Genomic DNA, 115,343 nt, shown 5'->3' on the forward strand with positions numbered 1-115,343 from the left:
GCAAAGCCAATCTCAGTTTAAGAGAGTTGGCCAATTTTGCCCATTTGCCTATGTCTCCACCATAAATCAAGTCTGATTTTTTCACAACAGCTTTATCTTCTACATTTTGTGTTGCCGAAGTATTTTGTACTTTTTGGAAATCAGCGATGGCAATGGTAAGATCATGAATGAAATTGTTGTAAGCGTCCTGCTGAGAATCGAAATCTGTAATACCGTTTGAATTAGGGGTGTCATACTTGCTGTACACCACAGGTCCGTGACGATCTGAAACCCTTGCTGCCACAAGAACTTTTAATACTTTTTTCATCGCAAAAGTTGCTGTGAAATCTATCCCGTTATAATAGGATTTTGCAGCATTATCAATGACAATAGAATAATTAAAGGTGTCCTGCTGTCTTGCGATGATTCTATTGTTCCAGCCATCCATCATTAAATAAGTAAGATTATTGGTACCCCCATTAAATTGTGATGCTGTACTGAACATTCCACTGAACATATCTGCATTGAGGTTGGTCGCTAACTGATAATCTGCCTGAAAGCCTCTTTGTATCGCTTTCATAGGATCTGTAATCGCTGTAAAATCGGCATAAAAATTTTCCGGGCCTCCCACTTTTTGCTGATTAAACTCTTCAAAGTCTCCGATACAACTGGAGGCAGAAAAAAGCACTGCTACTCCAAGTATATATGTTTTAATATTAATTATTTTCATTTCAGTATTGTATATTTAGAAGTTAGCTTTTAATGATAATCCGATAGATCTGGTAATGGGTATACCAAAAGAATCCACTCCTACGCCTCCAGGTGTATTTCCTGAAACCTGTTCAGGATCAAACGGTGCTTTTTTATAAAAGAAAAATAGATTTGTTCCCACTATACTTACGGTTGCATTTTTCAGGTAAGTGGAGTTGATATCAAAAGTATAGGCTATAGACGCCTGACGCAGTCTTACAGTGGTTGCACTGTACATATAAGCTTCATCAATTCCTGCTCCTTCCTGGTTCGCTCCTACAGTTTTATAATAAGCTTTAGCATCGGTCAAGCCGGTGTATGCAGCTCCTGCATTCGGAGTTCCCGGTGCATATACAGCGTTCGGGATAGCTACTCCACCTGCATCTCTTGCAGAAGCGCTGTTCTGGCTTACCCCAAGCAGATCATTTGCTTTTTCTGTAAGAGACAGAACTTTGCCTCCGAATTTCCCATCAATCAGGAAAGAAATCCCCAATTTTCCTATGTTGAAAGAGTTGGCAAACCCTACCATAAATTTAGGATTCGGATTACCTAAATACCCGAGGTTTTTATCTGCTAAAGGCTTTCCATCAGCATCAACCAGAATTCTTCCCTGATCATCTCTCAGGAATTTAATCCCATAGATATCTCCGAAAGATCCGCCCAATTTAAGTTTGGTATAAGCGCCACCACCAGTAAGTTTAAGAAGCTGACTTTCCGGAACATTGATGCTGGATGGAAATAATTCTACAATTTTGTTTTTGTTGGTAGACCCATTTAAATTAGCCGTCCATCCGAATTTTTCTGAATCAAATATTTTATAGGACAGAGAAGATTCAAAACCTGTATTTTGTATCTTTCCAGCGTTTACATAATAGGAACCGGACGGTAAACCTCCTAAGTTAGAAGAAATATCAAGCGCCAAAAGCTGGTTGGAAGCATTTGAATTGTAATATGTAATGTCAAAACTTAAACGGTTTTTGAACAATCTTAACTCGGTACCGGCTTCAAACGTTTTATTGAGTTCCGGCTTTACAAATAATTCTTTGAAAGCAGGATCTGTCACAAGTGAATATTTAGGTTTTACAATCTGACCGGCATCCACATTATATCCGTAAACAGTATCATATAGATTGGTTGCAGTTGTTAAGTTGGGGGGTAATCCTAATCCTACAGTAGCGTAAGACCCTCTTATTTTCCAAAAATTAATGGTTTCAGGCAGTTTGAAGATGGAGGATAATACAGCATTAACCCCTACAGATTCATAATCGTACCCGTTCGTTCCTGTTAAAGCCAATGTAGAGTCCCAATCATTTCTAAAGGTCATATCTACATAAACCATATTCTTGTAGCCTAATGAAGCACTTGCAAAAACCGACTGTATTTGTTTTTTGGTACTGTAACTTATATTGTGAAACCCATCTCCTACAGCTCTGTCTACATTCCATAGCAGATTACTGACTGCAAACAAATTCGGAATCGCCAAATAAGCATTATCAATTTCAGTTACTGTATTCCTTGAGGTATTGATACTTCCCCCAACTGTAAAATCCAATGAAATATCATCGCTTAATTTTGGACTACCTACTAATAAAACATCACCATAAGTAGAAGTGTTTTCATATTTGTTTTGAAGAAGTCTTCCATTAATGCCGTTACTCGTTATAAGATTTGGATCTGAATATGCCGAGACCCCTCTTTGACTATCGGTAATATTCCAGCTATAATTCCCTCTTATTCTTGCAGATAACCAAGGATTGATCTGATAGGCCAGAGATAAAGCGGTATAGGTATTTTTGTTATTAACAGTAACTCTGTTTCTATTTAATATCCAGTAAGGATTTTGCGTTGCAGGATTTCCGTTGAATTTTCCGTCCGGTCCTACAGCCCACCAATTTTGACCGGGTAATAATCTCGATTTGTCTATATAAAAATAGTTGCTATCATTATATTGATCAAAATCTACTCCTCTTGGCAACCAATATAAGCTCACTAAAGGTGAAAAAGAAATACCCGGAGTCTGTCTGTTGATGCTGTTTTGTAAAGAGCCAATAAAATTAGCATCCAACGTTAACTTATCATTCAGATATTTGCTGGAATTTCTAAAAGAAACATTGTATTGATCGAAATAAGAAGAAGGAACAATCCCTTTATTCGTAGTATTTCCTATTGAGAAATAATTCGTTGATTTTTCGGTTCCTGACTGGAAAGAAAGGCTGTTCACCCATGTCGTTCCATTTTGCAGGAAATCTTTCAGGTGATCCTTGGAAGCACCTTTTGCACCCCAGCTTTCGTTGGAAACACCGGGAGCCTGACCAGAAACTGCAGGATCATAAGAAAGATAGGTATGCTGCAGTTTGGGAAGACTATAGGCCTGATCTACCGTCAGACTCGTATTATAAGTTATAGAGCTTCTTCCTAACTTCCCTTTTTTAGTGGTAATCAGGATCACCCCGTTGCCTCCCATAGAGCCATAAAGAGCAGAAGCCGAAGCCCCTTTTAAGAAGTTCATGCTTTCAATATCATCCGGATTGATGGAGCTTAAAACATCCCCCGCATCAGGCATGGTAGAATATTGGCTGGCCTCCGCAATCTTTCCTACTCCATTAATGATAGGTATGCCATCTATTACATACAGTGGCTGACTATTGTTGGCTGATTTATTCCCTCTCATTAAAACCCTAACCGAACTTCCTACACCGTTCGTTCTATTGATCTGTACGTTGGAAACTTTTCCACTGATAGAGTTTAAAAAATTAGGCGTCTTCACTTCGGTTAGCTCATCTCCGCTAATTTGCTGGCTGGAATACGTAAGCGCGCGGGCCTGCCTCTTGATCCCTAAAGATGTCACAACCACTTCTTCTATTTTGGTTGTATTAGCGGTATCTGCCTTTTTAGTTTCCTGTGCGTAAGCAGACAAAGAAAAAACTAATAAAACCGGTATAACAGTTTTTCTCATAAGGTTTAGTTTTATTAAGATTTATTTTGAGAATCAACCCTATCACTTTAAATGCTATTTATTATAAAACAATATTTATCTTCTATTTTCAACAACATTATGTTCTGCTTTCACTAAATAATTAAAGTTTTGTTAAGATTTAATTCATATTAGCAAATCTAAATTTTGTTAACAGTCAGATATAATGTTATTTTATCATAAAACGATATTATTTTTTCAGGTAATTTTAAATCACGGCAACTATCTACTGATTTTCAGAATAGTATAGGGATTGACGACTTTTAGATTTTCATCAGTTGATCATGACATTTTTTTAACACTTTTTGATTAAAAAGCATCTGATTTGCATAAAAAAAGATCCGGACAAAACAATCCGGATCTTGAACACACAATATGTATTTCCTTTATTTAAAACGAGTTACTCGATTTTTTTCACTCCTTTAAAAAGCTCTTTAAACTCAGTAGGTGTTGTTTTTTTGATTGATTTAAAAACCTTGTTGAAATTCGCTATATTATTAAAGCCAGCCTCAAAAGCAGTCTCAAAAACGGTGAGATTCTTCTCCATCAACCATCTTGCAGCATAGCTGATCCTTATTTCGTTGAGATAATTTACAAAAGTCTTACCCGTTCTTTTTTTGATGAATCTGTTAAAGGTTACGCTGCTCATATTGATCAGCGAGGCAGCATCATGAAGTGTTATTTTACTTTCAAAATTTTTATGAACAAAATCGTGCACAATCTTCATCTTATCATTATCCGCAAAGGTTTCTAGTTCTATGCTGTAGGAGGATAAAAGCGTTTTATCTTCGGCAATGGCCAGCTCGTTCAGAATTTTCATGATCTCTATAAAAGATTCGAAACTGTTCATTTTGGATAAGTTGAGAAAAGAGTCTTTTAATTTTTCTGCAGTTTCCTGAGAAAATAAAATCCCACGAATGGAATCCTTCATCAGGTTGCTTATGGGTTTGAGGATATTTTTATCCATCATAGACTGATTAAAGAAGTCCTGATTAAACTGCACGGTAATCTCATGCGTTTTCCGGTTTTTACATTTATGATTGGCCCAGCAGTGTGGCAGATTAGGCCCTACCAATACCAGCTCGATATCGCCGATCTCTCCGGTGTGATCCCCAATCATCCTGCGGTATCCTTTTCCTTTGCTTATAAAATTGATCTCGATTTCCGGATGATAATGATACGGAAAATCAAAAGATGCTTTTATCCGGTCAAATACAAGAAAACTGTCCTCAGGAGACAATGGAGTTATTTCTCTCAAAATATTCTCTAGCTTGCTCATCTAATCTTTGAAGAAATTAAAGTTATCATTCAATACAGTACTTTTTGCAAAATTGATAAAAAACCAATCAACTAATATATAATTTTTATTTTTTATTTACATTTTATTAAAAAAGTAAGGTTAAATTGAAAAACAATCCCGAAAATTAATAATAAGAACCATCTCAACCTTTAAAATATATCCTCCAGAAACTCACATCATTTATTAATCTAATCAAAAACTTCTTTTTTGTATCTTTAAGCTAAAGTAATTGTATGCAGCAGCAGCTTATTTTTGAGGATCACTATAAAAAACTCGGACTTGAAATGTTCTCAGAAGAAAATCTGAAGACAGTTAATGGTAATAAATTTAAATATGATATTAAAATACTTTTCATACCGGAAGGCTATCAGCTGACCATAGATTTTAATCATTATCAAGTTTCAAAACCTTCCTTATTTTTTCTCACCAGCCAACATCTGAAAATAGAAAAAGGAAAAGAGGAAGCCATATTGCTACATTACAATCGTGATTTTTACTGCATTCAGATTCACGATAAAGAAGTTGCCTGTGACGGACTTCTTTTTCATAATGTATTTGAGATTCCATTTGTAGAGCTTACTGATGAAGAGACTTCTGATATTAAAAACCTATTCCGACAAATAAAAGACGAACTGGAGTGGAAAGATTCTTCTGCTGAGGAAATGATCAGAACCTATGTAAAACAGATCATCATCCGCGCCACAAGAAACTGGAAGAAACAGCATCTGAATAATGGCAGCATAAAAATTCCCGGCAGCGAACTGGATGTCTTCAGGGATTTCAGCAGATATCTTGAAATACACTTTAGGGACAAGCATAACGTTGCAGATTATGCAGAGCTTCTTCATTTAGCCCCAAAAACATTAACGCATAAATTTAAAAGTCTGAATATAGAATCGCCCAATCAGTTTATCATTAACAGAATTTTGTTGGAAGCTAAAAGACTGCTTTTTTATACAGATAAACCTGTGAAAGAGATCGCCTATGATCTGGGTTACGAGGATCCGGCCTATTTTAACCGGCTTTTCACCAACAAAATAGGCAGTACTCCATCCAATTTTAAAAAAAATTACTCTTCGGGAAAAAAGTACAATATTTAATCCTTTTTATCTATTGAATGGAACTTATACCCCCTATATCTTTGTATCATCAAAATCAACATATTAAAAACAACAAAAAGCAAACATTATGAGACGTAACGCAACAGCCGTTTGGAACGGTAACATTAAAGAAGGTAACGGACATTTAACTACTCAAAGTACTACTTTAAACGAAACTCAATATTCTTTCAACAGCCGTTTCGCAGACGGAGTGGGAACCAATCCTGAAGAATTGCTTGCTGCAGCACACGCAGGATGTTTCACTATGAAACTGAGTGCTGAACTTTCACAGGCAGGTTTTACTCCTGAAGAATTAAAAACAACTTCTGTGATCACCCTTGATCCAAGTGTGGGAAAGATCACAAAATCTGAACTGACTTTGACAGCAAAAGTTCCGGGACTTTCTGAAGAGGATTTCCAGAAATATGCGAAAATAGCTGAAGAAGGATGTCCTGTAAGTGCAGCTTTTAATTTTGAAATTACGCTGAATGCTACTTTAGCATAATTATTTTCAAATTTCTTTATTTAGGCCATTAAGTTTTTTAAGATTAGGGAAAGTTAAGAGAATATCAAACGGTATCAGATCTAATGTTTTATATCCGTTCACCGATTCTTAATTATTCTTATCAGCTTAAAAATCTTAATGGTTTAATTCTTCACAGAAAACCGCTGATGTTCGAAAAACTCATGCGGTCTTCTTCAGCACACAGTTTTAAACTTTACATACACTTAAATGTTCAAAAGCTTTTGTGACTTTTGTGGTAAAAACAAATGGAATAATAAAATATACCAATCGGTATATTATTTGTATATTTGCATTGAAATTAAGTACTTCAATGTCAAAAGCAGAAAAGACCAGACAGTTTATCATAGAGAAAACAGCTCCATTGTTCAATACCAAAGGCTATATGTCTACGTCTTTATCTGATATCACAGAAGCGACAGGCCTTACCAAAGGAAGCATTTATGGAAATTTTGGCAATAAAGATGAGGTAGCACTCGAGGTTTATAAATACAACTCAAGTCTGCTGGCAAAGAATATGGCCAGATCTTTAGGGGAAGAATTTCCGACCATGATAGACAAATTACATGCGTTTGTCAGTTTTTACCGCAAAAACTGGAAAACAGTCTTTGAAAATGGAGGCTGTCCTTTAATGAATGCGGCCACAGAAGCTGATGATACATTTCCCAGTCTCAAAAAACAGGTTACTTTATCTTTTGAAGGCTGGATCAAAAAAATAGCTGATGTGATCACTCATGGAAAACAAAACGGAGAAATACAGCAACACATTAATCCTCATGAATACGGTTCTCTGTTTATCATGATCATAGAAGGCGGAATACTGCTTTCCAAAACAACAGAGAATGAAAAATATCTGCATCTTGCCTTAGACAGGATATTACTCATGATCGACAAAGAATTAAAAACACTTTCCTCATAAATTTTCAATATGGAAACAAAAAAAGTGGCTATCGTAGGATACAGCAGAATTCCTTTTGCCAGAATCAATACAGCCTACGCAGATCTGGACAATCAGGAACTTCTGGAAGCATCTCTTACCGGGCTGATCAACAAATACCATTTACAGGGTAAACTCCTTGGCGAAGTGGCTGGCGGTGCGGTGATCAAACACATTTCTGAGAGCAACCTCATCAGAGAAACAGTACTGAATACCTCGCTTGATCCTGCTACTCCTGCGTGCGATCTTCAGCAGGCATGTGATACAGGAATTGAAGCTGCTGTTTACATTGGGAATAAAATTGCACTGGGGCAGATTGAAAGCGGCATAGCCTGTGGTGTTGAGGCAATGAGCAACATTCCTTTTGAATCTGCACCCAGATTAAGAAAAGCTTTATTAAAAGCCAATAAAGAAAAATCAATATTTGGAAAACTAAAACAGTTACTGACTCCAAAGCTTAAAGACTGGATGCCTATCCCCTACAAAGGACAGGAACCCCAAACCGGTCTTGTCATGGGCGGACATACAGAAATCACCGCAAAATACTATCAGATATCCCGTGAAGAACAGGATCAGCTAGCTTTAAGAAGCCATCAGAATATGGCAAAAGCTTATGATGAAGGTTTTTTTGATGATATGGTCATTCCCGCTTTTGGATTAGATAAAGACAATAATCTCCGCAGAGACACCAGTATTGAAAAGCTTTCTCAGATAAAACCTGCTTTTGATAAAGAAAATGGAACTTTGACTGCCGGAAATTCAACGCCCTTTACCGATGGTGCTTCAGCAGTTTTAATGGCCAGTGAAGAATGGGCCCATGCGAATGGTCTTCCTATTTTAGCGTATGTCACTTTTTCGGAAGTAGCGGGCATAGAATATGTGGAAAACAAACAGAATCTTCTTTTGGCACCCGTTTTTGCCGCAGACCGAATGCTTCGAAAAGCAGGAATGAGTCTGGAAGATTTTGATTATTATGAAATTCATGAAGCTTTTGCCGCTCAGGTTCTTGCTACGATTAAGATCTGGGAAAATGACGATCTGGCAAAAAAATTCGGTCTGGAAAAAGCATTAGGGAAAATCGACAGAAATAAACTGAATGTAAAAGGCGGAAGTCTTGCCGCAGCCCATCCTTTTGCAGCTACAGGCGGAAGAATTATCGCCACACTTGCCAAACTGCTTCACGAAAAAGGAAGCGGAAAAGGATTCATCTCTATTTGTGCCGCACGCGGACAGGGTGTAACGATGATTTTAGAAAAGTAAAACAGAAGATATGAACAGACTAGCACAACTGCAGCAATTCATTGGAAAAGAATTTGATCAGTCACCTTCACCGTTTATGAAATGGCTGAACCCTATTGTGGTTTCTGCAGAAGAAGGACATCTGGAGTTTCAATATAAAGTGAGGCCGGAATGGCTCAATCCGATCGGAAATCTTCATGGAGGCGTCACGGCAGCCATCGTAGACGACATCATTGGAGCAACGATGTTCTCTCTGAACGAAAATTCTTTCATTACAACCATTAATAATGTGATCGATTATTTTTCAACTGCAAAAGAAAATGATAATATTGTAGCCGAAACGAAAATTATAAAAAGAGGCCGGCAGTTTGTCAATGCGCAATGCGAGATTTGGAACGCAGACAAAACAAGACTGATTGCCAGGGGAACCTCTAATCTATTCAAAATTAATAACTAGATATGAAAAGAGTTGTCATTACAGGACTGGGCGCCGTGACGCCTTTGGGGAACAATGTCGAAGATTTTTGGCAAAACAGTATTAACGGGGTTAGCGGAGCAGGTTTAATTACCCATTTTGATTCAGAAAAATTTAAAGTACACTTCGCCTGTGAAGTGAAAAACTTTGATCCGAAAGCACATCTTACCCACAACGAAATAAAAAGAAGCGACCTGTTTTCACAATACGCCATGTATGCTTCCAGTGAAGCGATTCAGGATTCAGGATTGGAACTGGAAAACATGGATCCGTTTGATACGGGAGTGATCTGGGGAACCGGACAGGGTGGCATGCTCACCTTTGAGACTGAGGTGATGAATTTTGCAGAAGGCGACGGGACACCAAGGTTTAATCCTTTTTTTGTTCCTAAGTTCATCGCCAATATGGCTTCGGGAATGATTTCTATGAAGTTTGGTCTTCAGGGAATCAACTACACCACTATTTCAGCCTGTGCAACGGGAAATACAGCATTAATGGATGCTTTCAACTATATCCGTCTTGGAAAAGCCAAAGTAATCATCAGCGGTGGTTCTGAAGCAGCAATTACACCTGCTTCTGTAGGAGGCTTCTCCATAATGAAGGCAATGTCTACCAGAAATGACGATTTTGCTACAGCTAGCCGTCCTTACGATACAGACAGAGACGGTTTTGTAATGGGTGAAGGCGCAGGAGCTCTTGTTCTTGAAGAATATGAACATGCTAAAGCGAGAGGCGCTAAAATTTACGCTGAACTAGCCGGTGCTGCTATGACAGCTGATGCCTATCACATGACGGCACCTCATCCGGATGGAGTCAGTGCAATAAAAGCAATGCAGCTGGCAATGAAAGAAGCAGGGGCTAATGTAGAGGATCTTGATTATCTTAACCCTCATGCTACTTCTACCCCACTTGGTGATCTGGTTGAACTTAAAGCCATCAGTAAATTATTCGGAGGAAGCAAAAACCTTGATATCAGTGCCACGAAATCTATGACGGGGCATTTATTAGGTGCTGCAGGTGCTGCGGAAGCCATCCTCTCTATCAAGGCTATAGAAAAAGGAATTATCCCTCCTACCATCAACCTTCATACGATCGATGAAAGTATTCCGAAGGATGTGAATATTGTCTTTGGAGAAGCTAAAGAAAAGAATATCAACTTTGCGTTGAGCAATGCCTTCGGATTCGGAGGACACAATGCGACATTGGTTTTCAAGAAGTTTAATAATTAATCGCGAAATAATAAAGACTGAATAAGTCTTAATAACAACAAAAAAGCAGTCAAAATCGACTGCTTTTTCCTTTCACTTTCTTTCTAAGAAGATATTTTCAAACACTTAGCTTCTATTCTTAATCCTGTACAAAAAAATCATCAGCATGATCTGCAATGGGAATATATAGCCTTTGCCATTCCTCTCCATTTACCATTTCCCAGCTATGCCCTTCTCCTTCTACATCTTCAGCTAAAAGAATAATGCCCGGCTCAATATGAAATGTAGAGCCATTACTTACCTTAAAGAGAATATTTCCTTTTAATGTCACCACATATTGTCTTCTCGGAGCAGTGTGTGCGTCTTTCTCCCATTCTTCAGTGGCAGTACTTATCCAAAAAGCAGTGGTGTTCATTCGCTTCAGAGTGGGAATTTTTCCTATTTCAAAGGTACTTGTACCATCGGGATTACTCACCAGTCTTATGGCAGAAATAAACTCATTTGTACTTTTCAAATTAATCCTGTTTTATTTTATTTTTTTATACAAACCTTAATCAATATTAAGATCTTAACCATTCCGAAGAAGAAAGGTACTTCTGATCGGGATAATAGATGAAAAGACAGTTTCGCCCTTTGATCGTATTAATGATGGGTTGTGTCAATGCTCTTGGCACTGCAGGACATCCCCAGCTTCTTCCGATTCTTTTGTGCATGGATGCAAATTCATCACTTACATAATCTGCTCCGTGCATTACAATCGCTCTTCTGTAGGCTGCATCATTAAATCCTTTGTCCATTCCCAGCAATTTCAAAGAATATCCGTTGTCTCCCTGATAAGTTGCATCCGTGATATAAAATCCTAAGCTGCTCTGCAGCGAACTTTCCGTATTAGAAAAATTCGCAGCAAATTCTTCGCCTGTATTTTTTCCGTGTGCTACCAGTGAATTAAACAGTACTTTTTTCTCATTGGTATCTATTACCCAAAGTCTTTTTGTATTCGAAGACATAGAAAAATCGCAGATAGTCAAAAAATGCGAGTCCTGATTCAGCAATCCTGCTTTTTTTAAATTTTCAAATCCTGTTAATGCTTTTGAGAAAACCTCATAGTTCAGTTCATGTTCAGGATCAAAGGGAATTGATTTGTACAATTCTTCTGATGAAGACGCTTTACCAGCTGTTTTCTCAGATTTCGTGTCTGCTACTTTTTCAATTTTTGCCGTATTGACATTCTCATTCTTTGCTGCCTTACCCGGCGAAAGATAGAATGAAGTCGTGACCATGTAAACCAGGCCTAATACACTATAAATTCCTCTCATTCAATAATATTAAATTCCAAATTAGTGAGGCAAAATTATAAAAACATAATTACCAGACAGTTATAACTCTACAAAGTTTAACTCAATTTAAGAAACTTTAACTTCCTAATTTTGTGAATTAAAAGGGGTTTACTTTTCCGAATCACCAACAAATTCAAGACTAATGGAATTCATGCAATACCTCAGCCCGGTAGGTTTTGGACCATCCTCAAAAACATGTCCCAGATGGGAATCACACCTCTTACAGAGTACCTCTACCCTTTCCATTCCGTAAGCCGTATCCCTTTTGTAATAAACGCCCTCTTTATCCGCTTCGAAAAAACTTGGCCACCCACAGCTGCTGCTGAATTTTGAAGTAGAACGGAACAGATGATTGCCACATACTGCGCAATAATAGTCACCCAACTCATCGAACTCATTATACTTTCCCGTAAAAGCTCTTTCCGTAGCAGCTTCTCTGGAGATTGCATATAAATCGGGAGCCAGGATCTTTTTCCATTCTTCATTGGAAACATCAAGTTTTGAAGTATCTGTTCTCGAATAGTATGGATTGTTTTTTGCTTCTTTATTCTCCATAAGATTAATTTAATTTTTTTTGTAATTTTTGTGGTTAGATATTAAATATTAGACTTCACAACCAAATTTAGTAAATTTGAGAATATGAATGATGAAGCCAAAAGAAAACAACTCAGAAAATATAAAGCATTTGCCACCGGATTATTTGTTCTGATGGCAGTGATTTTTATTGGCACTACGCTACTTCAAAAGTCAAATCACACCCATTGGGTAGGCTATGTAAGAGCTTTTTCAGAGGCCGCGATGGTGGGTGCTCTGGCAGATTGGTTTGCCGTAACTGCATTATTCAGGCATCCGTTGGGACTTCCAATCCCACATACCAACCTGATTGAGAACAGCAAGCAGAGATTAGGAGATAATCTGGGCAGCTTTGTGGTAAGCAATTTCCTATCCCCTCAGAATATCCGTCCCTATATTCAAAAGCTTAAAATTTCCAATTTTGTAGGAGAATGGCTGGCCAAAGAAAAAAGCCAGGAAATATTAATCAGAAACCTTTCAGACATCGTTCTGGATATTCTTAATAAACTTGATGATACTTCAGTGAGCCAGTTTATCAGCAAAAAAGTATCTGAAATGACGGATGATATCAAGCTTAATAAAGTAGTCGGAAACGGAATTAATTATATTCTGGAGAAAAATGATCATCAGAGAATCGTTACCAATCTTTCCAAACAGATCAAGGAGTATATTATCGAAAATGATGAGATGATCAAGGAACGGGTAGAGAAAGGAAGCTATTCATTCATTCCTGCTTTTGTAGACAATAAAATCGCAGATAAAATTGCCAGTGGACTTGCTGATTTTTTCAAAGAAATTGAAGAAGATCCTGAGCATAAAATCCGAAATCTCATCACCCAAAAAATCTATGAATTTTCTACTGATCTGAAAGAAGATCCTAAATGGGATGATGAATTTAAAACCATCAAAAACGGTCTTCTGAAAAATGATAAGCTGGACGAATATTCCAGTGATATCTGGATCTCCATTAAGAAAACTCTAATGAAGGAACTTCAGGATGATCAATCTTCTTTAAAAGGCTACCTCAGCAAAAATCTCAATGAATTCTCACAAAATTTAAAAACAGATGAAAATCTACAGAATAAAATCGATCATTGGGTAAGGGTAACCGCTTACAAATATATCCTTAAGAATACTCACCAGTTTGGAAACCTCATCAGCTCTACGGTAGGAAACTGGCAAGGGAAAGAACTGAGCGAGAAACTGGAACTGGAAGTTGGAAAAGACCTGCAGTTTATCCGGGTAAATGGGACACTCGTCGGCGGGCTGGTAGGACTGATCATCTATACCATCGCCAATTTCTTTCTTTAAAAACTATTCGCCACCAACCATGAAAAAACTTTTTATTACGCTATTCTTCCCTCTCTTTGCCCTTTTTATGGGTCAGAAAGTTGAATTGAAGACAGTAACAGATTCCTCCCAGATTTTCAAAGGGGAAATTGTGGGAATGCCCGTCACTCTCTGCCTTAATTACACAGGAATTGCAGATTGCAGCTTGTATCAATATTTTGTAGACGGCTGGTATTATTACGATAAATATCAGAAGAAAATCCCCTTAACAGGTATTTATGATTATGGAAAAATTTCTTTATATCACTTCGGAGCCAAACAAAAACAGAATTCCAAACTGTTGAAAGATCAGATCACATCCCCACAAAAAGTGGAAAAAACAAATGAAATTGCAGAGGCCTTAAGCCCAAAGGAATATATTGTATTTGAGCCGGGTGACCTGAAAGGAAATTCTATTGAAGGAAGTTTCTTTATGAATAATAAAACTCAATCCGCTAAACTGTTCACAGGTAATGATATGATCTACCGTTATAATAATTACCTGACTTTGCCTAACAACAAAAAGATCAACACATTTGATTTCATCAATAAACATGGTGGAAACCAATTGATTTCTTATGCTTCAGGTGAAAACGGGAATCGCATTTTGCTGTATTTTGAGCATTCCTCAAATTTTAATGCCTGTGGGAGATGCGGAGCGAGTGAAGGGGAAAAGGGCTACAGAGTTCTGTACTTTACCAAAGACTGGAACTATAAAAGCTATGAAGAATTCCTGACAGAAAGCTGTCTGGAAAATATTTATGATACCGTAGCAACAAAATCCAAAGACAGAAATACTTTACAGTTTAAAATAAATAAAACGTCTTCTGCCCCCGGCTATTCCCTTACAGTTAACATCAAAAATGCCTCTGTGATCAAGTCAAAATAAAAAAGAGAGCTATTACACTCTCTTATTTTTATCTTGGAAGCCTGCTGGCTCTTGTCAGCAATTCTTTATTGATCGCATTGATGAGTTCCGGGCCTTCATAAATAAATCCGGTATAAAGCTGTATCAGGCTCGCACCTGCATCCAGTTTCTCCATAGCATCTTTTGCCGAATGAATTCCGCCTACTCCAATGATGGGGAAAGCTCTGTTGCTTTTATCGGAAATGTATTTAATCATTTTTGTACTTCTTTCACGAATAGGTTTCCCACTCAATCCACCATTTCCTATCTGTTCCAAAACCTCAGGAGAGGTTTTCAGGCCTTCTCGGTTTACAGAGGTATTGGAAACAATCACTCCGTCTATTTTTGTCTCCGCAATCAGGTCGACAATTTCATCTAACTGGCTGTTATTAAGATCCGGAGCAATTTTAAGTAATATGGGTTTCTGTACAGATTTTGACTGGTTGATTTTCTTTACTTCTGTAATGAGCTCACGAAGATAGTCTACATCTTCCAGCTTGGCGTGGCTTCCCACATTCGGGCAGCTTACATTCAGTACAAAATAATCGACATGGGGATGAAGACCTTCAAAACAGTCCAGATAATCCTGGGTATAGTTTTCAGGGCTTGTATTGGTGTTTTTTCCAATGTTTCCTCCGATGATTATTTTTCCTTTGTTGGATTTAAGTTTTTCGATGGCAGCTTCAAGACCATCGTTGTTGAACCCCATTCTGTTGATGATTCCTCCATCTTCAATTAAGCGGAATAATCTTTTCTTAGGATTTCCAGCCTGAGCCTTAGGTGTAACAGTTCCGATTTCTACGAATCCAAAACCAAGATCTCCCAACTCATTAAATAAGACGGCATTTTTATCAAAACCGGCAGCTAAACCGACAGGGTTTTTAAATTTCAATCCGAAAACTTCTCTTTCCAGACGTTTGTCTTCAATAGGTTTTGGTAAAAATAATTGGGTAAGAAATCCAAAATTTTTAAGCATTGAAAATGTAAAATGATGAACTTCTTCGGGATCAAATTTGAAGAGAATGGGTCTGATGATACTTTTGTACATTGAAAAAAAGTTTTACAAAAATACTCAATTTAAAATTAATGTCCGGTTAACCTGTGATATTTTATGACAAAATGTTTTATAAACACTATCTATAAAATGCAACGATCTGCATGATATCTGAAGTCAAACTACTTTATCTTGTCAAGGTTTTGAACCTTGATAAGAGGATATTTGATGGAAACTTTGCACCTATATTAAGAATACGAGCTCAAATCGAAATTCAAAATAGCTCCTACTCTTTTAAACTCATCATCTATAGTAGCATTTACCGTAATTCTTTCATTAGTAATTGGGTGACTAAAAACTAATTGATGGGCGTGAAGCGTCATTTTACTAATGCCAAATGTTTGAAGCCACAATTTATTTTGTTTATTGCAACCGTGCTTACGACAGCCTAAAATCGGATGCAGAATATGTTTAAAATGCTTTCTCAACTGATGAAACCTTCCCGTTTCAGGAATCGCTTCTACTAAACAATATCTCGAAGTCTGATGTTTTAAAAAAGGTAAATCGATCTCTGACTTTTGCAAAAGGTGATAATAAGTAATGGCATTTTGCTTGACTTCATTTTCATTAATCAGGTCGTAATCGATGGTTTCTTCTTCTTTTGTCCAACCACGAAGAATTGCCAGATATTTCTTCTCCACGTCGCGTGATGCAAACTGTTCGCTCATGATTCTAAGGGTATCTTTATCTAAAGTAAACAGCAGAACCCCTGAAGTTTTCCGGTCTAACCGATGTACAGGAAACACTTTTTGCCCAATCTGGTTTCTCAGTTCCTGAATAGCATAAGTATCAGCTTCTCCTGCATAAAAAGATTTATGAACCAATAATCCGCTTGGCTTATTGATCGCAATAAGGTGCTCGTCGCGATAAAGAATTTCTAACATGGGACAAAAGTAGATATTTTCGTGCGATCTGCCTCATGATAGTGATATCCCCGGACACTGTTGGTTTCAGATTTTATTCCTAAAAAAAACAAAAAAAAATATATTCATAGTGCTTCATGTTATAGACTAAAAATATCAGCAAAACATCCCATATTAATCTAAATAAAAAATCTTTTGGGAATTTGAATAGAATGAGATCAATTCCCAAAAACGTCAGGTAAAAATATAAGCTTAAAAATCCATATATTTTTTTTTACATTCGTGGAAATTATACAATATGAAACTATTATTTTCGACTTTATTCATGAGCTTTTTCTTCATTTCAACCTCTGCACAGGTTTCAGATTCTCTTCAACTGGGAAAGAATACCCGTGAGTTTTTTATCAAAGGGGATCAGAAATTCAAGTTTTCAGAATACAAAAAGGTATTTACCAATCCTGAAGCTCTGGGCTATATGAAAAAATCCAATACTAACGGTACTGTGGCACAGATTTTCGGTGCTATAGGCGGTGGTTTTGTAGGTTTTGGACTGGCTAAAGAAATATTCAAAACCAAAATAACCCACCAAAACGGTATGACTTATAAACAAAAAGATAAAGGAGGCTGGGGACTGGTAGGAATAGGTTTGGGAGCAATCGGAATTGGGATTCCCTTTGCCATCAGCGCCAATAAAAATCTAAAAAAAGCAGTGAATACACAAAACCAGTCTATCGGCACAGATGAAACGAAAAAAACTTCGTACAAACTTGACCTTAGTGGAAACAGTGTTGGGGTTACTTATAGTTTCTAAAATCTGCTCAGGCTATTAACATAAAACCTTGCCATTAAGGAAGAAAAAAGGAGGTTGACAGTAAGCGTCAGCCTCCTATGTTTGTAGGTTTAGTATTATCTTATATAATTCTACTCCATACTAGATAGTAAAATAAAACATATTAGATAACATAATCTCTCAAAACACTAATATTGATTGAGGGTTTCAAACTACATATTCTCTATTTCAGATAACCTTATGAGATAATCTCCATTAAAATACTTGTCTAATCTAAAAATTATATATTCATAATAAATTTTAAAAAACCTAAAAAGTTCTTCGTTACTATATTGGGATTCTAATAATCCCTTATAGTCGTATTCTGGATTCTGCATTATCCATTCGAATATCTGCTTTGCATTTAAATGATAATCAATATTCATTTCTGAAATGTCTATATCTTCAATGACATGTTCATACATATCTTTTGGAGTAAAAATATGTTTTATCGGTCTTCTCCAAACTGCAGCATGGGTTTCTTCCCATAATATTTTCCTATCCATAATTCTAAAAATTTGTTTTAAATTTAATATCTTCTTTCTTATTACCTGATATAAAATAATATCTTTTATCTAATTCATTTACCATATTTTTCTCAACAAATTCGAAAGGAGGAGTATAATGCCCGCTATCATTAGTAATTTCTTTTATAATACCTCTTTCTATATATATTTCTCCTCCTGCAGAGATTGGTTTCCCAGATAAAAAGGAAGAATGATGGAATTCACCATATCCATAATTTTTTGAAACATAAATTTTTCCATTTTCAGACATAACAAAGATTGCCATATTTGTTTTGGTAGGATCACCTACCTTTGGTCTAAATATACTTCCATGAGTATCAAACAACTTTCCCTCAAAGTCTACAATTTTATTGTGTTGTATAAAAATTTCATAAGCATCTCTTTCTTTTTCATTAAGATATTTTACACCTTTTTCAAACTCTAAACCTTCGCCAATAGTATATTTTTTTTCTAACTCTCTTATGGGATATTTTCCTCCAGAAGCATGCTCTTTATCAAAGTACTTCCAAACATCATCTTCCATCTCCTCCAGTACTTCAACAAGCTTATCGTCTTTATAGTAATTCTTCCCTACCTCTTTTATCTGCTTATAAAAAGACGCCTTCTCTCCTTTTGCAACAATGTTCCCATTGTAGATCAGATTATATTCTATGACAATTTTATTTCCTTTATTCACGTCTCCTGATAACAACATTACCCCTTGTTCTTGTAGTTTCATCATTCGATATTCATTAAAAGAGCCACTCGTTGCTGAAACAATTTCAGTATTTTGGGTAAGAATTTTCACTGAATTTCTTTCAAAATTAATTAGATTAACATCCAGTAAGACACTTATAATGTGTGCAACAATTGTTTGTTTCAGTTTTACATTCTTAATCACTTCGGGAATTGTGAGAAGTTTTAAACCAATTTTATAAAACGAAGAAACTACTAAAGCACCAACAGTTAAAGCTCCTCCTATTATATATATTTTCTCCCAAGCCTCAAGAAATTCTTTTCCTCCTTCATACTTCAAAATTTCTTCTTTAAAAACCTGTATCGTAAGATCTGCTCCTGCAAGGGAAATATCAGCAATAGCTAGTAAAAGAAAATATGGATTCCCTGTTGGGAGGGTTAATAGTCCGAGAATCACAGCTACAATATCCGCTGCTATCCGAATATTCTGTAACACAACTTCCCATTCCCGTTCATCTGCCAGTGCTTTTATATAAATAGCAGGAACAAAATAAGAGGCTTCCTTTTCACCACTAATATCAATAAGGTACACCATATCTAAAGGGTGATATTGTGCTCCGTCATCTAAATCAGTGATTACAGTTTCATGCTCATTAGGATTGCCCTCTTTAGGAATAACTTTCACATTCTGTAGTTCTTCTTTTTGTTGCTGCAGAAAAAAAGTATCCCGGTAATTGTCATTATCCCTTTGAAAAATTCCGACCTCCAGAATATTACTGTTAATTTTAAATCCTTTTCCAATCGTAAAAGTTTGGGCTGTTTTCTTTTGTTTGACATTTTTCGAAAACATTGAAAAAACTAACATGAAATTGGCAAGAATCATACGGTTACTTAAAAGCTTTCCGTTATGTTCACTGCTTTTATCCAGGTTATAATAGATTCTATTCAGTTTTGAAGGATTCTCCCTGAAATAATTCAGAATAGGAACAGGGTTTCCAAATGCCTTGAAGATCTGTATCACTGCTGTACTGCTGTCTTTGAAGATATCAGAATCGTCATCTTTTGAAAGAATATCCAGATGCTCAAAAAACAGTTCATGATCTACAAAATGGGAAATACCTGACAAAATTGATTCCGGAATATTTTCATAAATAAATTTCAATCTTTCTGCACTTTTCTCATTCCGCAAAGCATTGGCGAAATTTTGAAGAAAGTAATTGTAATCCGCCTCATACTTATCCACATCTCCATAGTTCAGCAATATATTCAAGTCTCTGAAATCCTGATACCAACATGTTTCCAAAACAAAAGCTGTTTCCTGACTATTTACATAATAAAAATGCAGTCTGTAATAGATTTTCTTATTGCGCGGATCTATTTTTTGGGTGATACGTGAATCTTTCCATTTAACACTTACATTGCCTATTTTAGGATTTCTATACACCTTAAGTTGAATAAATTCATTATTCTTATTTTGAATACTTTTTTGCTCAATGTTGGATTCTAATTCTTGTGGATTATAAGAAAACTGATAATCATTCATTGCCCGGTTTGCTGCCTTTATTTTAACAATAAAAGCATTTAGATCAACATATTCATCTGTGATCCAATCTGTAACCTCTGAAAGCGATTCTGAAATATTGCTAACCTTATCTGCTGTTTGTGTGGCTTTGGCTAATGAATTGTTTTGCTGTGGAATTTCTTTCAATACTTTATTTTGAAAAGCCAAAAGCATACTTTGGCTCTCTTCATCAAAATCATCATAATTTTGAAAATACTTTTTTCTGTTCATAGGTGTGTTTTTACTGATTACAAATCTGATTTATTACAAGAGAATCATTGATTTTAAAACTTAAATTATCTATTAAAGCAAATATAAATGCGGAAAACGACAAAAGCTGTCGCGTTATAATCGATGTTTATGATCAGAAGTAGAAAACTGGCGTTCTTAAAAATTTATTCTTCTTAACAGATATTCAAAAGCTTTTTTTCTGCTTTTTTTATTGAATTTCATGAATTTGGAATCCAAATTCATATTTTTGCACTTCAGACGTAAAAAAATTATGGCAAAGCAAGAAGATGTTTTCAAGAAAGTGATTTCTCACGCTAAAGAATATGGTTTTATTTTCCCTTCCAGTGAGATCTATGACGGTTTATCCGCTGTTTATGATTATGGACAGAATGGTGCTGAATTAAAAAACAATATCAAACAGTATTGGTGGAAAGCGATGGTACAGCTTAACGAAAATATTGTGGGTATCGATTCGGCGATCCTTATGCACCCAACAACCTGGAAGGCATCAGGCCACGTAGACGCTTTCAACGATCCATTGATTGACAATAAAGATTCTAAAAAACGTTTCAGAGCAGATGTTTTAGTGGAAGATTACTGCGCTAAAATTGAAGATAAAGAAAACAAAGAAATCGAAAAGGCAGCGAAAAGATTCGGTGATTCTTTCGATAAAGCTCAATTTGAAGCTACCAATCCGAAAATCTTAGAATACAGAGCTAAAAGAGAGGCTATTCTTTCAAGATTAGCAAAATCTCTGGAAAATGAGGATCTGGCTGATGTAAAATCTTTAATCGAAGAATTAGAAATTGCTGATCCCGATACAGGTTCTAAAAACTGGACGGAGGTAAGACAATTCAACCTGATGTTCGGAACAAAGTTAGGAGCTTCTGCGGATAGTGCGATGGACCTTTATTTAAGACCGGAAACGGCTCAGGGTATCTTCGTTAACTTTTTAAATGTACAGAAAACCTCACGTCATAAATTACCTTTCGGTATCGCACAAATCGGTAAAGCATTCAGAAATGAGATCGTTGCAAGACAGTTTATTTTCAGAATGCGTGAATTTGAGCAAATGGAAATGCAGTTTTTTGTAGCTCCGGGAACTGAACTTGAATTCTATGAGCAGTGGAAAACAAAACGTCTGAACTGGCATCTTGCTTTAGGTTTAGGTAATGAAAATTACAGATTCCACGATCATGAGAAACTGGCTCATTACGCAAATGCGGCAGCTGATATTGAATTTAACTTCCCGTTTGGGTTCAAAGAATTAGAAGGTGTTCACTCCAGAACAGATTTCGATTTGAAAGCTCATGAAAAACATTCAGGAAGAAAGCTTCAGTTTTTCGATCCTGAAAGAAATGAAAACTATGTACCGTATGTGGTAGAAACTTCTGTAGGTTTAGACAGATTATTCCTTTCTATATTCTCTACCTGCTTAAAAGACGAAGTATTAGAAGATGGTTCAGAAAGAACAGTGCTGTCTCTTCCACCAGCTTTAGCTCCGGTAAAAGCCGCAATTCTTCCGTTAATGAAAAAAGATGGTCTGGCTGAGTACGCAGAAAACATCTTTAATGACCTGAAATACGATTTCAACTTATTCTACGAAGAAAAAGATGCGATCGGAAAACGATACAGAAGACAGGATGCGATCGGTACTCCTTACTGTATCACCATTGATCATGACTCTCTAACGGATCATACAGTAACGATAAGAGACAGAGATACGATGCAGCAGGAAAGAGTTCCTGTTTCCGAATTAAGAAGGATCATCGACGAGAAAACAAACTTCAGAAATTTACTTTCTAAAATATAGATTAAAGCCCCAGAACATGGGGCTTTTTTTATTGTGATAAACCAACCATTATCAACGCTATCCGCTAAACCTGTTGGAAGATTAAAAATACTACATTATAATAACAGTTTATTTATGGTTACTTCCTCATTTTCTTAGCAAAATTATTTTAAATTTGTTTGAGACTGATACTCATGATCATATGAAGGCATTAAAATATGTAATAGGCGGAGCAGCCGTAGGAGTAGCCGCAGTTTATCTTTTGGGCTACGATTATTTATTCAGCGGAATCTCCAAAACGTATCTGAAAGGAAGATCAAGTGCGTATATCGACGACGGAAAACTTTTCCCCAAAAACCTCATCGCTACGGAAGAGCCGGAGCTCTGGATGGAAGATCCTGACTATAATAAAAGGGAACTGCCTGATCATATCACTGACAATTTGAGACATTCCAAAACGGCGGCTTTCGTCGTTATAAAAGACGGAAAAATTCTTCATGAGCAGTATTGGGAGGGCTATAACCAGCTTTCACAAACCAATTCTTTTTCTATGGCTAAAGCGGTTACTGTCATGTTATTGGGAAAAGCACTCGAAGAAGGGATCATTAAAAATATCGATGAAAAGCTCTCTGACTACTATCCTGAATTGAAAGAAAAGGAATTTGGAAGTGAGGTAACGCTAAAGAATTTAGCACAGATGGAAGCCGGGCTCGATTGGGACGAAGATTACAATAGTCCTTTTCTTCCAAATGCCAAGGCCTATTATGGAAGAAATCTCATGAAGGCAGTATTTACCCGAAGATTTAAAGAAAAACCAGGCACCCGGTATGAATACCAAAGCGGATCTACACAGCTTCTTGGATTTGCTTTAAAAAAGGTTTTAAACAAAACATTAGCCAGCTACTTATCCGAAAAATTCTGGATTCCGATGGGAATGGAACAGAATGCCTCATGGAGCACCGACAATTACGGGATGGAAAAAACCTATTGCTGCATCCACTCCAACGCCAGAGATTATGCGAAACTGGGCCAGCTGTTCTTAGATGATGGAAAAGTGGGGGAACAACAAATTCTCAATCTGGATTTTATCGAACAGATGAGGACTCCCACTGAAAAATCCAAAGAAATCTATGGAATGGGCCTTTGGATCAATCACGACAATCCAGTTAAACATTACTACTTTCTAGGATTACAGGGCCAGTATATCATTATGGTTCCTGAGCACAATATGGTCATTGTAAGAACCGGAAGTTATATTAACAACCCCAAAAACGACAGAGGAAGACCTGATCAGGTTAAATTTCTGGTCAACGAGTCGGTTCAATTATTCCAGTAAAAGGTATGGAAAAACACAGCTTAAAAATAGATGCTTATATTGAAAAATCTCAGGATTTCGCTCAACCCGTTTTACATTATATCCGAGAAACTGTACATGAGTTCTGCCCCGATACTGAAGAAACTGTGAAGTGGAGTTTTCCTCACTTCATGTATAAGGCGAAAATTCTCTGTGCCATGGCTTCATTCAAGCAGCATTGTACCTTCGGGTTCTGGCTGGAAAAGGAAATGAAAACGATGCAGGAAATCACCAGTGACATTGAAAAAAACTCGATGTTCAGCTTAGGAAAGATAACAAAAATTGAAGATCTTCCTCCAAAAAACCAGCTCAAAAAGGCCATAAAAGAAGCGATGGAACTTATAGATATGGGGGTTACCCTGAAAAAAACACCGCCAGCCAAAACAGAAACAGAAATTCCTGATTATTTTCAAGCCGTTTTAAACGGGAATGAAAAAGCTTTGGAGGTATTTGAAAAAGGATCACCATCTTTCAGGAAAGAGTATATCAACTGGATTACCGAAGCTAAAACTGAAGCGACCAGAAATAAAAGAATGGAACAGTCTTTGGAATGGATAGCCGAAGGAAAATCCAGAAACTGGAAGTACGAAAAAAAATAAAACACAATAAACACAGATGGAGAAAAAAATTATATTCTTTCTCTTCCTTATTTTTTCAGGTGCAGTATTCTCTCAAAACTTTAATTTTGAAGGCCAATACAGATATGCCAGATCTCTGGCTTCTAAAAACCCTGACAGCTCCGAAATTGTACTGAATATCATTATAGATTCTGCACAAAGAAACAATCAACCCGATTATCTGGCTAAGGCTTATTACCTGAAATCATTCAATAGTTATCTGAGATCTGATGCCAAAGGAACCCTTGATTTTGCGGAAAAAACATTGCAAATTTCAACAGAGAACAAGTATGCACCTGGAAAAGCTCTGGCCTACAGAATGCAGGGAACACAATATGCAAAACTCGGTCTTTTAAAGGAAGCCTCTGAGAGTCTGAACAAGGCCTTATCTGAAATAAAAAATGAAAATACAGATGAAGGGCATGAACTGAAAGGGATGATTTACAATTCTTTTCTGATCCTTTTTAATCAGAATCAGTATCAAAAAAAAGAATCTTATTCCAAATATGCCGTCAGGGAGTTCCGACAGATCAAAAATATGCCGAGAAGGAATGAATTGCTTGTTTCTGCCTATACCAATCTGGGTTATACTTTATCTGAGGTCAAAAAATTTGATCAAGCCCAGTCTTTTTTTGTAAAAGCTCTTGCTCTTATTGGGAGTGATAATCATTATCTTCAGGCTAATATCCTTCATGATATCGGGTATTCCTTTTCATTACAAAATAAGCAGGACAGTGCTGTAATATATTATCAGAAGGCTTTGAAAATTGCCCGCCAATATGATTTTAATGAAAAAAAACTAGAGATTACGAAAAATCTTCAAGAGGCCTATACACAATTAAATGACCCCAAAAATGTCCAGAAATATAAATTAGAAACCCTTGAATTAAAGGATAGTATCGCCTACAATCAGAAAATGGCAGTCAATAAAACCCTCAATCAAAAAGAGGAAAATTTTGACCGTCAACTCACTGAAAGTCACAGTCTGTCGAAAGGTCTGATTGCAGCCTGTACGATTTTACTTCTCGTTTTGGGCGGAATTGTTTTTTACATCATTAATCTCAGACAAAAACATAAAGATGCCGTTGCTCAAATTTATCGGAAAGGCATAACGCCCGTTGTTTATGAAGAAGATCCCCAGGAAACTGAAGATCAGCCAGAGAACAATATTCCGGCAGATTTCAAAATCTCTCCTGAAACAGAGGAACATATTTTAAATGGTTTAAAAACTTTTGAAGAGCAGTTTGATTTTAACAGTAAAAATATATCCCGTTACAATTTAGCCAATACCCTGAATGTGAATACAAAGTATTTATCTGCAATCATCAGAAAGCATAAAAAGTTCAATTTCAACCAGTATATTAACCACCTGAGGATCAATTATATTATTGACCGATTGAAAAATGAACCTCAATACCGAAAATACAAGATTAATCACCTGGCAGAAAGCACAGGATACTCTTCCCATAGTGCTTTTTCCCTTGAATTCAAAAAGATTACAGGAATGCATCCATCTGCCTTCATCAAAGCTCTTGATACCCTCTCGTGATTACTGCTCCGCTATAGTCAGGTTATTATATCCACCTGTATTATTTAGTGAAAAGGCAGTTGTATTTAAACTGTTTAGGTTGAACCAGATATACGACATCAAACGCTGTCCTGCTGTCATATAAAAAGAAGCCGTACAGTTGCTTCCCGCATCAATATTTCCATTACTGTTGGAGGACATGGTATTGACACACTTTACAGTGTTGACAATATTCGTAACAAGAACTCCTGTGGTATTGTCATACAGCTGCCAAATCGCTTCAATCTGAATTGGATTTAAAGGGTCTGCCGCATAATTAATCGCAAGGGGAGCAAGATCGGTCGTAAAAGATGCTATATAAACGCCATTTCGTGGCGCTGTAAAAATTCCTGTTGAAGCATTGAAGCTGTTTCCTGAGTTACTTTCAAAAGCTTTCGTCCATCCCACCAGATAATTACTCACACGATTCTGCAGTCCTGTTGTAACCAGTGCAGAAGGACTTATCAGCTTTACGGTGTTATCTGTTTTAGCAGCAATAACCACGACCTTATTAACGGCCGGCTGTGCTGTAAGCAAGGGGAGCCACTCATTTCCGTTGGAGTATTCCATTCCGGCATTGTAACGAACCGCTCCTTCATCTGCGGCGGCAGCTGTTAAAGAAGAGGTTCCGAAGCCTATAGCTCCGTTTCCTGAATTTCTTGCATCTACCTTTACCGCCGGCACCTGGGTACCCGCTCCTACCCTTCCGGTATTGGTGATGATCACATCATTACTCTGCTGGGCAGGAGTAAATGAAGATCCTGATACGGGATTGTCTTTCTGTCCGTCTGTGTGAAGGATTCCTCTTGGGTTCGGGGTATTAATTCCGATCTGCGAAAATGCCAAATTGAAGGCAAAGGCTAAAATAATTAAGACACAATTTTTTTTCATCATTTCTGTTTTTATAATCCGAAAATACTTAAAGAAGTCAGTGAGGCATCTGCATCAAGTGTTTTTGTACTTCCCAAAGCCTGATTTAGGCTTACGGTAATATGATCTCCCTGGTTGAGATTGAAAATTCCGGAACAGTTTCCGGCAACCCGGTTGGAAAGTCCATTTGTCCCAGGATAGCTTCCTACGCATTTAAATACCTTATTGGTGGCTGAAGATGTAGAATTCGTCTGGATCAGAGTTTCGTAGCGTGCATCGTTGGCGATACTTCCTGAAGACAGTGAAAATGTGAAGGAGACAATATATATTCCGGTTTTTGACGCCACAAAAGTTCCCATACCTGAATTAAAGCTTCCATTAACATCTGTCTTTTTTGTCCAATTGGTAACAGCAGCCTGCGTTCCACTGGCGAAGCTTTGTACTGAAGAATTTTCGGCATCAACAAAATCGTTGGACGTTTTGTGGGCCAGTGTAGTCCAGACGGTTCCATTAGAATAACTTAGATCCTGCGTCCCTGAGTTGTACCTCAGCGCACCTGCTTTTGCCACAGAGGCAATCTGCGATGTTCCGCCGATACCAATGGCATTTAAATGTTCCCCAGATCTTAAGTCCAGTCTTGTTTTGGGTGATTTGGTTCCGGCTCCCATATTTCCTGACGAAGTTACCACCACATCATCGTAATAACTGCCGGCAGCTGCCTGTGAAGTATTTTTCTGTCCATCTACATGAAGTATTGCTTCTGGAGTAGCCATATTGATTCCTACCTGTGCCTTAACAAACATTCCGCTGCTGATTATTAAAGCAAATGCTATTTTTTTTTTCATATCACGTGTGTTATTGTTCTACAATGGAAAGGTTCACAAACCCGTACTCATTACTGGCAGGAGTAGTATCTGTCCGCAGGCTTAAACTTCCATTAAATACCGACTGATAAATATGCGGCTGGAATGTATCTCCTTTATTGAGCTGAACTCCGGCAACGCATGAACCTGCAACCTGTGCCTGCTTAGAGGTATTTGAAAAAGATTTTACGCATTTTTTAACGATGCTGTTTCCATTCACAACATATCTGGCTTCAGAAAAATATCCTGAAACAATAGGAATTCGAACAAAATCATACGTAAATGAAACTAAGTAAACACCCGTTCTGGGTGCTGTGAAGATTCCAGTTCCGGGTGTAAAGTTGTCGGTAGGATCTGAAATTTCTGTCCATCCGGAGATTCCTGTAGAAACCTGATAAGGAACTTTAACTGCAAAATTAGCAGCTCTGATATTGGCCACTACAACTGATTTGGTGGGAGAAGAGATGAAGTCCTGCCATACGACTCCATCCGAATATTGCATTTTACCTCCATTCAGGGGATTATACCTCATCGCGCCCGCTCCTGCTGCAGATGCTGTCTGGGTAGTTTCTCCTATGCCTATAGAATTGTCTGCATTAATTCCTGACCTCACGTCTATTTTTACGGCTGGAGTAAGCGTTCCTACTCCTATTTCGCCATTAGCTGTGAATACGACATCATTGGCTGTCTGACTGTTTGTAGGGAGACCTATGCCCGGGTTGTCCTTAGCTCCGTCGGTGTGAAATGTGGCTTGAGGATTTGATGTTTTGATTCCCACCTGGGCACTGGCGAAACTCATCAAAAGGCATCCTCCAGCTACCACGCTTTTCATCAATGTGTTTATTTTTCTCATGTAATTTGTGGTTTTTAGAATGTAAAACTCTTTGCCAAAGATAAATTTAAATGAAGCATCTGTACAATAGGCAAGGGAGTAATCAAAAGAATAAAATACTAAAAATCAACATATTACATATTTATCAATACTACCAAAATTCGGAATTTTAATAATGCCAGAAGCTAAAACTTCTAAAACAACGTATATTATTCACAATAAAAAGTATTAAACGGAAAATTTCACACAACAATATTCTATTCGTCTTACTCGATTATATCTAAATCATCTTTTGTTTTTTCCCGGTGTTTTAACATTCTTTCTACTCCGGCATGTTACTGAACCCCGTTTTCATGTTTACTTTTAAGGAAATGATAGACGTGCTGTGCTTATTTTCAGTCTAGTAGCCACTTCTTCTTCCTCATTCATAAAATCCTGAAATTACATATCCGAAAACATTAATGGGAAATTTTTATCTTTAAGCGCCTTATATCAAAAAATAACCATGAAAAAACTTTTAAATTAACTGCAAACTAAACTACCCGGGCGTTCAATCTGAACGTCTTTTTTTATTTTAAATTTTAATTAAACACGTCAAGTTTCGTCGCCTCGCATCTTTATTTTTGCTTCATAACAATAAATATCATGGACAAAGTAACACTAGACAGAATCAACCAACTTCACCCTTATGTAAGGACTGAGGTAAAGCAAATCATCAAAGAATGTGATGACGCATTAACCGGAATCGCGAAGATCAGAATCACCCAGGGACTAAGATCTTTTGAGGAGCAGGAAAAACTGTATGCTATCGGAAGGATAACTTCAGGGAAAAAAGTTACCAATGCCAAAGCCGGACAAAGCATCCATAATTACGGTCTTGCAGTGGATATCTGCCTGATGATTGATGGAAAAACAGCAAGTTGGGATACCGCTAAAGACTGGGATAATGACAAGGTGGCTGATTGGTATGAGTGTGTAAAGATCTTTGCAAAACACGGCTGGGATTGGGGTGGAAACTGGAAGACTTTCAAAGACCTTCCCCACTTCGAAAAAAAGAATATTCAGACTAAAAAAGGGCTAGTCAAAACAAGTTGGCGAACGCTATCCAAGATGCCTAGGGATAAACAAAATTATATTCTATTTTAATTCCCTTTTATTGGAAAATAATTATAATACGACAAGTTCTGTCGCTTCCCCGGCCTACCTTTGTTTTATAAGAAAAATGTTAGTTAACTGAGATCTCAATACTAAAACCAGCATCCGCTTTCACAGGCAGAACGTTGGTTTTAGTTGTCTCAGGACTCTAAACTTCTTTTAAAAACCAACCCAATATCACATGAAAAAGACAACCATTCTTTCTTTGGACGGGGGCGGAATAAGAGGAATTATTACCTGCATTATTCTCCGCTACATAGAAGAACAGCTTCAGTATAATGATAATCCGGGAGCCAAACTCGGTGATTATTTTGATCTGGTAGCCGGAAGCAGTACAGGAGGACTGATCGCTTCTATTATTCTATGTCCCGATGAACACCGAAAAGCAAAATATTCTATTCAGAAAGGATTAGAATTATACGCTGAAAAGGGCGGCGACATCTTCCAGGTATCTTTCTGGGAAAAACTGGTCAATCCATTTGGCCTGCTGAATGAAAAAATTTCTCAGGAATCACTTGAAAAAAACTTGAATGACTTTTTTGGACACTTAGAACTTAAAGAATTTATAAAACCATGTTTAATAACCAGTTATGACATTGAAAACAGGAGAGCTAAGCTTTTCAACTCGTGGGAAGCCACCCTTAGCACTGATAATTTTTATGTAAAAGACATCTGCCGCGCGACATCTGCAGCCCCTACTTATTTCAGTCCGGTACAGATCAAATCTATGTATGGGCAGATCTTCAGTTTAATCGATGGTGGGATGTTTGCTAATAATCCGGCTCTATGTGCTTACGCAGAAGCCAGAAAGATTCCTTTTGCAGAAGTATTAAAGAATCATCAGAAAGCCAATTATCCTGGAGTAAATGATATGATCATCATTTCTATCGGAACAGGTATTGAAGCCAAACCTTACTCTTTTAGAAAAATGCAAAAGTCGGGTAAGCTTGGCTGGGTAAATCCTATCATTGATATCCTGATGTCTGCGAATGCAGAAACAGTAGATTATCAGCTTTGTCAGATGTTTCAGACTTTAGGACAGCGTAATCAGAAAAATTATTACCGACTGAATCCCTCATTGAAAAATGCATCTCCGGGAATGGACAATGTCAGAAGATCAAATATTGAAAATCTAATCCAGGCAGGACTGAGCTATATTGACGATAACAGAGAAACTCTGAACCAGATTGTGCAGAAACTCATCAGAAACAAACTATAAGCTTAAAAACTTATAATAGCCTAATATAAGCTTAAAAGATTATATTGAAAAAATATAAAAAGTTTTTTAAACACGTCAAGTTTTGTCGTCTTCCCTCACTACTTTTGGAGTATAAACAAAGACACAAAAAATAATCATTAAAATTTTAAAAAGCCTTTGAATTCAACATTTATCAATGCTGGACAGCCAGAAATATGTTTAAAACATAATCCCAACCTTAAAACACACATCATGGAAACACCCAATCACAATCCAGATATATTATTCGATGAAGATCTCTATACTATTGAGTGGAGCGATATCGAACATGCAGAAATGGACTACGAGAATTATCTCAATGACATTGAAAATTTTTTCAGAGAAGATTTCGAAGAAGGTATTCCTGAAGAAAATAGATACTAAATACATTATAACACGACAAGTTCTGACGCTATCCGGAATTATCTTTGAAACACCAAATCAAGACACCCGACATCATCCTTTAATCATTCAAAAACACCTTTGAATCCATCATTCACAAAATGCCGGACAGCCAGAACTGTGTCTAAAAATTTATAAAAAAACAACAAAATATGACAATGTAATACTAAGGTGGAAATCCAGTCTTCAACCACAAAAAATAAAGGGCTGAAAAATACGAAGAGATGATCACAAAAATCTCTTCAAACCATAATCTATTAATATAAAAAATCACAATTTTTATTATGAAAACAAAAGAAGAATTAAAACTCTATTTCGAAAATGGAGACAAACCTACACAGGAACATTTCTGGGCCTGGCTGGAATCGTACTGGCATAAGGATGAAAAAATTGCCGAAAGCGCTATTGACTCAGTAGAAAAAGTAATTCCTTTCATTATTGATGATATAATGCTGGGACATTCGCTGTCACTATCTATTCCTAAAAATGTAAAAAAAATTGAGCGTATAGCATTTCAATATTCAGGAATGAATTATCAGATTACTGAAGTAAATTTTAATGAAGGGCTTGAAAACATTGGGAAAGGAGCATTCCAGGGTCAAAATATAAAAAAGATTAAAACCCCTTCGACACTAAAATTTATTAGTGATGCCGCTTTTGATGGACAAGCAAACTCAATCAATGGAACCGACTCTTTAGAAGAAATTGTCCTTAATGAAGGCTTAATTAGTATTGGAGCCTCTGCTTTTTACTGTCAGAGAGCAACCGCTATTGAACGTCTATATATTCCTAAATCTGTTAAATCAGTAGGAGAAAATGCTTTTAATATCCCATCTCTGAAAACCGTATCCGCACTTAATGGATTGGACTTAAGCAATGCCGGCATTCCGCCAACAGCTAAAATAATGCGCTACTTCGATTTTACACCAACAATATGAAAACAAAACAAGAACTAAGGCTCTACTTCGAAAACGGAGACAAGCCTACACAGGAACATTTCTGGGCCTGGCTGGACTCGTACTGGCATAAGGACGAGAAAATTGACATGACCCAAATTGCAGGTCTGGAGAACGGAGTGCCCAATGGGAATGAAATTCATGCAGAGGTAGATAAAGAAGGAAACGCATTCCTGATCAAAAAAATGGTAATTAAACCGGGAACAGTTACTATTCCAAGTATATTTTCAGCGAACAGCAAATTAACAGATCTGTCAATACCTCAGGGCATTACCAACATTGGGGAAAATGCTTTTAGTTATAATTTTTTAACAGCCCTTGAGCTTCCTAGCAGCATTGTAAACATCGGTGATGCGGCGTTCATGAACAATCAGTTAAAAACACTGAATATTCCCAACAACACAACAAGAATTGGAGTTAATGCTTTCAGCAATAATAAGTTGACAGAAATCAATATTCCAGATAGCGTTACCTATATAGGCGGATCAGCTTTTAACAGTAATCTGCTTACATCGGTAAACATTCCAAACAGTGTCACAACTATTGGATCAAGTTCCTATACCAATAATCTGCTTACATCAGTCATTATCCCAGGAAACGTTACCACTGTTGAGCAAGCCACTTTTATGAATAATAAGCTTACATCAGTAACAATCCAACAAGGTGTTAAGAGAATCGATTCAAATGCATTTCAAAATAACAAACTTTCATCCATTAGTTTTCCGGAGAGCATACTGTACATTGGTGAATTTGCATTTACTGATAATCAGCTGACAACAATTGAGATCTCTGAAAATGTTGAAAGAATTGTATATGGTGCTTTCATGAACAATCAATTAACAAAAGTTTCTCTCGGAAAAAATACTGAATACTACCAAACCTCTTTTGATGCAGGAGTTGAAATCGTTGGAGGAAAAATGATCGGATAAACAATATTAAATTTAAAAAAATGAAAACAAAACAAGAATTAAAACAATACTTTGAAAACGGAGATATCCCAGTACAGGAAGAATTCTGGGAATGGCAGGAATCATACTGGCACAAGGATGAAAATATTCCACAGGATAACATTCTTGGGCTGAAAGAGACAATAAAAACTAAATTAAATGCTCCCGACCCCAATCTTTCATCAGGATTTTATTTCATTGCACACAACAGCCCCTGGACGACCTATCAGAAAATTAACTTAAACTCTTATTATCTTACTTCGTGGAACGGGTCTAATTTCGTGAGCAGCAACATATTCTACAACAATGAAAAAGTGGGTATAGGTACTCAGGCACCAACTGAAATTCTACAGGTAGAAGGAAATATTAAAACAAAGGGTTTGATTATTTCCGAACTTGATTATATTCCGCCAATGCCTGGTCAAACTAAAAAATTCGTTGTTGCAAGACAGGATGGTTCACTTGGCTGGGATACTCAATCCAATGACAGCCAGAATCATATCCCGTTATCAGGAACAGATCAGGGAAGCCCGATCACAGGAGATTTGACACTCGACAATGTAAATGGAAACAAAGAGATAAAAGGGACTGTACAGGGTTCTTATATTTCTTTCAATGATGATGGATCACTTGAAATAAATAATAAGATCAATACAAGCATCAATGTTACTATATCTGGAATAGACTTTCTGGGAACACAGCAAGGATTTGGGGGGATGACTGGTTCTCATTATTATGGAGATATGTATCTGGAAAACTCTTTTATTCAGAAGAAATACGCAGACAAACAGCATTCCTACTCCACCAAAGAAGAATTAACAGGCGGAACCTGGATCAATGGTAAACCCGTTTACAAAAAAACAGTGGTTTTCAATCAGATTCCAAGAACAGGTTTAGTTGAATTCAAAACCGAGTTTCCGGATATTGAAACCATTATTTCCAACGAGATGTTTACTGAATGGCAGGCAATAGACGCTGCGTTCGCTGGTAACCAATGGCGAAACAAAGCCTGCATCACCATAGAAAGAAAGCTGGCGACCATTGAACTGATAGGGGATCCTAATTATGATTACTCCGCCATTAACTCTTTTACCCTTACTCTGGAATACACAAAAAAATAAATCAATAATAAATACAAAATATTAAAATGGCAACAGAAAATACAACAAACAACACATCACAAACTCTTTTCAGATTTGTAAGTTTAAGAAACCCCCAACTGACAGAAACTAAAAAACAGAACCTCGGATTTATTCACAGACCAGCCGGGATGACAGGTTCATTTGATGTAGCAGTCAATCCTAATGATACAGCACTCGTTAAATTCCAAGCTTTGGTACGTGCTGTAAAGTCTTTCGATCCTGCTGGCTACAAAACTGAGCTGCAAATCGAAGAAGGTGCTTTTTCTGAAGCTTTAAAGATCGGAAGAAAGATCGCCAAAAAAGAAACCCTTTCCACAACTGATGAAAATACAGCGAAAAGCCTTTACAACAACAATACACTTCAAAGTAAACTGGGCCAGGTTTGGGACAACCTGATTTATCAGACTGTTACCCAGGAAAACTTTTATGCTAAAGAAGCACTTGTTCACATTTTAAAGGCACTTCACTTCGGATACGTAGCTGATCTGCCGGTTACACCAGAATTAACAAAGATCAATGGTACAGACTTAAAAGCTAAAGCTCTTGAAGCAAGAGTCGTATTGCCAATGAAACTTCTGGGAGACGGATATGAAGGCGAAGGTCAAACTACAACCACATCTCCAACGGGTAATGCATTTCAGGTCAATGTATCTCAAATCGGAAGTGGGGTTATAAACGGTACAGCCTTACCGGCAGCAGTTAAGCAGCAGTTAAAAATGGATGGACAAAAAATTTCTGAACTTTCACTTGTCAGCTTTGAAAGAGACCAGTTGGTACAGTTAAGATCTGAACTTGAAAAAATGCAGAAACTGTTCTATACGCTTAGAACAAAAGCGTATGATGCTGCCAACAAACAATATCTAAAGACCAATCAGGTTGGTATAGACGCCTACAATGCAATGCTTGAAAAAATCAATGTTCAGATTGATAAAGGAGGAATAAGCCAGGAAGAGATCGATGCATTATATGCCGCATTAGAAAGACTGAATGTTCCAGAATTCAAATTCGAATATAAAAATGAATTGAATTTTGAGGATCTTAATGCAAGACTTTCAAAAGATCTGTTTGAAATATTCATTAAACATTTTGCACTTGTCAACAACGGCCATCCGGTAGAAAAGGAATCAGATTTTACAAAAATTGAATTTGTATCTGATAAAGAAATCCTTATTGATAAAGTGCCCGTGACCATCACTGAAGAATACGATACATTTGTTGAAGTCTTTGAAGTTATTGACGAGCTGACATCAGTTAAAACACAGGAATTATTTACAAAATCTCCTATTCAGCAACAGGAGTATGCAAAAATCGGAAGTGTTTTAGTACCTGTAGCCAATAAAACTACCTACGTGGAAATTGCAGGCACTTACTATTTAAAAGTAATTTCTAAAAAGGTTTTATTCACAACAACCAATGCCATTGTTTTCTACTATAATACCGATAGTGATTCTTTAGCTCTTTCTTCTGCAATTATGGAAATTTCAGGTAGTGAGCAACAGAATGTAAGCGTTCCGGCTACGGATATTGTTGACGGAAAAGTAGTTTTCCCTCCTACTCTAAATTTCATGAAAAGTGTAACAAGAATAAAAATCAATTTATACTTCAAAAATGGAGAACATACTGTAGTTGAGCATGCCATCACACCTAATCAGGAATATACAGGTAGATTCGCATTCAGAACCATGGTTGATGATGGTGGTGGAGAAAACCCCGGCGGCGGTGGAGAGAATCCCGGAGGTGGCGGAAACCCTGGTGAAGGAGGTGGAAATCCCAATCCTCAACCTGGAACTTTTATCCCTAAACATTTTGGTGTAAAAAGATTGGGTATTGCAGATTATCTTAAAGTAGTACAGTCAACACACGCTTATATTCCGGGAGAAGTTACCCATATTGAAAACATTATGGCCAAGGAGTTCAAGCAAAAATCTACCAGAAGGCTCCGAAGAAGCGAAATTCAGACGACTACATCAAAGTCTACAGAAAGAGAAACATTAAGCGATACGACTACAACGACCAGAAATGACATGCAGTCTGAAGTAGCCAACGTGATACAGCAGGACATCAATACTGAAGCCCACTTCAGGTATGGTGGAATCGGAAAAACCTTTGAGGTCGGAGGAAGCTTTGCTGCCCATAATTCAAAAGAGACCAGCACCAGACAGGCTATGGAAAAATCTCAGGAAATTACAGCAAAAGCATCAGAAAGAATTCTTACAAAAGTAGCTGAAGAAAGAATTGAAAAAATTATAGAAGAGTTCGAAGAAAATAATGCTCATGGTTTCGATAACAGAAATGGGAATAAACATGTAGTAGGTGTATACAGATGGGTAGATAAAAAGATGAAAAATCAGATCTACAACTATGGTAAACGTACCATGTTTGAATTCATGATCCCTGAACCTGCAAGACTTCATAATCTGGCAACACCTTCTGTAAAAGCAGATACACTGAAAGCTCCGGTAGACCCAAGAAAAGCAGACGGCGAATGGAAAATGCCTGATTTTAAATCAGCAACAAAAGAACAGCTTCAGCACTGGGCTGAAATCTATGGAATTACTTTGACGTCGATGCCTCAGTCTAATATTACGGAAGATCAGTATCATGATGATACTTCAGGAGCTTCTGACTGGGAAATGAGAAATGTGGCCATGTCAGTTCCTCAAAATTATAAATGTACCCATTACAACGTTCATTACTCGTATAAAGAAAAACGTAAAAAAGGGAAGATTAAGATTAACAATACCGGCGAATTGACTGATCATGAAGGAGACAGAAGTTTCCCTGCCAATGCTACAGGATCATTTACGCTTACTTTCTACATTTATTACATCGATATTGCTTCCTTTAAAGTCACAAAATACTGCACTCTTTCTGATGAATTCATTGAATCATGGAAAAAGGAAAACTTTGATGCAGTCATTAAAGCTTACGAAGAAGCTTATGCTGAATTTCTTGTTAAGCAAAAAGAACTGGATGATAAAGCGAAAGAAGAATCTGATGCAGCCAGCGAGAAAAAAGATGGTCTTGGTAATTTCTACCGTGATATGGAATCGGTCATTCTAAAGCACAACTGTATTGCTTATCTCTTACAGGATTATATTGCTCCTTTAGGAAAGGAATTTACTGTCGGAGATAAAATGAGCAATTTTGAGGTCATTCTTGGTGAAAAGCTTGAACAATATACCTCATTAGCCAAATTTATGGAACAAGCCTTCGAATGGAATATTATGGATTACACCTTCTATCCGTACTATTGGGGCGACAAAAAAAGATGGCAGGAAATGTATCTTTCACAAAATACAGATCCATTATTCAGAAGTTTCCTGCAGGCAGGTATGGCCAGAGTAATCGTTACGGTAAAACCAGGATTTGAAGATGCTGTACAGTTCTTTATGTCTACAGGAAGAATCTGGAACGGAGGTGAAGTACCGGTAATCGGAGACCCTATGTATCTGAGTATTGTAGACGAATTGCGTGAACCAATGGGTATGAAACAAGGAAAACCATGGATCACTACCCTTCCAACTTCTCTGAACATTCTACAGGAAGATTCTGCCGGATTAAAAACCCTTACAGCACTTCCGTTTACTCAGGAAAACCCTGAAGAATTTGAAGTTCCCTCAGATGTTGTGACTGAAACTGAATTCTCTATTGTTGACTCTCAGCTAAACTCAGGAGACGATAGATTTGTAGACAATATTGAATTAAACAACGGATTCCTTGAACTGACGACTGATGATAACCCTAAAGAAATCATCGCATCACTTCCTTTATCTGACTTAAAGCAGGCACTGCAATAATTCTGTTAAATCATATTTTAAAGGGCAGAGTCTAGACTCTGCCTTTTTTATTAATCTTTAAAATTATTAAAAATGAAAAAAACAGAATATAAAGATGTTTTTGATGTCGGAGACGAAGCGCTGTCGATGGAGAATAAATTTTCTTATCCTACATTTCCTTCTTTAAATAATCCATTTACAATTGGTGAAAATATCCGAGGGATGAATAATGTGAGTCCGCTGGCAACTGTAAAACTTTTCAACCAGACTGCCGAAGATATTCAAAAAAAATATTATCCAGATGGAAATCCTCCTTTGGAAGGAACATTTACTTACATACCTGATAGTAGGAGTGATTTATCTTCTGTGATCAAAACTACAGTAAAAGATTTTTATTACTATGGAGTAAAAGATGTGAATAATTTTGCATTTAAAGTCATCATATATTCTTCTACAGAAGCAACGAAACTAAAAGAATGTTTTGAAATTTCAACGCCTAAAGGCAGAGAAATACTCATTTTCGTAGAGGATAATTCCACAGATAATGTAAGCGGAACTTACGGTGCAATTAAAATCTCAAATGATGTATTATCGTTCTTAAACTCTAACAAGAGATTAGAATATGACCTATATGACAATTCAGAAGTTTATAAAGAGATCAAAGCCGTCGTCCCGGAATTATCTGACGATCAGATCAAGAATCTTTTAAAAAATGGTTTTATAGAAGACTTCCGGGTTGATGCAGCCAAAACATACTTTAAAGTGGCATCTTTCTTTTCCAGCGGAATTTCTTTGATCCATCCCAGTCTTGGAATTTTAACGAATGATGCATTACGGGCAACAACCAGTACCGTACTGGAAAAAATAATTGTATTCATAGAAAAAGGGAGATTAGAAGAAAATAGGTGGCAACCTAAATTACCCAGAATGGAAAATGGAGAAATTGATAAAAATTACAGATATGATCCAATTATTTCCAGTGGCAAAAACGAAGGTGGAGCAGTAAACTTTACAGAAATAAGCCGTTATTTAAAAACAATGCTAACAGATCAGAATAATTTTGTTAAGCTATTGCTGAATATCAAAAAGGATTTCAAATCTGACAGTCAGCCCAAAGGCTTATTGGAAATTCTATACAAATCATATTTAGATGCCTATTATATCATGCATGATGTAGCATCCAATCTGGAAAGTATATCAGATATGGAAATTCTGAAATATGGAACAAAAGTATACAATGCCTTACTCTGTGGTATATGGAATGGTCTTGTAGATGCTGTCGCCGGATTATTTGCAATGGTTAAAATGATTTACGACGGCATCACATTAGGGAAAGATTTTGCACAGAATATTGAAAAATATCTTCCTACACTTTTAGAACAGTTTGATGAAGTAATCCAAGCTGTTAAAAATATAAGTTTTTCAGAAATTGCTAAATACGTCTATGGAAAACTAAAGGAAATAAATCTTACTTTTGATCCTATTGCTTGTGGCTATTTTATTGGTTATGCTTATGGTTTTATTATATCATTAATCATTGAAATTATCATCGGAATACTTATTAGTGGTGGAACATTGAGTATTGCCGTGATAATTGAAAAACTTGCAGAAACTATTTTTGCGATATTTAGGATGATAGGCTCTGCAACAACAAAAGTCATTAGAACTTTTTCTAAATTTGTTGTAAAGTCCATCGGTAATTTAATCGAATCATTCCTAGGCTTAATCAATTACTTAAAAAATGGCGATGTTGCAATAAAAAGAATAATAGATGATGTTTTTTCGGCTTTTGGAGATTATTTCAAAGAGTTAAAAAATTTATATATTGTTCCACAAACTGTTGCAGAAATTCAGTTACTAAGAAGGTTGATGAAGGCTTTTTATGAAGAATACAAGATACTATTACTGGAGTCTTCTAATTTAGAAAAGGTTGTAGCTAAATGGAAAAAGCTAAATGCAGTCACCGACCTGTCTAAAAGCAATATGGAAGAATTGCTTGCTATAAGAAAGAATCATCTTGGCTCTAATGATGGAGCAAATGTTGCAATAATGAGGCAGAAAATTCTAGTTAATGGCAAAGAAATAACTTTAGAATATAAATCATTGGCAGGAAAAGGAGGTGCGCCAGAAGGTTTTACCCCTAGAGTTGAAAAAAGTTATTTGGAATCAAATCTTAATATTCATGGTAAAGAGTTGGAAAGTCATTTTAGAGATGATATTCAACCTAGGTTCTATGATTCTGAGCATAATATATTTTTTCAGAATGATAAAGAGCTACAGTTGCTTTTTAATCGACACGGTAAAAAAAATGTTCAAGTATTAGAAATACGTCTTCAAACTCTGTATGAGCCTTGCGCATCATGCCAAAAACAGATTTTAATAAGGCAAGAAATGTATAAAATTAAAAGTATAAAAGTAGAAGCTGTTAGATATGATGATTTAGGTCATGTTCAAAATAACAGTGATCTAAAAAAACTAGGTATAATTAAAAGTTAAAACTATGGAAATTAAATATTTAAAAAAACTGAAAAATAATCCAACTATTAATAGACGAACAATTAAAGGAATTTCTGAAGATGCAATAAAAAAAGTAGAGAAAAAATTGAATATAAAGTTTCCTGATGCATATAAAGAATTTTTGTTCTTAGCAGGAGATTACACTGGTGGTTTGAGACTTGCTGAAGGTAATAGCAGCATAGATATACTAGTGAAAGACGATGTCAGAAAAAGGTTGGAGAAATCAATGGAAGAATTTCAAATACCTATCAACAAACCTTTTTGGGCAATTTCAGAAAAAGATGGATTTCAGCAATTCTTCTTCTTCTATCTTCATGAAGGAACAGAAAACCCTTCTGTATGGTTTACTACTTATGGAGAAGGTGATGACGATCCTAATGTACTCATCAAATTAAATGATACTTTCAGTCAATTTATTGATGAATTGATAGACAGATCCATTTTGTTCGCCCAAAGAGGGTATTAATTTAGATCATACAAGTAAAACTTTGCGCAAAACATAGAATATTAAATATTTCACTACATTAATCACATATATTTTCCTAAAAAAATTAATTTATCTGACAAGGAAATCTAATTAATTATAATCCTCCGGCTTAGCATTAAGTCGGAGAATTATTTTTAGTTGTTCTTATCGCAAAATATTTATCTTTAAAGAGATTTCATCAAAGTTTACTATGAAAATTAGAAGTAACAATAATGAAGAATAACATCCTTTTATTCACGTTTTTTTACCATGCCGTTTATTTCTCTCGGAAAGTAAGTGAGTAAACAGGGAAGTTTACCAAAAGGGGAAGTGTTCAAAATGAGTACAAGGAGTTTATGCTGGAAAGTTTAAGAACTTCTGGATGGCAGTGTAGTTTTCAGAATGTTTAATTGTAATCATTAAACCACACGAAAGGATTCGTGCGGTAGCGGGGAGTTAAGGTAGCAGATTATACAGTGGAAAATTGGATTAGAACATATAGAAGAGAGAAATATGTTTATGATAAGTTCGTAGAAAATGCTAAAAATATTTAAATTGACTGAGCAAGAATTATCAAAACCACCCTTTGGGCATGCTTTTCAATATTTAGATAGTATAGTTTTAGAGTTAGAAACTAGAAATATACCAATTCCTAAAATTTAAAATTATGATAGAACATAAATTAGAACAAAAATTAGAGCAGTTTTTAAAAGAAAATAATAGACAATATTATGAAGGCTCTATTAAGTACAAAGGTTTAAGAGAACGTGGTACGATCGATGGAAAAGTAAGGAATTTCCATTTAGTTTCATATATGGTTTCTATTTCAGACCAGCCTTATGATGGAGATGGATTCTTTTATGCTTCTTTTGATGAAAAAACACAACATTTGGTTGGAATATTAGGGCCGCAATCTTATGAAAACTTTGAATAAAATTAGGCCTAAATTTGAACAAGAATTCTAATTAACAATTTGAAGATGACGCCTATTATGCTATTGCTTTTGATGAAAGAACTTTGAAAATAAAATTTATAATGATTTTGCAAATTCTTAGAAATAATTGAGGTATAGTTTCAAACACAATCCACTTCTGAAATTTATCAAGAAGTGGATTTCTTTTTCTAACATTATAGATACTTAAGGCGTAACTGGGTATTTAATGACTCGTAAACATTATCATGTTGAAAAAATGTCTAAAATAAGTTTATATGAAGGCCGTTTTGAATATATTTATTATAAATTATGATAACAGATAAAGATTTAGAAATTCTATATTATATAACCCAAAAAAAATATAGAGGAATATTAGATGGAGAGCCAGATCCGATGTCCTTAGAAAATATGAATAAGGAAATACATTTGGAAGAAGTATTATTAAAATCATCTTTAAATGATCTCATTACAACCATTGTCAAAGTATTTAAAAACAAATATGCTAATCCACTACCTATTTGGACAGGGATTGTAGATTATGAAATAAAAACAAAAAAAGAGAATTCGAAAAGAAAAGATATAAAAGAAATACAATCCGAATTTAAGGGTGGAGTAGAAACAGACTTCGGAGGAAATACTGAATATCTGGACAACTTATTTATGGAGTTCCAAACGCCTTCTCAAGTCTTTAAAGATATTGTAAAAAATAATTTACAAGGGAAAACATTTACAGAAAATGAACAAAATAACAAAACTACTTTTGTTATTTCCAATAGTTCTATTTCGAAAATAGAAGTTACACCCTCCACATTTCACCTATTCATAAATAAGAGTTCTTTCATAGATTACGGGCAATAAATTTCCACAAAAAATAAAACACGACACGTTTTGTCGCATTAAGCCTATATATTTGTCTTATAAAATTTTACCATGAAACGCAGCTTTGCTGCCACATAAATTATAGACGAATGAAAAAAGATTTTTATCTGACAAGATATGCCTTAATTATAAAAAGATTAGAAAGTTCTCCGGCTACCTATTCTCAGCTGGAGGACTATCTTCTCAATTCTTTCGAATTTCAGGATGCAGGGATCAAGAGCTACTCGATCCGTACACTGCAGAGGGATATTCGTGAGATATCTGATCTTTTTAATCTTTCCATTCACAACAAAAAAAAGGGGGACAACCGCTACTATATTGAAAGCCGTCCGATTATGGAAGTGGACGAATACAACCAAAAATTATTGGAATCTTTCCAGGTAAGCAATGCCTTGAATCTTCATCCGGACTTTTCAGATTTTATATTTTTTGAAAGCCGGAAACCTACCGGGATAGAGCATTTCTATGATCTTTTCTTCGCCATCCGTAACAAGAGAGTGGTCAGCTTTGAACATTACAACTACAAAAACAAAATAATGACTTCCCGAAAGGTACATCCTCTGGCTCTAAAAGAATCAAAAGACAGATGGTACCTCATCGCGATTGACACTAAAGATAAAATCCTAAAATCGTTCGGTTTGGACAGGGTCAACTATCTTGATGTCAGCAAAAATAAGTTCCGTGAAAAGTATAATTACAATTTCCGGGAACATTTTAAGAATGCTTTTGGCGTTATGAACCTGGCTGAGCAAAAACCTCAGAATATTATTATGAAATGCAGCAGGCACCAGGGAGAATATATCAGAAGTTTTCCGCTGCACCAGTCTCAGAAAGAAACGAAAGAAACGCCGGAAGAGATCTATTTTGAGTTTTTCCTCCACCCTACCTATGATTTTATGCAGGAAATTCTCTCTTATGGAAAAGAAGTCACCGTTCTGGAACCTAAATGTTTAGTTGATGACATCCGAACCCACCTTCAGGAGTCACTTAACCGATATTTAGAAAGCTAAAAATCCAGGCTAAAAAAGCTGACATTTTTTGATTATATTTACATAAATAAACTTTTTTGAAAGCTTTACTCCTCTGTATATTCTGTATGATTTCTTTACTTTGCTTTTCACAGCAGAAGGAAGAATTCAGGCAGGTAAAAAATTATTATAACCAGCATCGGAAGATGCTGAATACAGAATTTAAAAAGAAGTTTGATGCTGAAACCAATATTGTGAAAAAAGCAACCATACAAGGTGACTTTCTTTTTTTCATGAAAAAGATGGACAGCATTGAAAATACAGCCCTGATCGGAGCTCTGCTAAAAGTAAGAAACACTGAAGATCTTCAGTTTCTTCAGAAGAAAGAAACGAAACCAGCTCTCACTTCAGATAAAACTTCCGATATTGAAAGGCCCGCAGAATATCCAAGAGGCATTAATACTTTAAGACAGGAAGTCGCCGAACTCTTTTACAGAGACGGTGTTCATACTGAAACAAAAACCGTCAAAGCAAGTGTTGTATTTATCATAGAAAAAGATGGAAGCATAACTAATGTTCAGGCGGAAGGTGATAATTTCACTTTCAACAGACAGGCCGAAATCGCGCTCTACTCTATCCCGGATAAATTTTTTCCGGCAATGACCAAGGGAAATATGATAAGATCCCGCTTTAGACTGCCTATAACTTTAACGATTGGAGATTAAAAGATGTTTACCGACGAATATTATATGAAAATCGCTCTGCAGGAAGCAGAAGCCGCTCTTGAAAAAGATGAGGTTCCCATTGGCTGCATCGTTGTTTCCAATAACCGTATTATTGCAAGAGCTCATAATCTTACCGAAACATTAAATGATGTGACTGCCCACGCAGAAATGCAGGCTATTACATCAGCTGCCAATTTCCTTGGAGGTAAATATTTAATCAACTGTACACTTTATGTAACGATGGAGCCCTGTGTCATGTGTTCAGGAGCACTTTCATGGTCACAGATTTCAAAAGTGGTGATCGGCGCCAGAGATGAACAAAGGGGATTTATCAACAAACATCTTTCTCTCCATCCAAAAACAGAAATCCTCACCGGCATCATGGAAAATGAATGTTCATCCATCGTTAAAGAATTCTTTAAAAGTAAAAGATAGTTTACTTCAGGTTCTCTATTCTCGTATGAAAAAGGGGCCGCAAAGCATTCATCTTTCTCCAGTTCTGCTCCTTAGTTTTTATCTTATATCTTCCAACACTGACTGTAAGAAGGCTGTCTTCTTTCTGATACACAAAGTCCAGATTGGTCTTTTGACCGTTGTAATTTTCAAGAATGAGGCGGTTTTTTGAAGTCAGATTAAAGTGAAAATCTGTCATCTTTTCATTTTTATCCATGAGAATAAGATAATTGTTCCGATGGAAAAAAATATACTGAATATCCGAATATTGGTCTACATTTTTAAATGCACCGTGAAGAAGAGATCTTTCAGCAGTATCATCATTATAATTTCCTGAATTACTATAAGGAAGGAGAATTAGCATCACGGAGATCCCTATAAATGCGTTCCTGAAAAAGACCAGAAAAGGCTGCAACTTTGGATAGGATTCTATCTCTTTCCTTTTTATTTCCTGTTTTAAAATAAAAAATCTGTACATGAAAATCCAATCATCTTTTAAGGCAAAAATGGTCATGAGAAAAAGGATAAGAGAAAAGAACTTAACAGAAATATCAAAACCTATATTGATCAAAAAAATATTGGCTAAAATGCCAACAGACAGAAGCAACCCCAATGCGCGGGTTCTGCTAAAAAGAATCAGAAATGCTGCCGTTAGTTCCACTATCCCCATGGAAACCGAATACAGTCTGGAAGTCCCCATTGTACTCCAAAACAGAATGTCTTTATCCAGGTTTCCTAAACGGGAGTACAGAATATTGGGTTCAGGAAGATAAAACTGAGCTTTGAAAACTTTATCAAAGCCATATTTCATGAGAACAATGACAAGGTATAAAACAACAATCTCTTTAGATAAGTAAAGAATTTTACGGCTGTATCTTTGTCCCATAAAAATAGCAGTCAACAATGACAGGGGCAGAAACATTCCCACAAGAATAAACATGGAAGTGCTGTCGGAAGAAAAGTCTATTCTTGCATCAGCCGTCGCAAAAAGGGACTTTGCCATCCACTCTGTAAGATCTCCAAATAAAAACAATGAAACTTTTCTCTGGAAATCTCCCAAGAAATCCAATGGAAAGAACAGTATAAAAAGCAGAAAGAAGGTTCCTGCAACTGGCAGAAGCTTACTTCTCATTGTTCTTCTTATTCCTTTTCCAGCTATAGAATCCAGATGCGCCAGAAATCATCAGTATCCCAAGCAATAGACCTCTCGGAGTCTTTTCTGATTTTTCTTTATCTTTCTTGGGTTGGGCAGATTTAATTTCTTTATATGTTTTATTTTCTTTGTCAAATTTTACAACTGCAACACTATCCATATCATTAATAAAATTATAGTTTCTTTTCAGGATAGTTTTTACACTGTCTATATTCTTCTTTGAAAAAAGTACCGGATAGTGTATAACCTCTCTATTTTTATCCCATTCTCTTTTATTACCATCAATTAAAAATTTGCTCGAAGACCTTGTCACCAAAACGCTTTCTTCTTCATTGAGAATGATTACAGAGTCCAGCTTAACATCTACAAAACTCTGAGGAGGAATACCAAGATTTGAAAAATTAGCATCAAACAGGTTTTCAGAAACGGCTGAATTAAAATGATCTGTATTTCCGCTGTGACTTTTAAAGGCAATAAGTTTTGTTTGTGAAAAAAAAGAAGTGCTTATCAGTAAAGCAAAAAGATAATAGGTTGTTTTCATGGGAGTATTTGCAGATTTGATGACGTTTCCCACAAAAAGTTAAATCATCTCTTGTTTTTAAAGACAGAATACATCAACACATCAAAATATTCGTCATCTTTTTTGAGATGCTGTTTAAGAAGTGCTTCTTTTTCCATTCCTATTTTTTCCATAATTCTTCCCGAAGCAGGGTTGTGAAGAAAATACGTAGCATAAATTTTATTAATCTCAAGTTCCCTGAATCCAAAGTCGATCAAAGCTAATGCTGCTTCTGTAATATATCCTTTATTCCAGAAAGACTTTCCCATCCAGTAACCCAGTTCTGCTTTGTCATCATCCCTGTCGTGAAGTCCTACAGCTCCTATAATCTGCTCTTCTTTGTTACGGACCGCAAAAGTATATCCGGTATTCTCATCAAAGGCTTCTTTGGATATTTTCAACCAAAATTCAGCATGTTCTCTCGTATAAGGATAAGGAATATTGGATGTAAGGTCTGAGAAAATTTTATTCTGAAGATATTTGGTAACAGACGGTATATCTTCTTCTTTTAACTGGGAAAGAATCAACCTTTCTGTTTCTATTCTTGGAAATTCTTTTAATTTTCTCATATTTCGTTTTTTAGTGTATTGAAAATTTTAAGCGCAAAAGTTTCTTAAACTAAATAGTACAGCTCTATCTATCAGGTCTGATCACTCTTAAAATCAGCCTTATAAATCTTTTCCCAGGAAATAGAGTCCTTTCAGCGTATGCAATCTGTCCATGACGTGGATCTTGTCCGTCAATGGCTTATAAACATGCGAAACTCCTCCTGTAGCCACTACAAAACAATCATCATTCACCTCATCGTTGATACGGTCTATGAAGCCTTCCACCATTCCAAGAAATCCATACACCATTCCGCTCTGCATACAGGTAACTGTATCAAGTCCTAAAACAGACTTGGGTTTTTTAAGCTCGATATCAGGAAGCTGTGCTGTATGGCTGATCAATGAATTTAAAGAGGTTACAATTCCGGGAGCAATAATTACTCCCAGCGTTTCTCCAGTTTCCGTTACACAGCTTGCCGTAAGGGCAGTTCCGAAGTCAATCACAATTTTTTTCCGGTTCGGGTACAAATTATGAGCAGCTACAAGATTCGCATAAATATCTGTTCCCATCTGTTTCGATTTTGCCTGAACATCAGAGGGTGTAGAACGGTCAACTATCACCGGTAGAATCCCATGGATCTTTTTGATCGCCGAGCTTATTACTTTGGTAAGCTGCGGGACTACAGAGCCTATGATGACTTTACTGATCTCTTTCGGTTCGATTTTGTAGGTCTGATACAGCATCAGCATCTGCGCATACAGCTCATCTGCCGTTCTGTATGGTTTTGTATTGATCACCCATGAAATATCACAGTTGTCTCCATTAAAAAGTCCGAATCTGATATTGCTGTTTCCTACGTTGATTACGATTGAATTCATTTAATTTTTTAAGCTAGTCTGGGTTAAAAAACAGTGGTAAAAATAAGTCTTTATCATCAAAAATAAGCAATATCTATATTATTTAGAGTAATTCCCGAAGCTATCTTGAGTGCTTATTTTGTGACACCCTTTAAAATACTGATTACAAGCACCTACTATTAAACTAATCTGTATCCATTAGAGGAAATTTAAATCCGGACTTTAAAACATTGGAAACATTTAATTATCTTTAAAATTCAAAATATCTAAAATTCTTTTTCCATGAAAAAATTGATCCTTGCATTTTTCTTTTGTATCAGCCTCCATACTTTTGCACAGACCGGAGCCAAAGTAGGCGATGTATTCCAGAAAATAAAGGATGTATCAAAGATTGACAGGGATGACCGGACTGTTTATGATCTATTGGATGAGTTTTACAATAAAAATCTACAGGCCGAAAACGATGAAATGACGACAGAGACTGTTCAGAGAATTGAAAAACTGGCCTCCAATCCCGACACAAAAAACCTTCACATCCTGATGCTTTTCCTGATGTATCAGCAACACATCAGCAGAACTGCCATGGCAGGAAAAACACCTGATACAGAGTTCCAGATCGAAGCGATGAAACTATTGGAAAGTGAAATCCTGGATGTTTACGGAAAAGTACCTGCTATAATATACATCTATAAGGCTGAAGCCCTTGAGGGAGGAGGAAAGAAGGGTGAAGCTAAAACAACTGTAGACCAGGGGCTCAAGGAATATCCTGACTCTGTTCCTCTAAAAGTATACAGTTACCTTAATACGAAAGATGAGGTTTTAAGAAATGACCTTGTAAAGAACCATTCCAATCACTGGATGGTGCAGCAGTTTGGGATCAAATAAGGGCGATAGATTTCAGACCTGAAAAACTTATTGGAAGACTTCAATACAAATAAAAATCCCACAGAGTTTTCTGTGGGACTATCTTTTTATGTTATCCGTGATCTATTGTTTTACTTCGACAATATTATCATCCATATTGACATCAGCCATTCTCTGACTGAAGTCTATTCCCAAAACGGAAAGCTGCGCCTTAGTGTAAGGGATTGTCAGCGTATATTCTTTTTGTGTCCAGGGCCAGTAGGGCATTGTTTTAAAATCTCCGTAGATATCTTTTTCCTTCCAGGTACGGGTCATATTTAAAGGGATCTGATAGGTAACAACCTTTTTATCGGTGGTCAGTATGCTGAAATCAATGGGCATAGGAACCTGTCCGTTATTGACCAGAGTAATTGTAGTAGATTTCGCATCGTACTTCACGTCTTTGATTCCATAATCGATCGTTTTTGTCGTGTTGATCCAATAGTTGTGGAACCACTTCAGATCCATTCCAGACACTTTCTGAGCAATATGAAGAAAATCCCTGTCAGAAGGATGTTTCATGTGCCACTGATCATAATACTGCTTTAAGGTTTCAGCAAGATTCTGCTCCCCCATGATATATCCAAGCTCTACAAGGTACAATTCACCTTTCACATAAGACGCATAGGTATAAGCCGTACCATTATCATGATGATCTCCGAACCATACTGCAGGTTCTTCGATACCTTTTTTAACGAAATTTCTGTAAGCATTCACCGTATTGGCAAAAGGGTTTGGAAGTTCTTCCGGAAACAGATGATACATTACATATCCTTCTGCATAGCTTGTAAAACCTTCATCCATCCACGGACGTACCGATTCGTTGGTGGCCAGCATCTGCTGATACCAGGAGTGTGCGCCTTCATGAGCCATCAGCCCCATCAATCCTTTGATATCTTTGGCTTCTCCCAGGATCATGGTACACATACCATACTCCATACCGCCATCTCCTCCCTGGATAAATGCATATGTAGGATATACATATTTACCGAAGTGAGTATTCATTAGCTCGAAATATTTAGTCACATAAGACTGAGCTTCTTCCCAAACTTTTGTTTTGTCGTTCTGCTGATAAACCAGAAACACTTTCGGACCTTCCGGAACATCAAAACTTTTGATGATATAATCTCTGTCTGCACTCCAGGCGAAGTCTAAAATATTATTAGCCTTCCATTTCCAGACCGCTTTTTTGCTTTTATCAGCTTTAATTTTTGCCGCTGCGTCATATCCTTTTACTTCAGTTGGATTATCAAGAACACCTCCCGCTCCGATTACATAATCTTTGTTGATCCTGATGGTCACATCAAAATCTGCGAACGGTGCATGAAATTCTCTTCCTATATAATCAAAGGTTGCCCAGCCATCATAATCGTATTCGGCAATTTTAGGATACCATTGCGTCATCGTCATGTCAACGCCTTCCCTGTTATTTCTTCCACTTCTTCTGATCTGCTGAGGAATTACAGCATCCCAGTCCATGGTAAAAGTTGTTGAAGAATTAGGCTGTATAGGTTCGGCCAGATACACTTTCATCACCGTTTCCTGGATCTCAAATTTCAGATCTTTTCCGTTTTGTCTGATCCAGTGGATATTCTGAGCACCTTCCTGATCTTTTGGAATAGCTGCCAACCTTGAAACTCCATCTTTCTGCAATCTGGAATCTCCGTTTTTCCCCTGACCGGCAATTCTCTGGTCCATCATTGAATTAGGCTTAAAAGCATTCCAGTACAGGTGAAAATACACCACTTTGAGTTCATCAGGTGAATTGTTCGTATATTCTAAACTCTGGTTTCCCTGATAGGTAAATTTTTCAGCATTAACATCAATATCCATCTTGTACTTCGCAGCCTGCTGATAATAAGCTCCCTGCTGAGCCTGAAATTGTGAAATGATAAACGCAAAAATGATTGCAGCCGATTTTCTCATTTAAAATTTATTTTTTTTAAAGGTAGGTAATTTATGTAAAACCCTCAAATATGGATCTGTTTTAGGGCTTTTTGATCTGTTATGAACTTAGATATGTTTTTATTATGATGGTTAAGTTGGCGAATGCAAGTTTTGCAGATGATGCAGGTTAAAAAAACTATTGATGAGCCAACAGCTTTTTTATTAAGGAAATCTGTCCCAGGTGATAGTAACTGTGCTCGATCATTCCATCTATATTTCTTCTGTAAGTTCCATATTTTTCATCCACGAAAACATCATCCAATTTATCATCAGAAATTTTCTCAACCAGTGAGGCAAACTTTTCTGAATCCGTCCAAAGCCTTATCAACAAATCTTTCCATTGTTCTTCAGATTCAATAGGCGGAAGATCAAAACTGAACTGGTCTTTTATTTCAAGTGCTCCCCCTTCCAATACATTCACAATTCCGGCAATATAATAATGAATATGAAAAGTGAGCATAGCAATAGTGTTCAAAGAATCTACTTTCGTGACAGCCTGGTTCCAGGTTACGTCCGTAAGCTGGTCTTTAAAATTCGTATTAGCAATCCAGAAGCCTTCAAGCAGGACCTCTCTGAATCTTTTTGCTAATTGTGAAGCTGAGTTCATTGTTTTAGTTTTATGATTCTTAAAGATAATTATTTTTTGACTTAAACCCTGACAAGGCTTATTTGTAGTATTCTTGACGCACATTTTTATTTCAAAAAAAAAAAACCTCAAATGCAAAGACATCTGAGGTTTCAATATGATTTAAAATCAAATTATTTTTTAGCAGAAATTTCTTTCTTTCCGCTTTGTAAGATCTTTTCAAGGATTCTTAAAGTGATCAGATACGTAGGTTTTACTCCTGTAAGACCCAGACCTCCTGAAGAAAGTGTACTTCCCGTTTCCAGTGGATTATCCGAAGCATAGTAGGCATAACACACAAACAGATCCGGTGCAATATGATGCCTGATCTTCGAAGCTACCTGAATGGCTTTCTGATAATGCGCCCCTTCCATTTCAAGACCAATTGCTTTCCATGAGGTATTCATAAAGTACGACAGAATATCTCTGTTCTGAAGTGATGTTCCTAACACGGTAATCATCGGTCCTTCAAATGCTTTCAGTTCATCATCTTTAAAATCATCCAGCTTCAGGGCATTTTCAAAAGGATAGTTGTCTGCCGTTCCTTCAAAAATATGGGCTGTAGGAATCATGATGTCTCCTTTTCCTCCGGCAAGAATTCCAGCTTTCCCCATGATAGAAACAGATTTCACTTTCATCATATAAACCTCTCCTTTATGTTCGAAAGGTCTCAACAATTCGTCCATCACTTCAAAAGCCTGTTCTCCAAAAGCATAGTCAAAAACCATGATCACATCGTCTCCGCCATACTTTATCCCATTAAATGGAGTATTTTTAAGATCTGTCTTGCTTAAATCAATGATCTGAACATCAATATTACTTCCACTCTTATCATTAATATAGATCAACCCTTCTTCCAAAGCATATTTTGAAACTTTATCACGAAGGTCTTTTTTATCAGAAATTTCTCCATAAAGTTTATAATCAACTTCTTTATTGTCTTTCTTCTTTAATGCATCATTTCCGTACAACATATTTTTCACAGAGTGCATATTGGCAGAAATGATATGCAGCGGACGCATATGAAGGTCGTTTTCAAATAGAACTTCTTTCACTTTGTTGGCCCATTTCTCACCGAAGTAATGATGTCCTACCCTTTCCTTTAATATAGCACTGAAATGAATTTCTCTTTCTCTTGTCTGTTTTGCATCTTCAAGACTTACTTTTCCTAAGTTATAGATGATTTTAAATAAACGGTCAGGATTTTGATCATCCCCGAAAGAATTATAAGCATTTAATGTTTCTTCAAAAGTTCGTCCTATTAAAGAAGATAAATGAATAAGAGCAACCTCTTTTTCCTTTCTGCTAAATTTCTTCTCGCCTTTTACTACTTCTTCAATAATTTTGAAAGCACGTGTCGGTTTCCAGTTTTCATCCTGAATGAAAGCCAGATTTCTAACTTTATCTGCTTCTATAAATAAGAAGGTAAGGTGAGTAAGAATATCATAAATCTCAGAACGGCCCAAAAGAACTTCAATATTCATTTGGTGCTCATCTATTCTGTAACAGTTTCTTCTTCTCTTTTTAGGTACAATAGGTTCGAAACTTCCTTTATCAAAACCTTCATCTGATGTAAGATGAATAAAAGCACATTCTTCAATTCCCTCCGGAAGTCTGTCTAAAACATACATCAAACCATCTAATTCCAATTTATTAGGAATATTCATGGTACCATAAATCTCTGGATTGATCGTCTTTAACAAACTTCTGATACTTTCTCCAGAAACACCGGCAGGTTTAAAAAAACCTCTGTAAAAGAGGTGTCTCATAGAAATATACAATCTTTCAATTGCTTCCGTTGTTTCTCTAGCTCTAGAATTTGTCATAAAATAAATTTCACACAAATATACAAAATGTTTGTACATTCTATTTTAAGTAACTTTTAACAAGCAATTTAAATTTGTATATTGAAGGACTATAAAACGGGGATCACATAATCGTCTTTTACGTCTCTACAAGGCTTAACATTACCCTCACCCCAGCAAACACCCCTACTCAAAAACCAAAATACTCGTTTTAAATAATAAAATTCCACAAATACCCCTAAAAAAAATAGGGGTAAAACATTTTCAATTCATTTTTTTTGTAAATTTGCCACACAAAATACAACCTTAATATGTCAACTTTAAGATTCAAAGCGTTAGAAACTTTACCATTTAAGGACTTCAGAAGAGATAATTCTGTTGAGGTTCCCGGAAAATTGTCAGAATTATTCTGCCAGAATGTTTTCTCAGAAGAGACGATGAGAGAATACCTGACAAAGGAAGCATTCCAGTCTATTATGGATGCTATCAAAAAAGGAACAAAAATCCAGAGACACATTGCAGACCAGGTAGCCGTAGCTATGAAAGACTGGGCAATGAGCAAAGGAGCTACTCACTACACGCACTGGTTTCAGCCTTTGACAGGAACTACTGCAGAAAAGCATGACTCTTTCTTTACTCCTATTGAAGGAGGCAGAGCTATCGAAAGATTTAGCGGGAATTTATTGATCCAGCAGGAGCCTGATGCTTCTTCTTTCCCGAACGGCGGAATCAGAAACACTTTCGAAGCAAGAGGTTATACAGCATGGGATCCTACTTCTCCAGCATTCATTATGGGAACTACTCTATGTATTCCTTCTATCTTTATCTCTTACACAGGAGAAACTTTAGATTATAAAGCACCTCTTTTAAGAGCTTTGAATGCCGTGGATGAAGCTGCAACCAACGTTATGCAGTATTTTGACAAAAATGTAACAAAAGTAACTCCTACTTTAGGCTGGGAGCAGGAATATTTCTTAGTTGACTCTGCATTATATCAATCCCGTCCGGATCTTGTTTTAACAGGAAAGACTTTACTAGGTCACTCTCCTGCTAAAGGACAACAGCTGGATGATCATTATTTTGGTTCTATTCCTACAAGAGTAATGAACTTCATGAAAGAACTGGAGATCGAATGTATGAAACTGGGAATTCCTGTAACAACAAGACATAATGAGGTTGCCCCAAATCAGTTTGAACTGGCTCCAATGTTTGAAGAAGTAAATGTTGCCGTAGACCACAACTCTCTGTTGATGGACATCATGGCGAGAATTGCTCACAAACACCATTTCCATATTTTATTCCATGAAAAACCATTTGCTGGAGTCAACGGAAGCGGTAAGCATAACAACTGGTCTTTAGCAACAGATACTGGAGAAAACCTATTGAGCCCTGGGAAAAACCCTAAGAAAAACTTACAGTTCCTAACATTCTTCGTGAATACAATCAAAGCAGTTTACGAATATGCCGACCTTTTAAGAGCAAGTATCGCGTCTGCAAGCAATGACCACAGATTAGGTGCTAATGAAGCTCCGCCGGCAATTATTTCTGTATTCATCGGAAGCCAATTATTCAGAGTATTGGAAGAACTGGAAAAAGTAACAGAAGGTAAACTTTCACCAGATGAAAAAACAGATCTTAAACTAAATGTAGTTGGTAAAATCCCTGAAATTCTTTTAGATAACACGGATAGAAACAGAACCTCTCCATTTGCGTTTACCGGAAATAAATTTGAGATCAGAGCGGTAGGATCTTCTGCGAACTGTGCAGAATCTATGACTGTAATGAATACAATCGCGGCAAAACAATTGATCGATTTCAAAAAAGAAGTTGACGCTCTTATTGAAACCGGGCTGAAAAAAGACGAAGCGATCTTCAATGTACTAAGAGAGTATATCAAGCAGTGTAAGAGCATTATGTTTGAAGGTGACGGATATTCTGATGACTGGGCTAAAGAAGCTAAAAAGAGAGGTCTGAATAATTTAAAAACCACTCCTGAAGCATTAAAACAGGAAATGGATAAAAAATTCGTTGCCCTTTATGAAGAAATCGGAGTCTTCACACACAGAGAGGTTGAAGCTAGAAACGAAATCAAATTAGAAAAATATTCTACTGTAATTGATATTGAAGCAAGAGTGTTAAGTGATATCGCAAGAAACCATATCATTCCTTCTGCTTTAAATTATCAAAACAGATTGATTGAAAACGTAAAAGGTCTTAAAGAAATATTCCCGGACAAAGAATTCAAAACATTAGCGAAAGAGCAAATGAGCTTAATCACTAATATTTCTGAGAACGTTTCTAAGATCAAACTTGGCGTTGAAGATCTTATTAAAGCAAGAGAAGCAGCAAAAGCTGTATCAAATAGTCAAAAGCAGGCAGAAACCTACTGCACCAAAGTAATTCCTTTATTCGATGTGATCAGAGAAGCTTCTGATGATCTTGAAATGATGGTGGATGACGAACTTTGGCCAATGACTAAATATAGAGAAATGTTATTTACAAAATAACATCTGTAAAGTTCCATATTAGTTAAGCTCTCCGGTTTTTCCGGAGAGTTTTTTTTGTTTTATTAACAGCTCTGAAAATTAGAGTTTTAAATCTTGATGTGCGATAAACACAGGAAACGCCATTTATTTTGTTAAAGAATCATAATAAAAAAAACCGCAGACCCACCAAAAATAGGCGGTTGCGGTTTGTTTTTCTTTAACATACTTAAATAATATGTTAAAATGTGTTAAATAAAGAACCTGACAATAATCATATCAGGGGTCTTTTGCTTGGAATCTCTACTTTTGTAATGCTTTTGAAAATAAATATTCCTTTTTAACACGGATAATCAAATATATATGAAGAAAAGAGTCTTGTTTTATTTAGTTGCTTTAGTGTCTACAGTTTCAGTTCAATCTTGCGCTACAAATTATGTAGTTTCACAACCAGCAACTTACGCTAAAGAATACAAAACAGATGCCAAACTAGCTTCTATAGACAATAAGAAAATGGAGCAGGATAAGCAAAGACTTATCGATTCTTTTCTGGCTGAAAAGGCCGCATCTATCGCCAACGCGAAAAAAGCTATCAAGAATTCGGAGATTGCAAAAGCAGTCAAATACAATAAAACGATCGATAATATCCTAACAGAAGCTGAAACATACCTTGGAACTCCATACAGATACGGAGGAATGACAAGAAGAGGTATTGATTGTTCAGCTTTCGTTCTTTCTGTATTCGGAGCAGCAGCAGGGCTTAGCTTACCAAGAGTAGCAGCATCTCAGGCTCAGGAAGGTGAAAGTATAGATAAAGGAGACCTTCAGAAAGGAGATTTGATTTTCTTTTCACACGGAAGAAGAATTTCTCACGTAGGTATCGTAGAAAGTGTTACTGAAGAAGGTGAAATCAAATTCATCCACGCAGCAACTTCTAAAGGGGTAATGATCTCATCGCTGAATGATTCTTATTGGGGGCCAAAATTCAGGTTTGCAAAAAGAGTAATCAACGAGAACGGAGACGCTTATAATAATTTAGCTTCTTCTACTCCATCCACAGCGACTAGTTTTTAATTTTAAATAATTGATTTAAATAATGAAGCCATCAGATATCTGATGGCTTTTTTATTTTTATGACTACCCCGCCTTTTTGCTTTGCAAAAATCCACCTTTTCAGAGAAGGGGAATGATGCTGGCTTGAGAATGAATTTTCTGGGGACCTAAAAAGGATTGTTTAATTTTTCAGATGTAGGTCTGTATGAAAATAGATTTTGGCTAAAGTCTTTATGGTGGATATATGTAAAGGCGGGCTAAAGCCTACCTCTATTGAATACTCCACTATAGCTTTTGAAATAGCTCTATCTATGAAATAGCTCTATTATTTAAACCTACAGAATCTAAATAGAGAAGGCGGATTAATGCCCACCTCCATTGAATTTTTAATTATATAAGCCATAAGAGTTTTTTACGATCACCATTCTCTAACTTCTAATCTCTAATTTCTAGCTTCTAACTCCTATCTATTTCAATATCGAATTTATAAAGAAGTCCATGTACTTCAGCAAGCGAAAATTTAGCCTTTTTTAAGCGATTTAATGACGGATCTATTGAATAGTTGAAGGAAGTCCTCAAATCTGCTTTTTCAAGGTTTGTACGATCAAAAACAGCTCCTGAAAGATCACAGCTTTTAAACACTGAATTGGACAAGTCACATTCAGCAAAATCCGTTTCAATTAATTTAGAATTTATGAACAGGGTCTTTTTAACCGAGGTATTATAAAACACTGCATTATTGAGAGCACAACCGTCAAAAGTAAATGAAAGTCCAAAAGCATTACACTCATTAAACTGAAGTCCAAACATTTTACATTCTTTGAAACGAATACTCCTGAAAGCCGTTTTTACCAATTTTGCCATGCTTAGATTACAGCCAATAAATTCACAGTCTGTAAAACTGAAATCAGAAAGATCTGTATACTCAAAGCTGCAGTTTCTGAATGTGCAGTTTTCGTATTCGCCTGTTTGTAAAGGTTGATCGTTAAAATTTATGTTTTGAAAATCCTGGTCTGAAATATATATCTGGCTCATATCAATCTATATTCTTAAATACTAATGATTACCTTCTTTCACTTAAGAAAATTTTGCAGTTTTTTAAACTAACAGCAAAAAGCTCCAACTCTTCTCTACAACAGATTTACACCAAGCTGTTCTTATCCGAATAGTTAAGTTTAAAGAAAATAAAAGTCATCATAGAAAAGGCAAGAAGCGAACTTCCTCCATAACTGAAATAAGGAAGCGGAATACCTACGGTCGGGAAAAGCCCCATAACCATTCCTAAATTGATCGTAAAGTGCAGCATAAGGATTGAGGCAAAACAATACCCGAATACCCGGTTAAAAGCAGATTTCTGCTGTTCTGCCAGGTAATAGATCCTCCCGATATAGACCATATAACATAAGACCAGCACGGCACTTCCTACAAAGCCCCATTCCTCGCCTACTGTACAGAAAATATAGTCGGTTTCCTGTTCAGGTACAAATTTCCCCTGGGTTACCGATCCTTCACGATAGCCTTTTCCTAAAAGCCCACCGGAACCGATGGCTGTTTTTGAATATAATAAGTTGTACCCGGAGGTATCTCTGAATGCTTTTTCTCCTTTATAAAGAACCTCGATTCTTTCTCGTTGGTGCTTTGGTAGTTTTTCTAAAATGTATGGCGATCCGAAAGCCAGTCCACACAGTAATATAATTGATCCTGCAATCCCTGAAATAGAGATCACATCCCAGGACATTCTATGATAATTCATAGCAATCAGCACTCCGGCAATGATAACCACAGCCAATGCCACATACAAAGGAGGAACTGCAAGAGAAATCAAAAAGACTCCAGCAAATATAAATCCTACCCCAAACAAAAGACCATTCAGTCCTTCTCTGTATAAAGCGATAAAGAATGCAATAAATACAAGCATGGAACCCACATCGGGAATCATCAGAACCACTGCTGCGGGAATTCCGATAATGGCTAAAACAGTCCAGAGTGATTTTTTAACTTTAAGATTAAAATCAGGCCCTGAAACGTAATTGGCCAGCATAAGTGCTGTTCCTATTTTTGCAAATTCGACAGGCTGCATGGTAAAACTTCCGAATTTGTACCAGTTTTTCTGACCCAGGATTTCTTTACCGAACGGGAAAAGACCTATCAAAAGCAAGACCCCTCCGATATAAATAATACCCGACATATTCTCGAAGAACTTACTTCTTCCCACGAAGATAATAAGTCCGACAAATAAGGAGATACAAAAGAAGATCAACTGCTTTTCTCCTAATTTCTGATCAACACTGTAGATATTTGCAATCGCGAAAATACAAAGCACGAAATACAGCCCCAGACCTAGTTTATCTATCCCTTCTGCCCATTTCATTGCTTTCCTTTTTTAGCGTTGTTCTTTGTTTCTTCTTCTATTTTTTTTTGCAGTTTCACTTTCTGCTCCTTAATAAAATTCAGACTGTCCTGCTTTCTTTTCAACTTAACAGAATCCGCTTTAGGATCTTTATATAATCCTTTACGTTTTAGATCAGCTACCCATTGTCTTTTGTATTCAGGCATAAAGGTGGCGCCGGTCATCTTTTTGTACAGATTTTCTCTCTTAAGATCTCCTGTAATATATTTTTCCGCAATCACTGTACAAGCAGGACCTGCCCAGGTTGCACCAAATCCGGCATGTTCCATTACTGCCGCCACAACAATTCGTGGTTTATCTGCCGGAGCAATTAAGACAAAGATCGAGTTGTCTTTTCCCTGAGGCACCTGTGCGGTACCGGTTTTAGCCAACTGGGTAAAATCGTTGGATTTTAAACTCCTTGCCGTACCTCTCAGTACTACCGCCTCCATACCTTTCAATATGGGTTCGAAATGTTTAGGATCAACAAGTGTTTTATGTTTTGTTTTAAATCTTTTGTCAGGATTAGGTTTTCCATCAATAGACTTAACGATATGCGGGGTATAGAACCAGCCTTTATTGGCAATAGCAGCAACATAGTTGGCCAACTGAAGAGGTGTCACCAAAACATCTCCCTGTCCCATTCCGTTAAAGATAGAGCCATTCATTGTATATGCAGAGGTCCAGTCTTTTTTTCCGCTTCTCTTTTCGTAAAATTTACCGGTAGGAATTCTTCCAGGCGAACCTACAGCAATGTCATTATTAAGATATTCTCCTACTCCGAAGCTGCTCATGATTTTTTTCCATTCATCTACACCTCTGGAAGGATCTCCAGGATACTTGTTCATGATCGCAATAAAAGCATGTGAAAAATAGCAGTTACTGGAAACCTGAATAGATGGAATCAGAGGATCGGCGCCTCCATGTCCTTTAATTCTCAGCCCTCTGTAAAAAAAACCGCCACCGCATGGAAAAATTGTATTTTCATCCATCACTCCCATCTGCATTCCTGCAAGAGCAGTCAGCAGTTTGAAGGTAGATCCGGGAGGATAAGCTGCCTGAACAGACCGGTCAAATGTTGGTTTGTTTTCGTATAGGGTATCTTTAGACAGTGCATAAAGATTTTTAGATTTATAAGGTCCTGTAAATAAATTCGGGTCAATATCGGGACCTGTTGCCATGGTAAGGATCTCACCATTATTAGGGTCAATGGCTACAATTGCTCCGTGTTTACCGACAAGCATTTCCTCAGCCATTCTCTGAAGGTCATAATCAATCGTTAAAGTAATATCTTTTCCTGTAATAACATCCTTGTCTAAAGTTCCGTTTTTATAAGATCCAATATTTCTAAGTTTAATATCTTTTTGGATATATTTTATTCCTTTTACGCCGCGAAGTTCCTTTTCATACGATTTTTCAACTCCCGTTTTTCCAATAAAATCTCCCGGAAGATAATAAGCAGAATCCTTTTTGATTTCTCTTTCATTGACTTCACTGGTATATCCTAAAAGGTTACCTGAGGTTCCCACTTCATACTGACGCTGAGGTCTGGACACAATACTAAAGGCCGGATATTTAAAAATAATTTCCTGCACTCTGGCAATATCTTCTCTGCTGAGATCCTTTAAAAAGGTCATAGGAGTCAGCTTTGAATAGTATTTTTCTTTTTTAATGATGTTGATCCTTTTGATGAAGTCGGATTTACTGATTTGCATAAGGTTGCAAAATCCCAAAGTATCAAAATCCGTTTTCATTAAAGCCTGCGTAAAGGAGATCTCATAAGCCGGCTGATTTCCTACAAGGATCTTTCCGTTTCTATCAAAAACAACTCCCCTCTGTGGAATAACGTATTCGGTTTTAATGGATGTGTTAGCCGCGTTTAAGGCATAACGGTCTGTAAACATCTGCAAATAAGCAAGCCTCGCTACAAAAATGATAGCGATTACTACGAGAGCAGAAAAGATTTTTAAATAACGTGTGTTCAAACTTTTTGTTTGATTTTAAATATTAATGCGTAAACAACTATAAATATAAAGGAAATTATACTTGTTATCACAACATTAAGTAATATTTCAAAAAATCGGCTAAATTTAAAAAATTCTACGTACTGCACTAATAGCTGATGCAGAAAGATACTTGAAAACAGAAACAGTAAGAACTGTGCCCACTGAAGGGACTGAAAAGAGAAAAAGTCTGTTGAAGTATCTGTTGAGGTTCTGAAGATCAGTGTTCTGAAATAAGCAATAAGCGTCGTCGCAAAAGCATTGATTCCCCATGAATAAAGAAATGCATCTACAGAAAGCCCTATTAAAAAGCTTAAAGCTAAAAATTGATATTTATTTCTGAAGAAAGGATAAAACATGACGAAAACCGGATAAAGAACCGGTGTGTACTTTCCGAAAATCGTGATCCTGTTGAGTACAAAAATCTGTAATGCAACCAGAAAGATCATGATTAATATGTCGGTAAATAAAGTCCTGCTAATCATTTTCTTTTTTTATTACGGTCTGCAAGGTATCCTGAATTTTCTGTACTTCAGCTTTTTTAAGATTCTTCACAACAAAAACTTTGCTTAAAGCACCCATCTTTTCACTCAGCTCTACTGAAATATCCCAGAAACCTGTTTTATTGTCTACGGAGTATCCTGCAATAGTCCCAATCATTACCCCCTTAGGGAAAATAGCTGATTTTCCGTCAGTAACAACGGTGTCACCCACTTTTAAAGCAACATATTTAGGAATATCTGCAAGATGCATTACTCTGGAATTATCTCCGTTCCAGGTTAATGTTCCAAAATATCCGGAATTTTTCAACGAAGCGTTGATTCTGATTTTATTTACACTAAGAACAGACTGAACCAAGGCATAGCTGTCTGTAGAATTGATTACAATCCCCGCAATTCCTTTAGGAGCCATTACGCCCATCTGAGGAAAAACACCGTCTCTGCGGCCACGGTTGATGGTAAAGTAATTATTTCTTCTGTTGATACTGTTGAACACGATTTCCCCATCTACAAAGGTGTAAATCTGGCCACCGCCTAAAGTATCATGTACTTTTTTGAATACAGGATTCTTAGCCCCCTCTTTTCCATAGAGCTGGAGCATCAGAGATTTATTCTGAGCTACAAGATCTTCATTGATCTGTTTCAGTTTCAGATAAGAAACCCCTTCATCAATATACCCCGAAATCCAAGAATTCAGCGCAGCCGACTGGCCAGCTACCCATGATTTCTGCATGGCATTTTTAGAGAATATCAGAACCAGAGCAACAATCTGCAGGAATATAAAGAAGACAAAAAGAGCGTTCTTCGAAAATAATCTCAGCAAAAATCCCATTCAGATATATTATCGTAAAAGTTAAAATTATTTAATTAAGAAATTGAATTTATCCATATTCTTAAGGGCAATACCGGTTCCGCGAACAACAGCTCTCAAAGGATCTTCTGCTACAAATACAGGAAGACCAGTCTTTTTGTGCAATCTGTCTGCAAGACCTCTCAATAAAGCACCTCCTCCAGCAAGATAGATACCTGTTTTATAAATATCAGCAGCCAGTTCCGGTGGAGTAAGAGAAAGTGTTTCCATTACAGCATCTTCAATCCTTATGATCGATTTATCCAATGCACGTGCAATTTCTTTATATCCCACCATGATCTCTTTTGGCTTCCCTGTAATAAGGTCTCTACCCTGTACCGGGATATCTTCAATATCAACATCAAGATCTTCTACTGCAGAACCCACTTCAATTTTGATTCTTTCAGCAGTTCTCTCTCCGATGTAAAGGTTATGGTGAGTTCTCAGATAATAAGCAATATCGTTTGTAAATACGTCACCTGCAATTTTTACAGATTTATCACATACGATACCTCCTAGAGCAACAACAGCAATTTCAGTAGTACCACCACCTATATCGATGATCATATTTCCTTCAGGCTTTTGTACGTCTATCCCAACTCCTATTGCAGCTGCCATTGGCTCGTAAATCAATCTTACTTCTTTGGCATTTACTTTCTGAGCAGAATCTCTTACCGCTCTTTTTTCAACTTCAGTAATACCAGAAGGAATACAGATCACAATTCTCAGTGCCGGCTGTATAAATCTACCTTTAATTCCAGGAATTTTTTTGATAAATTCTTTGATCATATGTTCAGAAGCGTGGAAATCTGCGATTACCCCATCTTTCAAAGGGCGGATCGTCTTGATATCCTCGTGAGTTTTACCCTGCATATGCTTAGCCTGCTCACCGACGGCAATCGGTCTACCCGTAGAACGTTCAATTGCAACAATTGACGGCTGATCTATAACAATTTTATTATTATGGATGATAAGGGTATTGGCAGTACCAAGGTCTATCGCAATTTCTTGCGTAAACATATCGAATAAACTCATATTTTTCTTCTGATTTTAAGTTTACAAAGATATGAATTTAACCCTACTAAAGAAATTTAACGTGCATATAATTTGGTTAAAATTTTATTAAAATTTGTAATCTTATATTAACTTTTGATTTAAGCATTTACGGAGTCTGATTTAAACTAAAATTAAGTGGATGGAAGATCGAAGATGAATGACAGAAGTATTTCAGCTAAAAACAGCAAAAACACCCTGCAATAAAATGATAAAAACCTGACTATTACCACCGGAACACCCGCATAAACAACTCTTCTCATTCGTGTATGCCTTTTACCTACGGTCTTTCCACAATAGTTTTTCACGATAATTATCATATACATTATCAGAAGATCATTAATTAAAAAAACCGTAAATTTGCCGTGCTTATGTTACAGTATTCCAATATCCATCAAACATCGAATTTTGCTGTACTTTCCATCAGTTACGAAAAGGCAGATGTAGAAACGAGAGGAAAATTTGCATTCTTTGATGACAACATCAAAAACTTTGTCACCAGAATCCATAATGTGGATTTAGGAGATGCATTTGTGGTTTCCACGTGTAACAGAACCGAGATCTACACAACGTCGCCCAATTATCTTCTGGTAGCAGAGGAATACTGCAAAACAATCGGGGTACATCTTACGGATTTCCTTCAGTTTGCCAATATCCTTACCAAAGAAGAAGCCCTGATCCACCTGTTCAGAGTAGCAGCAGGACTGGAAAGTCAGATTATCGGGGATTTTGAAATTATTGGGCAGATCAAAAAAGCATACAGCCGTTTTAAAAAAGAAAGACAGAATTCTAATCCTTATCTGGAAAGAGCAATCAATGCAGCGATTCAGATCTCAAAAAGAATTAAGAATGAAACGGGAATTTCCAACGGCGCCGCTTCTGTTTCTTACGCAGCGGTTCACTACATTTTAAACAGCCAGAAAAAAATCACGGAAAAGAACATTCTTTTACTGGGTGTAGGTGAGATCGGGCAGAATACAGTCGAAAATCTGGTGAAGCACGTTTATCAGCCTAAAATTAAAATTGCCAACAGAACTCAGGAGAAAGCTGAAAAAATTTCTGAGAAGTATCATATTCCTCATGTTGATTATTCTGATTTTGACAAGGAATTAAAAGAGACCGACATTCTGATTGTTGCAACAGGAGCAAAACATCCGATCATCAACAAGTCTCATTTCCCCAATGGAAAAGAAACACTAGTGATCGATCTTTCGATTCCGCATAATGTTGAAAAGGATGTTACGGAGAATGAAAATGTAACCCTTATTGATGTAGATGAACTCTCCAAGCAGATTCAGGAAACCATTCAGCAGCGGGAAAAAGAAATCCCCAAAGCTGAAAAAATCATCAAAGAACTGATGAAAGATTTTCTGGAATGGGAAAAGAAGAGAAAACTAGCTCCCAACATTCACCATTTCAAAGCTGTTCTTAAGAATATGGAACGCAACGAAATGCATAATTTTTACAGAAAAAATAAATACATAAACATCACGGACATGGAGCTTTCTGACAAAATGATCCAGAAGATTACCAACCGTTTTGCAAAATTTATCATCGACAACCCTTTAAAAGCCGAAGAAATTAGTAAATTAATGCACGAAATATTAGTTGAACAACCAAACAACGAATTCAATGAAAAGCATTAGGATCGGAACAAGAAATTCCGCACTTGCACTTTGGCAGGCAAGAGAGGTTGCAAGGCAGCTTCAAAACCTTAATTATCTAACAGACATCGTTCCTATCGTATCTTCAGGCGATAAGAACTTGAATCAACCACTCTATTCTTTAGGGATCACCGGGGTTTTCACAAGAGACCTTGATGTGGCTTTGCTGAATGACGAGATTGATATCGCCGTGCATTCTTTAAAAGATGTCCCCACTCAGCTTCCACAGGGTATTGAGATCATTACTTACCTGGAAAGAGATTTCCCGCAGGATGTATTAATCAGAAAAGAATCCGCGAGAAATAAAGAATTCCATGAACTGAAACTTGCAACAAGCAGTTTGAGAAGAAGGGCATTCTGGCTAAAGAATTATCCTCACGCTGAATTTTCGGATATCCGCGGGAATATTCAAACGCGTCTTCAGAAACTGGAAGATGGAGATTTTGATGCTACTATTTTATCTCTGGCAGGAATCAAAAGAATGAAAATGGATATTGATTATGAGATGCTTCCATTAATGATCCCAGCAGCTTCGCAGGGAGTAATCGCTGTTGCCGGGCATTGCGATAAAACAGAGATCAATGAGATCCTGAAACAAATCAACCACAAGAAGACTCAGATCTGTGTAGAGATCGAAAGAAGCTTTCTAAGTACACTGGAAGGTGGATGTACCGCTCCTATCGGTGCTTTTGCAGAAATCATTGAAAACCAAATCCGATTTAAAGCAGCTCTATGCTCTTTAGATGGTAAAAACTGCATTGCTACTGACGAAAACTTCGAGTACAACGAAACCGAGAATTTTGGAGAAAAATTTGCAAAGATTGTTCTTGAAAACGGAGGAAAAGAACTAATGGCTGAAATTAAGAATTCTTACTAAGAATTTTAATACAGATCACTAGCTTTAGATTCTTAAATCCAAAACAATGAAAAAATCCTTGCTTTTATTAGTATTCATACTTTGTGTGTTTATGGCAAGCGCACAGAATAAGTTTGCTCTTCAGCTCTCTGATTCTGCTTTGGGCATCATTGACAATACCATTACCTACGATCCAACTTATTTTGTTCTAAAATACCCCAACGGGGATGTTCCGTCAGATAAAGGAGTATGTACAGATGTTGTCATAAGAGCATACAGAAAACTAGGGATTGATCTCCAAAAAGAAGTACACGAAGATATGGCGAAAAACTTTTCAAAATATCCAAAAATCTGGGGATTAAAAAAACCGGACAGCAATATAGACCATCGCAGGGTACCCAATCTTGCCGTTTTCTTTTCTAAATTTGGAAAAGAAAAATCCATTGATTCCAATCCTTCACTCTATATTCCAGGTGATATTGTTACATGGCTTTTACCCGGGAATCTAACACATATTGGAATTGTTGTTAATAAAAAGTCTGCAGACGGAAAGCGGTTTCAGATCGTTCATAATATAGGAGGCGGACAGGTCATGGAAGACGTCCTTTTTAAATATACGATTACAGGACATTATCAATATCAGAAATAAGCTCCAGTTTATGAAAAAACTTATTTATGTACTCTTTGTATTGATAACATTCTTTACAAAAGCTCAAACCAGCGAATTTAAAACCATTAATAAACCTATTGATTATTCTACGGAAAGAGTTCGTCTAAGTTTAGAGTATCTTAAAAGCCACTATAATATTACGCAGACCTCACCCACTATTCTGCCTAAGATTATTGTTCTGCATTATACCGCAGGCGGAACCGTTGATACCAATTATAAATATTTTAACAAAACCCATCTGGAGTCTGCCAGAAATGTTTTAAAAAAGCAAAGCACACTAAATGTCTCTTCTCAATATATAGTAGACAGAGATGGCACCATCTATAAGCTCATGGAGCCGAATATGTTTGCAAGGCATACCATCGGACTTAATTATTGCGCCATTGGCATTGAAAATATAGGAAGCAAGAGTCAGCCCCTTACCGAAAAGCAGGTATTGGCGAATGCACAATTAGTTAGGCACTTAACTAAGCAATATCATATAGAATATCTGATCGGTCATTCAGAATATGGTATATTTAGAGAGTCTAAGCTTTGGAAAGAAACCGACCCTAATTATTTTACCGCAAAAGATGATCCGGGGAAAGATTTTATGAAAAAAGTAAGACTGTTAGTCACCGATTTACATTTAAAAGACAGACCGTAATGAAAATTCTATTTACCAAAACCATCGATGCCTCAATATTATCCAAAGAATTAGGATTGGATATTTCGGCTGAATGTATTGAGGTAATCAGAACAGAATCTATAAAAACGGAAGCATTTGACTTAAAAAATGCATCACTGATCTTCACCAGCGTCAATGGGGTGAGGTCATTTTTTAAAAATCAATTTAAGCCTAACGAAGATTTTACCGCGAAAAATTATAATAAAATATATTGCGTCGGAGAAAAAACGAAGCGTGAACTGAGAAAGTACGGTTTCGGAACATTCAAAGTTCTGAAAAACGCTGAAACACTTTCCAGATTTATCATTGGAAACTGCCAGCACGAGCAGTTCCTTCATTTCTGCGGCAATCTGGCCATCGATGTTTTGGATAAAGATCTCCCGTTGCAGAATATCCGTTACAAAAAGATTACGATTTACAATACCGAAGAAATTCATCCTTTCGTACCTGAAAAATATCATGCTGCAGTTTTTTTTAGTCCAAGTGGAGTTCGTAGTTTTGCAAAACTCAACTCTTTAGAAGAAATGAAAATTTTTTCAATTGGTGAAACAACATCAAATGAACTGCGAAAGCATACTGCAGAGGAAATTTTCACATCGGAAGAAAATAACCTGATTTCTATTTTTGAGCTGATAAAAAAAGAACTTTGAGCAGCTGGAAGTTTGGCTGATAAGAATTAAGAATAATAAGCGTCGGGAACGGCTGTATTAGTTTAAATAAATTATGATTAAAAACGACTTATATTTAAAAGCACTCCGCGGAGAAACTGTAGAAAGACCGCCAGTATGGATGATGAGACAGGCCGGAAGATATCTGCCGGAATTCATTGCTCTTCGTGATCAATATGACTTCTTTACAAGATGTCAGACTCCTGAGCTGGCTTCTGAGATTACTGTACAGCCTATCCGTAGGTTTCCTTTGGATGCAGCAATCCTGTTTTCTGACATTTTAGTAGTTCCCCAAGCCATGGGAATTGATTTTAAAATGAAAGAAAATGTAGGTCCGTGGCTGGATAATCCGATCAGAACAATGGAACAGGTTCAGAATGTGATCGTTCCTGATGTTGACGATACTTTAGGATACGTTTTTGATGCAATTGAGCTTACCTTAATTAAATTAGACAACGAGATTCCATTGATCGGCTTTGCAGGCTCTCCCTGGACCATCCTGTGTTACTGTATTGAAGGAAAAGGAAGTAAAGCTTTTGATATCGCAAAATCATTCTGTTTCCAGCAGCCTGAAGCCGCTCATTTATTGCTTCAGAAGATCACCGATACCACAATTGCTTATTTAAAAAGAAAAGTTGAAAAAGGCGTTTCTGCTGTTCAGGTTTTTGATTCATGGGGAGGAATGCTTTCTCCTACGGATTATCAGGAATTTTCATGGCAGTATATCAACCAGATTGTTGAAGCTTTAAGTCCACTTACCCATGTGGTCGTGTTTGGAAAAGGATGCTGGTTTGCCCTGGAAGATATGACAATGTCTAAAGCATCTGCCTTGGGTGTTGACTGGACTATTACTCCGGAATTTGCAAGAACATTAACGAACCATACCATGACGCTTCAGGGAAATTTTGACCCTGCAAGATTACACTCTACACCGGAAACAATCAAGAAGATGGTAACTGAGATGATTAACCGTTTTGGAAAAGACCGATATATTGCCAATCTTGGCCATGGAATCTTACCCAATATCCCAGTGGAAAATGCAGAAGCATTTATCAGAGCTGTGGTTGAGTGGAAACCTACTATTTAAAATAGACACATAAAAAAATAAAATCCCTTTCAAGATAATTGAAAGGGATTTTTTATGAGAAAAAATTTAGTAATTAATTCACTTCAGTAATAAAGTCTTCTTTAGCCTTTCTCACTTTTGTAAGATTTACCAACCAGTCTGATTCAGTATTTCTGTACCCGATAGGCAGCAACAATACACTCTTTAAACCTTTTTCTTTTAAGTTTAAAATTTCATCCACAGCATCCGGAGAAAAACCTTCCATTGGTGTAGAATCTACCTCTTCGAAAGCTGCTGCAATAATCGCAGCACCAAATGAAATGTAAGCCTGTTTTGCAGCGTGTGTAAAGTTTTCTTCAGCAGATCTTTGAGGATATGTTCCCAACAGCATTTGTCTGTAGTTTTCCCAACCTTCATTTTTAAAACCTCTGATTTCATTGGTGAGATCAAACATGCTGTTGATCCTTTCTTCTGTATAGTTATCCCATGCAGCAAAGACTAAAAGGTGTGAACAGTCTGCAATCTGCGGCTGGTTCCAGGCATGAGGTCGGATTTGCTCTTTTACTTCCTGATTGGTAATCACGATGATCTCAAATGGCTGAAGACCGCTGGATGTGGGTGCCAGTCTTGCAGCTTCTAATATTTTATCCACTTTTTCCTGTGGTACTTTTTGACCGTTCATTGCTTTGGTTGCAAATCTCCAGTTCAATTTTTCAATTAATTCCATTACGTTAAATTTAGACAAAGCAAAATTACTTCAAGAACTAAAATACACATACATTAAAATTGCTATTTGCACTATTGGCAGAATCTATTATTTATAATGATTTTAAATAATAATTCAATACATAACAAAAGGAATTTTTGGAATTAGATTTTATCAATGTATTCCCTTCTGATCTTTGTACTGATAGTTTCCTTTTAAAGGGCCAGAAAGATCATATCTATGGTACTGCCTCCTGAACTCTTCGATCTTTAACATACTATTTATGTTAATCAAGATACTAAATAAAAAAAGCAGTTGATCAACTGCTTTTTAATTTTTATCCCAACATTTTCTGAGCTTTCTTTACTCCTTCAACGAGCTTATCTATTTCTTCAAAAGTATTGTAAACTGCAAAACTTGCTCTCACCGTTCCCGCTATATTGAAAAAGTCCATAATCGGCTGTGTACAGTGATGGCCTGTTCTTACAGCAATGCCCAATTTGTCAAGAATCATTCCTACATCGGAAGAAATCCCCACACCTTCCAGATTAAAGGAAACTACACCTGTTCTCTTGGCTTTTTCACCATAAATCTTTATGTTTTCCAATTCCAAAAGTTGTCTCTGGCCGTATTCAAGTAAGGCATTTTCATGATTCTGAATATTCTGTCTGCCGATTTTATCCATAAAATCAACAGCGGCACCCAATGCGATATTTCCTCCTACATTTGGGGTTCCTGCTTCATATTTAAAAGGAAGTCCGGCGTAGGTCGTTCCATCAAAAGAACAGGTTGCGATCATCTCTCCTCCTCCATGAAACGGAGGAAGCTCTTCGAGGATTTCCTGTTTTCCGTAAAGAATACCGGTTCCCATTGGCGCGTACATTTTATGTCCTGAAAACACGAAGAAATCACAATCCATCTTCTGTACATCAATCTCAAAGTGAGGAACAGACTGCGCTCCGTCGATCACAACATAAGCATCTGAGTTTTTCCTTGTTTTAGCAATGATTTCCTCAATAGGATTCACAATTCCCAATGCATTGGAAACCTGATTTACAGCAACAACTTTGGTTTTTTCGCTTAAAAATTCATCCAGATAATCCAGTTGCAAAATACCGTTTTCATCGATTGGAATTATCCTTAACTTCGCTCCTGTTCTTTCACACAGCAACTGCCAAGGAACGATATTGGAGTGATGCTCCAAATAAGAAATGATAATCTCATCATCCTTTTTAAGCTTCTGCGTCAGGATATAAGCGATGAGGTTTAGACCTTCTGTTGTTCCTTTAGTAAAAATGACTTCAAAGTCGTGCTTTGCATTAATGAATTTCTGGATCTTCCTTCTGGAAAGCTCCATTTCTTCAGTTGCAAGCTGGCTTAATGTATGGATTCCTCTGTGAACATTGGCATTAAGCTCAGTGTAATATTCATTCCAGATCTTTAAAACAGAATCCGGTTTCTGAGATGTTGCTGCATTATCTAAGTAAACCAGGGGTTTACCATTTACTTCGCGGTTTAATATCGTAAACTGACTTCTTATTTCCTGAATGTCAAACATTTATTAAAATTTTAAATTAGATTGCTCTTATTTAGAACACTTCAAATTTACGTCTTTTTTTCTGAAAGGACCTATCAGGTTGTTTGCTGATACTTATCATTTGATAGAAATATCCGATAGATAAGATAGCAAAGAAAGGTCGTATTCCTTTTTATCCCCACAATAAAAAAACCTGCCAATAAATTGACAGGTTTCATATGATTTGTTGAATAAGCAAATATTATTCTGCAGATTTTTCTTCTGTTGTAGGAACATCAGGAGATTGTGTTGCCACTTCTTCCTCTGCTGCTTCATCTTCATCATCTTCAATTGCTGCACCACCTTTCATTGCATTTCTAGACATCTTAACAGCTACTACAACTGCATTGTCCGGGTGTACGAAAGAGAAACCTTCAGCTTTGATACCTCCTACATAAAGTTTGTTACCGATTTTCAATGAAGTAACGTCAACAACGATCTCATCCGGCAAGTTTGCAGGAATTGCTTTCACTTTCAACTTTCTGAAAGACTGACGTAAAACACCACCAGCCACAACACCTTTAGAACGTCCGGTAAGTCTTACAGGAACTTCCATAACCACTGGCTTATCGTCAGATAATTGGTAGAAGTCTACGTGTAAAATTTTGTCCGTAATTGGGTGGAACTGAATATCCTGAAGAACTGCTGGAATTGTTTGTCCGTCTAGTTCAATAGATACCGTGTGTGCTTCAGGAGTGTATACTAAACCTTTAAACGCTTTCTCTTCAGCAGAGAAGTTTAAAGGAGCTTCACCTCCATAAACAACACAAGGAACTAATTCAGCATCACGTAAAGCTTTTGTAGACTTTTTGCCCACGCTTTCTCTTTTTGTACCTTGAATTGTAATAGATTTCATTTATAAAAAATTTAAAAAATTGTTCTGTTTAATTTTGCATTACGCTAAAAATCAATTAAATAACAAACTTACTGCTAATTGATTGGTGCTCATGAACCATCTTCATAACGTCTGCAAATAATGGGGCGCAAGATAGCACTTTTATTTTAGTTGACAAATTATTTTTAACAGGAATTGAGTCAGTTACAATAACTTCCAACAATTTAGAGTTCTCAATATTTTCGTATGCTTTTCCGGAAAGTACTCCGTGTGTAGCCATCGCTCTTACTGATTTTGCTCCTTTTTCTATCAAAATATCCGCTGCTTTACAAAGTGTCCCTGCAGTATCAATCATATCATCAATCAGGATCACATTCTTCCCTTCCACATCACCAATAAGGAACATCTCTTCTACAACATTTGCCTTTTTTCTTTCTTTGTAAGCAATAACCACTTCAGCACCCAGGTGACCTGCATAGTTTTTCGCTCTTTTCGCTCCTCCCATATCCGGTGAAGCAATAGTAAGATTGTCCAGGTTTAAAGCTCTGATATAATCCACGAAAATACTTGAAGCGTAAAGGTGATCTACCGGAATTTCAAAGAACCCCTGAATCTGGTCTGCGTGAAGATCCATCGTCATTATTCTTGTTGCTCCAGCTGCTGTCAATAAATTAGCAACCAGTTTTGCACCTATCGGAGCTCTCGGCTTGTCTTTTCTGTCCTGTCTTGCAAGTCCAAAATAAGGGATTACAACAGTAATGCTTTTTGCGGAAGCTCTTTTCGCTGCATCAATCATCAATAGAAGTTCTAAAAGATTGTCTGCTGGCGGGAAGGTAGATCCGATTAAGAAAACTCTTCCTCCTCTTACTGACTCATCCAGAACAGGCTCAAATTCTCCGTCGCTGAACTCCTGAAAGTTGATTTTTCCTAACTCTTTCCCATAATATTGGGCAATTTTTTCTGCCAAGTCCTTACTGGTTCTTGTACAAAATAGATAACTTAACTGATCGGCCATTTTTACTTTTTAAAGATTCTGCAAATTTAAAAAAAAACCACAAGAATTACTCTTGTGGTTTCTAAGTTTTTATTTTCCTGTATTATTACGGGAATTTTATTCCTGAATATTTGTTAGGATCTACCTGCGGCAGATTGGATTTGTACGTTGCGTTGATTGATTTTATAAACTCATTGGCAATCATCCCATATCCTCGTCCTGTTAAGTGAACACCATCCAAGGAGAATGCACCACCTGTAACGAATTTGGCAGTATATTTTACTCCATCGAAAGAAATCCCTGACTGAGAGCCAAGTTCTGACATTTTCTTATTAGCATCTACAAAAGCATATCCCTTTGCAGTTGCTGCCGCTTTAATAGCAACATTATAAGCATCAATAGTGGTATTAATTTCTGTAACCTCCGTACCTGTCAGTATATAATTATCAGCAAACGGATAAGCAATTCCTCTTGCTCCAAGTGATGCAGGAACTCCTGTAGGAAGAGCCTGAAGTGTACCAATAGCAGCTTTTGTAGTCAACGGTACAAGATCCCCCGCTTTCGCCTGTCTAGCCTGTCCGTATGTGGCACCAAGATAACCTGCTAAAGCCACTAATGTCGGATTTCCCGAAGCCGCAGCCGCAGCAGTAATCTGTCCATTAAGCGGTGCTAAACTTTCATCTTTGATAAGCAAAGGATTTGCTGCTGTTTTTGAAAGAGGCTTAATTCTGTCACCTGCACCCAAAGCAGTCAAAATCTGGCTTAGAGGACCGTAAACCTGGGCGTTCAATGCATCAATAGTAGCATTTCCTACAGTTACATTTCCATTTCCAAGCACAGCGGCTGTTAAAGGATTAACGGGTATAGTTGTTAATGCCGGTATAGAAGTCACACTGGGGATATTAGCGATAACCCCCTTCGCATTTGTACTTGCAATTTCATTCACCAAAGCATTATAGTACTGAGTAAACTGCACTGCAGGAGTTAACGTTTCAGCAGTAGCGTCTGCTCCTGCTAAAGCATATAGTAAGGCATCATTATTTCCTATCCAAAGAGAGAAAAAGGTTGGACTCTGTTTTTTAAAGTCCTTTATAACGGATGTACCAGGCTCAGAAGCAAATCTTACAAAATAAGGATTCGCTGTTTTTGCAGCTACACCCTGTACATTTCCATAGTTGTCCGCTAATAGGTGGGCTACTTTCGCACCAGGTACCCCCATGTTATTAAAAGGACCTGTTAACACCGTATTCGTTAAAGTGGTTGCAACGTTGCCGTTGGCATTTTTTAAGTCAGGCGAACCGTCTATAAAAGAACTGATATAAAGTTTAGTATTGGCGATCTGTAATGTGCCCAAAGGAGTTGCGAGAAGCAAACCTCCATTATTATCAGGCATTAAAGGCTGTTTGAAATCACCCCCTCCTACTAATTTCATCTGCTGAGCAATCATAGAAGGATACGATTCGTTCTGTCCGTCCGCATAAAGAGCACCATCTCTATAACCAGAAGTAAGGGAATTTCCCAGGGCAACATATTTGGTAAAGTCTGCATCTCCCTTTGTTACTTGGATATCTTTTACATCAGTATCAAAATCGTTTTCACAACTTGTTGTAAAAAGAAGTGCGGAAACGGCAAGTGTTGATATTATAATTTTTTTCATAGTCTTTCAATTAAAAAGGGTTGTAAGATAAACCTAAACCAAAGTAAAACGCTTTAGCCTTTGCCTGTCCGTTAAATCCAAGATTAGCGTTTTTCACGTCTCTTGCCTGAGGAATAGCATATCCCCCAGCTAAATCAATTCCAAACTGCTTTAGTTTAAAGCCTAAACCTCCAGTAACAACATAGGTGTTAAATGAAGGTGTTTCAGGAATGAAGTTTTCATCTGTATAAGGAGATTCGTCATAGTAAGCTCCCAAACGGCCAAAGATCATATCGGTGATCGCATACTGAGTCCCTAACCTAAATGTTTTTGAGTTTCTAAAGTTTTTTTGAGATACAAGAACTGTTGGGTCAGCAGGATTGTTTGTAGCAACTGGAGCAGTAGCAAAGTCCAGCGTCAGCTTGCTGTATCTTTCCCATCCGTGATAGTTAAAGTCAGCTGAAACCAACCATTTCGGTGTCACCTTATAGGTTAAACCAATGGTATACTCCTCCACTAAAGGAAGTGTTGCTGTGAATTTATCCTGTCCTGTACTTGGATCAAGCCCCAATAGAGGATAAACAGATGCAGACGGGAACTTAAATGTAGCTGTTCCCTTTTTAGCTTTCATATCTATAGGTGAACGATAAGCAATACTGATGTCTAATTTCGGATCAGGTCTGAAATAGAAACCGAATCCGTAACCACTTCCACTTGCTTTTTCGTCTTTAATATTCAATTCACCACCAAACTGCGTTACCGTTTTGTCCCAGTCTACTTTGCCTTTTGCATAAATATAGCTTGCACCGAATGATACCCAAGGAGCCAGCTTCACAGAGACCATAGGCTGAAAATAAAAGCTCTTAAGCTCCAGTTTCTGCACCATCTCTTTTCCTTCCCAGTCGCTAGGCCACTGGATAGTACTTCCGAAAGGTGTCGTAAAACTGAAACCTACAGATAAGTTTTCAATCGGTCTATAAGCCACCGCAGCATATAAAGGAGTCCCGAGAGGATTATCCGTTTCTGTGCTTTGTAAAGTATTCAAGTTTTGAAAAGTAACTTTATTACTTGCACCAAACCCTCCTGCCACTATACTCAGTTTAGAAGGGATGAATGACATACCCGCTGGGTTAAAGAACGCCACACTTGCATCTTCGGCATGAGCACTAGTATGCGCCATTGCCAATTGTTTCACTCCCTGCAGAGATACTCTAAAGCCCCCTGCGTAAGATAAAACACCCGCCAATAAAGCAGTTGATACTAATATTTTTTTCATAGACTGTTATTATATAACCCAAATATAAAATTATTTTGAATACACCTGTTAATATTTCTTAATATTTTAAACAATATAGCAAAAGAAAATTATGTTTAAAATAGTACTTTAGAAATACATCAATATAAAGATGTACTGTCTAGCTACTTATCAACTTTTAACTTGTTGTATATTTTTAACGTTTAAGGTTAAACAACAGTGATATTGAATATTTAAGTATTTTAGAATTGCATAAAGATAAATTTACATAAATTTGCAAGATTATAAAAAATAGTTATATGAGTTGTGGATGCAAAACATCCGGCGATTCTGCCCATTCATGCGGACCCAAAAAAACCGCGAATGGTTGTGAAAGTGTAAATACCTGTGGTAATAGTTATAAATTAAGTGTTTTCGATTGGCTTTCTAACATCAACAACCCTGCATCGAATAGGTGTGACCTTGTTGAAGTTAGATTTAAAAATGACAGAAAATCGTTTTATAAAAATGTAAATAATATTCCTTTACATATAGGTAGCGTAGTAACAGTAGAATCAAGCCCGGGACACGATGTAGGCGTTGTAAGCCTCACCGGAGAATTAGTAAAGATTCAGATGAAAAAGAAAAAATTTCCTGAAGAATCTATACTCAAAATATACAGACAGGCTAACCAAAAAGACCTTGAGGTCTGGCAGGAAGCAAGAAAAAAAGAAGATGGCGTAAAGCTTGAAGCAAGAAAGATCGCCCATAGAATCGGTCTTGAAATGAAGGTTACTGATGTAGAATATCAGGGAGACTCTTCAAAGATCACCTTTTATTACACCGCCGATAACCGAGTGGATTTCAGACAGTTGATAAAAGAATACGCAGGTGCTTTCAGAACGAAAATCGACATGAAACAAATCGGTTTCAGACAGGAAGCTGCAAAAGTCGGGGGTATTGGATCATGCGGAAGAGAACTATGCTGTTCAACATGGCTAACGGATTTCAGATCTGTTAACACTAACGTAGCAAGATATCAGCAGCTTAGCATCAACCCGCAAAAACTTGCAGGGCAGTGTGGTAAACTGAAATGCTGTCTTAATTACGAATTAGACAGTTATCTTGATGCATTGAGTAACTTCCCTTCTTCTTCAACTACCTTAGATACAGAAAAAGGAAGGGCTTTCTGTATCAAAATCGACGTTTTCAAAAAGAAAATGTGGTTTGCTTATGTAGACAGTTCTATGGCATGGTATGACTTTGATATTGATCTTGTTAAAAAATTAATAGCAAAAAATAAAAGAGGCGAAAAAATTCTTCCTTTAGAAGACCTTAAGCAACCGGACATCCCGGTTCACACGATCGACCTGATTCAGGAAAATAATGTTGACCGATTCGAAAAGAAGAATAGAGGAAATAACAGGAGCAGGAACCAAAACAGGCCGAACAATAACAATAGCGGGCAAAATCAGGGAGGACAGCAGGGACAAGCACAAGGTCAGGGACCTAAGAAAAACAACAGACCAGAAAGATCTGAAAGACCTGACAGACCGGAGAATAACAATTCCGGAAGTCAGCCGAGACCGCAACAGAAGCCACAGCATAAACCGCAGCCAAAAGCAGCAACGGAAAAAACTGACACCCCTTCTGATTCTGAGAAACAGCAGAACCCAAACAAGAAAAATTTCAAAAAGAAATATCCTCCAAAAAAAGATAAAAATGCGTAAAACTTTAGGATTATTACCTCTTATCCTTTTCTTTAGCTGCCAATCTTCTTCGGAAGAAAATGTCATTATGAATTCCGTTAATAACAAATGGAATAAGAAAAGTGAGCAAAAATTTAATCTTGAAGTTTCAGATCCGCAGAATCCTAAAAATATTATATTTGTCGTAAGAAATAATAACAGCTACCCTTACAGTAATATAAGATTTATTGTAAATTTCACCAATCTCAAGAACAAAAAGAAGGAAACAGATACTCTCAATTACGTACTGGCAAAACCCAATGGTGAATGGCTTGGTACAGGTTTTGGTGACACAAAAGAAGCATTATTTCAGTATAAAACAAATTATAAATTTCCGGAAAAAGGGAAGTATGAAATCAGCCTGATGCAGGCCATGAGAAATGATAACCTTCCCGGAATTGAAGACGTTGGAGTAAAACTAGAAACGGCTAAACCGTAAGCATAAATGGAAGACAACAGACAAAACGCAGGAAATAAGGGAAAAACCTTCCCTCTTCCTCCCAAAAAAAAGAAAGATACCTCTTGGAAAAAATGGGTTAAATTTATTTGGATTGGACTCATTGCGGTCGTTTTAGGTATTTCAGGACTTTTCTTTGCTGTTTCCCAGGGCTTTCTTGGGGAAATGCCGGATGTAAAAGAACTTGAAAACCCCGATATCTATGTGGCTTCTGAAATCATTTCATCAGACGGTGTTTTACTAGGAAAATTTGAGAAAGAAAAGACTCAGCCTATCACCTATAAACAGCTTCCACCTTACCTTATCTATGCCTTACAGGCAAAGGAAGATGAACGTTTCAAAGAGCACTCAGGAATTGATTTAAAATCTATCCTAAGAGCCGTGAGATATGGTGGAGACAGAGGGGGTGGTTCTACAATCACACAGCAGTTAGCTAAACTTTTATTTACCAAAGAACCATCTAAAAACCCTATTAAAAGGGTTATACAGAAGTTGAAAGAATGGTCGGTTGCTGTAAGCTTAGAAAAACGATATACCAAAGAAGAAATTATCACACTCTATTTCAATAAGTTCGATTTTACATATAATGCGAACGGTATTGAAATGGCTTCAAAAATTTATTTCAACAAAACAACTTCAGAACTTACACTTCCGGAAACAGCCGTTTTTGTAGCCATGCTGGAAGCTCCTATTGCTAACAACCCTATGAGAAATCCTGAAAGGGCGAAGAGAAGAAGGGATGTGGTTTTACAGCAAATGTTTGAAACAGGCTATATCGACCAGCCAACTTATGATAAAGCAATCAATACACCTGTTGAGACAGATTATCATCCTATTAAGAACATTAGTGATGACTACTCTGCATATTATAAGTTTTATTTAAGAAAAGAAATTGACCGATATCTTGAAGGTTACGAAAAAGAAACCGGTAAAAAGCTTAACCTCTATAAAGACGGTTTGAAAATCTATGTAACCCTTGATTCAAAAATGCAAAAATATGCAGAACAGGCAATCAAGGAACATTTAACTGACCTTCAGAAGAGATTTGACGCCGAACAGAGAGGCAGAAAAAACAGACCTTTCTATTATCTGACGGATAAGCAGGTAACCGGGGTAATGACTCAGGCGATGAAAAGAACCGGTCGTTACAAACAACTGAAAGCTGCCGGAGTTTCTGAAGATTCAATCCTACTGGAGTTCCATAAACCAATCAAAACTTCCCGTTTTACGTGGAGTGGAGAGGAAGAAGTTGAAATGTCTCCTTGGGACTCTATCAGATATCATAAACAGATTGCACAGGCAGGATTAATGTCTATGGTACCTGGAAGTGGAGAGATCAAAGCATGGGTAGGAGGTATCGACTGGCAACATTTCCAGTATGACCACATCAAACAGGGAAAAAGACAGGTAGGATCCACGTTTAAACCTTTCGTATATGCTACAGCTATTATGAAATTAGGAATGACGCCATGTTCTACTGTTTCCAATGGTACCTATGACCACAACGGATGGCATGTTCCGGGAAGAGGCGGAATGCTTACGTTAAAAGATGCATTAGCCCACTCTCAAAACCCCGTAGCTGCTCGTCTGATTGAAATGACAGGCGTAGATGCCGTTATTCAGACTGCAAGAGATTTGGGGGTTACAGAAGATATCCCAAGAAACAATACGATTGCTTTAGGTTCATCTGATATTACGATTTATGAAATGCTAGGAGCCTACAGTACCTTTGCCAACTACGGAAATTACAATAAACCGGAGATGATCTGGAGAATTGAAGACGCCAACGGAAGGGTAATCAAAGAAGTAAATGTAGAACCGAAAGAGGTAATGAATCCAATGTATGCGTACACCATGATCGAACTGATGAAAGGTGTTGCTCAATACGGTACTGCTTCCGGAGAATTAGGAAGAAGAGGAATTTCAAAAGGTGTGGAAATCGCTGCTAAAACAGGTACTACACAGAATAACTCTGATGGTTGGTTTATGGGGATCACTCCAAAACTCGCAACAGGAGCCTGGGTAGGCTGGGAAGACAGAGCAACTCACTTCTTTGGAACCGGTGAAGGACAGGGTGCGAAAATGGCACTACCGATCTGGGCCATATTCATGAAGAAAGTCTGGGCCGATAAATCACTGGGAATTACCCCTGATGACAAATTTACCAGACCGTCAGACTGGAAAGATGGCTGCTCCAATCTTAAAGGTTTAGGAGAAGGCTATGGAGATGATGGAGGACTTCAGACAATTGATGAAATCAAAAATCCGAGACAGGCAGATCCTACTCCTAAAAACAATACAGACAAGAAGGAAGAAAATATCAATGACAATCTTCACTCCACCGATGAGGTAGATTTCAATAAATAAATTCTCTTTTAGAAATACATAAGACCTTTCAATAATTTGAAAGGTCTTTTCTTTTATAATTAATACCTTTGATAAATGAATATCGAACAGATCAAACAACCATTTACAGATATATTTCCCGGGGACCTTTCTGACAACCCAATGCAGAGAAACACTCCAAAAGTCTTATTTGCCACCATAAAGCCTGCGGGATTTGACAAGCCGGAACTTATTGCATTTAACCCCGGTCTTGCAGAAGAAATTGGTCTTGGAGAATATGAAGAAAAAGACCTGGATTTTCTTGTCGGAAACAACCTTCCTGACAATGTAAAAACCTATTCAACAGCATATGCAGGCCATCAGTTTGGAAACTGGGCAGGACAGCTTGGAGACGGAAGGGCAATACTGGCTGGAGAAATAACCAATAAAGACGGAAAAAAAACAGAAATACAGTGGAAAGGCGCTGGTGCTACTCCTTATTCAAGGCATGCAGACGGAAGAGCTGTGTTAAGATCTTCAGTACGCGAATATCTGATGAGTGAAGCGATGTTTCATTTGGGCGTTCCAACGACCAGAGCATTAAGTCTGGCTTTTACCGGAGAAGATGTTGTAAGAGATATGATGTATAACGGAAATCCTCAGCTTGAAAAAGGTGCTGTAGTCATCAGAACTGCTGAAAGTTTTCTTCGCTTCGGACATTTCGAGCTGATCTCTTCACAAAGGGAATACAATACCCTTCAGGATCTGGTTGAGTTTACTATCGACAACTATTATCCGGAAATTACAACAGACGGAATTCAGAAATACAAAGACTTCTTTGAAAGTATATGTACCAGAACTGCCCATCTCATGACTGAATGGTTCAGGGTAGGATTCGTTCATGGAGTAATGAATACGGATAATATGTCTGTTTTAGGATTAACAATAGATTACGGTCCTTATTCGATGATGGATGAGTACGATCTGAATTTCACCCCCAACACCACCGATCTTCCGGGAAGAAGGTATGCTTTCGGAAAACAGGGTCAGATATCACAGTGGAACCTTTGGCAGCTGGCCAACTCTCTTCATCCACTAATAAAGGACGAAAAATTTTTAGAAGATACATTAAATCATTACGGCACCTATTTTTGGGAGATTCATGATCAAATGCTCTGCACAAAATTTGGCTTCGACGAACTCAGAGAAAGCGATGAAGAATTCTTCACCAACTGGCAGGGACTGATGCAGGAACTTCAGTTGGATTACACTCTTTTCTTTAATCAACTGGAAAAATTGAATCCTGAAAGTGATGTTAAATTATTGTTCGAAAATGTATCATATGTTGTCCTAACCGATCAGAGAGTTACAAAATTAGAAGACTTTGCTAAAAAATACGAAGCCAGACTTTCATCCAATACGATTTCAAGAGAAGAATCATTATCTCTAATGAAACGATCCAATCCAAAGTTTACCCTGAGAAATTATTTGCTTTATGAATGTATTGAGGAGATCAGTACAGGAAAAACAGAAATGCTTGAAAAAATCACCAAAGCCTTAGAAAACCCTTACGAAGAATTGTATCCCGAATTCTCCGCAAAGAGGCCATCAGCTTATGATGACACGACTGGCTGTTCTACACTTTCTTGCAGTTCCTAGTGTATAAATTGCAACATACAAACAATTTTGTTGCATTTTATACATACCAATAATATTTTTTCACTAATTTTAGAAAAAAAATATTATGAAAAAACTTATACTCTCTTTAGGCTTAATATTGACCGGAGCCACTACGCAAGCACAAACAGTATTATTAGATGAAGGCTTTGAGTCTTATACTAATTTTGCCATTACAGGCTTTGGAAGCTGGCTTACTTTAGACTTAGATGGCCTAAACACTTATACAGGAGGAGGTCCGGTAGTTGGAGGGACTACAGTGCCAACTTGGACCGCAAACTGGACAAATAGGGGGCTACCAATGGCTTTTCAAATTTTCAACCTTTCTGCCAGCAATGCAACTAACAACGCAACTTCAACTGCTGCAGACGAAGAAATTAGAAACTTCAGTCCGCATGCTGGACAAAAATGCGCTGTATCTTGGGCAAGTGTCCCGTCTACTACTCCTGGAGGAGCTACCGCTAACAATGATTGGTTAATTACTCCTGCTGTTACATTAGGCACAAGTGCAAACATTTTGACTTTCTGGGTAAAAGCTTTATCACCCGTTTTTACAGAGAACTATAAAGTAGGAGTTTATACAGGAAGTGGAAATCCAACTTCAGCAGCTAATTTCACTATTGTTTCATCACCAGCAACATCAACAGCTCCTTATGCTGCATGGCAACAAGTTACTATCAATTTAGATGCCTATGCAGGACAGACTGTAAGAGTAGGATTCCAATACATGTCTTCAGATCAATATATGTTTATGCTTGACGATGTAAAAATCACAGCTACAGGTGTACTTGCTACAAATGAAGTTTCATCCAAATCCAAAGAAGCAGTAGCCATCTACCCTAACCCTACCAAAGGAGAAATCAACATCAAAACTGATCAAAAGATTAAGTCCACAACAGTTTTTGATATGAGCGGTAAATCTTTAATTCAGAATGATTCTGACAAAACAGATATCTCTTCACTTCCAAAAGGAACGTATTTAGTTAAAATTAATTTTGCTGACGGAAGCACTTCAACAAGAAAAGTGAGCAAGCAATAATAATATTATCACAATCTTTAAAACTCACCGGAAATGGTGAGTTTTTTTATTTTATTTTTGCAAAAAAACGGACCCGTGTCTTTTATTAAAACAAAACTCATTCATCTTTTAAAGCAAGTATTTCCTTCCACTTATTCTGAGCTGGCTGTATTTAGCTTTTTTCTGATTTGTTATGGAACTTTAGGTACTTATATTGCCCTCCACTACCGAATCATTTTTGACAGTAGAATTCCATGGGACGCGTATTTCAGTTTTGACAATAAAGCAATTGTTATGACTGGTGGAAGCTTCGAAAGACATCCTTTAGCTTACTATTTTTTCAACTGGATAAGAGAGTTTTCCTTATTCATTTCAGGTGGAAAAATGGACACAACTTTTAGGCTTACACTTGCCTGGCTCAGTAATATTGCAATAAGTCTTTGTACAGTACAGATTTTCAAATACCTGAAAAGCATCATAGGGCTTCCCCTTAACACCAGCTTGCTGATCACTCTGTTCTTCGGACTGTTTTCCACAACCATCATTCTTTCTTTTACTCCTGAGAACTTCACCTATACTCTACTGCTGCTCAGCATTTACAATTACTATGCAGCCTTAAAGCTTAGAAAAGAAGAAAAGATCCCCGGATCAGCACTTACACTTGCAGGCATTACCATTGGCGGCCTTACCATTACCAATATTGTTAAAGTTTTTATCCCTATTCTGTTTGAAAAAGATATTTTCAAAAACTGGAAAAAACTTGGAAATGCCGTTTTCCGGATAGTTCTTACCACCGTTTGTTTTGTATTTCTTTATTTATTGAGGATTGATTTTAAATATGAAAACATCTTCTCAAAAACCAACCAGCAGTATGAAAAATTCTCAAACGTAGAATCAATTCCAGATTGGGATATGATGCTTTCTTATTTTTTTGGAGGCAGCATTCTATTCCCAAGTTTCATGACCACGGACAAACACAATATGAAAGGCTTTGATTTTAAAGGCCTTTTAATGGAACCTTATTCTTCTCCATTTTGCTATGCTTTTATCATACTAATATTGGCAATGATATTGTGGAGTTATCTAAAAAATTTCAAAAACAAACTGGTGCAGATTCTCGCCATTTCATTCTTGTTTGACATTGTCATTCACTGCATTATGAGGTTTGGACTTCATACCGCATACATATATGGCGGACACTTTGTTTTTGTCTATCCTCTGCTTTTAGGGTGGCTATTTTACGCTTATAAATCAAAGCCGAAAACTTCATCATTCTTGACCCTGTTAATGGGTATCTTATTTGTCTTTTTACTGGCGAATAACCTTTTTAGAATGTCTGACTTTTTCCAGTTCTTAGAGACTTATTACCAATAAAAAAAGCTGAGAAAACTCTCAGCTTTGAAATTTATATTTATTTGTTCTATCTTGCTTCTGAACAGAAAATTCTATACTGTACAGCGATCGCCGATTTAAAATATTCCCTTATTTTTGAAAGGTCTGATGCTGCACTCTGTTTTGTGAAATAACTTCCTGCTAAAATTTTATAATTTGGTCTTAAAGAAGCATCCGTTTCGACCTTAAGGTTCGGAAATCTTTTTCTGAAATATGATTTCACCTCATTGGCCTCTTCGTTACTTTTTACTGTTGTGATCTGAATTTTAAATCCTAAAATTCTTGGATTCTTTCTGCAAATCTCCGCATTACTCAGTTCTCTGCTCGGAATATAGATCTTTGGCGGTTTTGTACTGGTTACAATTCCACTTTCCGAATTATTTTCTCTTACCGAAGGACTCGAAGGACCACCAGTAGTTCTGGAACATTTATCTTCAATTCCTCCCAAAGCAGCACTTACTTTGGAATCCATTGTCATAATTAGCTCTGTCCCGGACAAAGTATCTTTCTGAACAACCTGTTGGGCTTCAACACTATAAAACCCAAATAAAGATATTATTGAAAATATTTTGATTAAATTTCTCATTTAAACTTGTTTCTGCAAATCTATTAAAATTAAAAAATTATACCAAACAACACTATTTAGAATCAATACAAATTAAACGTAAATGATATTTTCCCTTTTCCATATACCGTTAAATTCCTGTTAAAAATATTATTTTTGCGGAATTGATTGGTTCAATATTTTACTAACATAAGATAATTTAAATGATTAGTTGGAGAAAGCATTATAAACAAACGTTGATCGCAATAGGCTTATTGCTATCGACAAGTGCTTCAATTTACGGGCAAGACGGCGATCCTAAAAACGGAGAGAAACTTTTCAAAGCAAATTGTACTGCATGTCACGCACTGGACAAACAGGTAATAGGACCACCTCTTAAAGGTGTTGTAGAACGTGTAAAGACAGAGGGTGGTGTAGACAAAGATTGGCTTCACAAGTGGATCAAAGACAACAAAGCTCTACGAGCTTCTGGGGATAAATACGCCAATGAGATTTTCGAAAAATTTAATAAGACTGAAATGCAGGTCTTTCCAAATCTTACAGATAAGGATATAGACGACATTTTAGCATTCACAACTAATCCGCCGGCTCCTGAGCCGGAACCGGCTGCTACCGCAGGTACAGCTACGGATGCAGCAGCTGCTGCGCCAGCTGACAAAACAACTACAAGTGTTGTTATCATTTCGCTTCTGGCCATTGCTGCTCTACTGGTTTGGATCTTAATTAAACTGAGACAATTGGTTAAATTAGGTCAATCTGAAGAATTAGCAGGACTTAACGAGACAAGAATTAAATCTTTCAGCGAAATTTATGAGAAGTACCACTACATAGGTAAAGCAGCATTGGGTATTCTTGCCCTTCTGGCCGCTTATGGAGTTTGGAACTGGATCATGTGGATTGGGGTGTACAAAGGGTACAAGCCAGAACAGCCGATCTACTTCTCTCACAAAATTCACGCTGGAGAACAAAAAATCGACTGTCAGTTATGTCACTCAAGTGCCAAGTACGGTAAAGTATCTGAGATTCCATCTATGAACGTTTGTATGAACTGTCACAGAACTATTTCTGAATACAACGCCAAGCATTACATGGAGCCAGGAAAAGATAAAGCATTCTACGATGGTGAGATTCAGAAGATCTATGCAGCTACAGGCTGGGATCCTGCAAAACAGCAGTATACTGGAAAAACACAACCGGTTGAATGGACCAGAATCCACAACATGCCAGACTTCGTGTATTTCAACCACTCTCAACACGTAGTAGCAGGTGAGCAAGCAATTATTAATTCTTTCAACAAAAAGAATCCAAACAACAAAATTGACGTTGTATGTAAAGCTTGTCACGGAAAAATTGATACAATGAATGTTGTTCAAATGGCTAATGACTTCACTATGGGATGGTGTATCGAATGTCACAGAACGACTGAGGTTGATATGAACAACGGTTATAATAAAGAATACTTCAAGAATCTACATGACAAGTTGAAAAAACAATATCCTCAGGATGGCGGTAAAATCACTGTAGATGCAATTGGAGGTCTTGAGTGTGGTAAATGTCATTATTAATAACTAAAAAATTAGAAGTATAAATGGCTTCAAACAAAATACAATTTAGAAGTATTCATGAACTTAAAGATCCAGCTTTAAACAATAAGCTGGCTCAGAAAGAGTTTCAGGAAGAAATTCCGGTAGAAGATTTCCTTGGAGATGCTGAACAGAACGGATCAAGTACTTCAAGAAGAGATTTCTTAAAAATATTAGGATTCTCTACGGCAGCAGTAACATTGGCTGCCTGTGAAGCACCAGTGATCAAAACGATTCCTTATGTGGTAAAGCCGCATGACATTATTCCAGGGGTTCCGAATTATTACGCTTCAACATATTTTGACGGATTCGACTTCGCCAGTGTTTTAGTAAAGACCCGTGAAGGAAGACCGATCAAAATTGATCCAAACCCGGCAGCAGGTGATTTAGGAACAACCAATGCAAGAGCTCAGGCAAGTGTACTTTCTCTTTATGATAACGATAAAGTAAAACAGCCTAAACTGGATGGTAAAGATGAAACTTTCGATAAAGTAGACAGTTTTGTTCTTAAAGGTCTGGCAGATGCAAGTGCAGCAGGTAAAAAGATCGTGCTTTTGTCACACTCTTTACCTTCCCCAACTTTCAAAAAGCTATTTGCTGAATTCAAAGCTAAGTATCCAACTGCTGAACTGGTAACTTATGATGCTTATCCTCACTCTGCAGCGTTAGATGCAGCTCAGGAGGTATTCGGACAGAGAGCATTACCTGTTTATGACCTTAAAGGTTCAGAATTGGTAGTTTCTTTCCAGGCTGATTTCTTAGGAGATTACAACGGAGCAAGCTTAGAAACATCTTTTGCAGCAGCGAGAAAACCAGGACCAAACATGTTGAGACACATTCAGGTGGAGTCAAACATGTCATTAACTGGTGCTAACGCTGACTCAAGATACAGATTAAAGCCAAGTGCTGTAAACAAAACTTTAGTGGAAGTTTACAATGCAATCGTAGGTGGTGGTACTTCAGATAAGACCGCTACTGAAATTGCAACTGAACTTAAAGCGAAAGGCAGCAAAGCTGTTGTTTTAGCTGACGGTTCTAAAGGAGCACAGGTTTTAGCACACTTAATCAACCAAAAATTAGGTTCAGTTGCTTTCACAGGTAAAGCAAACTTCCTGAAAGAATTTGATAAAGCAAGATACCAGGAATTCTTAGGATGGGTAAATGCAGGTCAGGTTGGCGTATTGATCGCAAACAATGTAGACCCTATCTACTCTCATCCAAAAGGAGAAGATTTCAAAAAATCTTTAGCTAAAGTTGCTTGTGTAGTAGCTGTAGCTGATAAGAAAAATGAAATGTACAAAGCAGCAAAAGCTGTAATCCCGGTTGCAAACTGGCTGGAGTCTTGGGGAGATATTGAACCTCAGACCGGAGTGTATACATTAATGCAGCCAACAATCCAGAAGATCTACAAATCAAGACAGATTGAAGAATCTTTATTGGTTTGGAAAAACGGTAAAAACAACGCGGCCAACAATTACTACGATTATCTGAAAGGAAGTGCAGCATCTATCTTAGGAGCTACTTCATTCAACAAAGCTTTATATAACGGGTTCACTACTTCAAATAATGCAACTGCATTATCTTACTCTGGAGGAAATGCTGCTCAGGCTATTGCTGAATTAGGAAACTTCAAAGCTTCTGAATTAGAATTAGTATTGTACACTAAGCCTTCAATGGGTGACGGTACTCAGGCCAACAACCCTTGGCTTCAGGAATTACCGGATCCTATTACAAGAATGTCTTGGGATAACTACTTGACAATTTCTCCTAAAGACGCAGAAAAGTTCGCGATCGACAATGATCTTAATGCAAGAATGCAGCTGGATGGTTCTATCGTAAACCTTACTGTAAACGGAGTAACGATAAAAGACGTTCCTGTATTCATTCAACCAGGACAGGCAGAAGGATCTGTAGGTCTTGCGCTTGGATATGGTAAAAAGGATTCCGGGACTACTGCTGATACAGGAGTAAATGCTTATCCATTATTTGACGGTTCTAACTTAACTGTTTCAGGAGTTAAAATCGAAAAAACTGGAGAAGACCACGAATTTGCAGGTATCCAGCTTCAGAATACATTAATGGGACGTTATGAGATCGCTAAGGAAGTTCCTTTGGCAGAATTCATCAACGTAGCTTTCGATGACGAACACAAAGGATGGAACAAGCCTTTGGAATATCATACAATCAGTGGAGCCCTTCCTGCAAGAAAGATTGACCTTTGGGATGCTTTCGATGATACAGACGGACCTCACTTCAATTTATCAATTGACTTGAACTCTTGTACTGGTTGTGGAGCATGTATCATTGCTTGTCAGGCAGAAAACAACGTTCCTGTAGTAGGTAAAGAAGAAATTAGAATGTCTAGAGATATGTATTGGTTAAGAATTGACCGTTACTATTCTTCAAGACAGAAAGTAGAAGTATACGAAGGATTGAAAGAAGGAATGGCAGTACCAGAATTGTACGGTACAGCATTCGGAGACGGAGGTGCATTAAACCACCCTGCAGACAATCCAGATGTAATCTTCCAGCCAGTAATGTGTCAGCACTGTAACCACGCTCCTTGTGAAACTGTATGTCCGGTAGCGGCTACTTCACACGGTAAGCAAGGTCAGAACCATATGGCTTACAACAGATGTATCGGTACCAGATATTGTGCAAACAACTGTCCATACAAAGTAAGACGTTTCAACTGGTTCACATATAACTTAAATGACAAGTTCGATTTCAATATGAATAACGATCTTGGAAGAATGGTACTAAACCCTGACGTAGTTGTAAGAACAAGAGGGGTTATGGAGAAATGTTCAATGTGTATTCAGGAAACTCAGGCTACTATTTTAGCAGCTAAGAGAGACAACAGAAAAGTAACAGACACTGAATTCAAGAATTCTTGTGCTTGTGCTGCTGCTTGTTCTACTGGAGCAATGACGTTCGGAGACATGAATGACAAAGAATCTGAAGTGAGAGAATTATATTCTAGCAACAGAAGATATTATTTACTAGAGGAGATCGGAACCAAACCAAACGTGTTCTATCACACTAAAGTAAGAAACAGAGTAGAAAAATAAAGTTTAAATAATAAATAGGTAAAAAATGTCAGGACATTACGAAGCTCCGATAAGGGAACCTCTAATTATTGGTCACAAAACTTATCACGATATTACAGAAGATATCGCACGACCTATCGAAGAAAGAGCAGGTAAACTATGGTGGGTTTCACTATACGCAGCCTTAGTTCTATTCATCTATGGATTCGGGTGTATCGCTTATACTATCGGAACAGGTATTGGAGCATGGGGGCTTAACAGAACTATTAACTGGGGTTGGGATATTACCAACTTCGTATGGTGGGTAGGTATCGGTCACGCCGGGACCCTAATCTCCGCAGTATTATTATTATTTAGACAGCGTTGGAGAATGTCTGTAAACAGATCAGCAGAGGCGATGACGATCTTTGCGGTTGTACAGGCAGCAATCTTCCCTGTAATCCACATGGGTAGAGTTTGGGTAGGATACTGGGTATTCCCATTACCTAACCAATTCGGTTCTCTTTGGGGGAACTTTAACTCTCCTCTACTTTGGGACGTATTTGCGATTTCAACGTATTTCTCAGTATCAACTGTATTCTGGTTCATGGGACTAATCCCTGACTTTGCAATGATCAGAGATAGAGCTAAAACTCCTTGGACTAAGAAAATTTATACATTCCTAGCATTTGGATGGGGTGGTAAAGCAAAACACTGGCAGAGATTCGAAGAACTTTCTTTGGTTCTTGCAGGTTTAGCGACTCCACTTGTATTCTCGGTACACACCACGGTATCATTTGACTTCGCAACGTCGGTTATTAAAGGATGGCACTCTACAATCTACCCTCCTTACTTCGTAGCCGGTGCGATCTTCTCAGGATTCGCGATGGTACAGACGCTATTGTTGATTGCTAGAAAGGTATGTCACTTAGAAGAATATATCACAATGTATCATATTGAAATTATGAACATCGTAATCGTTCTTACAGGTGGTATGGTAACGGTAGCTTATGCTACTGAATATTTCATCGGATGGTATTCCGGATCAAGATTTGAAGACTTTACTTACCTTTCTCCGGGTGCTGCAGTAGGACCTTACTGGTGGGCATTCTGGGCACTAATTACTTGTAACTTGATTGTTCCTGCATTATTCTGGTTCAAGAGAGTAAGAACAAATATTATTGCTACATTTATTATTGCGTTAATTATTAACATCGGTATGTGGTTTGAACGTTTTGATATCATCGTTATCAACCTTTCGAGAGATTACTTACCTGGATCTTGGACTATGTTTAAGCCAACGATCATTGATGTGGGTGTATACTTAGGAACAATCGGATTCTTCTCTGTATTATTCTTACTATACGCAAGAACGTTCCCTGTAATTGCACAGGCTGAATTAAAATCGATTCTGAAAATTTCAGGTGAAACTTATAAAGCAAAAGAAGGAGATGAGCACCACTAAAATTGTATACGGACTTTATGCTGACGACGACGATTTAATGAACGGCGTTAAGGCATTCAACGATAAAGGAATCGCGATAAACGAAGTATATACTCCGTTTCCGGTTCACGGACTAGACAAAGCTTTAGGGTTAAAGAAAACCAGAATTTCTGATGCCGCATTCTTCTATGCTCTTTATGGAGTTACCATTGGTGCTACTGTAACCTGGTATGTAATGAATCATGACTGGCCTCAAAATATTGGTGGTAAACCAGCTTTTGACTGGGCACACAACATGCCTGCATTTGTAGTTCCAATGTTTGAATTAATGGTATTCTGTGCCGCTCACATGATGTCTTTAACGTTCTTAGTTAGAAACAAAATGTATCCGGGAGCACCAGCTCAAAATCCAGATCCAAGAACTACTGATGATAAATTCCTTATGGAGTTTGTAACTGAAGACGTAGAGACTGTAAAGCAGTTACTTATTGAAACCGGAGTTGAAGAAATAACTGTTAAAGACGCTTAAAATGAAAAAGAATGTATTAAAAATTACAGCTGTTTTAGGTTTAGCAACGGTTTTACTTAATTCTTGCGGACCAAAAGAAAATACACCATTAGTATATTTCCCGGATATGTACTTTCCGGTAGCTTACGATCCATTGATGAAAGCTCAGGATGCTTATTCAGATCATGAAAATGAAATTCCTGCTTTCGTTAAAAATAGTTTTGCAACAGGTCTTGCTCCCGTAGAAGGATCAGTTGCTCAGAATAAAGACGGAGTTTTCGAAGAAAGTCTTCTTCCTAAAAATGCAGATGAATATAACGCAGGTTACGATGCTTCTAAAAAGATCGCCGGTTCTCCTTTAAATCCTGCCAATGCAGCGAAAGATATTGAGAGAGGAAAGTTCTTATTTGAGCGTACATGTTCTGCATGTCATGGTGTAGGCGGAGATGGACAGGGACCAATAGTTCAAAGTGGTGCATATTCTGGAGTTCCAAACTATGCAGACAGAGAAATTACTGTAGGATCTGTTCATTATGTATTAACTAACGGTAGAAACGCAATGGGATCTTATGCTGGCCAGCTAAGTGCAGGTGACAGATGGAGAGTGGCAATGTACGTGATGAGCGCCTTCAAAAAAGGAGCAGCAGCACCTGCAGCAGCTACAACGGCTACAGCTACACCAGCTGCAGCTGCAACAGAGACTACTACCGAAACTAAAAAATAAGAAAAGAAATGTATAGTTTTTCACCAAAATTAAAATCAACTTCTCTAATACTTCTTGTTGCAGGTATAGTTCTGTTTGCTATTGGTTTTTTCATGAATAATGGGATCAGTACAGAGAGAATTAAAGAAATGATGGAAGCAGTTCACTCTGCAGGTCATAATGCACCTACTCACTCCAGTGAGATGGTTGGACCTCAGGATGAAGCTTCTCATTTAGAGCATGCGACAATGCAAATTCATAATTCGCCTTTAGCATCAATACATTTCGTAGCTGTATTCTTCTTCGGACTAAGTTGTGCAGTATTATTTTTCTACTGTATTCAACATGCAGCTCATGCAGGGTGGCCAATCATTATTACAAGAGTAATGGAAGCTATTGCTTCTTACATTCCTTACGGAGGTGCTATTCTGGTAATATTAATGCTATTGAACATCTTCCACCAAGGCCATATCTTCCACTGGATGGATCCGGACTTGACAGACCCTACCTCTGCACATTTTGATGTGATCTTATTCGAAAAGAAAAGATTCTTAAACATCCCTTTCTATGCAATAAGAACGTTTATCTATGTAATAGGTGCTTCATTCTTTGCCTGGAAACTTAAGGCTCAGTCTAAAAAAGTAGATGAGACGAAATCAAAAGTAGAATATCAATTCCTTTACAGATGGGCAGTAGGATATATCGCATTCTTCGGATTTGCTTCTGCGGCTTGGGCTTGGGACTGGTTGATGTCTATTGACCCTCACTGGTATTCTACAATGTATATCTGGTATTCAATGGTAAGCTGTCTTTCAAGTGGAATCGCTATGATTATCCTTTTTAGTGTTTACCTTAAGAAAAACGGATTCTTACCTCAGTTCAATGACAATCACTTACACGATTTAGGAGTATTCCTTTTCGCTACAAGTATGCTTTGGACATATACATGGTTTGCTCAGTTCATGCTTTACTGGTATGCGAACGTTCCGGAAGAGGTTAACTACTTCTTTGGAAGATTCCAGCACTATGGTATTACTTTCTTACCAATGTTGATTGTCAATTTCTTATTACCGCTATTGGTATTAGTGAGCAGCAGCATCAAGAGAAATTATAAGGTAGTAACTGTTATGGCTGTAGTGGTTATTCTGGGACACATCCTGGATTACTTCAACATGGTAATGCCGGGAACGGTAGGTCCATACTGGAAGACTCCTGAAGTATTCATTTTGATATTAGGATCTCTCCTTTTTGTAATTGGATTGTTTATGTTTACAGTATTGACTGCATTGTCTAAACTGAAACTAATTCCTACAGGTAACCCTTACCTTCACGAATCTGAAATTTATGAGTATCCTTTCTAAGGACTTGTAACAGAAATAGAATAAAAAAGACTGATTGTAATGATCAGTCTTTTTTTATGCCCATAAGTGAAGATTTTTGGATTGTCCGGGCAACCATTTGCAATGTTGTCTGTCTTTAAAATAAAACTGATGTATTATTTCAATAAACAATCAAAACAAGATATCATTATGAAAAGAAATTATCTGCTCTGCACACTGTTCGTTTTTCTGTTCAGCTTTATTCAGGCACAAACCATAACTTTTGTTTCTGAGCAAACAAACAAACCTCTTCCTAAAGTTTCTGTCTTTGGAAAAGACGGAAACATCCTCGCCTACTCTGATATCGACGGAAAAATTGATAAAAAGTCTTTAAGTCAGGATCAGGAAAAATTTAAGATTGTTTATGACAACTTTTCTGTAGCGACACTATCATATTCTGATTTTGAACAAAATACTATCAAGCTTAACGATCAGGTAAAAGAAATTGAAACGATTGTTATTAAGAATACCAAGCCTGCAAAATACATCTTTATTAAAGGGAATTTCAACTCCTACGTGACCGTAAACAAAAGACTTAACTGCTATGCGGATGGAGTTGTTACTTATATTTTTGACAATAAAACCAAAAAATTAAAAAGTACCAATGTCGAACAATACAGAGTATACAGACTGGAAGATCCTAAAAATGAGAAAAAGCATACCGATTCCTGGGATTATGGTTCTTCTTTATCGGTTCCTGAAATGAAAAATGTAGGAAATATTGATGCATACAAAAAGAAAAATACAAAACTCAAAGAATTGAAAGGGCAGCGTAAAGATGAAGTAGAAATTACCGGTGAATACCTCCAGCAAAAAGAATTTGCAATATTTGGGTTCAGATTTTTTGATCTAAAAGGAATTATCAATATTGCATTTGAAACTGATTCACAGAAAACGCTAAAAGACATTTTGGAGTATAATGAAATTGACTTTTTAAAATTAAAACATAAAACTGAAAAAGATTACAACCAGCTAATGGCCTATAGTAATTTCTATACGACAGAGCTGGGATTCACCAATGACAATGATCTTGAAAAAGTAAAATTTAAAAAAGAGCACAGCAACTACAACACAAAATTTTGGCAGAGCCCTTCGTTCCCAAATATGCAGACCATTTTCAGCTCTTTCTTTAAAGATGATTTAAAAGAACAGGAAAACAAAAAGTAAGATTCTTCAGAACTGACCGACTTCTATAATACACAAAAAAAAGACTGACCTTATTGAGCAGTCTTTTTTTATGGAATGATTGCTGAATGCTGACAGTTAAAAAATTACATTATTTGTACAACTCTGTGCAAATTATGATCGTTTTTCAATACACTATCATAAAATACTTTCTTCATCTAAAAAACACAAAACAAAAATAAAAACCAGCTATTATTAAAGGTTTTACTAAATTTGCAATAAACAAAATAAAATGAAAAAGTTTTCTTTTCTACTTGTTCTCAGTCTCTTGCTTTTTACAGCATGCAGAAAGGATCATGTAGATGCTACGAATACTAAAACGCTGCAGTCGAGTATCAACGATATGACTTCCAGCCTTTCAACAATTAAACAAATCAAATTTAATGAGGCTCTTTACATCTTAAAAACCTTCGGCGTAGAAGCAGACGGTGATGTAGAAGAACTTAAAGCCCTTGGAAAACTTATCGACGGAAAAAAAGTTCCTGAGATTCTGACATTGGCTGACGAAGTTGCACAGAAAAATGGTATTGAGTGGGCCAGTACATCCCCCCCTTCTCTTGGAGAAATGAATATATTCGGAGATGACAAAGCCAAAGAAACTGATGCTAATGACGTCAAAGCAGGTTCATTAAGCATTGTCACCAGACCTACTGGCGATGACGGAACGGGTGCACCTACAGCTATTCAGATCGTTCCCAGACTTGTAGATGCAGCAGGAAAGCCTGTGTCGTTTACCGGAGCCGGTTTAGAAGCTACTTTAGAAGTATTCAGTAATGGAGTAAAGCTTTCTACGGCTAAAAATCTTATGCAGGATAATAACTTCAAAGGATTTAACTTAAAATTCTCTTCAATTCCTGCCGCAAAAGTGGTAGATAATAAAATTGATATTACCGTTTCTGTGAAAACCACAGCAAAAACCTTTAAGATGTCAAAAGTTGGACTTGATGTCAATCCTTTAGCTCTAAAAGTTCCTGCGGCACCAAAGAATGATTCAACAGCAGTAACACAGGATCCAAGCGCTGTAATTGACCCTAATAATCCAACTACCGCACCCACAACATCTACAGATCCTACATCTCCTGCAACTACGCCTGCTCCTCCTAAGCAGCCGACAGCAGATCCAAAAAATACAGTAAGTAAGTTTTTAAACAGCGTAAGTTCTCAGAATCTTAAGGCAGCATATGATACTTCAAGCAACCCAAGTTGGGGAAGCTATGAGTCATTCTCCAATCCTACTTCAGGCTTTGGATCCGTGAAGAATGTAAGCGTAAAAAATATTACAACGAATGCCAATAACTCCAGTGGAGCAAGCGTAAACGCAACATACGATGTAACAGATAAGACCGGGAAAACAACATCACTAAAAGTAACCTTCGGACTTAAAAATGTAAATGGAGACTGGAAAATTTCCAGCTATAAAATAAACCCATAATGGCTTCACAAGAACTGATCAATAAACTAGAAGAAACCATTGAAAACTTTCCTGATTTTCCTATTCCGGGAATTCAGTTCAAAGATATTTCACCTATTTTTCTTAACCCGAAGCTTTATGAAGAAGTTATCGCAGATCTCACCGCTTTCAGTAAGGGTAAAGTAGATGCCGTTTGCGGAATAGAAAGCCGAGGTTATCTATTCGGAATCGCCATTGCAGTAGCATTGGAAGTTCCATTCATTCTGATTCGTAAAAAGGGGAAACTTCCTCCACCGATCATTTCAGAAAAGTATGATCTTGAATATGGAAGCGCAGAAATAGAAACGCGCGAAGGGCACATTAAAAAAGGACAGAGAATTCTTATCCACGATGACCTTCTCGCAACCGGAGGAACGACAGAGGCCGCTGCTAAGCTTGTAGAAAAGCAGGGAGCCACAGTTTCCCAGTTCAGCTTTCTGATCGGTCTAAAAGATCTTAAGGGCGAAGAAAAACTGAAGAAATTCGGGGCGGACGTATACAGCATCCTCGAATACTAAGTTTTTTGAAACAAAAAGAGAAGCGTTTTCTGAGCTACTTTGCAAATATTTGCTTGATTTCGAACTCACAAAACGATAAAAAAAATGCTATTACAGATATCACGCTGAACGAAATCGAAGCGTTTTTACGAATAACATTTGGCAATTCATAACATTTTCACAATAATACTTCAAAGTATTTTGTAAATCATTCAGAAACAATTAAATTTGCATTTCAATTTTTAAGAATTTATGGCAAAATTGGGAAAGAATGCTCAAAATGAGCAAGAAGGTAAAGAAACGGTTGAGTTCTTTAAAGACCTTGACAGAGAGGCTTTAAACACCGAAAGATTTCTTGAGAAATATTCAAAACAATTGGGTATTGTATTCGGGGTATTGGTTTTAGGCGTTTTAGGGTTCTTTGGATACAAACAGTTTATAGAGGCACCTAAAAATGTTGAAGCTGTAAAAAGTTTCCTTTCTGCTCAAAAAAAGCAGACTGAAGGAAAAGATAAAGAAGCATTAGGCGGAAAATCTGCAGCAAATCCAGGTTTTTCAGGAACATATAACGAATATTCCAACACGAAGATTGGTAAACTTTCTGCTTACAATGCGGGTTTACTGAAGTTCAAAGAAGGAAAATTCCAGGAAGCTTATGATCTTTTAGACAAATTTTCATCTGACAACAAAACATTGGTAGCAATGAAATTCGGTGCTATGGCAGATGCAAAATCAGGTCTTAACAAAAATGACGAAGCTCTGTCTCTATTAGACAAAGCAACAACTGCTTCCGATGATCCTTACACAATTTACTACTTCACAAGAAAAGCAGGTATTGTAGCATTAGGATTAAAGAAAAATGCAGAAGCTAAGAAATACTTCTCTGCAATTGACGAGAAATATCAGGACTACGATAACGGAATGTCTGATTCTTATATTGAAATGACTAAATATTTTTAAAAAATGGCAACAGTTAATCTTTCCGATTACAAGCCACTTCATATAACAAATGCCGAAGATTTTTCTATCGGCATTGTTTTTTCTGAGTGGAATGAATTTGTAACTTACAATCTTCGTGATGCAGCCCTGGAAATCCTTGAAAAGGAGGGCGTAAAACCAGAAAACATCAGACTATTCCCGGTTCCGGGTGCTTTTGAGCTTAACTATGCAAGTATGCAGCTTTGCAAAGAAAGAAAATACGATGCTGTGATTGCTATCGGATGCGTAATCCGTGGTGAGACCCCTCATTTCGATTTTGTATGCTCAGCAGTAGCACAGGGAATCAAAGACTGTAATGTCTTAACAGATACTCCTACTATTTTCTGTGTTTTGACAGATGACACAAAAGAACAGTCCATTGCAAGAAGCGGTGGTGATTTAGGAAATAAAGGTGTAGAGGCAGCGGTTACCGCTTTGAGAATGATCGATTTCAAAAAAAATCTTTCCAACAAAAAAGGAAACATCGGTTTCGGACATTCTTAATTCTTAATACATCTTAACAACACACAGGACTATTTTTCAATAGTCCTTTTTTTAGTGATAATCAGATTCCTCTATCCTTTTTCGAGAGATTTCTTAAATTACATAATACGTTAATTCTTCACTAATAATTCAAAAAAACTATAAGAGATATCATGTTTTTATTTTTTTTCACTAAAAGTTATATACAAAAACTATCTTTGTGGGAATTAATCTATACTTAATATACATGTTTCCAAGCAAAATAAAACCATTCTTGTATTTAGGGATCTTTTATCTTATTATTTCACTGATCGTTCGGACCGTATTCTTTTTTCATCCCATTACTACGGCCAGTTTCGGTTTTTTTGAAGTCTTAAAAGTTCTGTCTATCGGATTGCTGAATGATATTTTTGTTTTCACTCTGGCCAGTACCATTTTGGCAGTTTACTTTCTATTCCTGTCGGATTCCAAATACAAAAAGCCATACGGATATATCATTTTTGGAGCTCTTGTGCTCTTTTTTCTATACATCCTGCTTATTCCCAATAATATTTTCAACCAGTATGGGGGATCTATATCAGAAGTGGCTTTAACTTTCGTTGGAATCAAGACTCTTTTCTTTGGTCTGATGCTTTTTATTCCATCAAAGAGGATCAAAATCAGGAATGTATTATATTTCATCACCTTACTGCTCTATGTTCTTCTGATTATCTTTAATGCAGTCAGTGAATATTTCTTTTATAATGAGTTTGGGGTACGTTACAATTTTATTGCAGTCGATTATCTGATATATACCAACGAGGTTATTGGAAACATCATGGAAAGTTATCCTGTTGTTCCTTTGTTTTCGGCTATTCTTATAATTACTTTAGCGGTAACATGGTTTATTTATAAGAAAACCAAAGACGAACTTTTAGAACTTCCGAATTTTAAACAGAAAATGATCCTTGTAGGTACTTTTGCAGTGATGGCAGGCATCAGTATTTTCGGTATATCTTCATTAATGCAGATCAGGTCTGACAATGTTTTTGCAGACGAGATCGAAGACAACGGACTTCCAAAATTCTACTGGGCCTTTACCCACAACGAATTGGACTATTTCCAATTTTATCCGCAAATCGGCCAGCAGGATGCTGAAAAGAACTTTTTAAGCCAGTATTCCGAACCTTCATTATCAAGAAATATAACTTCAGAACAGCCTGAACTTAAGAAAAATGTTGTTTTAATCTCCATTGAGAGCCTATCTGCTGACTTTATGGAACATTATGGGGGCACCAAAAAGATCACTCCTTTCCTGGATAGCCTGGCAGACCGCTCCATGATGTTTACCAACCTGTATGCGACTGGAAACAGAACCGTAAGAGGACTTGAGGCACTAACATTATGTATTCCTCCTACTGCCGGAGAAAGCGTTATCAAAAGAGACGACAACAAAAATAAATTCACAACTGGCAGCGTATTCAAATCTAAAGGATATGATGTAAAATTCCTCTATGGGGGCTACAGTTATTTCGATAATATGCAGGACTTTTTCGCAGGAAACGGTTATGGTATTGTCGACAGAAATAATTTTAAACCGGAAGAAATCACCTTTGCCAATGTTTGGGGAGTTGCTGATGAAGATATGGCTAAAAAAGCAATACAGACCATGAACGCTGAAGCCAAATCCGGAAAACCATTTTTTAACCACTGGATGACGGTTTCCAACCACAGACCTTTTACCTATCCTGACGGAAGAATTGATATCCCCGGAACAGCAAAATCTCGTGACGGAGGTGTAAAATACACCGATTATTCACTTAAGATGTTCTTTGAAATGGCTAAAAAGCAGGATTGGTATAAAAACACAGTGTTTGTGATTATTGCTGATCACTGTGCTTCCAGCGCCGGAAAAACAGAACTTCCGATGGACAAATACAGAATTCCCGCTTTGATTTTCTCAGAAGGGTTTATTCAGCCTCAAAAGTTTGACAAGCTGATGTCGCAGATCGATATAATGCCAACCCTTTTTGGGCTGTTGAATTTCAATTATCAATCTAAATTTCTTGGTCAGGATGTATTTACAAAAGAATTCCAGCCAAAAGCCTATATCGCCACTTACCAGGATCTTGGTTTGGTAAAAGACGGACGTTTAACAATCATTTCACCTGTTAAAAAAGTGAAACAATATTCTTTACAGCTGGAATCCAGCAGTCTCGCTCCTGAATTCAAACTGTATTATGATGAGAAACTAATGAAAGATCCGGAGCAGAAACTTGTCAATGACGCTGTATCTGCTTACCAATCTACTTCATTCTGGCTTAAAGAAAAGAAACTTAACCGATAAGGTGAGGAACAAAACGGCTCTGGTTATTGGTGATCAGATGAACACTTTCTCTGATCCCAATGCCCGCAGGCTCCTGCCCTATTACCCAGCTTCCAATAACAGGATAGTTCCCTGCAAAATTAGGCAGGTCAAATAACTGCTGATAAATAAAACCTTCTTTACCATACACGCCATCATTCTGCTCAACAGGAATATTATTTTTGTGCAGAATCACATTAGCTCCTTCTCTTGAATAAATGGGCTTTTTAGCAAAATCTTTCAGATGCTTCGGTTCAAAATAAGACTCCAACAGATAGGGATGATTGGGATACATTTCCCAAAGAACCGGAAGGATAGCTTTGGATGAAAGTAAAATTTTCCATGCTGGCTCAATCCATTGGGATCTGAAACCGTTTTTAACGAGTTTTTCGCCAAAACCGTCCGCAAGAATCCATTCATAAGGATAAAGCTTGAAAATATATTCCATCACCGAACGGTCGCCAGCCACAAATTCTGAAATATCTTCTGCCCATCCAATATCCTGAACCGGAATAAACTCAGTATCGAAACCAGCCTGTGAAGCACAGTCACGCATATATTCTACATTGGTAACATCTTCAATATTGGTAAGTGATGCAAAGTAAATATGATGCGGATTCATATAATTTTTCAGATGCTTCCAGTACGCAATCAGCTTCTCATGAATAGAATTAAACTGATCTTTATATGGAAATTGCTCCTGCAGCCAATACCACTGTATGACCGAACCTTCATATAACGAAGTCGGCGTATCAGCATTGAACTCCAGTAATTTCAAATTCTTCCCGTCAAAACCAAAATCAAATCTTCCATAAATGGAGGGATGATCCTCTTCCCAGCTTGCAATAATATAGCTCCTGAACCATTCAGGAATATTGAATTTTTCCCAAAGATTTTTTTCAATAATATAATCTACAGCTTCCAGACACATTTGCCAGAGCTCAGCCGTTGCACTTTCGATGGTATTAATTTCTTCTCCGGTAAACTGATAGTAATGACTTTCATCCCAATAAAGTCCTTCCAGCGAATGATATCCGAACCCTAGATTTTCAAGTTTATGCTGCCAGTTTCTTCTAAACTGTGATTGAATTCTCTCCATAACTTATGATGATGCACTGAAACCACTTTTCCCTAATTGGCCTCTTACTACATTTCCTTTGTAATTATTTCTTCCGATATTGGATTTATTGCTAATTGCATCACTGTAGTAACCCGCCTTCTGATAGGACCCATAGCTGTAAGCTCCATACGGTCTGAATGCATGATACAGAAGAATTCCTGCCATAAAACCGTGTGTTCTTGTATAAGAGGCTGTCGTATCAGATCTCATATATACTTTCTTCTCTCCGCTATTTTTTGGTTTTTCCTGAGAACAGGCCGCTAATATACCTGTCACAAAAAGCAATTTTATAGAACTCGACTTTTTCATTATTGCACCGTTATAAAAAATTCGTAGTCTTTTTTCGTTTTGGCAATATGGCTGGAACCGTCACTGTCTTCTCCTCCTACAAGAGTATCTCCAAGACTAGGAATAGTATCTTTTTTTATAATTTCTTTAAAAAGCGTCTTATTCTTCCATATTTTATGCTTAGTGATGAGAACATCGGCGGTATCCAAATGTTCAACAGAAAGTTCTGTTTCAATAGAACCACTCTTGTCAACACTGTTCACTTCATCTTCTTTCTCTTTTTTACATGCTGTAAATGCCATTATTCCAATTGATAACAGGCAAAGTTTAATTTTTTTCACGAAGGCTGTAATTTTTCACAAAAATAGTAATTTACTAATGATATTATTTTAAATCATCCGTTTTATAAAAAATATGCTCACATAAAAATCACTACATAATGATATTTTTTATATTTGAAAAAAATAATGCTTTTACCATTCAGCGTTTCTCATGAAAGACCTAAAAAAATGAAATATTCATATTTAAGTAAAACGATTTTTCCTTTTCTCTTATTTTCTTTTGCAATCCTATCTGCTCAAAAGATCATCATTATCAATAATGCCGGTGAATCTATCAATGTAAAATCCGGCAAAAAAGAAATAACCATAAACGGCAATGATAAAAAAGAGTTTTCAGAGACAAAAAGGATTTCGATCAGTGGTCCGAAAGATCTGAACAGATTTATAAATATATTTCTTGAACCATCAGATCAATTGGTGATAGCTGTAGAAAAGAATACTACAATTCATTACTCCGGAGATCAGGCATCCCTTCATCAATACATCAATGAACAACTCAATATCGACACTTTTGGAAGTATAAACCTCTATGAAAATGCGGGAAATAATAAAAAAGCAGGGGAACTAAAAAATATTTCAGAATTACTGCTTGTCAATATTATGAAAAAAGCCAATCTGAGGAATATTCTTATTACTCAGAACGATAAAGATTCAACTAAAAGACTAAAAAATCATATTAAATATAGCTGGCTTAATACCCTGTTTCCTTCAATTGGCAGAGCAGATATGGATTTCAGAAAAGAAGTTATAAATTATTATTTCAAGAAATATATCGAACCAGATATTGAAAAATACAGTTGTGGTAATTCTCTGCAATATAATGTGCTTGAAATTTTAGCCAAAAACAAAGATATATTACAAGCTAAGCTTCCAGTGTATCCTATTGTTGAACATACGGACGCTGATAACATCAATCAGTATCTTCCCCAAAATTGTCAAAAGCAATACTTCCGTAATAAATACAACTATCTTGAGCATATCAATGGTCACAGCAAAGCGTATTATAAAAAGGTTCTAAAAGAAAAATTCAATGATGAATAAATCAAATCTTAATGTATAAATTTTAGAAAGTTATCAGACATTCACTTTACTTATAAAACCCATGGTGCAGACAGCAGACAGGTCAATGCAAATGGGGAAAGCATCATTAAAAAATAATAACTGTCCGGATAAAGACATTCATGTTGTAAGATTTTATCTGTTGTAACATTTAAATTTATAAATTTACGATACAAAAATGATATTCTTATGAAATGGACAGACGACAGAGGCGGAAACGTTGACGACCGCCGTGGTTCTGGTGGCAGCGGAGGCATGGTTGTAGGAGGTGGACTCGGAACTTTGATTATTGCTGCAATTATTTTCTTTTTAGGAGGCGATCCTTCGGGCATTCTGAGCTCGGGCAGTGTGCAATCTTCCGGAAGCGGACAACAACGGGAACTTACTGCCGAAGATAAGCAAATTGGACAAATGGTAGACATGATGGGCAAATGGAACATCCTTACCTGGGACCAGATCTTTAAAGAAAACGGCATGACATACCGTGAACCGCAAATTGTTCTTTTTGAAGATACAACGCACTCCGATTGCGGAACTGCTCAGTCTGCTATGGGACCATTCTATTGTCCTGCAGACCAGAAAGTATATATGGACATGAGATTTTTCAATGAATTGCAAGAGAAGTTCGGAGCTAAGGTAACAGAATTTACGGTCGCTTATGTTCTGGCACATGAAGTTGGCCATCACGTACAAACCCTTCTTGGAACAACACAAAAAGTAGATCAGCTAAGAAGAAGCGGAAGGTATTCTGAAGCAGAAATGAACAGAGTTTCTGTGGCAACTGAACTTCAGGCAGATTTTTATGCGGGAGTATGGGCAAAAAGAACCAACGATACAAAAGGTATTCTTGAGCCCGGGGATATAGAAGCTGCGATAGATGCAGCTCAGGCTGTTGGTGATGACAATATTCAGAAAAGATCTCAAGGCTACGTCAATCAGGAAAGCTTTACCCATGGATCTTCGGCTCAACGTAAAGAATGGTTTATGAAAGGCTACAATACAGGAGATATTAAGCAGGGAGATACTTTCAACCAGCTATTGAAATAATACTTTTAAATGTAATTAAAAACCCCTGAAGAAATTTCTTCAGGGGTTATTTTTTATTCCAGTTCTATTGGATTACTATTTCTTTTGGCTTCATCTTTTGCTCTTTCTTCCATTCTTTTTCTCATATCTGCAGGATTCTGATTTCCTCCTCGTCCTCCACCAGCCGGTCTGGGAGGCGCAGGAAATCCACCACCGCTCTGCATAAATGACATAGGATCGCTTTTATACTTTGCCTGTTGCTTCAGATAATCCGTCCTTTTTACTTTTACAGTATTTCCAAACTGATTCTGAGCAGGGATTTCTGCAATTTTGTAATTTTTCATAAGGTCAAAAGAATATTCTCCTTTATCATCTTCTACTTTAACGATCAGCCCGGGAAGTCCTCCGAATTTATACGGTCCGTCCTGATAAGGCAGATCGGTCGTAAACCAGGCTGTCCATTTCCGCCCGGCAAAATCGCTGGTTGCTTTCTGAACTTTATATTCTCCTATCTTCGTCGTTTCAGAAGACATCTTCCAGTTCAAAGGGCGGTCTTCGTCATACACATAAATGTCTCTTCCTATTCTGTCTTTATAAGATATTTTCTGGCTGGACTTGTCTTTTTCGATAGAATAATTGATATTGCTCCTAAAACTTTCGAGCTGCTCTCTATTAATTGAGCCTCTTCCTCCTCCACCCTGAAATGCTTTCTGCAAGGTAGAATCTCTTTTGTATCTGTTTTCAGAATAAAAAAGTGATTTTTCTGCGGAAATATCCAAATATGCATTTTCAGTTTTAATATCGCTTTTATTTTCCGCGTCAGGTTTCATCGTTACCTGATAAACAAACCTATTGTATTGTGCAGAAATATGCTGGATAAACAGCATTAGAGCAATGATGCTTAATTTTTTCATTGTAGAATAAATTTATTGTTTGGATTTCAAAAGGTTAACAAAGTTAAGCCATCAATAATAAAAATCGATAAAATAAAAATGCTGATTTTTATATCCTGATTTTTGTTCGTATTTTTGCATCATTAAATCATTCTAAATAAATACAATGATAAAAGTATCAGACCAAGCAAAGGCAAAAGCCATCCAACTTATGTCGGAAGATGGTTTCAACCCTGCTGAAGATTATATAAGAGTAGGGGTAAAAAGTGGAGGATGTTCTGGTTTAGAGTATGTTTTGGGATTTGACAATCAAAAAACAGACACAGATCAAGTTTTTGAAGACAATGACGTTAAAATTATTGTTGAGAAAAAGTCTATCCTTTATTTAGCAGGAACAATTCTTGAATATTCAGGAGGATTAAACGGAAAGGGGTTTGTTTTCAACAATCCTAATGCATCCAGAACGTGTGGTTGTGGAGAGAGTTTTTCTTTATAATTAGAAGTTAGAAACGAGAAGTTAGACATTGGCACCATGCTAAAACTAACATCTAAAACCTAACATCTAAAATCTATTAAAATGAGTAAATACACTGAAGACGACTTAAGAGTTGATCTTGAAAATAAAAAATATGAATTCGGGTGGGAAACGAAGATCGATTATGAAGATTTCCCAATCGGACTGAATGAGGATATCGTTCGTGCCATCTCTGCTAAAAAAGAAGAGCCGGAATGGATGACAGAATGGCGATTGGAATCTTTCAGAATTTGGCTTAAGATGACAGAACCTACCTGGGCCAATATTAAATATGAAAAGCCTGATTTTCAAGCAATCCGTTACTATGCTGCACCAAAAGCAAGACCTGAACTAGACAGTCTTGATGAAGTAGACCCTGAATTATTGAAGACTTTTGCAAAATTAGGAATCAATATCGAGGAACAAAAAAGACTTTCAGGAGTTGCTGTAGACATTGTCATAGACTCTGTTTCTGTTAAAACTACATTTCAGGATACCTTGATGGAAAAAGGAATTATCTTCTGTTCTATTTCAGAAGCAATTAAAAACCATCCTGATTTAGTAAGAAAATATCTTGGAAAAGTAGTTCCGAGAGGAGATAATTTTTATTCAGCACTGAATTCCGCAGTATTTTCTGACGGTAGCTTCTGTTATATTCCAAAAGGTGTAAGATGCCCAATGGAACTTTCTACCTATTTCCGTATCAACCAGGCAGGAACAGGACAGTTTGAAAGAACACTTGTCATCGCTGACGAAGGAAGTTATGTTTCTTACCTTGAAGGATGTACAGCACCGTCAAGAGACGAAAACCAGCTTCATGCAGCTGTTGTTGAATTGATCGCTATGGATAATGCTGAGATCAAGTACTCAACGGTTCAGAACTGGTACCCAGGAAATGAAGAAGGAAAAGGAGGGGTTTTCAATTTCGTAACCAAAAGAGGTTTGTGTGAAACGAAAGCAAAAATCTCATGGACTCAGGTTGAAACAGGTTCTGCTGTAACCTGGAAATATCCTTCATGTATCTTAAAAGGTGACGGAGCTATCGGTGAGTTCTACTCTATCGCAGTGACGAACAACCATCAGTATGCAGATACAGGAACAAAAATGATCCACATCGGGAAAAATACAAGATCAACGATCATTTCAAAAGGAATTTCCGCAGGAAAATCTCAAAATTCATACAGAGGTCTGGTAAAAGTAATGCCTTCTGCAAAAGGAGCAAGAAACTTTTCACAGTGTGACTCTCTGTTGATGGGTAATGAATGTGGTGCACATACTTTCCCTTATATTGAAATCAAAGATCCTACTGCCCAATTGGAACACGAAGCAACAACTTCGAAAATTGGAGAAGATCAGATCTTCTACTGCAACCAGAGAGGAATCAATACGGAAAAAGCAATTGCTTTGATCGTAAATGGTTTCAGTAAAGAAGTATTGAATAAACTTCCAATGGAATTTGCCATTGAAGCACAAAAATTATTAGAGATCTCTCTAGAGGGATCTGTTGGATAATTGATTATGGAAACTGAAAGTTTAATTTTAAGAAGACCCGAAAAAGATGATTTTGAAAGGTTTTTTGAAATTAACAAAGATCCACAAACTAATCTTTATAACCCAAGTGGACCGATGAATTCTGCAAAAGCAGAAAACACATTCAAAAGAATGCTGGAACACTGGGATCAATATAATTTTGGAGGTTGGACTATTATAGCAAAAGAAAACAAAAGCATTATAGGTTTTGGAGGCTTGAGCTATAAAATGTATGGAGAAGAAGAAAAACTAAATCTTGGATATCGCTTAGCTGTGGAAGCATGGGGAAAAGGATATGCAACAGAGTTTACAAAGAAAGCTATAGACTTTGGATTTACTGGTATGGGTAAAGAAGAAATATTTGGAATTGTTCGTCCGGATAATATAGCTTCTATTAAAGTTTTGGAAAAGGCAGGTATGACGCAGATAGGAAAGCTAAGTGATGTTCCTGGTCAGCCTGAAAGTTTAGTATATAGAATTCAAAAATAATTTGTTTAGCAAATAAAAATGTTAGAAATAAAAAACTTGCACGCCAGAATTGAAGACGGCGCAGAAATTTTAAAAGGTATTAATCTTGAAATAAAGCCGGGCGAAGTTCATGCGATCATGGGACCGAACGGAGCTGGAAAATCTACTCTTTCTTCAGTAATTGCAGGAAAAGAGGAATATGAAGTAACAGATGGAGACATTCTTTTTGAGGGAGAAAACATTAGTGAATACGCTCCTGAAGAAAGAGCACATAAAGGGATTTTCCTTTCTTTCCAGTATCCAGTAGAAATTCCGGGAGTTTCTGTAACCAACTTTATCAAGGCTGCTTTAAACGAAACGAGAAAGGCAAACGGATTGGCAGAAATGCCTGCAAAAGAAATGCTTGCTATGATCCGGGAAAAATCTGAGCAATTAGGTATAAAAAAAGATTTCCTTTCAAGATCACTCAACGAAGGATTCTCCGGAGGTGAAAAGAAAAGAAACGAAATTTTCCAGATGATGATGCTTAACCCGAAACTGGCGATTCTGGATGAAACAGATTCAGGGCTTGATATCGATGCATTGAGAATTGTTGCAGATGGTGTCAACCAATTTAAAAACGAAGGGAATGCGGTTCTTTTGATTACTCACTATCAGAGATTGCTTAACTATATCCAGCCAGACTTTGTTCACGTTCTTGCCAATGGAAAAATCATCAAAACAGGTGATAAATCTCTTGCATTAGAATTGGAAGAAAAAGGCTACGACTGGCTTCTTAACTAAGAAGAAAATTTTTCAGCCGGGATTTTATCAATCCTTTCTGGAGATGCGGAAAACCCGCAATACATAATATTATTTTTAAATATATAAAATAAGGTGTGATGGCCGAAATATCAGTAATGGCTTTATACGATCAGATTATTGACAATCACGGTGAATTTTTGGAGAGTCTTCGTCACAGATTTCTGGACGAACAGAGAATAGCTGCTCTTCAAAATTTCGAAAACTTAGGTTTTCCGACAAAAAAAGACGAAGAATATAAATATACCAGCATAAAGGAGATCACAGAGAAAAATTATAATTTTTTCCCTAAAGAAAGTCACAATATCACCAGAGAACAGCTGGATCAGCTGCACCTGGGTGAAGAAAATTTTGACTGGATCGTTTTTGTGAATGGTAAACTGCATAAGGAACTTTCAAAAGTTTCTATTGAGAACGTAGAATTTCTTTCATTCAACTATGCTTTGAATGATGAGAAACACAAAGAAGTATTTGATAAGTATTTTAATACTATCGCTTCTAAGGATACAGCTTTCACCAATTTAAACCTTGCTTACTGCAAATATGGTTTCTTCCTGAAAGTCCCTAAAAATGTTGTTATCGAAAAACCGATCCACGTTTTTTATATTTCTCAAAATCAGGAAGAAAATACTTGTTATAATACAAGAAACTTACTGATTGTAGAAGAAGGGGCTAAAGTAGAGATCATCGAAAGTCACCACAATTTCGACAGTACTTATGTGCTTACCAATTCTGTGACGGAGATCTTTACATATCCTAATGCAAAAGCAGACTGGCATAAACTTCAGAATGACAACAATACGTCATATCTGGTAGACAGTACTTTCGCAAGACAGGAAAAGGACAGCTTAACAACTGTAAATACATTCACTTTCGGAGGGAAGCTTGTAAGAAACAATCTGGATTTTATTCATAACGGAAGCAATATCAATTCTTTTATGAACGGAATTACAATCATTGGGAAAGATCAGCTTGTGGATCACCATACGGCTGTTCATCACAATTTCCCGAACTGTGAAAGCTACCAAAACTATAAAGGTATTTATGACGGAAATGCCCATGGAGTTTTCAATGGAAAGGTGTTTGTTAATAAGATTGCTCAGAAAACAAATGCTTACCAGCAGAACAATAATGTCTTGCTAAGTGAAGGGGCTACTATTGATACCAAACCGCAGCTGGAGATCTTTGCAGATGATGTAAAATGTTCTCACGGTTGTACAGTAGGTCAGCTGAATGAAGATGCACTGTTCTATTTAAGAGCAAGAGGTATTTCCAAGAAAGAAGCTCAGGCATTACTTTTATATGCCTTTGCCAATGACGCAATGCAAAATATTGACATTGAACCGCTTAAAGAAAAAATTTCGAAACTTTTAGCTGAAAAGTTAAAAGTGGATCTAGAGTTTTAAGACTTATATAAATTGATACCCAAAAAAGCACTTCCATAAGAAGTGCTTTTTTATTGATACATGATTTAGGATTATTTCAGCCACGACTGATTATCTTTCTTATCAGAGCGTTTCTTTCCATTATCAATATTATACGCAAAACCTACTCCTAAAGTCTGTTTAAGCTGTGTTTTTTGGATCTGGTTGTGATCATACATCAGATCCAGTGTAATATTTGTTGAAATAAACTTATTGATCTTCATGTTAAGAATTCCACTGTATCCAAGTACCAGATGGTCTGGTTTATCAAGATAATTCGAAAATACAGAAGCTGAATTGGTCAGATTGATATTCTCCATAATTTTGACCTTGTATATGGCTGTACCCAGGAAACCGAATTGGAAGAGAGAAGAATCTCCATTATTTTTCAGTCCATATGTTCCTGCTGTCTGAAGATCTTCATCCAGAACAAAGGTTACCCTCGCATTGGCAGGACGAAGCGTCACTGTAAAATTATCATTGGGACGGTAGGTAACCCCAACCCCCACATTGAGGTATCCAGGAGCCATGAAATTGGAGATTTTTTTTGCGTCAGGATTATTTCCGTCCTCATAACCTCCTGCAAATTGGGTCTGAAGACCTATCCCTCCGGAAAGGTACCAGTTCTTGGCAAATTCACGCCCATAATTAGTCGAGATATTAATTACATCCTGAGTTTTTCTTGTTCCGATTCCTTTTGTATTATTCTGTCCATAGCCAAGAATAATAATGTTTTCCCAAAGGTCTTTACCTTTTTCATAGGTGAGATTGTAATTAACTCCGGCAAGCCAGCCAACATTGTTGGCTCCTCCACCGACCCAGTTAGAAAATGCGGCCTGATTGAGCATTAATGTATTCTGCCCCTGGATAGACCAGGCTTTCACAGTATCTGCTGCCGCAGCATCAGGTTTGGCCTCCTGAGCCATTGTGCTTATTCCAATAGATATGGAAAGGGCTAATAAAAGTTTTTTCATAAGTAAGGATTTTTCGGTATAAAAATATACATATAATTTTTGTTAAAAAACTAATCACTTAGCTTTGAAATATTAAAATTATTATTTAATACATTAAAAATCTGCCATATATCCCGAAAACATTGTTTAAAACAAGCGTTTTTGAACTTATAATTACTTAAAAAATCTTTTATAAAAGCAAGCAACAACAAGAAAGCACTTCATCATGAAGTGCTTTCTTATTAAAAAAAATAATATGATCTATTTTTTAATCCACCACTGGCTGTCTTTACGATCGGAACGTTTTACACCATTATTTAAAATATAGGCGAATCCTATACCCAAAGTTTGTTTCATCTGTGTTTTTTGGACCTGGTTATGATCATACAGAAGATCCAATGTGACATTGGAGGAAATAAACTTATTGACCTTAAAGTTTAAAGCTGCCCCGTAAGCAAGAACAAGTCTCTCAGGATGATCCAGATAATTAGAGAAAACAGAAGCAGTATTCGTAATATGGACATTCTCCATAAGCTTGACTTTATACAGTGCTGTTCCCAGAAAACCGAACTGCAGCAGCGAAGTATCACCGTCGTTTTTCAAACCATAGCTTCCTGCATACTGAAGTTCTTTGTCTAAAACAAAGGTCCATCTGGCGTTGGTAGGTCGCATTGTTACCGTCAGATTGTCATTGGGTCTGTAGGTGATCCCCATACCGACGTTAAGGTAGCCGGGAGCCATAAAATTGGATATCTTTTTTGCAGCAGGATTATTTCCATCTTCATATCCGGCGGCAAACTGTGACTGAATACCTGCTCCTAAAGAAAAATACCAACTTTGAGAAAATTTACGTCCGTAATTGGTTGATACATTGATAACGTCCTGTGTTTTTCTTACACCAAGTCCCTTAGTATCATTCTGTCCATAATCCAGAGCAATAATGTTTTCCCAGAGGTCGTTGTCTTTCTCATAGGTGATATTGTAATTCACTCCGGCAAGCCATCCTACATTGTTGGCACCACCACCCGCCCAGTTTGAAAAGGCGGCCTGATTGATCATTAAACTGTTTTTTCCTAATACTGACCAGTATTTTATCGTATCCACGACTACTGAATCTTTTTTCAATTCTTCTTGTGCACTTGCATAGATCCCCATAGAAAAGGAAAGAATCAATAAAATCTTCTTCATTATTTTACATGATTTTCATTACAAAAATATTAATATAATTTTTTTTAAAGCAAATCTTATCTTATAAAAAAGCTTAAACTCAATTAATTTTCACTTCAACTACCAAAAACAAGCCACTTTAACAAATTCAGGGTCAAAATATTACCCCTTTTATTATAAAATGAGAACCTTTTGTCCTAAAATAGATGTCCCTTTCTACAATTCATCGCCAAATTTTCCGACATTTATTGTTGGCTTTTGATTTGACGTAACCTCCACATGCTTAAAAATATAATTTCCAAAAGAGCTGTTATAACTCCATTGCTGATGCTTTCAGCGATGTGGTTCGGCTATTTTCTGCAGATGCAGGGCTTTTTTCAAAGCTGTTTTGGGGCCATTATACCATTGCTACCGGAAGGTTTGCTGGGAGTCATTACATCTCCCCTTCTGCACGGAAACATGGATCATATAATAGGAAATTCTATACCCATAGCGGTTCTCCTGTTTCTTTTATATCAGTTTTATCCGTTGGTCGCCAATAAAGTATTCATTATCGGCTGGCTGGCGACAGGTCTGCTCGTCTGGATGCTTCCTCCTATTGACATTCTCACCGGAGACTATATATATACCTGCACTATCGGAGCCAGCGGTGTGGTATACGTACTGGCATTTTTCCTGTTTTTCAGTGGTGTTTTCAAATGGAATATGAAACTTCTTACAATATCACTTCTTGTCGTTTTATACTATGGGAGTTTGATTTGGGGTATGTTTCCGGAAGAATTATTTTATAATCTTCAGGAGCCGAGCAAGATTTCATGGCAGGCCCATCTTTCAGGAGCCGTAGTGGGAAGCATCATCGCTTTTGCCTTTAAGAATGTCGGTGAAAGAAAAAAGAAGTATATCTGGGAATTTCCCAATTACTACAGCGAAAAAGATGATAAGCTTTGGCAGGAATATAAAGAAAACCATCCTGATGACTTTCTGGAACTGCCTTATAAAAAAAGAGACGATATTTGGGATCATTTGGATGAATTGCGAAAGAAATAAAACTAATTTTATTACTTTTGAAAAAAAGCACACATGATCACCGAAGAACATTTATACGCAATCGCTCTCCGCGAATGCAGCCTGATTGGCGACATCAATTTTCACAAACTTGTACGTGCCTTCGAAAGTCCCCAGGAGGCTTGGAAACATGCAAAAAAAGACTACAGCAAAACCGATGGTATAGGTAGAAAAACAGTGTCTGATATTGGCAACGAAGACTATCTCAAATTTGCAGAAAGAGAATTAAAGTTCTGCGAGAAAAACGACATCAGCATCCATCTGAGATACCGTAACGAGCTTCCCCACCTGCTTAATGAATGTGATGATGCTCCTGCCATTCTTTATCAAAAAGGAAGCATCGACTATTCTTTACAGAAGGTCAGTATTGTTGGAACCCGCAACATGACTTCATATGGCAAACATTTTATTGGAGATTTCATGGAAGCCACAAAGTCTTCCGAATACCTATCTGTAAGCGGATTAGCTCTCGGAGTTGATAAAGAAGTACACGAACAGTCCATTCAGTATAAAATCCCTACAGTAGCTGTACTGGCCCATGGATTTCAGACACTCTATCCCTCTAAAAACAGGAAGCTGTCCGAAAGAATTCTGGAGGAAGGAGGCGTCTTGCTAAGTGAATTCAACTCATCCCGAAAACCGGACCGGGAAAATTTCATTCAAAGAAACAGAATTATAGCAGGCCTTTCACCTGCAACCATAGTAGTGGAAACGGCATTTGGAGGCGGATCTATAAGTACTGCGGCCTTTGCGAATGACTATAACCGTGATGTTTTTGCTCTTCCCGGAAAGATCACTGATCCATACAGCCAGGGGTGTAATCAACTGGTTTTCCAGAACAAAGCATCAGCGATTTCTACGGTAAAAGATCTTATTGATTCACTAGGATTCAATCACTCAAAAGAGCACGTTGCGGAGCTGTTCCCATATAGTGAAATAAACATACAACTTACTGAAAATCAAAAAGCGATATATCAGTCTATCAAAGCCCATCCTCAAGTATCTCTGGATGATCTGGCACAGATGATTTCAATCTCTCCGTATAAAATTCTACCGGTAATTTTGGAATTAGAGCTTTTGGGGAAAGTAAAATCATTTTCCGGGAGGCAATTTACCGCAATTTAAGAATTAACGATTTCTTAATATTGCATTATTTGAGTCTTAACCTTTAATTTTTAACAAGATTTGATATCAAATTATTAATTTAATAATATTTCGGGACATTATTATTTAATTTTCAGCAATGTTGAAATACGGTATTGTGAATCTTGAAAAAAAAATTAAATTTGTTGACAATAATATTCAACCCTAATATATGGAACAATATAATATTGACCAGAAAATCCAGGAGTTTATTGCCAAGATTGAAGCAAAAAATCCTAATGAACCAGAATTTTTACAAGCCGTAAAAGAAGTAGCTGTGACTGTAATTCCGTTTATTATGACCAAAAAGGAATACACAGGAATGAAGCTTCTAGAAAGAATGGCTGAACCTGAAAGAGTTATAATTTTCAGAGTTCCATGGGTTGATGACAAAGGAGAGATCCAGGTAAACAGAGGCTTCAGAATCCAAATGAACTCTGCGATCGGACCATACAAAGGAGGGATTCGTTTCCACCCTACTGTAAACCTTTCAGTTCTTAAATTCTTAGCTTTCGAGCAGGTATTTAAAAACTCATTGACGACTCTTCCAATGGGAGGAGGTAAAGGAGGATCAGATTTTGACCCACAAGGAAAATCTGATATGGAAGTAATGCGTTTCTGCCAGGCATTCATGACTGAATTATGCAAGCATATCGGTC

The 115,343-nt window shown here is 37.0% G+C and carries 103 protein-coding genes (2 of these 103 only partly in view); 64 read left to right on the forward strand and 39 right to left on the reverse strand.

The features are described from left to right. The 3 genes from IW16_RS02100 to IW16_RS02110 form a co-directional block, all read right to left on the reverse strand. Positions 1 to 709, reverse strand: partial view of a SusD/RagB family nutrient-binding outer membrane lipoprotein gene (locus tag IW16_RS02100; RefSeq protein WP_034739216.1) — the 5' portion only. 929 nt of this gene lie to the left of the window's left edge; the window shows 709 of its 1,638 coding nt (coding positions 1–709); it begins with the start codon at positions 707 to 709; its stop codon lies beyond the left edge, outside the window. 15 nt (positions 710 to 724) lie between these two features. Beyond that, the gene (locus tag IW16_RS02105; RefSeq protein WP_083536092.1) at positions 725 to 3,685 is read right to left on the reverse strand and encodes a SusC/RagA family TonB-linked outer membrane protein; all 2,961 of its coding nucleotides are present in this window, start codon (positions 3,683 to 3,685) and stop codon (positions 725 to 727) included. A 418-nt stretch (positions 3,686 to 4,103) separates the two neighbouring features. Continuing rightward, on the reverse strand, positions 4,104 to 4,982 hold the full coding sequence (locus tag IW16_RS02110; protein ID WP_034739217.1) for an AraC family transcriptional regulator: 879 nt from the start codon (positions 4,980 to 4,982) through the stop codon (positions 4,104 to 4,106). Between the two features lie 254 nt (positions 4,983 to 5,236). Here IW16_RS02110 and IW16_RS02115 point away from each other — a divergent pair, with 254 nt between their 5' ends. The 6 genes from IW16_RS02115 to fabF all read left to right on the forward strand — a co-directional run bounded on the left by IW16_RS02115 (position 5,237) and on the right by fabF (position 10,506). Further along, the gene (locus tag IW16_RS02115) at positions 5,237 to 6,103 is read left to right on the forward strand and encodes a helix-turn-helix domain-containing protein (RefSeq protein WP_034739218.1); all 867 of its coding nucleotides are present in this window, start codon (positions 5,237 to 5,239) and stop codon (positions 6,101 to 6,103) included. Between the two features lie 88 nt (positions 6,104 to 6,191). Then, positions 6,192 to 6,608, forward strand: coding sequence for an OsmC family protein (locus IW16_RS02120; RefSeq protein ID WP_034739219.1), 417 nt, complete (start codon positions 6,192 to 6,194; stop codon positions 6,606 to 6,608). A 331-nt stretch (positions 6,609 to 6,939) separates the two neighbouring features. Next, positions 6,940 to 7,545, forward strand: coding sequence for a TetR/AcrR family transcriptional regulator (locus IW16_RS02125; RefSeq protein ID WP_034739220.1), 606 nt, complete (start codon positions 6,940 to 6,942; stop codon positions 7,543 to 7,545). Positions 7,546 to 7,554: 9 nt separating this feature from the next. Continuing rightward, the gene (locus IW16_RS02130; protein WP_034739222.1) at positions 7,555 to 8,823 is read left to right on the forward strand and encodes an acetyl-CoA C-acetyltransferase; all 1,269 of its coding nucleotides are present in this window, start codon (positions 7,555 to 7,557) and stop codon (positions 8,821 to 8,823) included. A 10-nt stretch (positions 8,824 to 8,833) separates the two neighbouring features. Continuing rightward, positions 8,834 to 9,259 carry a PaaI family thioesterase gene (locus tag IW16_RS02135; protein ID WP_034739224.1) on the forward strand — a complete coding sequence of 142 codons (426 nt, stop codon included), beginning with the start codon at positions 8,834 to 8,836 and terminating at the stop codon, positions 9,257 to 9,259. 2 nt (positions 9,260 to 9,261) lie between these two features. After that, positions 9,262 to 10,506, forward strand: a complete 1,245-nt coding sequence (fabF, locus tag IW16_RS02140; RefSeq protein WP_034739225.1) for a beta-ketoacyl-ACP synthase II — start codon at positions 9,262 to 9,264, stop codon at positions 10,504 to 10,506. 118 nt (positions 10,507 to 10,624) lie between these two features. Here fabF and IW16_RS02145 read toward each other — a convergent pair whose 3' ends face one another. The 3 genes from IW16_RS02145 to msrB all read right to left on the reverse strand — a co-directional run bounded on the left by IW16_RS02145 (position 10,625) and on the right by msrB (position 12,377). Next, positions 10,625 to 10,999 carry a cupin domain-containing protein gene (locus IW16_RS02145; RefSeq protein ID WP_228376897.1) on the reverse strand — a complete coding sequence of 125 codons (375 nt, stop codon included), beginning with the start codon at positions 10,997 to 10,999 and terminating at the stop codon, positions 10,625 to 10,627. A gap of 46 nt (positions 11,000 to 11,045) precedes the next feature. Beyond that, on the reverse strand, positions 11,046 to 11,801 hold the full coding sequence (locus tag IW16_RS02150; protein WP_034739227.1) for a murein L,D-transpeptidase catalytic domain family protein: 756 nt from the start codon (positions 11,799 to 11,801) through the stop codon (positions 11,046 to 11,048). Between the two features lie 129 nt (positions 11,802 to 11,930). Continuing rightward, on the reverse strand, positions 11,931 to 12,377 hold the full coding sequence (gene msrB / locus IW16_RS02155) for a peptide-methionine (R)-S-oxide reductase MsrB (protein ID WP_034739228.1): 447 nt from the start codon (positions 12,375 to 12,377) through the stop codon (positions 11,931 to 11,933). A gap of 84 nt (positions 12,378 to 12,461) precedes the next feature. Here msrB and IW16_RS02160 point away from each other — a divergent pair, with 84 nt between their 5' ends. Both IW16_RS02160 and IW16_RS02165 read left to right on the forward strand, forming a co-directional pair. Continuing rightward, positions 12,462 to 13,706 (forward strand): DUF445 domain-containing protein, encoded by a 1,245-nt coding sequence (locus IW16_RS02160; protein WP_034739229.1) that lies wholly within the window; start codon positions 12,462 to 12,464, stop codon positions 13,704 to 13,706. 19 nt (positions 13,707 to 13,725) lie between these two features. Continuing rightward, positions 13,726 to 14,613 carry a hypothetical protein gene (locus IW16_RS02165; RefSeq protein ID WP_034739231.1) on the forward strand — a complete coding sequence of 296 codons (888 nt, stop codon included), beginning with the start codon at positions 13,726 to 13,728 and terminating at the stop codon, positions 14,611 to 14,613. Positions 14,614 to 14,641: 28 nt separating this feature from the next. On the opposite strand, the gene IW16_RS02170 is transcribed toward IW16_RS02165, so the two are convergent. Next, positions 14,642 to 15,679, reverse strand: coding sequence for a quinone-dependent dihydroorotate dehydrogenase (locus IW16_RS02170; RefSeq protein WP_034739234.1), 1,038 nt, complete (start codon positions 15,677 to 15,679; stop codon positions 14,642 to 14,644). 194 nt (positions 15,680 to 15,873) lie between these two features. Then, positions 15,874 to 16,569, reverse strand: a complete 696-nt coding sequence (locus IW16_RS02175; RefSeq protein WP_034739237.1) for a pseudouridine synthase — start codon at positions 16,567 to 16,569, stop codon at positions 15,874 to 15,876. A gap of 277 nt (positions 16,570 to 16,846) precedes the next feature. On the opposite strand from IW16_RS02175, the gene IW16_RS02180 reads away from it, so the two are divergent. Next, the gene (locus tag IW16_RS02180; RefSeq protein ID WP_131327825.1) at positions 16,847 to 17,359 is read left to right on the forward strand and encodes a hypothetical protein; all 513 of its coding nucleotides are present in this window, start codon (positions 16,847 to 16,849) and stop codon (positions 17,357 to 17,359) included. Positions 17,360 to 17,550: 191 nt separating this feature from the next. On the opposite strand, the gene IW16_RS02185 is transcribed toward IW16_RS02180, so the two are convergent. Further along, positions 17,551 to 17,883: a hypothetical protein gene (locus IW16_RS02185; RefSeq protein ID WP_034739240.1), complete on the reverse strand. Its 333-nt coding sequence runs from the start codon at positions 17,881 to 17,883 to the stop codon at positions 17,551 to 17,553. Positions 17,884 to 17,887: 4 nt separating this feature from the next. After that, positions 17,888 to 20,371, reverse strand: a complete 2,484-nt coding sequence (locus IW16_RS02190) for a hypothetical protein (protein ID WP_034739242.1) — start codon at positions 20,369 to 20,371, stop codon at positions 17,888 to 17,890. A 271-nt stretch (positions 20,372 to 20,642) separates the two neighbouring features. On the opposite strand from IW16_RS02190, the gene IW16_RS02195 reads away from it, so the two are divergent. The 4 genes from IW16_RS02195 to IW16_RS02210 all read left to right on the forward strand — a co-directional run bounded on the left by IW16_RS02195 (position 20,643) and on the right by IW16_RS02210 (position 25,683). Then, positions 20,643 to 22,184, forward strand: coding sequence for a glycine--tRNA ligase (locus IW16_RS02195; protein ID WP_034739244.1), 1,542 nt, complete (start codon positions 20,643 to 20,645; stop codon positions 22,182 to 22,184). Positions 22,185 to 22,365: 181 nt separating this feature from the next. Next, the gene (locus IW16_RS02200) at positions 22,366 to 23,499 is read left to right on the forward strand and encodes a serine hydrolase domain-containing protein (protein WP_034739247.1); all 1,134 of its coding nucleotides are present in this window, start codon (positions 22,366 to 22,368) and stop codon (positions 23,497 to 23,499) included. Positions 23,500 to 23,504: 5 nt separating this feature from the next. Further along, positions 23,505 to 24,116 carry a YdeI/OmpD-associated family protein gene (locus IW16_RS02205; protein ID WP_034739249.1) on the forward strand — a complete coding sequence of 204 codons (612 nt, stop codon included), beginning with the start codon at positions 23,505 to 23,507 and terminating at the stop codon, positions 24,114 to 24,116. Between the two features lie 16 nt (positions 24,117 to 24,132). Beyond that, positions 24,133 to 25,683, forward strand: a complete 1,551-nt coding sequence (locus IW16_RS02210; RefSeq protein WP_034739251.1) for a tetratricopeptide repeat protein — start codon at positions 24,133 to 24,135, stop codon at positions 25,681 to 25,683. Here the strand turns inward: IW16_RS02210 and IW16_RS25550 are convergent, their stop codons facing one another. The 3 genes from IW16_RS25550 to IW16_RS02225 are packed head-to-tail and all read right to left on the reverse strand — an operon-like array spanning position 25,684 to position 28,287. Further along, positions 25,684 to 26,595: a hypothetical protein gene (locus tag IW16_RS25550; protein WP_051889852.1), complete on the reverse strand. Its 912-nt coding sequence runs from the start codon at positions 26,593 to 26,595 to the stop codon at positions 25,684 to 25,686. Positions 26,596 to 26,603: 8 nt separating this feature from the next. Then, positions 26,604 to 27,416 (reverse strand): hypothetical protein, encoded by an 813-nt coding sequence (locus IW16_RS02220; RefSeq protein WP_034739253.1) that lies wholly within the window; start codon positions 27,414 to 27,416, stop codon positions 26,604 to 26,606. Positions 27,417 to 27,426: 10 nt separating this feature from the next. After that, the gene (locus IW16_RS02225) at positions 27,427 to 28,287 is read right to left on the reverse strand and encodes a complement C1q domain-containing protein (RefSeq protein ID WP_034739255.1); all 861 of its coding nucleotides are present in this window, start codon (positions 28,285 to 28,287) and stop codon (positions 27,427 to 27,429) included. 624 nt (positions 28,288 to 28,911) lie between these two features. On the opposite strand from IW16_RS02225, the gene IW16_RS02230 reads away from it, so the two are divergent. From IW16_RS02230 to IW16_RS02295, 14 genes are all read left to right on the forward strand, one after another. Then, a complete protein-coding gene (locus tag IW16_RS02230) occupies positions 28,912 to 29,412 on the forward strand; it encodes a M15 family metallopeptidase (protein ID WP_034739256.1) in 501 nt (166 codons plus the stop codon). A gap of 190 nt (positions 29,413 to 29,602) precedes the next feature. Next, positions 29,603 to 30,640, forward strand: coding sequence for a patatin-like phospholipase family protein (locus tag IW16_RS02235; RefSeq protein ID WP_034739258.1), 1,038 nt, complete (start codon positions 29,603 to 29,605; stop codon positions 30,638 to 30,640). A 231-nt stretch (positions 30,641 to 30,871) separates the two neighbouring features. Continuing rightward, positions 30,872 to 31,042 carry a hypothetical protein gene (locus IW16_RS26500; protein ID WP_165571946.1) on the forward strand — a complete coding sequence of 57 codons (171 nt, stop codon included), beginning with the start codon at positions 30,872 to 30,874 and terminating at the stop codon, positions 31,040 to 31,042. A 302-nt stretch (positions 31,043 to 31,344) separates the two neighbouring features. After that, on the forward strand, positions 31,345 to 31,998 hold the full coding sequence (locus tag IW16_RS02245) for a leucine-rich repeat domain-containing protein (protein WP_034739263.1): 654 nt from the start codon (positions 31,345 to 31,347) through the stop codon (positions 31,996 to 31,998). Next, on the forward strand, positions 31,995 to 32,945 hold the full coding sequence (locus IW16_RS25555) for a leucine-rich repeat domain-containing protein (RefSeq protein ID WP_051889854.1): 951 nt from the start codon (positions 31,995 to 31,997) through the stop codon (positions 32,943 to 32,945). Before IW16_RS02245 ends, IW16_RS25555 begins: the two co-directional genes overlap by 4 nt. A 20-nt stretch (positions 32,946 to 32,965) precedes the next feature. Continuing rightward, positions 32,966 to 34,084: a hypothetical protein gene (locus IW16_RS02255; protein WP_034739266.1), complete on the forward strand. Its 1,119-nt coding sequence runs from the start codon at positions 32,966 to 32,968 to the stop codon at positions 34,082 to 34,084. A 26-nt stretch (positions 34,085 to 34,110) separates the two neighbouring features. Next, positions 34,111 to 37,905 carry a hypothetical protein gene (locus IW16_RS25560; RefSeq protein WP_051889856.1) on the forward strand — a complete coding sequence of 1,265 codons (3,795 nt, stop codon included), beginning with the start codon at positions 34,111 to 34,113 and terminating at the stop codon, positions 37,903 to 37,905. A 72-nt stretch (positions 37,906 to 37,977) separates the two neighbouring features. Then, positions 37,978 to 40,380 carry a hypothetical protein gene (locus tag IW16_RS02265; protein WP_034739268.1) on the forward strand — a complete coding sequence of 801 codons (2,403 nt, stop codon included), beginning with the start codon at positions 37,978 to 37,980 and terminating at the stop codon, positions 40,378 to 40,380. Positions 40,381 to 40,384: 4 nt separating this feature from the next. Further along, positions 40,385 to 40,867, forward strand: coding sequence for an SMI1/KNR4 family protein (locus tag IW16_RS02270; RefSeq protein ID WP_034739270.1), 483 nt, complete (start codon positions 40,385 to 40,387; stop codon positions 40,865 to 40,867). A 667-nt stretch (positions 40,868 to 41,534) separates the two neighbouring features. Then, positions 41,535 to 41,801: a hypothetical protein gene (locus tag IW16_RS02275; protein ID WP_034739272.1), complete on the forward strand. Its 267-nt coding sequence runs from the start codon at positions 41,535 to 41,537 to the stop codon at positions 41,799 to 41,801. Positions 41,802 to 42,110: 309 nt separating this feature from the next. Beyond that, positions 42,111 to 42,659, forward strand: coding sequence for a hypothetical protein (locus IW16_RS02280; RefSeq protein ID WP_034739274.1), 549 nt, complete (start codon positions 42,111 to 42,113; stop codon positions 42,657 to 42,659). Between the two features lie 110 nt (positions 42,660 to 42,769). Continuing rightward, complete coding sequence (locus tag IW16_RS02285; RefSeq protein ID WP_034739276.1) at positions 42,770 to 43,690, forward strand: helix-turn-helix transcriptional regulator; 921 nt, start codon at positions 42,770 to 42,772, stop codon at positions 43,688 to 43,690. An 86-nt stretch (positions 43,691 to 43,776) separates the two neighbouring features. After that, entirely contained in the window at positions 43,777 to 44,373 is a 597-nt protein-coding gene (locus IW16_RS02290) for an energy transducer TonB (RefSeq protein ID WP_228376898.1), read from the forward strand. A gap of 3 nt (positions 44,374 to 44,376) precedes the next feature. Further along, a complete protein-coding gene (locus tag IW16_RS02295; protein WP_034739278.1) occupies positions 44,377 to 44,808 on the forward strand; it encodes a nucleoside deaminase in 432 nt (143 codons plus the stop codon). Between the two features lies 1 nt (position 44,809). Here the strand turns inward: IW16_RS02295 and IW16_RS02300 are convergent, their stop codons facing one another. The 4 genes from IW16_RS02300 to IW16_RS02315 all read right to left on the reverse strand — a co-directional run bounded on the left by IW16_RS02300 (position 44,810) and on the right by IW16_RS02315 (position 47,965). Further along, positions 44,810 to 45,958, reverse strand: a complete 1,149-nt coding sequence (locus IW16_RS02300; RefSeq protein WP_034739280.1) for a hypothetical protein — start codon at positions 45,956 to 45,958, stop codon at positions 44,810 to 44,812. Next, entirely contained in the window at positions 45,948 to 46,520 is a 573-nt protein-coding gene (locus tag IW16_RS02305; RefSeq protein ID WP_034739282.1) for a hypothetical protein, read from the reverse strand. Before IW16_RS02305 ends, IW16_RS02300 begins: the two co-directional genes overlap by 11 nt. Before the next feature lie 44 nt (positions 46,521 to 46,564). Further along, positions 46,565 to 47,107 carry a GNAT family N-acetyltransferase gene (locus tag IW16_RS02310; protein ID WP_034739284.1) on the reverse strand — a complete coding sequence of 181 codons (543 nt, stop codon included), beginning with the start codon at positions 47,105 to 47,107 and terminating at the stop codon, positions 46,565 to 46,567. Between the two features lie 99 nt (positions 47,108 to 47,206). Continuing rightward, positions 47,207 to 47,965 carry a type III pantothenate kinase gene (locus IW16_RS02315; protein WP_034739287.1) on the reverse strand — a complete coding sequence of 253 codons (759 nt, stop codon included), beginning with the start codon at positions 47,963 to 47,965 and terminating at the stop codon, positions 47,207 to 47,209. 261 nt (positions 47,966 to 48,226) lie between these two features. Here IW16_RS02315 and IW16_RS02320 point away from each other — a divergent pair, with 261 nt between their 5' ends. Next, positions 48,227 to 48,829 (forward strand): hypothetical protein, encoded by a 603-nt coding sequence (locus IW16_RS02320; RefSeq protein WP_034739289.1) that lies wholly within the window; start codon positions 48,227 to 48,229, stop codon positions 48,827 to 48,829. A 102-nt stretch (positions 48,830 to 48,931) separates the two neighbouring features. Here IW16_RS02320 and IW16_RS02325 read toward each other — a convergent pair whose 3' ends face one another. From IW16_RS02325 to IW16_RS02335, 3 genes are all read right to left on the reverse strand, one after another. Further along, positions 48,932 to 50,773, reverse strand: a complete 1,842-nt coding sequence (locus tag IW16_RS02325) for a M1 family metallopeptidase (RefSeq protein ID WP_034739291.1) — start codon at positions 50,771 to 50,773, stop codon at positions 48,932 to 48,934. Between the two features lie 157 nt (positions 50,774 to 50,930). After that, positions 50,931 to 51,401 (reverse strand): hypothetical protein, encoded by a 471-nt coding sequence (locus tag IW16_RS02330; protein WP_034740496.1) that lies wholly within the window; start codon positions 51,399 to 51,401, stop codon positions 50,931 to 50,933. A gap of 152 nt (positions 51,402 to 51,553) precedes the next feature. After that, positions 51,554 to 53,245, reverse strand: a complete 1,692-nt coding sequence (locus IW16_RS02335; RefSeq protein WP_034739295.1) for a DUF6909 family protein — start codon at positions 53,243 to 53,245, stop codon at positions 51,554 to 51,556. Between the two features lie 290 nt (positions 53,246 to 53,535). On the opposite strand from IW16_RS02335, the gene IW16_RS02340 reads away from it, so the two are divergent. Continuing rightward, entirely contained in the window at positions 53,536 to 55,731 is a 2,196-nt protein-coding gene (locus IW16_RS02340) for a glutamine synthetase III family protein (RefSeq protein ID WP_034724140.1), read from the forward strand. A gap of 339 nt (positions 55,732 to 56,070) precedes the next feature. After that, positions 56,071 to 56,781, forward strand: a complete 711-nt coding sequence (locus IW16_RS02345) for a C40 family peptidase (protein ID WP_034739297.1) — start codon at positions 56,071 to 56,073, stop codon at positions 56,779 to 56,781. A 435-nt stretch (positions 56,782 to 57,216) separates the two neighbouring features. On the opposite strand, the gene IW16_RS02350 is transcribed toward IW16_RS02345, so the two are convergent. From IW16_RS02350 to IW16_RS02375, 6 genes are all read right to left on the reverse strand, one after another. Further along, positions 57,217 to 57,795, reverse strand: a complete 579-nt coding sequence (locus IW16_RS02350; protein ID WP_034739298.1) for a pentapeptide repeat-containing protein — start codon at positions 57,793 to 57,795, stop codon at positions 57,217 to 57,219. 106 nt (positions 57,796 to 57,901) lie between these two features. Beyond that, positions 57,902 to 59,131 (reverse strand): rod shape-determining protein RodA, encoded by a 1,230-nt coding sequence (gene rodA / locus IW16_RS02355; protein WP_034739300.1) that lies wholly within the window; start codon positions 59,129 to 59,131, stop codon positions 57,902 to 57,904. Further along, on the reverse strand, positions 59,128 to 61,134 hold the full coding sequence (locus IW16_RS02360; RefSeq protein WP_051889857.1) for a penicillin-binding transpeptidase domain-containing protein: 2,007 nt from the start codon (positions 61,132 to 61,134) through the stop codon (positions 59,128 to 59,130). The genes rodA and IW16_RS02360 overlap by 4 nt, the downstream gene beginning before the upstream one ends. After that, positions 61,131 to 61,637: a hypothetical protein gene (locus IW16_RS02365; RefSeq protein ID WP_034739302.1), complete on the reverse strand. Its 507-nt coding sequence runs from the start codon at positions 61,635 to 61,637 to the stop codon at positions 61,131 to 61,133. The genes IW16_RS02360 and IW16_RS02365 overlap by 4 nt, the downstream gene beginning before the upstream one ends. After that, positions 61,630 to 62,484: a rod shape-determining protein MreC gene (gene mreC / locus IW16_RS02370; RefSeq protein WP_034739304.1), complete on the reverse strand. Its 855-nt coding sequence runs from the start codon at positions 62,482 to 62,484 to the stop codon at positions 61,630 to 61,632. Before mreC ends, IW16_RS02365 begins: the two co-directional genes overlap by 8 nt. Positions 62,485 to 62,511: 27 nt before the next feature. Beyond that, positions 62,512 to 63,537, reverse strand: a complete 1,026-nt coding sequence (locus IW16_RS02375; protein ID WP_034700899.1) for a rod shape-determining protein — start codon at positions 63,535 to 63,537, stop codon at positions 62,512 to 62,514. A gap of 389 nt (positions 63,538 to 63,926) precedes the next feature. Between IW16_RS02375 and hemA the strand changes: the two genes are divergently transcribed. From hemA to hemE, 6 genes are all read left to right on the forward strand, one after another. Next, the gene (gene hemA / locus IW16_RS02380) at positions 63,927 to 65,201 is read left to right on the forward strand and encodes a glutamyl-tRNA reductase (protein ID WP_034739306.1); all 1,275 of its coding nucleotides are present in this window, start codon (positions 63,927 to 63,929) and stop codon (positions 65,199 to 65,201) included. Continuing rightward, complete coding sequence (gene hemC / locus IW16_RS02385; RefSeq protein WP_034739308.1) at positions 65,188 to 66,096, forward strand: hydroxymethylbilane synthase; 909 nt, start codon at positions 65,188 to 65,190, stop codon at positions 66,094 to 66,096. The genes hemA and hemC overlap by 14 nt, the downstream gene beginning before the upstream one ends. 46 nt (positions 66,097 to 66,142) lie before the next feature. Further along, positions 66,143 to 66,724 (forward strand): DUF1287 domain-containing protein, encoded by a 582-nt coding sequence (locus IW16_RS02390; protein WP_034739310.1) that lies wholly within the window; start codon positions 66,143 to 66,145, stop codon positions 66,722 to 66,724. Between the two features lie 10 nt (positions 66,725 to 66,734). Then, a complete protein-coding gene (locus IW16_RS02395; RefSeq protein ID WP_034739313.1) occupies positions 66,735 to 67,391 on the forward strand; it encodes a peptidoglycan recognition protein family protein in 657 nt (218 codons plus the stop codon). Continuing rightward, positions 67,391 to 68,062: a uroporphyrinogen-III synthase gene (locus IW16_RS02400; RefSeq protein ID WP_034739315.1), complete on the forward strand. Its 672-nt coding sequence runs from the start codon at positions 67,391 to 67,393 to the stop codon at positions 68,060 to 68,062. The genes IW16_RS02395 and IW16_RS02400 overlap by 1 nt, the downstream gene beginning before the upstream one ends. Before the next feature lie 73 nt (positions 68,063 to 68,135). Next, positions 68,136 to 69,167: a uroporphyrinogen decarboxylase gene (hemE, locus tag IW16_RS02405; protein WP_034739317.1), complete on the forward strand. Its 1,032-nt coding sequence runs from the start codon at positions 68,136 to 68,138 to the stop codon at positions 69,165 to 69,167. 73 nt (positions 69,168 to 69,240) lie between these two features. On the opposite strand, the gene IW16_RS02410 is transcribed toward hemE, so the two are convergent. From IW16_RS02410 to IW16_RS02435, 6 genes are all read right to left on the reverse strand, one after another. Continuing rightward, a complete protein-coding gene (locus tag IW16_RS02410) occupies positions 69,241 to 69,873 on the reverse strand; it encodes an NAD(P)H-dependent oxidoreductase (protein WP_034739319.1) in 633 nt (210 codons plus the stop codon). A gap of 316 nt (positions 69,874 to 70,189) precedes the next feature. Further along, a complete protein-coding gene (locus tag IW16_RS02415) occupies positions 70,190 to 71,410 on the reverse strand; it encodes a cysteine desulfurase (protein WP_034739320.1) in 1,221 nt (406 codons plus the stop codon). A gap of 220 nt (positions 71,411 to 71,630) precedes the next feature. After that, positions 71,631 to 72,284, reverse strand: coding sequence for a 50S ribosomal protein L25/general stress protein Ctc (locus IW16_RS02420; RefSeq protein WP_034739321.1), 654 nt, complete (start codon positions 72,282 to 72,284; stop codon positions 71,631 to 71,633). Positions 72,285 to 72,339: 55 nt separating this feature from the next. Beyond that, the gene (locus IW16_RS02425; RefSeq protein WP_034739322.1) at positions 72,340 to 73,278 is read right to left on the reverse strand and encodes a ribose-phosphate pyrophosphokinase; all 939 of its coding nucleotides are present in this window, start codon (positions 73,276 to 73,278) and stop codon (positions 72,340 to 72,342) included. Between the two features lie 85 nt (positions 73,279 to 73,363). Beyond that, a complete protein-coding gene (locus tag IW16_RS02430) occupies positions 73,364 to 74,914 on the reverse strand; it encodes an SGNH/GDSL hydrolase family protein (protein WP_034739323.1) in 1,551 nt (516 codons plus the stop codon). Positions 74,915 to 74,924: 10 nt separating this feature from the next. Then, positions 74,925 to 76,169, reverse strand: a complete 1,245-nt coding sequence (locus IW16_RS02435; RefSeq protein WP_034739325.1) for an OmpP1/FadL family transporter — start codon at positions 76,167 to 76,169, stop codon at positions 74,925 to 74,927. A gap of 278 nt (positions 76,170 to 76,447) precedes the next feature. Between IW16_RS02435 and IW16_RS02440 the strand changes: the two genes are divergently transcribed. The 6 genes from IW16_RS02440 (at position 76,448) to IW16_RS02465 (ending at position 84,726) form a co-directional block, all read left to right on the forward strand. Continuing rightward, complete coding sequence (locus tag IW16_RS02440; protein ID WP_034739327.1) at positions 76,448 to 77,857, forward strand: PSP1 domain-containing protein; 1,410 nt, start codon at positions 76,448 to 76,450, stop codon at positions 77,855 to 77,857. Then, positions 77,850 to 78,314, forward strand: coding sequence for a gliding motility lipoprotein GldH (locus IW16_RS02445; RefSeq protein ID WP_034739330.1), 465 nt, complete (start codon positions 77,850 to 77,852; stop codon positions 78,312 to 78,314). The genes IW16_RS02440 and IW16_RS02445 overlap by 8 nt, the downstream gene beginning before the upstream one ends. A 6-nt stretch (positions 78,315 to 78,320) precedes the next feature. Continuing rightward, positions 78,321 to 80,699, forward strand: a complete 2,379-nt coding sequence (locus IW16_RS02450) for a penicillin-binding protein 1A (RefSeq protein WP_034739332.1) — start codon at positions 78,321 to 78,323, stop codon at positions 80,697 to 80,699. Between the two features lie 75 nt (positions 80,700 to 80,774). After that, entirely contained in the window at positions 80,775 to 82,316 is a 1,542-nt protein-coding gene (locus IW16_RS02455) for a protein adenylyltransferase SelO (protein ID WP_034739334.1), read from the forward strand. Positions 82,317 to 82,401: 85 nt separating this feature from the next. Continuing rightward, positions 82,402 to 83,373 carry a T9SS-dependent choice-of-anchor J family protein gene (locus IW16_RS02460; RefSeq protein WP_034739336.1) on the forward strand — a complete coding sequence of 324 codons (972 nt, stop codon included), beginning with the start codon at positions 82,402 to 82,404 and terminating at the stop codon, positions 83,371 to 83,373. 75 nt (positions 83,374 to 83,448) lie between these two features. Beyond that, a complete protein-coding gene (locus tag IW16_RS02465) occupies positions 83,449 to 84,726 on the forward strand; it encodes a DUF6080 domain-containing protein (protein ID WP_228376899.1) in 1,278 nt (425 codons plus the stop codon). Positions 84,727 to 84,772: 46 nt separating this feature from the next. Here IW16_RS02465 and IW16_RS02470 read toward each other — a convergent pair whose 3' ends face one another. Next, positions 84,773 to 85,330 carry an SPOR domain-containing protein gene (locus IW16_RS02470; RefSeq protein WP_034739339.1) on the reverse strand — a complete coding sequence of 186 codons (558 nt, stop codon included), beginning with the start codon at positions 85,328 to 85,330 and terminating at the stop codon, positions 84,773 to 84,775. 182 nt (positions 85,331 to 85,512) lie between these two features. Between IW16_RS02470 and IW16_RS02475 the strand changes: the two genes are divergently transcribed. The 12 genes from IW16_RS02475 (at position 85,513) to IW16_RS02530 (ending at position 100,874) form a co-directional block, all read left to right on the forward strand. Next, positions 85,513 to 86,874 (forward strand): c-type cytochrome, encoded by a 1,362-nt coding sequence (locus IW16_RS02475; RefSeq protein WP_034739342.1) that lies wholly within the window; start codon positions 85,513 to 85,515, stop codon positions 86,872 to 86,874. A 23-nt stretch (positions 86,875 to 86,897) separates the two neighbouring features. Beyond that, on the forward strand, positions 86,898 to 89,963 hold the full coding sequence (locus IW16_RS02480) for a TAT-variant-translocated molybdopterin oxidoreductase (RefSeq protein ID WP_034739344.1): 3,066 nt from the start codon (positions 86,898 to 86,900) through the stop codon (positions 89,961 to 89,963). A gap of 25 nt (positions 89,964 to 89,988) precedes the next feature. Continuing rightward, complete coding sequence (nrfD, locus tag IW16_RS02485; RefSeq protein ID WP_034739346.1) at positions 89,989 to 91,386, forward strand: NrfD/PsrC family molybdoenzyme membrane anchor subunit; 1,398 nt, start codon at positions 89,989 to 89,991, stop codon at positions 91,384 to 91,386. Then, complete coding sequence (locus IW16_RS02490; RefSeq protein WP_034739349.1) at positions 91,373 to 91,894, forward strand: DUF3341 domain-containing protein; 522 nt, start codon at positions 91,373 to 91,375, stop codon at positions 91,892 to 91,894. Before nrfD ends, IW16_RS02490 begins: the two co-directional genes overlap by 14 nt. Position 91,895: 1 nt before the next feature. Further along, positions 91,896 to 92,597, forward strand: coding sequence for a c-type cytochrome (locus IW16_RS02495; protein ID WP_034739351.1), 702 nt, complete (start codon positions 91,896 to 91,898; stop codon positions 92,595 to 92,597). A gap of 8 nt (positions 92,598 to 92,605) precedes the next feature. Beyond that, entirely contained in the window at positions 92,606 to 93,937 is a 1,332-nt protein-coding gene (locus tag IW16_RS02500; protein WP_034739353.1) for a hypothetical protein, read from the forward strand. Between the two features lie 168 nt (positions 93,938 to 94,105). Next, the gene (locus IW16_RS02505) at positions 94,106 to 95,122 is read left to right on the forward strand and encodes a hypothetical protein (protein ID WP_034740501.1); all 1,017 of its coding nucleotides are present in this window, start codon (positions 94,106 to 94,108) and stop codon (positions 95,120 to 95,122) included. Positions 95,123 to 95,372: 250 nt separating this feature from the next. Beyond that, positions 95,373 to 96,572: an NTF2-like transpeptidase gene (locus tag IW16_RS02510; protein WP_034739356.1), complete on the forward strand. Its 1,200-nt coding sequence runs from the start codon at positions 95,373 to 95,375 to the stop codon at positions 96,570 to 96,572. Further along, positions 96,572 to 97,108 (forward strand): adenine phosphoribosyltransferase, encoded by a 537-nt coding sequence (locus IW16_RS02515; RefSeq protein ID WP_034739358.1) that lies wholly within the window; start codon positions 96,572 to 96,574, stop codon positions 97,106 to 97,108. The genes IW16_RS02510 and IW16_RS02515 overlap by 1 nt, the downstream gene beginning before the upstream one ends. Before the next feature lie 231 nt (positions 97,109 to 97,339). Then, positions 97,340 to 98,047 carry a YfgM family protein gene (locus IW16_RS02520; RefSeq protein ID WP_034739360.1) on the forward strand — a complete coding sequence of 236 codons (708 nt, stop codon included), beginning with the start codon at positions 97,340 to 97,342 and terminating at the stop codon, positions 98,045 to 98,047. 3 nt (positions 98,048 to 98,050) lie between these two features. Continuing rightward, positions 98,051 to 98,569 carry a 6,7-dimethyl-8-ribityllumazine synthase gene (gene ribH / locus IW16_RS02525; protein ID WP_034739362.1) on the forward strand — a complete coding sequence of 173 codons (519 nt, stop codon included), beginning with the start codon at positions 98,051 to 98,053 and terminating at the stop codon, positions 98,567 to 98,569. A 226-nt stretch (positions 98,570 to 98,795) separates the two neighbouring features. Further along, positions 98,796 to 100,874, forward strand: coding sequence for an LTA synthase family protein (locus tag IW16_RS02530; protein WP_034739364.1), 2,079 nt, complete (start codon positions 98,796 to 98,798; stop codon positions 100,872 to 100,874). Here the strand turns inward: IW16_RS02530 and IW16_RS02535 are convergent. From IW16_RS02535 to IW16_RS02545, 3 genes are read right to left on the reverse strand one after another with little or no spacing between them, the layout of a single operon-like run. After that, the gene (locus IW16_RS02535) at positions 100,864 to 101,991 is read right to left on the reverse strand and encodes a glutathionylspermidine synthase family protein (protein ID WP_185116415.1); all 1,128 of its coding nucleotides are present in this window, start codon (positions 101,989 to 101,991) and stop codon (positions 100,864 to 100,866) included. The two genes, IW16_RS02530 and IW16_RS02535, sit on opposite strands and share 11 nt — an antisense overlap. Before the next feature lie 3 nt (positions 101,992 to 101,994). Then, complete coding sequence (locus tag IW16_RS02540; protein ID WP_034739366.1) at positions 101,995 to 102,321, reverse strand: hypothetical protein; 327 nt, start codon at positions 102,319 to 102,321, stop codon at positions 101,995 to 101,997. Next, the gene (locus IW16_RS02545; protein ID WP_034739368.1) at positions 102,321 to 102,602 is read right to left on the reverse strand and encodes a hypothetical protein; all 282 of its coding nucleotides are present in this window, start codon (positions 102,600 to 102,602) and stop codon (positions 102,321 to 102,323) included. Before IW16_RS02545 ends, IW16_RS02540 begins: the two co-directional genes overlap by 1 nt. 207 nt (positions 102,603 to 102,809) lie before the next feature. Between IW16_RS02545 and IW16_RS02550 the strand changes: the two genes are divergently transcribed. Together IW16_RS02550 and ypfJ are read left to right on the forward strand one after the other, a co-directional pair. After that, on the forward strand, positions 102,810 to 103,682 hold the full coding sequence (locus IW16_RS02550; RefSeq protein WP_131327826.1) for a hypothetical protein: 873 nt from the start codon (positions 102,810 to 102,812) through the stop codon (positions 103,680 to 103,682). A gap of 207 nt (positions 103,683 to 103,889) precedes the next feature. Then, positions 103,890 to 104,747, forward strand: coding sequence for a KPN_02809 family neutral zinc metallopeptidase (gene ypfJ / locus IW16_RS02555; protein WP_034739373.1), 858 nt, complete (start codon positions 103,890 to 103,892; stop codon positions 104,745 to 104,747). 53 nt (positions 104,748 to 104,800) lie between these two features. Here the strand turns inward: ypfJ and IW16_RS02560 are convergent, their stop codons facing one another. Then, positions 104,801 to 105,640 (reverse strand): GLPGLI family protein, encoded by an 840-nt coding sequence (locus IW16_RS02560; protein ID WP_034739376.1) that lies wholly within the window; start codon positions 105,638 to 105,640, stop codon positions 104,801 to 104,803. 145 nt (positions 105,641 to 105,785) lie between these two features. Here IW16_RS02560 and IW16_RS02565 point away from each other — a divergent pair, with 145 nt between their 5' ends. The 5 genes from IW16_RS02565 to sufD all read left to right on the forward strand — a co-directional run bounded on the left by IW16_RS02565 (position 105,786) and on the right by sufD (position 110,338). After that, positions 105,786 to 106,115, forward strand: coding sequence for a HesB/IscA family protein (locus tag IW16_RS02565; protein ID WP_034739378.1), 330 nt, complete (start codon positions 105,786 to 105,788; stop codon positions 106,113 to 106,115). A gap of 81 nt (positions 106,116 to 106,196) precedes the next feature. Further along, positions 106,197 to 107,645: a Fe-S cluster assembly protein SufB gene (gene sufB / locus IW16_RS02570; protein ID WP_034739381.1), complete on the forward strand. Its 1,449-nt coding sequence runs from the start codon at positions 106,197 to 106,199 to the stop codon at positions 107,643 to 107,645. 6 nt (positions 107,646 to 107,651) lie between these two features. Then, on the forward strand, positions 107,652 to 108,152 hold the full coding sequence (locus IW16_RS02575) for a GNAT family N-acetyltransferase (protein WP_034739383.1): 501 nt from the start codon (positions 107,652 to 107,654) through the stop codon (positions 108,150 to 108,152). Between the two features lie 18 nt (positions 108,153 to 108,170). Then, a complete protein-coding gene (gene sufC, locus IW16_RS02580) occupies positions 108,171 to 108,914 on the forward strand; it encodes a Fe-S cluster assembly ATPase SufC (protein WP_034739385.1) in 744 nt (247 codons plus the stop codon). 116 nt (positions 108,915 to 109,030) lie between these two features. Further along, on the forward strand, positions 109,031 to 110,338 hold the full coding sequence (gene sufD / locus IW16_RS02585) for a Fe-S cluster assembly protein SufD (RefSeq protein WP_175550359.1): 1,308 nt from the start codon (positions 109,031 to 109,033) through the stop codon (positions 110,336 to 110,338). Between the two features lie 71 nt (positions 110,339 to 110,409). Here sufD and IW16_RS02590 read toward each other — a convergent pair whose 3' ends face one another. Together IW16_RS02590 and IW16_RS02595 are read right to left on the reverse strand one after the other, a co-directional pair. Further along, the gene (locus IW16_RS02590; RefSeq protein WP_034739387.1) at positions 110,410 to 111,330 is read right to left on the reverse strand and encodes a DUF3078 domain-containing protein; all 921 of its coding nucleotides are present in this window, start codon (positions 111,328 to 111,330) and stop codon (positions 110,410 to 110,412) included. 240 nt (positions 111,331 to 111,570) lie between these two features. Beyond that, a complete protein-coding gene (locus IW16_RS02595; protein ID WP_034739389.1) occupies positions 111,571 to 112,497 on the reverse strand; it encodes a DUF3078 domain-containing protein in 927 nt (308 codons plus the stop codon). 258 nt (positions 112,498 to 112,755) lie between these two features. Here IW16_RS02595 and IW16_RS02600 point away from each other — a divergent pair, with 258 nt between their 5' ends. The 3 genes from IW16_RS02600 to gdhA form a co-directional block, all read left to right on the forward strand. Next, positions 112,756 to 113,523 (forward strand): rhomboid family intramembrane serine protease, encoded by a 768-nt coding sequence (locus IW16_RS02600; RefSeq protein WP_034739391.1) that lies wholly within the window; start codon positions 112,756 to 112,758, stop codon positions 113,521 to 113,523. Between the two features lie 33 nt (positions 113,524 to 113,556). Further along, positions 113,557 to 114,666 (forward strand): DNA-processing protein DprA, encoded by a 1,110-nt coding sequence (gene dprA / locus IW16_RS02605; RefSeq protein ID WP_034739393.1) that lies wholly within the window; start codon positions 113,557 to 113,559, stop codon positions 114,664 to 114,666. Between the two features lie 190 nt (positions 114,667 to 114,856). Next, positions 114,857 to 115,343: the beginning of an NADP-specific glutamate dehydrogenase gene (gdhA, locus tag IW16_RS02610; protein ID WP_034739395.1), read on the forward strand. The gene runs 872 nt beyond the window's last position; the window shows 487 of its 1,359 coding nt (coding positions 1–487); it begins with the start codon at positions 114,857 to 114,859; the stop codon falls past the right edge of the window.

It is taken from the genome of Chryseobacterium vrystaatense (genome assembly GCF_000737765.1).
Taxonomy (GTDB): Bacteria; Bacteroidota; Bacteroidia; order Flavobacteriales; family Weeksellaceae; genus Chryseobacterium; species Chryseobacterium vrystaatense.

Bases quoted from the DNA above. Each gene is read 5' to 3' on its own strand.
- IW16_RS02105 (WP_083536092.1), bottom strand. From the start codon at position 3,685: ATGAGAAAAACTGTTATACCGGTTTTATTAGTTTTTTCTTTGTCTGCT.
- IW16_RS02110 (WP_034739217.1), bottom strand. From the start codon at position 4,982: ATGAGCAAGCTAGAGAATATTTTGAGAGAAATAACTCCATTGTCTCCT.
- IW16_RS02115 (WP_034739218.1), top strand. From the start codon at position 5,237: ATGCAGCAGCAGCTTATTTTTGAGGATCACTATAAAAAACTCGGACTT.
- IW16_RS02120 (WP_034739219.1), top strand. From the start codon at position 6,192: ATGAGACGTAACGCAACAGCCGTTTGGAACGGTAACATTAAAGAAGGT.
- IW16_RS02125 (WP_034739220.1), top strand. From the start codon at position 6,940: ATGTCAAAAGCAGAAAAGACCAGACAGTTTATCATAGAGAAAACAGCT.
- IW16_RS02130 (WP_034739222.1), top strand. From the start codon at position 7,555: ATGGAAACAAAAAAAGTGGCTATCGTAGGATACAGCAGAATTCCTTTT.
- IW16_RS02135 (WP_034739224.1), top strand. From the start codon at position 8,834: ATGAACAGACTAGCACAACTGCAGCAATTCATTGGAAAAGAATTTGAT.
- fabF (WP_034739225.1), top strand. From the start codon at position 9,262: ATGAAAAGAGTTGTCATTACAGGACTGGGCGCCGTGACGCCTTTGGGG.
- IW16_RS02150 (WP_034739227.1), bottom strand. From the start codon at position 11,801: ATGAGAGGAATTTATAGTGTATTAGGCCTGGTTTACATGGTCACGACT.
- msrB (WP_034739228.1), bottom strand. From the start codon at position 12,377: ATGGAGAATAAAGAAGCAAAAAACAATCCATACTATTCGAGAACAGAT.
- IW16_RS02160 (WP_034739229.1), top strand. From the start codon at position 12,462: ATGAATGATGAAGCCAAAAGAAAACAACTCAGAAAATATAAAGCATTT.
- IW16_RS02165 (WP_034739231.1), top strand. From the start codon at position 13,726: ATGAAAAAACTTTTTATTACGCTATTCTTCCCTCTCTTTGCCCTTTTT.
- IW16_RS02170 (WP_034739234.1), bottom strand. From the start codon at position 15,679: ATGTACAAAAGTATCATCAGACCCATTCTCTTCAAATTTGATCCCGAA.
- IW16_RS02175 (WP_034739237.1), bottom strand. From the start codon at position 16,569: ATGTTAGAAATTCTTTATCGCGACGAGCACCTTATTGCGATCAATAAG.
- IW16_RS02180 (WP_131327825.1), top strand. From the start codon at position 16,847: ATGAAACTATTATTTTCGACTTTATTCATGAGCTTTTTCTTCATTTCA.
- IW16_RS02185 (WP_034739240.1), bottom strand. From the start codon at position 17,883: ATGGATAGGAAAATATTATGGGAAGAAACCCATGCTGCAGTTTGGAGA.
- IW16_RS02190 (WP_034739242.1), bottom strand. From the start codon at position 20,371: ATGAACAGAAAAAAGTATTTTCAAAATTATGATGATTTTGATGAAGAG.
- IW16_RS02195 (WP_034739244.1), top strand. From the start codon at position 20,643: ATGGCAAAGCAAGAAGATGTTTTCAAGAAAGTGATTTCTCACGCTAAA.
- IW16_RS02200 (WP_034739247.1), top strand. From the start codon at position 22,366: ATGAAGGCATTAAAATATGTAATAGGCGGAGCAGCCGTAGGAGTAGCC.
- IW16_RS02205 (WP_034739249.1), top strand. From the start codon at position 23,505: ATGGAAAAACACAGCTTAAAAATAGATGCTTATATTGAAAAATCTCAG.
- IW16_RS02210 (WP_034739251.1), top strand. From the start codon at position 24,133: ATGGAGAAAAAAATTATATTCTTTCTCTTCCTTATTTTTTCAGGTGCA.
- IW16_RS25550 (WP_051889852.1), bottom strand. From the start codon at position 26,595: ATGATGAAAAAAAATTGTGTCTTAATTATTTTAGCCTTTGCCTTCAAT.
- IW16_RS02220 (WP_034739253.1), bottom strand. From the start codon at position 27,416: ATGAAAAAAAAAATAGCATTTGCTTTAATAATCAGCAGCGGAATGTTT.
- IW16_RS02225 (WP_034739255.1), bottom strand. From the start codon at position 28,287: ATGAGAAAAATAAACACATTGATGAAAAGCGTGGTAGCTGGAGGATGC.
- IW16_RS02230 (WP_034739256.1), top strand. From the start codon at position 28,912: ATGGACAAAGTAACACTAGACAGAATCAACCAACTTCACCCTTATGTA.
- IW16_RS02235 (WP_034739258.1), top strand. From the start codon at position 29,603: ATGAAAAAGACAACCATTCTTTCTTTGGACGGGGGCGGAATAAGAGGA.
- IW16_RS26500 (WP_165571946.1), top strand. From the start codon at position 30,872: ATGGAAACACCCAATCACAATCCAGATATATTATTCGATGAAGATCTC.
- IW16_RS02245 (WP_034739263.1), top strand. From the start codon at position 31,345: ATGAAAACAAAAGAAGAATTAAAACTCTATTTCGAAAATGGAGACAAA.
- IW16_RS25555 (WP_051889854.1), top strand. From the start codon at position 31,995: ATGAAAACAAAACAAGAACTAAGGCTCTACTTCGAAAACGGAGACAAG.
- IW16_RS02255 (WP_034739266.1), top strand. From the start codon at position 32,966: ATGAAAACAAAACAAGAATTAAAACAATACTTTGAAAACGGAGATATC.
- IW16_RS25560 (WP_051889856.1), top strand. From the start codon at position 34,111: ATGGCAACAGAAAATACAACAAACAACACATCACAAACTCTTTTCAGA.
- IW16_RS02265 (WP_034739268.1), top strand. From the start codon at position 37,978: ATGAAAAAAACAGAATATAAAGATGTTTTTGATGTCGGAGACGAAGCG.
- IW16_RS02270 (WP_034739270.1), top strand. From the start codon at position 40,385: ATGGAAATTAAATATTTAAAAAAACTGAAAAATAATCCAACTATTAAT.
- IW16_RS02275 (WP_034739272.1), top strand. From the start codon at position 41,535: ATGATAGAACATAAATTAGAACAAAAATTAGAGCAGTTTTTAAAAGAA.
- IW16_RS02280 (WP_034739274.1), top strand. From the start codon at position 42,111: ATGATAACAGATAAAGATTTAGAAATTCTATATTATATAACCCAAAAA.
- IW16_RS02285 (WP_034739276.1), top strand. From the start codon at position 42,770: ATGAAAAAAGATTTTTATCTGACAAGATATGCCTTAATTATAAAAAGA.
- IW16_RS02290 (WP_228376898.1), top strand. From the start codon at position 43,777: ATGATTTCTTTACTTTGCTTTTCACAGCAGAAGGAAGAATTCAGGCAG.
- IW16_RS02295 (WP_034739278.1), top strand. From the start codon at position 44,377: ATGTTTACCGACGAATATTATATGAAAATCGCTCTGCAGGAAGCAGAA.
- IW16_RS02300 (WP_034739280.1), bottom strand. From the start codon at position 45,958: ATGAGAAGTAAGCTTCTGCCAGTTGCAGGAACCTTCTTTCTGCTTTTT.
- IW16_RS02305 (WP_034739282.1), bottom strand. From the start codon at position 46,520: ATGAAAACAACCTATTATCTTTTTGCTTTACTGATAAGCACTTCTTTT.
- IW16_RS02310 (WP_034739284.1), bottom strand. From the start codon at position 47,107: ATGAGAAAATTAAAAGAATTTCCAAGAATAGAAACAGAAAGGTTGATT.
- IW16_RS02315 (WP_034739287.1), bottom strand. From the start codon at position 47,965: ATGAATTCAATCGTAATCAACGTAGGAAACAGCAATATCAGATTCGGA.
- IW16_RS02320 (WP_034739289.1), top strand. From the start codon at position 48,227: ATGAAAAAATTGATCCTTGCATTTTTCTTTTGTATCAGCCTCCATACT.
- IW16_RS02325 (WP_034739291.1), bottom strand. From the start codon at position 50,773: ATGAGAAAATCGGCTGCAATCATTTTTGCGTTTATCATTTCACAATTT.
- IW16_RS02330 (WP_034740496.1), bottom strand. From the start codon at position 51,401: ATGAACTCAGCTTCACAATTAGCAAAAAGATTCAGAGAGGTCCTGCTT.
- IW16_RS02335 (WP_034739295.1), bottom strand. From the start codon at position 53,245: ATGACAAATTCTAGAGCTAGAGAAACAACGGAAGCAATTGAAAGATTG.
- IW16_RS02340 (WP_034724140.1), top strand. From the start codon at position 53,536: ATGTCAACTTTAAGATTCAAAGCGTTAGAAACTTTACCATTTAAGGAC.
- IW16_RS02345 (WP_034739297.1), top strand. From the start codon at position 56,071: ATGAAGAAAAGAGTCTTGTTTTATTTAGTTGCTTTAGTGTCTACAGTT.
- IW16_RS02350 (WP_034739298.1), bottom strand. From the start codon at position 57,795: ATGAGCCAGATATATATTTCAGACCAGGATTTTCAAAACATAAATTTT.
- rodA (WP_034739300.1), bottom strand. From the start codon at position 59,131: ATGAAATGGGCAGAAGGGATAGATAAACTAGGTCTGGGGCTGTATTTC.
- IW16_RS02365 (WP_034739302.1), bottom strand. From the start codon at position 61,637: ATGATTAGCAGGACTTTATTTACCGACATATTAATCATGATCTTTCTG.
- mreC (WP_034739304.1), bottom strand. From the start codon at position 62,484: ATGGGATTTTTGCTGAGATTATTTTCGAAGAACGCTCTTTTTGTCTTC.
- IW16_RS02375 (WP_034700899.1), bottom strand. From the start codon at position 63,537: ATGAGTTTATTCGATATGTTTACGCAAGAAATTGCGATAGACCTTGGT.
- hemA (WP_034739306.1), top strand. From the start codon at position 63,927: ATGTTACAGTATTCCAATATCCATCAAACATCGAATTTTGCTGTACTT.
- hemC (WP_034739308.1), top strand. From the start codon at position 65,188: ATGAAAAGCATTAGGATCGGAACAAGAAATTCCGCACTTGCACTTTGG.
- IW16_RS02390 (WP_034739310.1), top strand. From the start codon at position 66,143: ATGAAAAAATCCTTGCTTTTATTAGTATTCATACTTTGTGTGTTTATG.
- IW16_RS02395 (WP_034739313.1), top strand. From the start codon at position 66,735: ATGAAAAAACTTATTTATGTACTCTTTGTATTGATAACATTCTTTACA.
- IW16_RS02400 (WP_034739315.1), top strand. From the start codon at position 67,391: ATGAAAATTCTATTTACCAAAACCATCGATGCCTCAATATTATCCAAA.
- hemE (WP_034739317.1), top strand. From the start codon at position 68,136: ATGATTAAAAACGACTTATATTTAAAAGCACTCCGCGGAGAAACTGTA.
- IW16_RS02410 (WP_034739319.1), bottom strand. From the start codon at position 69,873: ATGGAATTAATTGAAAAATTGAACTGGAGATTTGCAACCAAAGCAATG.
- IW16_RS02415 (WP_034739320.1), bottom strand. From the start codon at position 71,410: ATGTTTGACATTCAGGAAATAAGAAGTCAGTTTACGATATTAAACCGC.
- IW16_RS02420 (WP_034739321.1), bottom strand. From the start codon at position 72,284: ATGAAATCTATTACAATTCAAGGTACAAAAAGAGAAAGCGTGGGCAAA.
- IW16_RS02425 (WP_034739322.1), bottom strand. From the start codon at position 73,278: ATGGCCGATCAGTTAAGTTATCTATTTTGTACAAGAACCAGTAAGGAC.
- IW16_RS02430 (WP_034739323.1), bottom strand. From the start codon at position 74,914: ATGAAAAAAATTATAATATCAACACTTGCCGTTTCCGCACTTCTTTTT.
- IW16_RS02435 (WP_034739325.1), bottom strand. From the start codon at position 76,169: ATGAAAAAAATATTAGTATCAACTGCTTTATTGGCGGGTGTTTTATCT.
- IW16_RS02440 (WP_034739327.1), top strand. From the start codon at position 76,448: ATGAGTTGTGGATGCAAAACATCCGGCGATTCTGCCCATTCATGCGGA.
- IW16_RS02445 (WP_034739330.1), top strand. From the start codon at position 77,850: ATGCGTAAAACTTTAGGATTATTACCTCTTATCCTTTTCTTTAGCTGC.
- IW16_RS02450 (WP_034739332.1), top strand. From the start codon at position 78,321: ATGGAAGACAACAGACAAAACGCAGGAAATAAGGGAAAAACCTTCCCT.
- IW16_RS02455 (WP_034739334.1), top strand. From the start codon at position 80,775: ATGAATATCGAACAGATCAAACAACCATTTACAGATATATTTCCCGGG.
- IW16_RS02460 (WP_034739336.1), top strand. From the start codon at position 82,402: ATGAAAAAACTTATACTCTCTTTAGGCTTAATATTGACCGGAGCCACT.
- IW16_RS02470 (WP_034739339.1), bottom strand. From the start codon at position 85,330: ATGAGAAATTTAATCAAAATATTTTCAATAATATCTTTATTTGGGTTT.
- IW16_RS02475 (WP_034739342.1), top strand. From the start codon at position 85,513: ATGATTAGTTGGAGAAAGCATTATAAACAAACGTTGATCGCAATAGGC.
- IW16_RS02480 (WP_034739344.1), top strand. From the start codon at position 86,898: ATGGCTTCAAACAAAATACAATTTAGAAGTATTCATGAACTTAAAGAT.
- nrfD (WP_034739346.1), top strand. From the start codon at position 89,989: ATGTCAGGACATTACGAAGCTCCGATAAGGGAACCTCTAATTATTGGT.
- IW16_RS02490 (WP_034739349.1), top strand. From the start codon at position 91,373: ATGAGCACCACTAAAATTGTATACGGACTTTATGCTGACGACGACGAT.
- IW16_RS02495 (WP_034739351.1), top strand. From the start codon at position 91,896: ATGAAAAAGAATGTATTAAAAATTACAGCTGTTTTAGGTTTAGCAACG.
- IW16_RS02500 (WP_034739353.1), top strand. From the start codon at position 92,606: ATGTATAGTTTTTCACCAAAATTAAAATCAACTTCTCTAATACTTCTT.
- IW16_RS02505 (WP_034740501.1), top strand. From the start codon at position 94,106: ATGAAAAGAAATTATCTGCTCTGCACACTGTTCGTTTTTCTGTTCAGC.
- IW16_RS02510 (WP_034739356.1), top strand. From the start codon at position 95,373: ATGAAAAAGTTTTCTTTTCTACTTGTTCTCAGTCTCTTGCTTTTTACA.
- IW16_RS02515 (WP_034739358.1), top strand. From the start codon at position 96,572: ATGGCTTCACAAGAACTGATCAATAAACTAGAAGAAACCATTGAAAAC.
- IW16_RS02520 (WP_034739360.1), top strand. From the start codon at position 97,340: ATGGCAAAATTGGGAAAGAATGCTCAAAATGAGCAAGAAGGTAAAGAA.
- ribH (WP_034739362.1), top strand. From the start codon at position 98,051: ATGGCAACAGTTAATCTTTCCGATTACAAGCCACTTCATATAACAAAT.
- IW16_RS02530 (WP_034739364.1), top strand. From the start codon at position 98,796: ATGTTTCCAAGCAAAATAAAACCATTCTTGTATTTAGGGATCTTTTAT.
- IW16_RS02535 (WP_185116415.1), bottom strand. From the start codon at position 101,991: ATGGAGAGAATTCAATCACAGTTTAGAAGAAACTGGCAGCATAAACTT.
- IW16_RS02540 (WP_034739366.1), bottom strand. From the start codon at position 102,321: ATGAAAAAGTCGAGTTCTATAAAATTGCTTTTTGTGACAGGTATATTA.
- IW16_RS02545 (WP_034739368.1), bottom strand. From the start codon at position 102,602: ATGGCATTTACAGCATGTAAAAAAGAGAAAGAAGATGAAGTGAACAGT.
- IW16_RS02550 (WP_131327826.1), top strand. From the start codon at position 102,810: ATGAAATATTCATATTTAAGTAAAACGATTTTTCCTTTTCTCTTATTT.
- ypfJ (WP_034739373.1), top strand. From the start codon at position 103,890: ATGAAATGGACAGACGACAGAGGCGGAAACGTTGACGACCGCCGTGGT.
- IW16_RS02560 (WP_034739376.1), bottom strand. From the start codon at position 105,640: ATGAAAAAATTAAGCATCATTGCTCTAATGCTGTTTATCCAGCATATT.
- IW16_RS02565 (WP_034739378.1), top strand. From the start codon at position 105,786: ATGATAAAAGTATCAGACCAAGCAAAGGCAAAAGCCATCCAACTTATG.
- sufB (WP_034739381.1), top strand. From the start codon at position 106,197: ATGAGTAAATACACTGAAGACGACTTAAGAGTTGATCTTGAAAATAAA.
- IW16_RS02575 (WP_034739383.1), top strand. From the start codon at position 107,652: ATGGAAACTGAAAGTTTAATTTTAAGAAGACCCGAAAAAGATGATTTT.
- sufC (WP_034739385.1), top strand. From the start codon at position 108,171: ATGTTAGAAATAAAAAACTTGCACGCCAGAATTGAAGACGGCGCAGAA.
- sufD (WP_175550359.1), top strand. From the start codon at position 109,031: ATGGCTTTATACGATCAGATTATTGACAATCACGGTGAATTTTTGGAG.
- IW16_RS02590 (WP_034739387.1), bottom strand. From the start codon at position 111,330: ATGAAAAAACTTTTATTAGCCCTTTCCATATCTATTGGAATAAGCACA.
- IW16_RS02595 (WP_034739389.1), bottom strand. From the start codon at position 112,497: ATGAAGAAGATTTTATTGATTCTTTCCTTTTCTATGGGGATCTATGCA.
- IW16_RS02600 (WP_034739391.1), top strand. From the start codon at position 112,756: ATGCTTAAAAATATAATTTCCAAAAGAGCTGTTATAACTCCATTGCTG.
- dprA (WP_034739393.1), top strand. From the start codon at position 113,557: ATGATCACCGAAGAACATTTATACGCAATCGCTCTCCGCGAATGCAGC.